The sequence below is a fragment of the Taklimakanibacter albus genome, assembly GCF_016595235.1.
Taxonomy (GTDB): Bacteria; Pseudomonadota; Alphaproteobacteria; order Rhizobiales; family Aestuariivirgaceae; genus Taklimakanibacter; species Taklimakanibacter albus.
Genome location: NZ_JAENHL010000006.1, coordinates 54,914 through 167,556, shown reverse-complemented (window position 1 = coordinate 167,556; position 112,643 = coordinate 54,914). Strand labels below are relative to the sequence as shown.

Here is a 112,643-nt window from a genome sequence, read left to right as displayed (position 1 = left end):
CGAAACTCCGGACTCCCCAGCAGTAACGCCCTGATCCTCGGTCGCACTCCAGCGCCGACTTGTTCGGCCGGCGAATAGCCGGTGAGAATGGGCCCTCCCAGTTCACTAACGACCGCAGAGATATTTCGGAACCGGTATCGCAAAGATGCATCGTTGCGATCCGGAAGCCCCTCGTCGAGGAGAGCCAGAGCAGCCGCTTCGCTTCGGAACGGCAGGCTTACGGCCTGTGCTCGGAGCAGGAAGACGTATGCCTCGACGGCATCGGCCAGTTCCCCGTCGGTCCATGGGACGTTTGAACTGGGCGCTCTGCGTGTGCGATGTTGCGCTCTTATAGCAGCACCCCTTCAAGGCGCGCCTTCTCGATCGTCTCGATAAGCACGGCGCACTGCTTCTCGGTCGGGATTTTGGCGGGCATCTGCATGGCTATGTCGAGGATTCCCGCTTCCTTGGTCGAGAGCAGTTTGCGGGTTGAAAGCACCTTGCGAACCTTGGCCCATTCATCCGCCGCAATGCCGAGAACGCGCCGCTGGGCCTCGATGCCATTGTCGATCTTCTGGGTCTTCTTCGCGCTCTGAGCCTCCGAGGCACGATCCTCCGCCGACAGCAGGTCGCCGTTGAATTCCTCTGACAGGAGCTGCTCGAATTTTTCGAGGTTACCCTGAAGACCGGTCCAGCAAGCATCCCTTTTGCACCATTCGGAGATGTTGGAGATGCCCGCAGGCGGCCGAATGATTTCCTCGTTCACCGCCTTGGAGATGTCGGCCAGCGCCTGTTCAAAGGTGCCGTTGATGCCCTGAGCGTTCCAGACACGGCCGTAGTCAATGGCCTTGCCCTGACGGCGCACAATCTCGCTGATGACGGCCAGCGTGTAGGCGACAATGTTGGCGCGGTAGCCGCCGTTGTACCAAGACTGAGCGGAGACGAGCTTCTCGCAGGCCCGGAAAATTAGCGCACGGGCAACGATCCGCTTGAAGTAAAACTCGTTGAAGCCGTCCGACGACTTTTTCCATTCCGCGCCAATCCGTGCGGCGTAGCGGGCAAAGTTCTTCTGAGCGCCCAGGTTCACCCATTTCGGATGGTCATCCCAGACGTTCTCGAACTTCGCGAGGTCCGTCTTCGTAAACATCTGAGGTTTGGGATTCTCAGCCTTGAAGCGCCGCTGCTCGGCAGGCGTCAGCTTCGACTGCGCATCGGCATACTGCCCGCGCGCACGCTCGTAGAACCACTTCGTCTCGCGCTGCACTCCCTGCTGCGCGGGTGCCCAGAGACGGCGCGAGAAGTCCTGCATGCGCACGTGGAACGGGCTGTTGGAGAAGAAGTCCGCCGCGTTCACCCGGTTCTGGGTGTTGGCATACTCCGAAATAAGTGGAACGACCGTGTCGCTCTCCTCGCTGTCAATCACCGACAACTTCATCTGCACGAAGATACCGTTGAGCTTCGCCTCGTCGCGGCGCTTCGTGTGGAAGAGAGACGCCGTCGTCTGGCCGCCATTGACTATCTGGAGATCAACGATCCGGGTGATGGCGAGGCCCTCTACCCCCCTCTTCGTCTCGACGCTCTGCGCCGTGGCGGTGATGCCGTTGTTGTAGGCAAAGAACATTGAAGGCTCGTTGATGATCGTCGCCCGGATGCCCTGGTTGACCTTACCCCTGGCCTGGAGAAAACAGCGCACATTCTGCTCAAGAAGCTGAGCGCCGAATTTTCCATAGAGCGTCGCCAGAACGTCGGCCGGCATGACGATGAGATACGACGGATAGGCGTCGGACCCCAGGTGCGCCGGCAGACAGGAGATTCCCGCACCGAACATCGCCTCGAAGTCCAGATCGAGCGCCTCCTTGTGGCTGCGTGAGCTGCGCTGGCGGAAGAGCCTTGAGATGTCCCAGATGTGATAACTGGCAGGTACGCCGCAGACTTCACCATCGGGCATGCTCTGAAGCCGGTCGCTGAGCGTGCGTTCCGAAACGAGGATCAGATTGATCCGCCGGAGCTGCCCCTTTCGGTCTGCTATCTGGCGGGCGAGGCCATATTCCGGCGACGTGACTTCCAGGTCCTTCGCCAAATCCTTTCGGAGGGAGGCTTCAAAGAAGGAGGTGAGACGTTTGAAGGCCGCCTCGACGTCAGTGCGGGTAAGCGAGGCAAGCTCCTGCCTGCACTCGAAATCGGCCACGAACAGGTCAAGGCCTCCCTCGTCGTCGAACCAATAGCCATCGACACGCATGCCTCGCTGGGCGCGGTAGTGGCAGAACTCGAAGCCCTCGACGAAGCCGGTTTCGACCAGTTCGTTACCGACGCCTTCCATGAAGGCGGTGAGTTGAAAGGCGCTGTTCGCCTCCGCCCCGGCGAGTATCTCCTGCCGGAAGTCATGAAAGAAATCCTCCGCCGTCAGTTCCACTTAATCCCCCTTCAACACCTCGTCGTTGCTCACCTGAAAGTCCTTCATCGCTTCGAGTTCGATTTCGTATGAAACCCGCACGATGCCCGAAGGCAGCTCCGCACGCACCAGGCGCGGGAAATCACCTTCGACGCGGTAGGTCTGGCGGTCGGCTACGACAAATTCGGGCGTATCGTAGGCGGCGATCGGCAGGTAGCCGAAATCGGCGAGTTTCTGGGAGAACTGCTCCAGCACATCGGCGTCGCCGAGTTCACCTTCGACCAGCTCCACCAGCGCGTTCAGCGACACCGCACCGGCGGTGTCCGCCGCAACGGTGAGCCGGTGAGTGACCAGGAACAGGTCATCGACGACCGTCGCGAGCTGATCTTCTGAGGAAATCCGCACGGAGTTGCGGTCGCGACCATGTAGCGATTTCACCTCGACGGCGATGTTGTCGAAGATGAAGTCCTGCTGACGCATATCGGCACCGGTCCAGCCATCTACGGTCTCCGCCGTCGTCAGCCGTCCGGCATACAGCGCGCGCATATACTGGAGTTCGGCCCAGAGGCCGCGAACCTCCTCATCGGACAGATGGCGCGATTTGCGCGCAGCCAGGAATGCCCGCCACCGCCGGATATGCGCCAGCGCCATCGCGAGCGCCTGAACGGAGGTAGTTGCTGGTGCAAGGGTGTTGATGAGCGTCTGACAGAGACCAAAGAAGAGGTCCTGATCGACCGTGCGGTCAAGGGTAAGAACAAGGCGCTGCTGCTGTGGGGCGTCACTATCACGCAGATCGACATTGATGCCGTGAAATTCGACGACGCCGCGCCGGAAGTCCTCCGCGAAATCGCCCTCAAGCTCAATAATGATGAGGCAACGACCCAAGGTGTCGCGTCCCCAGAAGAGCGGTATCGAGCTGGCCGCTGCAATCTTGCGCACGGTGTAGTCGCGTGTCGGAACGCCGATGTCATCCCAGGGAAGACGATCACTCATCATCGTCCTCCTCATCCGGGTCATCTGTCAGCGATCCATACATGTGCTCGATCCAGACCTTGTTTGCGACGATCTCGACAGTGGTCGAGTAGTCGCCCTCCGGGAAGCTCACGCCGAAGGCCGGGATGCGCCGTCCCTTGAGGTCATCGTTGTTCGTCGGCTCCAGCACATGAACCATGACGAGCGGGCGGTTGCGCTCGCGCCGGTAATGCAGGTCCGACGCCAACTTGTCCATGCTCTCGTTCTCCGGGTCTTCGCGTGCCCGCTCCTTCGCACGTTCGATCTGGACATCGGTGAGGCCGAGCTTCTCGTCGCCACGGCTGGCGACACGATGCTTGCTCAACAACCACCCGCCGTCCTTGATCCGTTCGGCGGCCACCGAGGCGTCGCGCTGCTGGACGCCGAGTTTGAATGCCGCCTCATCCTCACCACCGCTCTGAAGCGAGATTAGCAACACGTCCACCACGGGGTGCGCCGCCTTGATCTTATCGAGGTAGGCCATCAGCGCCCCCTTCATCGGCGCGAAGTCCTTGTGGACTTTGAAGCCCCCGAGGAAGTCCAGCGCCACCTCCTGGTCGACACCCTTGAAGACCCAGCCTTTACCGGTGGGTTCTGCTGGCTTTCCGCCAAAGCCGTCCGTCCAGTATTCCGCGATCAGGACCTCATTTTCATTGCTGGTCTCAGGCGACAGCGGGAGCCTGGAACTCTCCTTTAACTGTGCATTGAAGCTTTGGCTGACCGTCACCTGCTGTCCCGTTCGCATCTTGTTCGCGGCGGTGATGAGGAGAGCGTCGGGGTGCAACTGGACATAGAGGCCGAACTGCTCCGGCGTCATCTTCGCGCGACGCATGCGCCTGATTTGTTCGCGAAGCTCCTCGGTCGCGCTGGCGATGTGGCTGTACCAGTTGATCGAGTCGTCCGAAAGCCAGACACGGCACAGGTCCTCGAAGTTCGGCCGGTAGCCGAACCAACGGCCCATCTGGAGCAGCGTGTCGTACATACGGGTATTGCGGTACATATAGCTGATGGTAAGACCTTCGACGGTCAGACCGCGCGACAGGCTGAGACCGCCGATAGTGATCGCGGTCAGGCCGACACCTTCCTTCTCGTACTTGCCGTAGTCGAGCACGTCTTCGGTCTTACTGTTCACGACCAAGAGCCGCATATGGTCGAAGGCGCCGAAGAGCGCCCCCCGGACTTCCGACCAAGCGAAGCCGCAGTCACTGAATTCGCGCTCATAGGCATCCTTCAGCCGCCCCATGTATTCGTCGGTCTCAACCGCCGGCAGCGCTTTTGCGTAGTTCGCCTTCACTGCGAGCATGATCTTGTTCTGGCGCTCACTGACGAAGTCGCGGACCTGCTTCTGGACGGAGACGAAGCGAGACACATTGATCAGCATCGAGCAGTGCTTCGCGGCTTGGCCACGCAGATTGCGGATCGTGCGTGCGACAATAAAATCATCCAACGCGCGGTAGAGGCTAGGCGGCAGTTCGGGAACCGTGTCGCCGTTCTTGTGCGAGGATGGGATGTAGTCCTCGCAGTCGTCGATCTCCCGAACGATGCGCTCACTGCTGCTGTCGTCAACGAATACCTTGTGCGGGCCGAAATACGAATTCGGCGGGTCGAGGCTGTAAATGAAATGCCGGGGGAACAGCTCCTCCCGAACGTCCTCGTCATAGGCGTCGGGGTTGATGAATATGTTCGCGAACGGGGTCGCCGTGTAACCGACGTAGCACGACTTTGAGAACAGGCGGAGAATGCGGCGGATCATGGAATTGGTCCGCGTAGGGTTGATATCCTCCTTGTTCGTGTTTATCGATGCGTTGTCGGCCTCGTCGTCGATGAAGAGCATCGGCACGTCGCCGATGCGACCGTCCTTCGCGTTCAGCTCCCTCAGCCATTTGAAGAGCGAGTCCAGGGTGCGAACGTTTTTCTTGATGACGAGGATGATCGGCACGCTGAAGTCGTTGATCTTCCAGCTCGCCTCGGCGGTCTTTTTGCTGAAGTCGCTGTGGATCGTGGTGAGCGTCGCAGGATGCTTGTAGCCGTCGATCAGGCCGACGCCGATGCTCACACGATTGTTGGGATCGCTGGACCGCCCGATGAACGCCTCTTCGAGACGCTCCTGCGTCTGCCGGCGCAGATTGTTGTGAATGCCGGCGCTGACGATGATGAACTTATAACCGGCATCAGCCGCCTTCGCGATCACGCCGGTGAAGTTCGCCGTCTTGCCGGATTGCACGTGACCGATTACCAACCCGCGCCTGTTCCACGCCCCCTCACTTTTCGGGTCCTGGAGATGTCCGAGGATGCGCGTGCATACGTCGCCGAGCGACCTGACCATCGTCGAGTGCCAACCATCGTCCTTGAGGTGTCCCTCGTAGGCGTCGGAATACATCGTCGGGATCTCGCGCTTGCGGACCCAGTCCTCGTCGTGTCTCGCCTCGTCATCCACGAGCGAGACGCCGGCGCCCATGCGGGTGTCGACCGCGATCAACGCCTCTTCGATGATGTTGGAGAGGTCACCGTCATAGTCGAAGACCGCCGCCATCTGCCGGGCCTTCTTCTCCACCATTTCGCACGTCGGCGGTTCGGTGAGACTCGCCAAGCTGCGGATCAGCGAGACCAGGATGTCCTTTTCCAGCTCAGCCTGGCTCACACTCATACAAACTCCTCGGCGATGAATTTCTCGGCGAGGTTCATGTGGGAATCGAACAGGTGCGTCGAACGCACTATTTCGCGGAATCCCCCGGCCCCGATGGTAGTGGTATCAGAAAACGCATCCCTGAGTGCGCGCAGACGCTCCAGCACTACAACCTCTTCGTCCTGGGTCTGGGATACTTCGCGCGGGTGGAGTGAGTAGTCCGAATAGATCATCTCGACCGGGATGGAGGACCCGACGGCGTCGATCACGAGGCCGAGTAGCTTTGCGTCCTCGGCGCCGAGCCGTGACCTCAGTTGCTCTATAAGTGGATGACCTGAGTTCACTGCGTAACGGATGCGGGCATGATCCGCGTAGCGTTCCCACACAGGAGCGGCGACTTCATCGAACAGCTTCTGTCCACGGCCACGATGAACCGTCGTGCTTGCCCCAGTCACCAGGCCGATGATCTGCTTCAGACGCTCGCGCACCGCCAGCGGCGGGCGGGCTCGAGACTTCTTAATGTCGATGGTCCACGACTCATCAAGGCTGTTCGGGAAGTCGATCTGAACGCGGGCCAGCTTGGTCGCTTCGCCCTTAGGAATCAGGCGGAACCAGTCGCCCCAAGCCATGAGACGCCCGTTTCGGTAGATGTAGGCCCCCTGGTTGGAGATGAAATCGCTGCGGCTCTGATAGAAGTCGTACTCGGACGCCGTGAGATTGCTGTGGTGGGGTAGAATGTACGGCTGCAACGTTACTGTCTCGCCATCGACAGTTACGTAATCCTCGGGGAGGTGACGGGTCGCCATGTTCTTACGACAGAACGGATCGAACGGTTGAACGACATGCCCGTTGAGAGTGATCGCGATGCGTTTCCGGCCCTTCACCTCACCGGATAAGAAGCGGTGGAAAACCAGCGCGAGGTGCCTTTCCACAATGTCGAGCTTCTCGTTGACGATTTCATCGCGGCGGCTTCCGCTCTCATCCTCAGACAGCCGGTCGAGTTCGCGCCAAATGACCACCGTGCCGTGATCCGCTAGCTGATCAACGTGCGGCAGGTCGGCGATATCCTGATCGTTGAGGATCGATAGAATCCAGTCGTCCTCGCGGTCGATGCGGTCGAGGTTCCATTCCGCACTGCTGAGTTCGCCCTTCTTCAGGCTGATGACGGTGAGGCTCCGGCATTGAGAGAATGAGGCAGTCTTCAGGCCAAGTCCGAACCGGCCAAGATCATGCGCTCCGCGCTTCGTCTTCGGGCTGGCGCTTCCGTGCTTCATCGCCTCGATTAGCTCAGAACGCGACATACCCCGGCCGTTGTCGATGATCGCGAGATAGGGGGACACCGCCGCGATCTCGCATACGATATCGACCTTTGTGGCCTCGGCCGAAATGCTGTTGTCGATGAGGTCGGCGACTGCCGTCTCCAGCGAATAGCCCAGGTCCCGCATGGATGCGGAGAGACACGCTGCGCTTGGCGGGAGACGGTGATCCTCAGCCATCAGTGGTCTCCGCGAAGGGTACTGTTGATCGTCGAAAGAATCCCTCCAGGGTCCTTCATCAGATCGCACTCCCAGACGACAATCACCCGCCAGCCGAGGTCTGAGAGGCGCTCGGCGTTGGAGCGATCACGAGCAACATTCCCCTCGAACTTTGCCACCCAGAATTCCGGCCGCGTCGATGGGGTCGTCGCGTTGCTGCATCCTTCGTGGCGGTGCCAGAAGCATCCATGCACGAATATCGTCGCCCAGTACTTCGGAAGCACAATATCGGGTCGTCCAGGTAGCTTCCGGTCGTGAAGGCGGAAACGATAGCCGGCGCGATGCAGCAGCGATCGGAGCTTCACTTCCGGTTCTGTGTCGCGTCCTCTGATACGCGACATGTTCCAGCTTCGATGCGTGGTGCTGACCGTGTCGGCCATCATCGGTCGACCTTCATCGCGTCGAGCACCTCAGCAATGACCGCCGCGATCTGCGTTGCGAGATAGGGCGGTACCGCGTTGCCCACTTGATGATACTGCGCGGTCCTGTTTCCTTCGAACTTGTAGTTATCAGGGAAGGTCTGGAGCCGCGCGACCTCCCGAACCGTGAGGCTCCGGCACTGCGACGGGTCGTAGTGGATGAAGTAGTGGCCATCCTTGCAGATATGCGACGTGATCGTGGTCGCGACCTGGTCAGGAAGCTGAACCCGGAAGCGGTCATTGAACATCTGCCCGGTGCGGGCGAGTTCTACATTCTGATGATCGGGCAGAAGGGCTTCGGGGAAATCCCGGAGTTTCGGAGTTCGACCCGCCTCCCGCGCGAACACCGAGGCGAACATGTACCGCCTCAAGTCGGACGGCATGTGCTTGCGGGACTCATGGCTTGTCAGAACCGGCAGGCGTGGATCGTAGAGTTCCCGAAGGGTATCGTGCCGCCCGATGGAGCCCTTCAAGTAGCGGCTGGACGAACTCTCCGTGGGGCTGTCGAGGTTCAGGATCGACGGGAGAGAGATGCCGTTCGCGACGGCCCCCGCGTAGGACGCTCCGTTGAGCTGCCGGCGGATGGGGAGTTCTGCAATCCGCGCGATCTCCTGTTGCCAATTCTCCAGAGTATCCTTCATCTGCGACAAGCTGCTCCTTATCGGAGGCAGGCCACCGATGGTCTGGCGCACGGTCGGCGCCTTTTGGGGTTTCAGCAGGCCCGGGCGGACCTTGATGTCCTCCCGGATGCCGACGATGAACATGCGGTGCCGGGCCTGGGGCACCCCGTATTCCTCGGCCTTCACAAGGAACAGGCGTGGGTCCACCTCTTCGTCCGCAAGCTCCTCCTCGGAGAGCGAATAGAGCTTGTAAGCGAGCCCGTTGGACCCATCACGCACGGCGGTTTTAGGGTGCGATAGGTCGCGAACGATGCGGGTGATCGCCGGCTTGCCGTTGATCCTCGCCGAGAGTAGGCCCTTCACATTCTCCATAACGAACAATGGCGGCTGGTGGTCGATGATGATCTTGAGATATTCGAGATAGAGCGTGTGGCGTTCATCCTCCTCGAAGTCCGGGTCGCCCATCATTCGTGAGCGGCCAACAATCGAGTAGGCTTGACACGGCGGTCCACCGACGAGCGCCCATTTCTGCTGACCCTTCAGCTTCCGGCTGATGATCAACTTCACCTCGGCGTGGGAGTCCGGGCCGAGGGATATTTTCAGGGCGCTCTTCTTCGCCTCCAGGAACTCCTCACGGTGGTTCCGATAAAGCTCGTCGCGGTCAATGTCGGCGCGAAGGTAGCGATAGTAGTCGTCGGGAAACTGCCGGTAGGGAAAGCGCCGCAGGAAATGGCGCAGAAGCAAGGTCTGGTGGGCCGACTCGTCTCGCTCGATTGAGACGACGCTGTCGAACCTGGCGGAGTAGCCTTTACCCCGAAGCGCGGCGAAGCCTTCACCGAGACCGCCAGGCCCGGCAAACACATCCACCACCGGATATGGTTCACTTGGTACGGCCATACTCAGCTTTCCGTTTGGCTGGCTGAAATGGCCTTCGGCCGCTCACTGTCCGGCCGCGCGGAAAGACGTTCATACTCCTCCACGGACACGATCATCAGGACGCCGGATCCATGCTTCTCGATCCGAACAGGTTCGGCTCGCGCGGTGTCAATCATCAGGCCGAAAGCGTTCTTTATCTCCCGCCCCGACATGGTTTTCATAGCCCGTCCCGTCGCATTTCTGTTACTCCGTTTAGGACAAAGTAGGTCCTTGTGGCAATGGTAAGGTTGGCCGTGGCAGAATCCTGCAAGAGGGCATCGCTGCGCTATGTGGGAGCTTTGCGCCGCCCGTTCGCTATCATGGCCGAGGGAACCGCACGGAGATGGTCGAGTGCTGGCGGGACCGCGGGCGAGCAAAGTGGCCGGGTTGGGGGGACATGCAGCGATACGGGTTGAGAAAATAGTCCTTGTCAGCCAAGGGGATCGTGCGACTCCTGGCACGGAGCGAGATGTCTCAAACGACCTTAGATCACTCCCACTCGATCGTCCCAGGCGGCTTCGACGTGATGTCGTAGACCACCCGGTTGATGCCGCGGACCTCGTTGATGATGCGGGTCGCGGTGCGGGCGAGGAAGTCGTGGTCGAAATGATAATAATCGGCGGTCATGCCGTCGGTCGAGGTGACGGCCCTGAGCGCGCAGACGAAGTCATAGGTGCGGCCGTCGCCCATGACGCCCACCGTCTGGACGGGGAGCAGAACCGCGAAGGCCTGCCAGATGGCGTCATAGAGGCCGGCCTTGCGGATCTCGTCGAGATAGACGACGTCGGCCTTGCGCAGGATGTCGAGCTTGTCCCTGGAGATGGCGCCGGGAATGCGGATGGCGAGGCCCGGGCCCGGGAACGGATGGCGGCCGACGAAATGCGCCGGGAGGCCCAGCTCACGGCCCAAGGCGCGAACCTCGTCCTTGAACAATTCGCGCAACGGCTCGACGAGCTTCATGTTCATGCGCTCGGGCAGGCCGCCGACATTGTGATGCGACTTGATCGTCACCGACGGGCCGCCGGTGAAGGAGACGCTTTCGATCACATCCGGATAAAGCGTGCCCTGCGCCAGGAAGGCGGCGCCGCCGATCTTCTTGGCTTCCGCTTCGAAGACGTCGATGAACAGCTTGCCGATGGTCTTGCGCTTCACTTCCGGGTCGCTCACGCCCTCGAGTGCGCCTAAGAACATTTTAGACGCGTCCACATGGACGAGCGGGATGTTGTAGGATTCCCGGAACAGGCGCACCACCTCATCCGCCTCGCCGGCGCGCATCAGGCCGTGATCGACGAAGATGCAGGTCAGCTGCTCGCCGATCGCCTCATGGATGAGGACGGCGGTGACGGCGGAATCGACGCCGCCCGACAGGCCGCAGATGACGCGGTCGAAGCCGACCTTCTTCTTGATGCGCTGGATCGCGTCGTCCTTGAAGGACGCCATCGTCCAGTTGCCGCGGCAGCCGCAGATGTCGATGACGAAATTGCGATAGAGCCTGGCGCCGTCCGGCGTGTGCACCACCTCGGGGTGGAACTGCACCGCGTAGAACTGCCGCTTCTCATCGGCGATCGCCGCATAGGGTGCCCCCTCCGAGGTGCCGACGACGCGGAAGCCCGGCGGGATGGCGGTGACGCGGTCGCCATGGCTCATCCATACCTGGTGGCTCTCGCCTTCCGACCACACGCCGTCGAACAACGGGTTGTCGCTTTTCACCTGCAGGAAAGCGCGGCCGAATTCGCGGTGATCGGAGGTTTCGACCTTGCCGCCCAATTGCGCGCACATCGCCTGCTCGCCATAGCAGATGCCGAGCACCGGCAGGCCCATTTTGAAGACACGTTCGGGCGCCCGGGGGCTCTCGCCCTCGGTGACGCTGGCGGGGCTGCCCGAGAGGATGACGCCCTTGAGGCCCGGCCAGTCGAGCGCTTTTTCAGCCGACTGAAAGGGAACGATTTCCGAGTAGACACCGGCCTCGCGCACCCGCCTGGCGATGAGTTGGGTGACCTGCGAGCCGAAATCGATGATGAGAATACGGTCTGTCATGGCGAGCGCTTAAGGGATAGCGCTTGAGTCCGCAAGGCCGTCGGCAAGCGGCTGATCGGACAGAGGAAAAGCGAGGGATTTCTCCCTCCGCCGCCGAAGGCGGGGAGGGTGGCGCGCGCAACGCGCGACGGGTGGGGTGCCGCCACAAAGTCTGATCTCTCAAGCATTTGCCGGGCAGAACGATCGCGAAAGACCACCAGCCGGAGGCACCCCACCCGTCCGCCCTAACGGGCGTCCACCCTCCCCGCGCTTCGCGCGGCGGAGGGAGGTTTCGGGCGAACACAATCACCCAAAATCGCACATCATTCGCCTGAAGGCGGCCGGAACACGGGAATTTGACGTTACCGTTATGATTTTCCTTTGCACAGGTGACAAAATCCGCTTGACCCGAACACTCAATCTGACACACTCGAACACAATCACTAGAATTTGAACATTCCAGATCATGTCTGGGATCCGGGAGCCTTTCCAAGCCAGCAGACGACAGACTCAAAACACGGGGAGTGAATCATGAGCAGTGATTTTACGACGATGAACAGGCGTGCCTTTCTGCGTAGCACAGCGCTTTTGGGGGCTACGGCCCTGGGTTCCAGTCTCGTGCACATCCCCTTCGCTCTAGCGACCGAGTTCAAACCGGCCTCGGGCGAAACGGTCTATTTCCGCGGCTGGCAGTTCCGCACCGATGTCGTCCAGAACAATGTCGACACCTACAACAAGGCCTTCGAGGCCAAGGTCGACTACGCCACGGTGACCGGCGATTATCCGGCGGTCATGGAAAAGGCGCTCATCGCCAATGAGCAGCTCGACGTGCTCTATGCCAATCCCTCGAGCGCGGTGCGCTACAATGGCGGCGGCTGGGTGCTGCCCGCCTCCGAGCTGCCGGACGGCCAGGAAATCGCCGACGGCATGTATCCCAATATCCGCGAGGCGTGGTCGGTCGACGGCAAGCTGCTCGGCCTCTCCTATTTCGTGACGACGCGCGGCGCGCTGCATGTCTTCACCAAGCCCTATCTCGCCGCCGGCTACACCGAGGAGCAGCTGCCGACCAATTGGGACGCGCTCTATGACATGGTCTATGCGCTGAAAGAAAAGGGTGTGGCGACGCCGATCCTGCCGCACTGGTTCGGTGAATATTTCGGCATCTCCTGGGGTTTCGTGTTCGAGGTGATGAATCGCGGCGGCCAGGTCGCGGATCCGGCGACCCACAAGCCGGCGCTTACCCTCGACGGCCCCGCCGGCAAGACGCTCGCCGCATGGAAGAAGCTGTGGAAGTCCGGCCTCGTTCCGGAAGAGGTGTTCTCCTACAACGAAGCCGGTTACATCGACGCCTTCCGCTCCGGGCGCTACATCTTCTCGCCGCAGCAGCTCTATGATCTGAAAACCTTCAACGACAAGGCGCAGTCGGGCGATGTCGCCGGCCATGTCAGCCTCTTGCCCGGCAAGGAGCAGAGCTGGGGCCTGATCGACTCCGCCCTTTATGTCATGACGGCGCGCAAGGGCCGCTCGGATCCGCTCACCGACGACGTGAAGAAGTTCGTCAGCTGGTATGGCTACAAGGACGAGAACGGCAAATACGCCGTGGCCAGCCGCTGGCTGAAGGAGAACATGCTGTTCTCCGCCTACAAGGCGGTGATGGAAAGCGAGGAAGCGCGCACCGCGGTGTCGACGTCGCTGATGCGGCCGGAAGATTACGACCGGGTGCTCGAGGTCTATTCCAAGACGCCTTATCCGAAAGGCATCTGGAATGTCGTGTGGTCGGAAGAATTCAACTTCTGGCTCCGCGAGAAGCTGTTCGCCTTCCTGCAGCAGGATCTCGAGGCGGAAGCGGTGATCAACGAGGCCAATGCGAAGATCACCGAGCTCAACGAGCGGTATAAGATCTGATGCCAAGCCTTGCCTCTCCCCGCGCAGCGGGGAGAGGAAGGGGCCCATTGCGCAGCAATGGGAGGGTGAGGGGCGCCTGATCTCTTGGTGCAATCATGATGAACGAATCTATCGCGACTGCCGCGCTGGCAGGGAAGAAGGGTAACAGGGATGCCCCTCACCCTCCCAACGCTGGCGCGTTGGGCCCCTCCCTCTCCACGCTGAAGCGGGGCGAGGGAAAGAAGGAAGCTATCGCTTATGGCTGACACCGCTCGTTCCGCCCCTTCCCCGCCGCCGCGCACGGCTGAGATCAGCACGCTCAGCTTCGCGCTCATCATCTCGGTGCCGGTTCTCATCTTCCTCCTCGTCGTCGTCGCCTACCCGCTCGCTTACGCCTTCTATCTGAGCTTCCATGAGATCCGCTTCTTCGGCGGTTATTCGGCGACCTGGAACGGGCTCGCCAACTATTCCAAGGTGTTTTCCGATCAGAGCTTCTGGAGCTCGCTCGGGCGAACCTTGCGCTTCACCGTCGAGACGGTGATCCTCACGCTTGCCGTGGGCCTCGGCCTCGCTTTGATCCTGAAACATCTGCCGGCCAAATGGCGCTGGCTGCGCGCGCTGATCATCCTGCCCTGGGCGGTGTCGCCCTATGGCGCCGGCATCTTCTTCACCTATCTCGGGCGCGGCCAGACCGGCATCGGCACGGCGGTCGCCGGCTGGTTCGGCTCCGACCACACGGTCAACCTGATCTCGGCCCGCTTCGTCGTCGAATATCTGGCGGTGGGAGCCGCGTGGAACATGGCGCCGCTCGTCGCCTTCTTCCTCCTCGCCAATATGCTGACGACGCCGGCGCGGCTCTATGACCTCGCCAAGATCGACCAGATGTCGAGGCTCGAGACCTTCTGGCATGTCACGCTGCCGCCGCTGCGCTTCACCCTCTTCGTCTTCAGCTGCATCACCACGGTGCTTGCGATGAAGACCTTCGACTATATCTTTACCGCGACGCAGGGCGGGCCCGGCGGCGCCTCGGCGGTGCTCACCTACACGCTCTACAAGATCAGCTTCGTCAATCTCGATCTCGGCTATGGCGCCGCCATGTCGTTCTTCCTGCTCGCCGTGATCCTGGGTGCGACGGGCCTTCTCTACCTCCTCTGGGGCCGCAAGGAGGAACGCCAATGACCGGACGCAACACCAAGACCCTGTGGCTCGCCCTCGCCGTCGCGGTGGCGCTCCTGTGGACGTTCCTGCCCATGTACTGGGTGGTGAAATATGCCTTCATGACCAAGACCGAAATCGCCCGCTTCCCGCCGATGCTCTATCCGCCCGACCCGATGCTCGCCTCGTTCTTCAATATTTTCGGCTTCGACTACACCACGGCTGAAGGCACGGTGTTCAAGGCGTCCGGCCAGGCCCGGCAGATCATCCTCGGCCTGCGCAACAGCCTCATCGTCGCCCTCGTCGTCACCGCCATCACCACCCTCGTCGTGGTGCCGCTGTCTTATGTCTTCGCCAGGCTGCAGTTTCCGTTCAAGGGCAAGCTCCTGGCGGCGATCCTGCTGTCGGTGTCGCTGCCGCCGGTCTCGACGCTCATTCCCTTCTATACGCTTTATGTGCAGCTGGGCCTCACCGGCACGCTCTTCGGCCTCATCGTCGTGACGCTGACCATCACCATTCCGATCGTCGCCTGGATGCTCATCGGCTTCTTCCGCAACCTGCCGCCGGTCGAGCTCCTAGCCCGCGTCGACGGCTTCAGCCGGCTCTACACCCTGACCCGCATCATCGTGCCGATGGCGCGGAGCGGCATCATGGTGGCGGCGGTCATCGCCTTCCTGTTCTCGTGGAACGAATATGTCTATGCGCAGATCCTGGTGACCGGGTCGAACGCGGTGACGCTGCCGGCGGCGATGTCGGGCTTCCTCTTCCAGGTGCCGGAGCCGGCGCAGCTCGCGGCGAGCCTGCTGCTCAGCCTGCTGCCGCCCTTCTGCATCGCCTTCTTCCTACAAAAACACATCGCCGAAATGCATATCGCCTGAGACCGTCAAGGAGCCTTCCCGCCTATGGCCCGCATCGACCTGCATAACATCGTCAAGACCTATGGCAGCCACCACGCCGTCGAGAATCTCGACATGACCATCGAGGATGGCGAGCTCCTGGTGCTGCTCGGGCCGTCAGGCTGCGGCAAGTCGACGACGATGAACATGATCGCCGGGCTGACCGAGCCGACATCGGGGAAAATCCTGTTCGACGGCGCCGACGTGACCAGCCACTCGCCGCATCAGCGCAATATCGCGATGGTGTTCCAGTCGTCGCTGCTCTATCCGCATCTCTCCGCGCGCGACAATATCTATATGAGCCTGAAGCGCTCAGGGTTATCCAAGCAGGAGATCAATGCGCGCATCGCCCATGCCGCCGAGACGGTGGATGTGACGCGCCTTCTCGACAAGATGCCGTCGCAGCTGTCGGGCGGCGAGCGCCAGCGCGTCGCCACCGCCAAGGCGATCGTGCGCGAGCCTGCCGGATTCCTCCTCGATGAACCGCTGTCGGCGCTCGATGCCTCGCTGCGGCTGTCGCTGCGCGCCGAGCTCGTCAATCTGCAGAAACGCATCCGCACCACGATGATCTTCGTCACCCATGACCAGGTCGAGGCGATGACGATGGGCGACCGCATCGGCGTGATGCGCAAGGGCCGGCTGGAGCAGATCGGCACGCCGACCGACATCTATAACCGGCCTGCCACCCTGTTCGTCGCCGGCTTCGTCGGGGTGCCGCCGATGAATTTCCTCAAAGGCGCGCTTGAAAAGGCGGATGGCAGGCTGTGGCTCACCAATCCGTCGCTCAAGATGGAGATCAAAGGCGAATTCGCAAATGCGGCGCCGCAGAAGGAAGTCATTCTCGGCATCCGGCCGCATCTGATGCGGCTGACCGAGGCGGGCGCTTCAGCCCTGCCCTTGACCGTCTATGCGATCGAGCAGCTCGGCAATGAAGCCATCGTGATCTGCGACGGGCCCGATGGCGGGAAAATCCGCGTCGTGGCGCCCGCCGGCTTCACCGCGCCCGTCGGCGCCCGTCTCGATGCGACCTTCGACAGCGCCGCGGCGCGTCTCTACGATCCCGCCAGCGAACGGGTCCTCGCGGTCACCGGAAAAGCCTGATGCCTGCTATCGACGTGAACCACCCGCTCCGGGTCGCCCTAGCGGGCTTCGGCCAGGCCGGCCGCTGCCATGCCGAGACCTGGGCGACCATGCCGGGCGCGATTATTACGGGCGTCTATTCACTGCGCCCTGACGTCGAAGCCACTGACATCGCAAATGTCTGCGGTCCGCATGTGCCGGTCTATTCCGACTATGAACGCATGCTCGCGGAAAGCGGCTGCGACTTCGTCTCGATCTGCACGCTGCATGACACACATGCGGCGGAAGCGATCGCCGCGGCGAAACACGGCAAACATTTCATCGTCGAGAAGCCGATCTGCCTGACGCCCGAGGATCTCCTGGCGGTGCGGCGCGCGGTCGACAGTTCCGGTGTGCGGGCTTTCGTCGGCTTCCAGGAATTCCACTACGGCCAGCTCCAGGCGACGATCGAAGCGGTCGACAAAGGCTGGCTCGGCCGCGTGCATCTGGCCGAGATCGACTATTACAACGGCATCGGTCCGTGGGTGCCGCAGCATTGGTGGGCCCGCACCCGGAAGATCGGCCGCTCCTCCATGCTGTTCTGCGGGTGCCATCCCCTCATGATGCTGATGCTGGTGATGAAGGGTGTGAAAGTGGCCGAGGTCGAAGCCTTCGCCACCAAAACCGCCGCGCCCGATTTTGCGGATTTCGAATATCCTACCACCCAGGTCAATCTCATCCGCTTCGCAGACGGCCGGCTCGGCAAGGTCACGTCCTGCCTCGACAGCCTCAATCCCTATTATTGGCGCAACACGCTGATCGGGTCGGAAGGCACCCTGATCGATACGAAGATCATGAGCCGCGTCATGCTGCCCGGCCTCGACACCAAGGGCTGGCAGCAGCTGGCGACGCGCTCGATCAACGATGCGGGCACGGTCACGCCGGACATGTTCAGGCCGATGTTCGAGCGCATCCTCGCCAATCTGCGGCATGACGAGCCGATGCCCTATTCGGGCTTCAACGCGGCCTTCGAGATGCACCGCGTGCTGTTCGCCTGCGATGAGGCGGCGCGGACCGGCCGGCCGGTGTCCCTGCCATGACCACATCCGCCATCACCCTCGCGGCCGTCGAAGCGGCCGCGGCGCGCATCGCCGGCCATATCCGCCCGACGCCGATGATCGAGCTCGCCCAGGTCCGCAACCGCCCGGTGGCCAACCGGCTGTTCCTCAAGCTCGAGAATCTTCAGGTGACGGGCGCGTTCAAGGCGCGCGGCGCCATCAACCGCCTCCTCACCACGCCGCGCGAGTCCTTGCAGAACGGGATCGTCACTGCTTCGGGCGGCAATCACGGCATGGCGGTGGCGCGCGCCGGCCTCATCGCCCAGGTCCCCACCACCATCTATCTGCCGCCCAACGCCTCGCCGGCCAAGATCAGGGCGCTCGCCGGGTGGGATGCGACGGTGCATGTCGTGGGCGAGACATGGGATGATGCGGACGCCGCGGCGCGCGATCATGCGGAGAGCAAAGGCGCCATCTATTTCCACCCGTTCAAGGATCCCGACGTCGTCATCGGCCAGGGAACCGTGGCGCTCGAAATGCTCAGCGCCGTTCCCGAGGCTGACGTCTATCTGGTTGCGATCGGCGGCGGTGGGCTGATCGCCAGCCTCGCCACCGTCGTCCATGCGCGCAACCCGAAAGCGCGTATCATCGGCATCGAACCCGTCGGCAGCCCGACGCTGCATGCGGCGCTCGCGGCCGGCGGCCCGGTCCGGCTCGAGCGCCAATGGACACGTGTCGCCACCATGTCCTGCGGCATGACGGCACCCTTGATCTACGACATCGTCGCCAAACATGTGGAGGAGATCGTCCTCGTCGAGGACGAACATCTCATCGACGCGGCGCGCTGGATCCTGGCCGAGCTCGCGATCCGCGCCGATCTCTCAGCGGCGGCGGCGATCGCCGCTCTGCGCCTCGGCAAGATCAGGCTGGCGCCCCATGAACGTATCAGCACCCTGATCTGCGGCGCCGACGATGCGGCGCTCGGAACACAAGGAACAGCAATATGAGTGCAGGCGAGGTCGATTACATCATCGTGGGCGGCGGATCGTCGGGCTGCATCGTGGCGGCGCGGCTCTCCGAAAATCCGGCCGTCAAAGTGATCCTGCTGGAAGCGGGCATGGACGCGGTGCGGCCGGAGGATTTCCCTGACCTCGCCAGCTCCTATCCGGGCATCGCCTATTCCAATCCGCGCTATACCTGGAAGGACCTCAAGGCGTCGGGGCCTTATCAAGGCTCAAACCAGCCGGAGGCCCGCGCCAAACGTTATGAGCAGGCGCGCCTCTTGGGCGGCGGGTCGGCGATCAACGGTATCGGCGCCAATCGCGGCTCGCCGCATGATTATGACGAATGGCGCGACCTCGGCGTCGAAGGCTGGTCGTTTGCGGAATGCCTGCCCTATTTCAAGAAGCTCGAGCGCGACCTCGATATCGACGACGAGCTGCATGGCAAGACGGGGCCTTTTCCGATCAGGCGGCGCGGTGCGGAAATCTGGACGCCGTTCACCCATGCGATGCTGGCGCTGTGCGCCGAGCGTGGCATTCCCTTCCTGCCCGACCAGAACGGCAAATGGGAGGACGGCATCTTCGAGATGGCCGTCAATATGGACGAGCAGAAACGGCGCGTCAGCACCGCCTGGGCTTATCTGACGCCGGAAGTGCGACGCAGGCCTAATCTGGAGATCCGCACCGAGACGACGGTGTCACGTCTTCTCATCTCCGAAGGCCGGGCCAAAGGGGTCATCGCCCGGCGCGGCAATGTGCAGGAAAAACTCGCAGCGCACCGTGTCGTCGTCTGCGCCGGGGCGCTGGCGACGCCGGCGATCCTGATGCGCTCAGGGGTCGGGCCGGCGCCGCATCTCGGCGATTGCGGCATCGAAACGGTGCAGGATCTGCCGGGGGTGGGCCAGAATCTGATGGAGCATCCTTCCTCCGGCCTGGTGCCGTTCCTGAAACCGTCGGCGCGCCAGAAAGGACCGCTCGATTACCACATCCCGATCGGCTACCGCTTCTCGTCGGGCGTCGAAGGCTGTGCGCCGGGCGACATGCATATGAATTTCGTCACCCGCGCCGCCTGGCATTCCGTCGGCGGCCAGCTCGGCGCGTTGTTCTTCTGGGTCAACAAATCCTATTCGAAAGGCCAGCTGCTGCTCGATCCCGCAGCGCCCGACGGTCCGCCGCGCATCGACTTCCGCCTGCTCTCGGACCGGCGCGATCTGGTGCGGCTGGCGGATGCCTTCGAGCGCGCCGTCAGCCTCGGCACCGATCCGCGCCTGTCATCGGTCGTGTCGGGCCTCTATGCCGGCGGCATGTCGGAATTCGGCAAGCTCTTCTCGACGCAGTCGCGGCTCGGCGCGGTGGTCACCGGCATCGGCGCGCTGGGCCTCGACATGATCGGCAAATATCGCGACAAGGCCTTCCCGCATATGCTGTCGAACTTCAACGATCCCAAGCGTCTCGCCGGCAACCGCGCCGAGCTCGAAGCCTATATTTCGGAGACGGTCGGCGGTGTGTGGCATCCGACCTGCACCTGCCGCATGGGACCGGAGAGCGACAAGCTCGCAGTGACCGATGCGCGCGGCAAGGTGCGCAAGCTCGACGGGCTCTATATCAGCGATGCCTCGATCATGCCGACGATCCCGTGCGCCAATACCAACCTGCCGACGATCATGATGGCGGAAAAGATCGCCGATGGTTTGAAGCGCGGCTGACAAAACCCTCATGCTGAGGTGCGAGCGAAGCGAGCCTCGAAGCATGATCCAGGTGCACGGACTTGCCGCTCGCCACCCTTCGAGGCTCGCCTGCGGCGAGCGCCTCAGGGTGAGGGCCTCAAGCGCCGACCATAATGTCGTAAAGCATCTTCATATTGAGCGCGATAATGATGGCGGCGATGACCGCCGACACGACGGTGAGCCAGGCAGGGGCCACCAGGGCTCCCATCTTGGCGCGGTCGCGGGTGAACATCACCAAAGGCACGATGGCGAAGGGCAGCTGGAAGGCGAGGATCACCTGACTCAGGATGAGCAGCATGCCGGTGCCGCTCTCGCCATAGAGGATCGTCACCGCCGCCGCCGGGATGATGGCGAACATGCGGGTGATGAGGCGGCGCAGCCAGGGCGGCAGTTTGATGCGCAGGAACCCTTCCATGACGATCTGGCCGGCGAGCGTCGCCGTCACCGTCGAATTGAGGCCGCAGCATAAAAGCGCAATGGCGAAAAGCTTGGGCGCCAGCATGGAGCCGAGCAACGGCGCCAGCATCGAATGGGCGTCACCCAGTTCGGCCACTTGCGCATTGCCGGTCTTGTTGAAGGTCGCTGCCGCGAGGATCAGGATCGAGGCATTGACGAGAAGCGCGAACATCAAGGCGACGGTCGAGTCGATGGTGGCGAATTTCAGCGCCTCGCGCTTCTCGGGGTCGGAGCGGCCATAGGCGCGCGTCTGCACCACGCCCGAATGGAGATAGAGATTATGCGGCATCACGGTGGCGCCGATGATGCCGAGCGCCAGATACAGCATCGCCGGGTTGGTGACGATCTCGGTGGTCGGCGCGAAGCCCTTGATGACCGCGCCCCATTCCGGATCCGCCATGGCGATCTGCACCGCGAAACACACCGCGATCACGCCGAGAAGCACGATGATGAAAGCCTCGATCCAGCGGAAACCGAGCTTCTGCAGATAGAGGATGAGGAAGACGTCGAGGGCGGTGATGACGACGCCGATCTCGAGCGGAATGCCGAACAGCAGATTGAGGCCGATGGCGGTGCCCACCACCTCGGCGATGTCGGTGGCGATGATGGCGATCTCGGCGAAGAGCCACAGAATCCAGGCGACGGGTTTCGGGAACGCGTCGCGGCAGGCTTGCGCGAGATCTCGGCCGGAGGCGATGGCGAGGCGGGCGCAGAGCGACTGCAGGATGATCGCCATGATGTTGGACATCAGCGCGATGACGAGCAGCGTGTAGCCGAATTGGGCACCGCCGGCGATCGAGGTGGCCCAGTTGCCGGGGTCCATGTAACCGACGGAAACAAGATAGCCCGGCCCGACGAAAGCCATGGCGCGCCGCCATGTCGAAGCGTTGGCGTGAACGGGAATGCTGCGATGAACATCGCTCAAGGACGCCTCGCCGCGGTCGCGGCTCCATCCCATCAAACGGTCGATCGAGGTTGCTGCCTGGTCATCCATAGCTCAGATATAGCATAGGCTATATTCGTGACAATGGACTAAGTCAAAAATACTGATTTTTATTTTACCCGGATGATATTGACGAAACTATTTTACCCGGGTAATTCAGGTGAAGTTTGATTTTCGGAGTTTTCATATGCCTGCCCTCTCCTTCACCGCTTTCACCGGTCCCCATCGCCTCGCCGGCGGGGCAATCCTCGATGTGGCACTGGCGGTCAAAGCCGCGCTCGCCATGGATCCGGAGGCCCCCGTCCTCACATTCAACGACGCGACGGGCGCGGTGGTCGATCTCGATCTTCGAGGTGGTCGCGACGAGATCGCCGCGCGGCTGGACGAGCGGTTTCCGCAAGGCCCCGACGAGATGGAAAGCGAGGCGCCGCGCGGGCCTGGCCGGCCGAAGCTCGGCGTCATCGCGCGCGAGGTCACGCTCTTGCCGCGCCATTGGGAATGGCTCGGCACCCAGCGCGGCGGCGCCTCGCATGCGCTGCGCCGTCTCGTCGATGACGCACGGCGCGCCGATCAGGGAGCGAGCGAAGCCAGCGCGCGGCGCGATGCCGCCTATCGCTTCATGTCGGCGATGGCGGGAAACCTGTCAGGTTTCGAGGAGGCGTCACGCGCGCTCTTCGCCGGCGACGCGGCACGCTTCGGCGAGCAGAGCGCATCATGGCCCGAGGATATCCGCGACCATGTGCAGAAGCTCGCCTGGGGGTGAGTGATGATTCCCCTCCCCCTTGTGGGGAGGGTAAATCATCACGACTTCTTTTTCAGGAGCGCCATGAAGAAACCGTCGGTGGCGTGGCTGTGGGGAGTGAGCAGCAGCGTGTCCTTGGCCTGGCCGGCGGACTCCGGGGGCTCGGTGCCGATCGCCTGACGCCAGTGCTCTCGATAGGGCTGAAGCGTGAAATCGGGATGGCTCGCGAGGAAGGCGGCGACCTGGTCGTCATTCTCCTCAGGCAATACCGAGCAGGTGATGTAGAGCATCCGGCCGCCCGCTTTCACCAGCTTGGCGCCGCGCTCCAGCACAGCCTTCTGATCGCCGAGACGGATATCGAGCTGTCTTTCGGTGAGGCGCCATTTCGAATCCGGGTTGCGCCGCCAGGCGCCCGACCCCGAACAGGGCGCATCGACCAAAACGCAATCGACTTTTCCCGCGAGAGTATCGAGTCTTACGGACTCATCCGAACCCAATACCTGAACATTGCGCGCACCCGCCCGCTGCAGCCGCTCGAAGATCGGACGCAGGCGGTGCTTGTCGCTGTCATAGGCGTGGATCTGGCCCTTGTTGCCCATCAGCGCCGCCAGCGCCAGGGTCTTGCCGCCGGCGCCGGCGCAGATATCGGCCACCTGCTCGCCGGCCTTGGCACCCGACATCAGGGCCGCCAATTGCGAGGCCGCGTCCTGCACCTCGAACCAGCCCTTGCCATGCGCCGGCTCGGCCTCGACATGCGGGTTGCGCTTGTCGGGACCTGCCGAAGCGATGCGCACGCACCAGGGCGACAGAGGCCCCGACACCGCATTGAACTTCTCCAGCGCCTTGAGGAGCTTCGGGCGATCGCTCTTCAGAATGTTGACGCGCAGATCGACCGGCGCGCGCTCGGCAAGCGCCCGGCCTTCCTCGGCGGCACGGTCGCCGAAGACGCGGGAAAGCGACGCGCTCAGCCATTCGGGATAGTCGCCGGCAATATGAGCCGACCCCTCTTCCGCCGGCGCCGCCGCCAGAAGCGCGCGCTCGTCGTCGGTGAGCGGGCCCGGGCCATGCTCTTCCGCGGATGCGCGTGCGATGTCGTCGGGCGAGCGCTTCCAGATGTCGTGCAGGGCGGCGAGCACGACCGCGCGGGGCTCATCGCTGCCCATCCGCCGCGCCAGCGAGTTCTTCCGGCGCAGCACGTCATAAACCAGCGTGCCGATGGCGTGACGGTCGCCGGCGCCGGCGAAACGATGCGCCTTGCCCCAGTCCTTCAACGCTTCCGCCGCCGGGCGGTGGCGCGATGCGATCTCCGCCAGAACCTCGATCGCCGCCGATATTCGACCACCTTCACGCATGATCAGACAAACACCTTGTAAGCCAGCCACAGCCAGTAGACCGTCAGGACGACGGCGCCGGCGGTGAACACATAAAAACGCCGGACCAGCTGATTGCGCCCGACATGAACGAAACTATGGCCGGCGCGCCATCGCCGAGGCGATGCCCAGCCCGATGGTCATCAGCACATGCAGGAATACCGGCAGCAAGAGATCTTGCTGCAGGCTCATCACCCCTGCCTCTGATAATTTGGCGCCTCGCGCGTCACCATCACGTCATGCGGGTGGCTTTCGCGCAGGCCCGCATTGGTGATGCGGATGAATTCGGCGCGCGTCTGGAGATCGGGAATGCTGCCGGCGCCGACATAACCCATGGCGGCACGTAAACCGCCGACGAGCTGGTGCAGCACGGCCGACACCGGGCCCTTATGCGGCACCTGACCCTCGATGCCTTCCGGCACGAGCTTGAGTGAGTCCTTCACTTCCTGCTGGAAATAGCGGTCGGCGGAGCCGCGCGCCATGGCGCCCACCGAGCCCATGCCGCGATAGGATTTGTAGCTGCGGCCCTGATAGAGGAACACCTCGCCCGGGCTTTCATCGGTGCCGGCAAGCAGCGAGCCGATCATGGCGACGCCGGCGCCGGCGGCGATCGCCTTGGCGAGGTCGCCCGAATATTTGATGCCGCCATCGGCGATCACCGGCACACCGGCTTTCTGGGCCGCCTCGGCGCATTCCATGATGGCCGAAAGCTGCGGCACGCCGACGCCCGCCACCACGCGGGTGGTGCAGATGGAGCCGGGGCCGATGCCGATCTTGACCGCATCGGCGCCGGCATCGATGAGCGCTGCGGTCGCTTCCGCGGTGGCCACATTGCCGGCGATGATCTGCACCTTGTTGGAGAGCTTCTTGATGCGCTTGACCTGGTCGATGACATGGATCGAATGGCCATGGGCGGTGTCGACGACCACGAGATCGACGCCGGCATCGATGAGAAGCTCGGCGCGGGCATAGCCCTTGTCGCCGGTGCCGGTGGCGGCGGCGACACGCAGGCGGCCCTGCTCGTCCTTGGCGGCATGCGGATGGTGCGCCGCCTTCTCCATGTCGGTGACGGTGATGAGGCCGACACACTTGTAGCTGTCATCGACGACGATGAGCTTCTCGATCTTGTATTTGTTGAGGAGCCGCGTCGCCTCGGCGCGATCGACGCCTTCGCGCACCGTGACCAGATTGTCCTTGGTCATCAGCTCGGCGACTTTCATCTTCGCATCGGTGGCGAAGCGCACGTCGCGGTTGGTGACGATGCCGACCAGCGTGCCCTTGCCGTCGACGACCGGAATGCCGGAGATACGATGCTGCTCCTTCAAACGCATCAGATCGGCGAGCGTCGCTTCGGGGCGGATGGTGATCGGGTTGATCACCATGCCGGATTCGAAGCGTTTCACCTGGCGGACCTGCTCGGCCTGCTGATCGGGCTCGAGATTTTTGTGGATGACACCCAGGCCACCGGCCTGCGCCATGGCGATGGCGAGGCGCGCCTCTGTCACCGTGTCCATCGCCGCCGAGATGATCGGGATGGACAGCGCGATGTCGCGGGTGATGTGGGTGCGGGTCTGCACTTCCGCCGGCAGAACAGAAGAGGCGCCGGGCTTCATCAGCACGTCGTCAAAAGTCAAATATTCCGGGATCTGGCGCCTGGCCATTGGCCAACCTCCGTAAAAGCACTTCGCAAGTGCGGTAAGACTCACTCTGGGTTGGCGAGGGCTCATAACACCCAGTTCCACCTGGGAGCAAGCGGCGAAACGGGAAGCGGAGAAATCGCGCTGGAGGCCTGCTTGCAATGCACGGCTGAGGTGGGAACAAAGGCCCCGATCACCACTTCTCCAGCATGACCCATCGCGGTCAAAAATGGAGATTTTGTCATGAATTACAAACCCTTAATCCTCGCGGCGACAATCGCCGCATCACTCGGCCTCGCCACCGCGGGCACGGCGGAAGCGCATGATCATGGCGGCGGCCGCTTCTTCATCGCCGGCCACCATCATGGCGGCTGGGGCGGCCATCACTGGCATGATCACGGCTGGGGCGGGTTCGGGATCACCCCGTCCTATGGTTTCTATGGCCCCGATTATTATGGCTATTATGATGATCCCTATGACGCGCCTTATGCCTATTGGCGCTTCGCTCATCATCGCCATGATCATTGGCGCTTCCACCATCGGGCGTATTACTGATGCGCGCGAGCAGGCGGCGGGGCCTCCCGCCCCGCTTCCTGTCAGGTTCCATGACGGGCAAAAATCCGACAGCGACGGAAGTGCCGGCCGCCATCCGTCTTAGCTGATGTCCACCAACCGGAGGCAAAACGGTGCTGGACCGATGGGCCGGCCCTGCCGTGATCCCATCGTGAAGGAACGAATTCGGGCGCGCGGCATTGGTGCCAGAAAGCGCGCCGCGACGGCGAAGGAGTGCTTTCTATGAAAATTTCCAAACCCCTTGCATTCATGGCGGCGGTTACGGTTGCGGGCTTTCTGAGCCTCGGCGGCGCCCAGGCCGCCAATGTGGCGACCGGCAGCGCACCGCTCCCGGCGATCCAGAAGGCGCAGGAGTCGAATATCCAGCCGGCCTCGCACCGCAAGCGCTATTGGCGCGGCCACCGTAATCGTTATTGGCGCGGCGGCCGGCGTTATTGGGGCCCGGGCGTCGGTCTGGGGCTCGGCTTCGGTATCGCCCCCTATTATTATGGCGGCGGCCCTTATTACTACCGGCCCTATCGCCCCGTTTACGCGCCGGTCGGCGGCGCGCATGTGCGCTGGTGCCTCGACCGCTACCGCTCCTACGACCCGCGCAGCAACTCTTTCCTCGGTTACGATGGCTATCGCCATCGGTGCAGAAGCCCGTACCGCTACTGATCTCAAGTCGCGGTTTTAACGGAAGCGGGGCCGTGATGGCCCCGCTTTCACTTTAGGAGGCGAATAGAATGATTTCCCCTCCCCCTTGTGGGCGCTCGTCGCTCAAAAAGGTCCACTGGACCTTTTTGTCGGCTGCGCCGCCGCGCCTCGCCCCCACAAGGGGGAGGGGAATCTTAGTCGATTGGCCTGAACCCCATGGCCAGCACGAAGAGCTCGGCGGAGTCGCTGCGGCTGGCGTCGGGCTTCACGTGGCGGACGCTCTCGAAATGCCGCTTCATCATCTTCAGCATCTCGCCCTCGGTGCCGCCGCGCAGGACCTTGGCGAGAAAGGTGCCGCCGGGCTTGAGCACGTCGGTGGCGAAAGCGAAACCGGCTTCGGCGAGCGCCATGATCTTGAGGTGATCGGTCTGGCGATGGCCGGTCGCATGCGCCGCCATGTCGGACATCACCACATCGGCCTTCTCACCACCCAGCGCCTCGATGAGGAGCTGCGGCGCGTCCTCGTCATAGAAATCCTTGTGGAAGATGACGACACCCGGAATGGGGTCCATGCCATGCATGTCGATGGCGATGACCTTGCCCTTGCCTTCCGTCGCCTTCACCCGCTGAACCGCCACTTGCGACCAGCCGCCGGGTGCGGCGCCCAGATCGACCACCCGGCCGCCGGGCTTGAGAAAGCGGAACTTGTCGTCGATCTCGCTCAATTTGAAGGCGGCGCGGGAGCGGTAGCCGAGCTTGCGCGCTTCGGCGACATAAGGGTCGTTCAACTGGCGCTCGAGCCAGGTCTTCTGCGAGACGGTGCGGCCCTTGCCGGTCTTCACCCTGACCTTCAGGCGCCTGGAATTCTTGATCGTGGTGCCGCCCGGACGCGTCATTTCAAGCTCCCCGGGTCGGTCCCATATGTGCCGTCGGTCTTCATCATCAACGTCAATATCCCTTCGCGCAGGCCCCGGTCGGCGACGCGGACGCGCGGCGTCGGAAAGGCATGGCAGATTTCTTCCAGAATGGCGCAGCCGGCAAGCACGAGATCGGCGCGATCACGCCCGATACAGGCATTGTCCATACGCTCGGCATAACTCATCGCCTGGAGTTCGAGACAGACCCTGGCGATCTCCTCGCGGGCGAGCCAGCAGCCATCGACCCGGGCGCGGTCATAACGCCGCAAGCCCAGTTGCACGCCGGCGATGGTCGTCACCGTGCCGGAGGTGCCGAGAAGATGCGCCGGCAGCGCGCCGCCCATGCCCCGGCGCACCCGCTCGGCGAATTCGCCGATCATCGGCCGCAGATACTCGCGCATCGCCGTGTAGTTCCTGGCGTCGACCTCGATGCCGCCGAAGCGCTCCGACACCGTCACCACGCCGGCCGCCAGCGATACCCAGGCGGCGATTTCGGGCCTGCCGTTCCGGTTGTCGAGCCACATCAGTTCGGTCGAGCCGCCGCCAATGTCGAAGACGAGAGCGTCGGCCGCCCCCTCCTCCATCAAGGGCTCGGCGCCGACGGCGGCGAGCTTCGCCTCCATCTCGCGCCCGATGATCTCGAGCTCGAGGCCGACCTCGTCCTTGACCCTGGCGATGAACTCCGCCCCATTGGCGGCCATGCGGCAGGCCTCCGTCGCCACCAGGCGACGATGCACGACCCGGTGCCAGGTCAGCTTGTTGGCACAGATGCGCAGCGCCTCGACGGTGCGCTTCATCGCCGCCTCGCTCAAGGCGCCGGAGGCGGTCAGCCCCTCGCCCAGCCGGACGATGCGCGAAAACGCATCGACCACGCCGAAACCTTGCGGGTTCGGCGCGGCGATCAACAGCCGGCAATTATTCGTGCCGAGATCGAGGGCGCCATAAAAGGCATCGCCCCGCTCCGGCCGCTGTTTCGGCGAGCCACGATGATCACCCCTCGGGGAGCCATGGCTCCCGGGAGGGCTGTCGTGCCGCCGGGCCCGGGACCCGCCCGCGCCGCTTCTGGCATCCACCTGTCAAACCTTTCGCCGGTCCCGGGCGGCTCTCCAGGCGGTCAATTCCGCCGAAATCCGCCCTTACCGGCAATCCTTATGTTGGCTTCAGATTAACAGCTTGGGCAGCCTAGTCAAAGATCGGCCCACAAAGCGACAAAGCGGAACTGTTTGTTAACGGCAAATTATCCGTTTGCGCCGTATTTTCCGCCGTTTAGAGGCAATCAGTTATGCGTACTTTCGGCCCGAGATGGTTCAGGAGCGACTCCCTTATCGCGGAGTATTCCGATCATTTCGGCCAGGCGGTGACCCGCCAGAAGCAGACGCTCGCCCTCAATGCCGCCAAGGTCGAGGCCGAGCTCGCCTCCAAGGCCAAGTCGGAATTCATCGCCAATATGAGCCATGAGCTCAGGACGCCGCTCAACGCCATCATCGGCTTTTCTGACATGCTGGGCACCCTCAACATCTCGGAACCGAAGCGGGTCAACCAGTATTCGGGTTATATCAAGCAGGCGGCCGACCACCTTCTGGCGCTGATCAACGGCATTCTGGACGTGACCAAGATCCAGGCCGGCACCATGACGATCGAGCGTGAGCCCATGGATATCACCCCCATCGTCCAGTCCTGCCTCCTCATCGTCGAGGCCAAGGCCAAGGAAAAGGACATCATGGTGGCGAGCGAGATCGACCCCGAGATGCCCCGGCTCTATGCCGATCCGCTCCGCATCAAGCAGATCCTCATCAATCTCCTCGGCAATGCGGTGAAGTTCACGCCCGACAAAGGCCGCGTCTCCTTCCATGCGAGCCCGGCCAGCAACGGCTTCGTGCGCCTCACCATCACCGACAATGGCGGTGGCATGTCGGTGTCCGACATCGAAACCGCGATGCGCCCCTTCGGCCAAGTGGATGCCGGCTTCAACAAGCGGCATGAGGGCACCGGCCTCGGCCTGCCGATCTCGGCGGCGCTGGCCAAGCTCCATGGCGGCAGCCTCACCATCGATTCGGAAAAGGGCAAAGGCACGCGCGTGCATGTGTTCCTGCCCGTGCATGATTTGACCCAGATCCCACCCCCAAGCGCCAAGCGGCGTTATTGAAAGAGACACCATGCAAGCGGCCCAGGCTCAGGCAATGACACGGACGAAGGCGCCCGCCATCGACAGCGTCGACCGCATCGGGCGCATCGTCGCGGTGACCGGCGGCCACGCCATCATCCTGCTCGACACCGCCGACGGCCAGGACCAGCATTCCTCCAGCCACTGCCCGGAGATCGGCACGCTGCTCAAGGTGGATACGTCGACCTCCGTCACGCTGGCGCTGGTCTCGGCCTTGAGCTCGCCGATGCCGTCACATGGCCAGAGCGACCAGGAGCTGCGCATCATCGAGGTCGAGTTCATCGGCGAATTGCCGAAGGACGAGCATGGCCGGCCGAAATCGTTCCGGCGCGGCATCTCGACCTATCCCTCGCTCGGCAATGTGGTGTTCCGGGCGAGCAAGGAAGAACTCTCCAAGGCCTATGCCTGCGACACCGATACCGCCATCCGCATCGGCCATATCCAGCAGGATGCGTCGATCCCGGCGATGGTGAAGATCGACGAGCTGCTGGGCAAGCATTTCGCCGTGCTCGGCACCACCGGCACCGGCAAGTCCTGCTCGGTGGCGCTGATCCTCCGGCGCATCCTCGAGAAGAACCCGCAAGCCCATATCGTGCTGCTCGACGTGCATCGCGAATATGAGCAGTCGTTCAACGAATGGTCGGAAGTCATCACGCCCGAAAACATGACGCTGCCCTTCTGGCTGCTCAATTTCGAGGAGATCGTCGAGATCCTGATCGGCACCCAGGCGCATCGCGAGGCTGACATCGAGATCCTGCGCGAGCTGATCCCGATCGCCAAGCAGCGCTACATGCACAATCAGCGCAAGGACAAGTCGAATGTGCTGCGCCAGCGCGATCTCGACGGCACCAATGTCGGCGTCGACACGCCGGTGCCTTATCGCGCCTCCGACCTTCTGGCGCTGCTCGACGAGCAGATCGGCAAGCTCGATCTGAGAGGCGAGCTCGCCCCCTATAAGCGGCTGAAATCCCGCGTCGAGACGATCTCGCGCGATCCGCGTTATGCCTTCATGTTCGGCAATCTCACCGTCCAGGACACGATGGCGCAGACCCTGTCGCGCATCTTCCGCATTCCGGTCGCCGGCAAGCCGATCTCGATCCTCGAGCTCGGCGGCCTGCCCTCCGAGATCATCAATGTCGTCGTCTCGGTGCTGGCCAGGCTCGCTTTCGATTTCGGCCTGTGGAGCGGCGGCCAGATTCCGATCACCTTCGTGTGCGAGGAAGCGCACCGCTATGTGCCGATCGACCGCACCTTGGGCTTCGAGCCGACCAAAAGGGCGATCTCGCGCATCGCCAAGGAAGGCCGCAAATACGGCGTGTCGCTCTGCCTCGTCACCCAGCGCCCGGCCGAGCTCGACCCGACCATCCTGTCCCAGTGCAGCACGATCTTCTCCTTCCGCCTCTCCAATGAGCGCGACCAGGAGATCCTGAAGGCCGGCATTTCCGATGCGGCGCGCAGCCTGCTCGAATTCATGTCGACCATGGGCACCGGCGACGCCATCACATTCGGGGAAGGCGTGGCGCTGCCGACCCGCGTCAAATTCGACATGCTGCCGGCTCATGCGTGGCCCAGGAGCAACACCGCCTCCTTCACCGAAGGCTGGGCGAGGGAAGCCCCCAGCGAGACCTTCCTGCAGGATGTGGTGTCACGCTGGCGCCAGCAGTCCTTCGGCACCTACGCCACCGAGCCGGAGCCGGCACCTGCCCCCGCCATGCCCGATCCGCTGCAGCGGCCGACGGCGCCTCTGCGCCAGCCGGCGGCGGCAGCCTTCGCGCCATCGGGCGCAACCCCGCCGCCGATCACGCCCAACGAGCTGCAGGGCATCCAGTCGCGGCTGCGCCGTACGCTGCCGCCTTTGACCCCGGGCGAGACACCCGCCGCGCCGCCGCCGCAACAGCCGGCGGATGCGGGCAACAAGCAGACCAGCATTTCGAGCCTGCTCAAGCAGTTCAGGGCTTAAGCTCCCCACCCGGCGCTCTCGCGCCACCCTCCCCGCAAGGCGGGGAGGGAGAAGTCGCTGCGTCCTGCGACGATTTCCGGAAAATGACCTATTTCCAGCCTGCCGGAATATTCGATCGCGATCAGGCCAGGAGTCGAGCGAAGGTTACCTCGGAGGCAGTTTTCAGGTAGTTTCATGCTGTGTGTTGACCAGTCGAGAGGTCGGGGCTATGAAGCGCCCGGACTATTCCGGTTCATGCTTGGGGAATCGTCTAACGGTAGGACAGCGGACTCTGACTCCGCCAGTCTAGGTTCGAATCCTAGTTCCCCAGCCACTTCTGAACCTTTCCGATGGTCGCTTTCCCCTAAGCCACGCCAATCTCGTCGTTTGCGCTCGAGCGCTGCGACTACCCTTCAAAGCGACCCGAATGGTCACGGTCGCGCTCATATCGCCGCGTGAGCGGGAATATCGGCAGCCAGGACTCGCGGCGGATGATCCAGCTCTCGTAGGTCGGCGTCAGCTGATCAGGGGCGTCCAGTGACCCCAGATTCACTTCGACCTCGTCTCCGGTGCGGGCGAATACGGACGAGCCGCAGCGCGGGCAGAAATGGCGGCCGGCATAGTCGCGGGTTTCACCCTCGATCGTCACCGCCGCTTCAGGGAAAATCGCTGAGGCGTGAAAAAGCGCGCCATGGTGCTTGCGGCAGTCGAGGCAATGGCAAAGGCCGACGCGGTATGGACGTCCCGATGCCACGAACCTGACTTTGCCGCACAAGCACCCTCCGGTGAATTGGTCCATTCCGCGCCTCCTCTTCAATCCGTGAAGAGTAAATCTACAGCCTCCTCGAACAACTGCAATCGGCGCTTCCTGATGGGCGCCGGCTGCGCGAGCAAGAACCGGTGGCGACGCCTCCCTCCGCGAGGCACTGTGAACCTCGACATAAGGAGGACGTTCCATGCTGTTGCTGTTCCGCGCTTTGCAGACCCGACGGGCTGCTGCCTGAATTTCTCGGCCCCGAGCACAGGCCGCGCGAGATACCGAAGCCCGCGAACGAAAATGCGCCCGCAGAGGTGCACCAGCCGGGGGCCGAAATCAGGAAGCGTTCGATTTGAGTCTCAGCCCTGGCGTGTCTGGCGCGAAGAAGCTTCGCGCCAGAAAAATCGCGTCCCGCGTTATGCCGCCCCGGATTTCGGCATATCGAATTTGTTGGGGATCTCGATATCGACCTCGAGGACCGAAACCGGATCACCGCGGTCCATGCTGATGCGCACCCGGTCCGGATCGAGCGATATGTGCTTGGCGACCACGGCGAGGATTTCCTCGCGCAGGATGTTCAGCAAATCGGGCTGGCCCGATGCCTTGCGCTCGTGGGCGAGCAGGATCTGCAGGCGCTCGCGCGCCACCGGCGCCGATCCCCCGCGGCGAAAGAACTTGAACACGTTCATGCAGCCCTCCGTCCGAAGAGTTTGTCGAACAGGCCCCTTTTCTGGTTCGGGACGGTCATGGCGATACTTTCGCCCTGGAGCCTTCTGGCAGCCTCGGCATAGGCACGACCGGCGCCGCTCAGCTGGTTGGCGAGCGTGACCGGCGCGCCGACATTGGAGGCGCGCAGGACGTCCTGGCTCTCCGGGATGATGCCGAGGAGCGGTGTGGAGAGAATTTCGAGCACATCGTCGATCGAGAGCATCTCGCCCCGCTGCGCACGCCCCGCGTCATACCGCGTGATGAGCAGATGCTTGTCGATGCGGCTGCCGTTTTCCGCCCGCTCGGTTTTCGAATCGAGCATGCCGATGATGCGATCGGAATCGCGAACCGACGACACTTCAGGATTGGTGACGATGATCGCCGCATCGGCATAGCGCATGGCCAGGATGGCGCCGCGCTCGATGCCGGCCGGGCTGTCGCAGATCACCCAGTCGAATCTCTCGCGCAGCTCGGCAATGACCTGCCGGACCCCTTCCTCGGTCAGCGCGTCCTTGTCACGCGTCTGCGAGGCGGGCAACAGCCAGAGCGTCTCGAGCCGCTTGTCGCGAATGAGCGCCTGCGAGAGCTTCGCCACGCCCTGGATCACGTTGATCAGGTCGAAGACGACACGCCGTTCGGCGCCCATGACCAGATCAAGGTTGCGGAGCCCCACGTCGAAATCGACGACGACAACCGTTTCGCCTGCCTGTGCAAGTGCCGCGCCGAGCGCAGCGGTCGTCGTGGTCTTGCCGACGCCTCCCTTGCCAGATGTCACGACCAGGACTTTACCCATTCTCACACCCTCCTCTCACAATTCAATTCAGTGCCGTGATCATCATCACATTGTCGTTCAGCCACGCCTGCATCGGCCGGCCGCGATACGAAGCGTCGATTTCCTCGGCGGTCCGGTAATAGCCGTTGATCGCCAGGAGCTCGGCTTCGATCTTCTGGCAGAAAATGCGCGCGCGCGAATTGCCCATATGACCCGCCATGGCGCGGCCACGCAGCGTCCCGTAAATGTGAATGGAGCCCCCTGCCACGATCTCGGCACCCGATCCGACGGAACCCAGCACGCTCACATCGCCTTCCGGATGGATGATCGACTGGCCGGAGCGAACCGGGCGATCGACCAGCAGCGACGCAGGCTGCTGTTTCGGCGGCGCGGCCGGCGGCTGCTCGGGCCGCGCCAGCGCAATGAGCTCATTGGAATTCACGGCGCGCCCAGAGAGCAGCGGCGGAAGATCGGGGCCAAGCTGCGCGGGATCGGCGCCTTCGAGGCCGATGACGCGGATGCCCCGCTCAAGCAGGCAGGCGACAAGATGGACCATGCCCGGCTTGTGCAGCTTCACATTCACCAGATCGAGCACGACCGGCCGGCCGCCAAAAAAGCCCGGCGAGCGCGCGAGCCAGCTGTCCAGCTGCGCCAGCCACTCGATAAGGGGCTCCTCCGGCGTGAAGACGAAGGCCATGTAGGATCGCCCAAGAAAGCGCATCGTTCGTTGGCTGGCGATCGGCATGGTCGGCACTGTTCCTGCACGTTTAAAACTTCATTAACCTGCAGAACCTGTAGACCTATGGTTAATGGAAGATTAACGCGCGCATTATGGGAGCTTTCCCGCGGCAAATTCAGACCGTGTCTTAGGGTAAGCAAATACGCCGAATCAAAAAGTCATCGAGATTCGGAACAGACGGAGAGCGCCCTCGCCTTCGCGTCGACCGTCATCGCGGCGGATCGGCCGGCAGGCGCCGCTCCAGGTCATCCTGCATGCGGCGCAACTCATCGATCGCGTCCTTGATCTCGCCGCCGGTCGCGACATTCACCGACACATGACGGCCGGCCAGCGTGACGGCATCACCCGCCGCGGCGACTGTCGCGCTCAGGCTGTTCAAGCGATAGCAGCCGACCGGACGCGCGAAGCCCTTGGGCGTGATCTCGCCCATCGGTGTTGCATCGACGACGTCGCGGATGAGAAGCCAGGTGGAATCGGCCATCAGGATGGTGCCGGGCTCCGCCGTGGTTTCGAGCCGCGCGGCGAGGTTAACCGTGCCGCCGAGCACCGTGTAATCGAGGCGGTGCTCGGAGCCGAAATTGCCGACCGTGCAATAGCCGGTGGTGATGCCCATGCGGGTGCGCAGGGACTTCGAGATGCCGTTCTCATGCCAGATCTTGTCGAGCTGGAGCACCCTGTCGCGCATGGCGAGCGCCATGCGGGCACAGCGCAACGCATCATTGCGGTCGCCCTCGGTCTCCGGGTCGCCGAAGAACACCAGGATCGCATCGCCGACGAATTTGTCGATGGTGCCGCCATGCTCGATGGCGATCTTCGACATCTCGCTCAAATAGGTGTTGATGAAGAAGGCGAGCCGCTCGGGCTCCATGCCGTCGCTGATGTCGGTGAAGCCGGCAATGTCGGAGAAGAAGATGGTGAGGTTCTTGCGCGCCAGCTTGCCGGTCGCCTCGCCCTTGGCCGAAAAGATCGAATTGTAGATCTGGGGCGAGAGATATTTGGCGAGGCGGTTGGCGACATTCTCCAATTCGCGGGTGCGCTCCGACACCAACCGGTCGAGCGTGTCGGTGCGGGTCTGAACCTCACCCGCCATGCGGGTGAAGGTGCGGGCGAGATCGCCCAATTCGTCGGTGCGCTTGCGCACCCGGACGAGACTTTCAGGGTCGAAGCGCCGTTCCTCGAAGGCGGCGGCGGCATCGGTGATACGCACCACGGGCTCGGTGATCTGGCGCGCCACATACCACCAGCCGATCAGCAGCGCACCGCCGATGCTGAAGGCGTTGAGCGCGAAAAGCAGGCTGCTGCCGACATCGATGGCGCGGTTGGAGGCGACGACCGCCTCGTCGGTGCGCGCCTGGACGCTGGCGACGAGCCGGTCGACCTCGCCGGTGAGCCGTGAGGCGATCGTGCGCGCCTGGCCGGTCAGCCCGTTGGCGGTGTCGGTCTCGACAAGCAGCGCGTGGCGGGGCGCGAAGATGCCGCTCGCCCCCTCGCCCAGATTGATCAGACCGTCAGCGATGACGCGCAGCACCTCCGCGTCATTGCCCCTCACGGTGGCGAGCGCGGTGCGGAACCGGTCGGCCGCCGCCTCGAAACGTTCGAGCAAGGGCGGCAGCAGGCTGGCATCGGGCGTGTTGGCGGCCTCGGCCAGGAAGCCGCCGATCAGATTGCCCTCGATGCCGAGCTGAGCGGTGGCGGTATAATCGAGCAGCGCTTCAGGCGACAGGCGGCGGTCCGCGGCGACCGGCGCCACATCGTCGATGCTGCGATAGCCGGTGACCAGATACAGCGTCGCATCGTCGAGAAGCGGCGTCAGGCGCTCGATCAGGCGGCGATGCAATTCGACCGCCCGGTCGCGGCGCTCGGCGAGCTCGCTGCGCAGGAGAAGCTGGCGGCCGACCGATTCATCGAGCCGGTCGAGGACGGTGGCGAGCTCACTCGTCGCCTGCCTGATGCCGGTGATCAGCTCCTTGGGATTGCCGGGATCGGTGGCATTGGCGCTCTGCCTTTCGAGATCGTCGATCAGCGTGACGATCATCTGCTGATGATCGCGCATGGCGGTCATCAGGCGCTCGCGCTCCGCCTCATCGGCGGCCGAGATGAGCGCCGGCGCGGTCGCGGCGATGAGCGCGCTCCTTTGCGCCAGCCGCAATGAGTCGGTCATCGACGGGATATGCTCGCGGGTGATGCGGCGCTGCAGCTGGCCCAGCTCGACGAAGGAGATCCAGGCGACGACGCTCGCCGCGAGGATCAGCGCCACCGCGCCGGCGATCGCCAGATAGAGCTTGACGGACAGGCCGAGACGCCGCCGGGGCCGGATCTCAGGCGCGGCCGCGGCGGTATTCATGGCGCGAGCCGCGTGGCGGAATAGATGTCGCCCTTCTGGATCATCGTCAGGAACACCTGCTCGGACCCCCGGTTGTCGCCCGGGCCGTAATTCAGCACGAAGCCGCCGATATCGAATTTGCCGGTCGTGGTGAGGGCGGAAAGGAAGCTCTCGCGGCTGGGCAGGTCACCCGCCCGGGCAAGCACCTCGGCCGTCAGGCGGCCGGCGATGTAGCCTTCGAGCGAGACGAAGGACGGCTTGGCGGAGGCGTCATTGGCGACGAGGGCCTTGCGGTAGTCGCTCAGCAGCGGCAGCGATCCGCCTTCGGGAAAGGGCACGACCTGGGTGATATAGACACCGTCGCCGGCCTGCCCGAGCGCCGAGGCGAGCGCATCGCTGCCGACGAAGGAGATGTTCAGGATGCGGGCTTTGACGCCGAGCTTGCGGGCCCATTGGGTGAAGACGGCGCTCGGCATATAGGCGCCGATGATGATGATGGCGTCGGGATTGCGCTGGTTGAGGCCCAGGACGGCGGTCTTCACCGCGCTGGTATTGCGCATATAGGTGCCGGTGCCGACGAGCTCGAGACCGCGCCGGTCGAGCGCCCGGCGAACGCCCGCCAGGCCGGTGCGGCCATAGGAATCGTCCTGATAGAGGACACCGATGCGGGTGATGCCGAGATCGGTGGTCAGGCGCTCGACCATCGCCTCGGTCTCCTCGAAATAGGAGGCGCGGACATTCACGACATGGGTGAGTGCGGGATCGCGCAGGAACTCGGCGCCGGTGAAGGGCGCAATGAAGGGAACGCCGGCGGCGCGCGCGATCGGCTCGCTGGCGGCCGATGTGGTCGTGCCGACCTCGCCGATCAGCGCGAAGACGCCGTCATCCTTGATGAGCCGGCGGGTATTGGCGATGGCGAGCTCGGGCTCGTAGCGGTCGTCATAGGAGCGCAGCTCCAGGCGGCGGCCCTTGACGCCCCCTGCCCGGTTCACTTCCTCGAAGGCGGCCAGAATGCCGCGGCGCATTTCATTGCCGAGATCGGCGGTGGGTCCGCCCAAGGCCGCCGACTGGCCGAACAGGATGCGATCGGCCGTCACGCCAGGCGTTTGCGCGCCCGCCGCGGTCGCGACCAGCCAAAGCAACGCCGCCAGAGCGCCCGTCCGGCACTTGTTCATCACATACGGCTCACGGAATGCATCAGGCCCCAGATGGCAAAAGCTTACAACTCGCGCCGATTCGAGAAAACGGCGATTGCGACGCTACTCCAAGAAGGTAAATGCGGAACGACGAATTCCACTCGAATATTATGCCAGCCCCGGTTGCAAAAATGCCCCGGCAGCGGCTGCCGGCTACACGCCTAGATATCTTTCCTGCAGTTCGGACGTGAGCGCGCCAGCTTCTCCTGCCCATACGGTACGACCCCGCTCCAGAATGACACAGCTGTCGGTGACGGGAAGCAGCTCGGCCAGGATCTTGTCGACGATGAGGATCGACTGGCCTTCGCGCTTGAGACGGGTGATCACCGCCCAGATCTCCTGACGCAGCACCGGCGCCAGGCCCTCGGTCGCCTCGTCCAGCATCAGAAGCTTCGGGTTGGTGGCGAGCGCCCGGCCAATGGCCAGCATCTGCTGCTCGCCGCCCGAGAGTGTGCGCGCGGGCTGGCCCTTGCGCTCGGCGAGCCGTGGGAAAAGCTCATAGATGCGGGGCAAGGCCCAGGCGCCGGGCCGGGCCGCGACGGTCAGATTTTCCGCGACGGTGAGCGTGGCGAAGCAGCGCCGGCCTTCCGGCACCAGGCCAAGCCCCAGACGTGCGATCTGATAGGATTTGAGTTTCCGGAGCGGCATGCCGGCGAAGCTGATCTCGCCGTCGCGCCTGCCGGTGAGACCTAAGATGGCGCGGATGGTCGTCGTCTTGCCCATGCCGTTGCGGCCGAGCAGCGCCACCACCTGGCCCTCGCCGGCATCGAGATCGACGCCGAACAGAACCTGTGACGGCCCGTAAAAGGCTTTGACGCCGGAGAGCGACAGCAGGCTCATTGCGGCTCTCCCAGATAGGCCTTGCGCACCTCCGCGTCGGCGCGGATCTCGGCGGGGCTGCCGCTGGCGATGATGCGGCCATAGAACAGCACCGAGATGCGATCGGCGAGCGCGAAGACGGCGTCCATGTCATGCTCGACAAGCAGGATCGGCGCTTCCTGGCGCAATCCATCGAGAAAGCGGGTGAGCTCCTTCGAGCCTTCCGGCCCCATGCCGGCCATCGGCTCATCGAGAAGGAAGGCTTTGGGCTCGAGGCCCAAAGCGACGGCGATCTCGAGCCGGCGCCTTTCGCCATGCGACAGGGCGCCGGCCGCGATATCGGCGCGTGCCGCCAGTCCGACACGCTCCAGCATCGCCATGGCCCGGTCGGTCAAGGCCTTGTCCCGCATCACCGGGCGCCAGAAGCGGAAGCTCGAGCCCTGCCGCGCCTGGAGCGCCAGCATCACATTGCGCAAGGCGGAGAAGTCGAGCAGCAGCGAGGAGACCTGGAAGCTGCGGGCAAGGCCGAGGCGCGCCCGTTTCGCGACACTCAGCTGGCCGACATCATGGCCGAGAAAATGGATCGCACCCGCATCAGGGCGGATGCTGCCGGCGATCTGATGGATGAGCGTCGATTTGCCGGCGCCGTTGGGGCCGATCAAGGCATGTACCTCGCCGGGCCGCAGATCGAGGGACACACCGTCGGTGACCTTCAGAGCGCCGAAGGACTTGGCGAGACGGACAAGGGCGAGAACGGGCTCAGCCATGGTGCGCCTTTCCGGCGAAGAGCGCCAGGAGCCCGCCTCTGGCGAACAGCACGGTGCCAAGCAGAATGAGTCCTAAGAAGAACTGCCAGTGCTCGGTCAAGCCGCCGAGCGCGAATTCGAGCAGCACGAAAACGGCCGCCCCCGCGACGGGGCCGAAGAGGCGGCCGACGCCGCCCAGAAGGACGATGACGATCAATTCGCCCGACATGTGCCAGGAGAGCATGGATGGGCTGACGAAGCGGTTGAGATCGGCATAAAGCGCGCCCGCCACGCTGGTGATCATGGCGGAGAGAACGAAAGCCCAGAGCCGCACCGGAAAGACTTCGATGCCGAGGCTCGCGAGACGCGTCTCATTCTGCCGCGCCCCTTCGAGAGCCGCGCCGAAGCGCGCGGCGCGCAATCGCGCGAAAATAAACAGCGCCAGGAGCAGAAGCCCATAAGCGATGAGGAAGAAGTCGAGAGGCTTCAGCGTGTTCACGAAGGGAAATTCGTTGCGCAAGGCGAGCGACAGCCCGTCCTCGCCGCCGAGCGTCGGCCAGGAGATGACGAAATAATAGATCATCTGAGCGAAGGCCAAGGTGATCATGATGAAATAGACACCGGACGTCCTGAGGCTCACAGCACCCGTCGCCAGCGCCACGAGTCCAGCCACCACAGCTCCAATGAGCCAGATCACTGGCATGCTGGTGAACCCTTCGGCGGCGAGAAGGCCCGCGGCATACCCGCCAATGCCGAAGAAAGCGGCGTGGCCGAAGGAGACGAGGCCGCCGAGCCCGAGCGCCAGATTGAGCCCGACCGCGGCGAGCGCCAGGATGGCGACGCGGGTGGCGAGCGTCACATAGAAGCTTTCGCCGAAGGCCAGCGCGATGAAGGGGGCGGCGAGGAGCAAGAGTGCCAGAACTCCATTGATCCAGAATTCGCGGGTCATCGAGGCGGCCTCAGGCGGGAGCGAACAGGCCGCGCGGCCTGAACGCTAATATGAGGGCCATCACGATATAGATCAGCATCGAGGCGAGCGAGGCGCCGGTGGTCGCGGCGGCGGACGGCTCCATGACGAGCGTGAAAGCTTGCGGCAGCAGGAAGCGCCCCATCGTGTCGATGACGCCGACCAGCAGCGCGCCGATCAAGGCGCCGCGCAACGAGCCGATGCCGCCGATGACGATGACGACGAAAGCGAGGATCAGCACCGGCTCGCCCATGCCGACCTGCACCGACTGGTTGACGCCGACCAGCGCACCGGCGAAACCGGCGAGCGCAGCACCCAAAGCGAAGACGATGGTGTAGAGCTTGCCGATATCGACGCCCAGAGCGGCAATCATCTCGCGATCGGATGAGCCGGCCCGGATGCGCATGCCGATGCGCGTCCGCGCGATCAGCAGATGGAGCCCGACCGCCACCGCGATGCCGACGACGATGATGGCGAGGCGATAGAGCGGATAGTCGATGCCGCCCGGCAAGGTGACCGCACCTTGCAGCAGCGCCGGCATGTCGAGATAGAGCGGAAACGGGCCGAACAGCCAGCGCATGGCTTCCGAGAAGATCAGGATCAGCGCGAAGGTGGCGAGCACCTGATCGAGATGATCGCGGTCATAGAGCCTGCGAACGACGAGAAGCTCGACCAGCGCCCCTGCTCCCGCCGCCGCGGCAAGGCTTGCGACGAGGCCCAGCCAGAAGGAGCCGGTCCAGGCCGCGACGGCGGCACAGGCAAACGCCCCCACCATGTACAGCGAGCCATGGGCGAGGTTGATGAGGCCCATGACGCCGAAGATGAGGGTGAGGCCCGCCGCCATCAGGAACAGCGTCACGCCGAACTGCAGGCCGTTCAGGAGCTGCTCGGCGAAGAGAGCGAAGGTCACCTCAACTTCAACCCGTCATGCACAAGGTCGGCCATGACGAAACCACGCATCCCCCTGCTCACATCTTGCATTGCGCCGCATAGGCGTCCTGGTGGTCCTTGAAGGCGACGCCGATGATCTTGTTGGTGAGCGTGCCGGCATCCTTCACCACTTCGCGGACATAGATGTCCTGGATCGGGTGGTTGTTGTTGCCGAATTTGAACTTGCCGCGCACCGAGGCGAAGTCGGCGGCTTTGAGGGCGGCGCGGAAAGCGTCGGCATCGGTCACCTTGGCCTTGGCGAGCGCCGACAGGATCAGATTGGCGGTGTCGAACCCCTGGCTCGCATAGAGCGACGGCAGGCGGTTATATTCGGCTTGGAAGCTCTCGACGAATTTCTTGTTCGCCTCGTTGTCGAGATCCCTCGACCATTGCGAGGAGTTCTTGACGCCGATCGCCGCATCGCCGATGGCGCCCAGCACGTCCTGGTCGAAGGAGAAGCCCGGTCCCATCACCGGGATCTTGATGCCCGACTGGGCATATTGCTTCATGAAGGCGATGCCCATGCCGCCCGGCAGGAAGAAGAACACCGAATCCGCTCCCGAGGCGCGGATCTGGGCGATCTCGGCGGCGTAATCGGTCTGGCCGATCTTGGTGAAGAGCTCGCCCGCCAGCTCACCCTTGTAAAAGCGCTTGAAGCCGGTGAGCGCGTCGGTGCCGGCCGGATAGTTGGGCGCCAGGATGAAGGTCTTCTTGAAGCCGGCTTCACTGGCGTAGCTGCCCATCGCCTCATGCAGATTGTCGTTCTGCCAGGCGACGTTGAAATAATTCTTGTTGCATTTGGCCCCGGCGAGCGCCGAGGGTCCGGCATTGGGCGAAAGATAGAAGATGTCCTGGCCCACGGCATTGGGCACCACCGCCATGGCAAGGTTCGACCAGATGATGCCGGTGAGAATCTGCACCTTGTCGCTCTGAATCATCTCGTCGGCGATCTGCACCGCGAGCTCGGGCTTCTGCGCATCGTCCTTGATGATGACGGTCACGTCCTGGTTGCCCGACTGCTTGAGGGCGAGCATGAAACCGTCGCGCACATCGACGCCGAGCCCAGCGCCGCCGCCCGACAGAGTGGTGATCATGCCGATCTTGACCGGATCGGCAAAAGCGGCGTTCGCCGCCATCATGGCGCATCCGAACAACGCCGCGGCCAGTATCTTTTTCATTATTTCGCTCCCTGAAGTGTTTCTGATGATCTGTACGAATCTTAACTGAAAGTCGCCCTTAAGCTCAATGGCGTTCATCGGCGATGACCTTGCCGTCATTGGGCAAGCTGGCGATTGCGCAGAGCGCAATCTCACATCTAAGATTCAACGCCGCGGCGGCACTTTCGGCCAGCGCCTGCCGCAAGGTTTCCGAGGCATGCGCCGTCTCGGCCTTGAGCACGGCCTGGTCCTGCTCATTCTCACGCCCGACCACCAGCCGCAGACGCGCAACCTCGGGATGGCGCCTGGCGATCTGGGCGATCTGCTCCGGGCGCACGAACATGCCGCGGATCTTCGCCGTCTGGTCGGCACGGCCCATCCAGCCCTTGATGCGCGTATTGCTGCGCCCGCAGGAACTCACACCCGGCAGCACCGCCGTCATGTCGCCAAGCGCGAAACGGATCAGCGGCCGGCGCGGATCGAGCAACGTCACGGCGATCTCGCCGACCTCACCCGCGGCGACCGGATCGCCGGTGCCCGGACGCAGAATCTCGAGAATGATGTCTTCATTGAGCACCAGACCGTCGCGCCCAGATGTCTCATAGGCGACGCCGCCCAGATCGGCGGTCGCATAGGCCTGATAGGCGTCGATGCCGCGCGCCTTGATCTCGGCCTGGAGCGAAGGCGGGAAAGCCGCGCCCGATACAGACGCCTTGCTCAGCGAAGACACGTCGCGGCCGAGCTCGGCAGCCTTGTCGAGCAGGATCTTGAGGAAGTCGGGTGTCCCGCAATAGGCCTTGGGCTTGAAGTGAGCGATGATCTCGACGATCTGCTCGCTGTTGCCGGGCCCGGCCGGAATAACCGGACAGCCCAAGGCGCGCGCGCCGGCATCGAGGATGAAGCCGCCCGGCGTCAGATGATAGCTGAAGCAATTGAGAACGATGTCACCCGGCCGAAAGCCGGCGGCAAAAAGGACGCGGGCATAGCGCCATTCATCGGCGGCTCCCGTTTCGGCTTCATAGATGGGACCTGGTGAAACGAAGAGACGGGCCAGTTCATGCGGCGGGACGGCCGAGAAACCACCGAAGGGCGGCGCCTCCTTCTGCACTTGCGGCAGCGCCGATTTGCGCAGGACCGGCAAGGCGGCAAGCGAGGCGCGTGACGTGATCGCCCGGGCATCGACGGAACCGAGATGCGCGTGCCAGCCGGGCGCAGCCTGCGCGGCGGCGATCACGGCGGGCAATCTCCGGAATAGATTGCGTTCGCGCTCCGCCGGGTCGCGCGTCTCGCGGGCGTCATAGTGGTCGCTCATGCCAGCCATCTCTTGCGCCTCTTATAACTCTTCACACTGCGGAAGGAGCGCCGGCCTTCGCCGCCGACGCCCAGATAGAATTCGCGCACATCCTCATTCTCCTTCAGCTCCGAGGCCTTGCCGTCGAGGACGATACGGCCGGATTCGAGGATATAGCCATGGGTCGCATAATTGAGAGCGATATTGGTGTTCTGCTCGGCGAGCAGGAAGGACACGCCTTCGTCGTGGTTGAGCCGGCGCACGATCTCGAAGATCTCCTCGACGAGCTGCGGGGCGAGGCCCATGGACGGCTCGTCGAGCAGGATCATTTTGGGCCTCGACATGAGTGCGCGGCCGATCGCGGTCATCTGCTGCTCACCGCCCGACACGTAGCCCGCCTGCGACGTGCGCCTCACCTTCAAACGCGGGAAATAGCCATAAACGAGATCAAGATCGCGGCGGATGGCGGCGGGGCCATCCTTGCGGGTGAACGCGCCGGTCAGGAGATTCTCCTCGACGGTGAGATGGGCGAAGCAATGACGTCCCTCCATCACCTGGATGCAGCCGCGCCGCACCAGGTCGTTGGGCGAGAGGTCATGCACTTCGGCGCCCTCGAAGAGGATGCTGCCCTTGGTGACCTCGCCCCGTTCGGCATGAAGGAGATTGGAGATGGCCTTCAACGTCGTCGTCTTGCCGGCCCCGTTGGCGCCGAGCAAGGCGACGATGCCGCCCTTGTCGATGCTGAGCGAAACACCCTTCAGCACCAAGATCACGTGATCATAGATCACCTCGATATTGTTCACGACGAGAATGGGATCGGAGGGAGAGGTCATGTCAATTTGGTCATGATGATTCTGTGTGCAGTCCCCGACCCCCACCCCTAACCCCTCCCCACAAGGGGGAGGGGAAACGAAAGCAAAGGTAACCCTGCTCTTTCATCAATTCGCACAGGGCTCACTGCGGGCGGGCCAGGGCTTGTTGGTCTCGGCATAGGTTTTCGCCGCTGCCATCAGCATGGGATTGACGACATCCGACATCGGGTCGAACCAGTCGGAGGCCTTCTCCCACTTGTCGCCGGTCCAGCGCTGCACATACATCTTGTTGTGGCCCGAATGGTTGTCGCAGGTGACCTTCACCGGCGCGATGAACCCCTTGAGGCCGATCTTCTCGAGGCGCGCTTCATCGATGCTCAGATTTTCGAGCCCGACACGCATATCCTCGGCGGTGACGACCTTCTTGCCGGATTTCTCCTGGGCGATGCGGATCGCTTCCGCCATATAGAGCGAATTGACGACGCCGCGGTTATAGAGGTTCTCGCCGAACTTGGCCGCCTCGACCTTGCTCTTGCCGGTATCGACGACGAACTTCTTGATGTCCTGCAGTGCAGGGAAATCAGTGCCCACCGCGTTGAAGTTGAGAGTCATGTAGCCCTTGGCCTGCTGGCCGCCGCCGCGTGCGTCATCCTCGCCGCCCGACCACCAGACGCCGATGAACTTGTCCATCGGAAAGCGGATCTTGGTCGCCTCCTTGACGGCGGTTGGGTTCATCGCGCCCCAGCCCCAGATCACCATATAGTCAGGCTTGTCGCGGCGGACATTCAGCCATTGCGACGACTGGTTCTGCATCTCCTTGCCGGGTACCGGATATTTGAGCAGCGTGAAGCCATATTGGGTGGCGAACTGCTCCAGGAGCGGAATGGGCTCCTTGCCGTAACCGGCATCGAGATAGATATAGCCGATCTTCTTGCCCTTGAGCTTGTCGAGCCCGCCCTCCTGATCACCCAGATATTTGACGACGCCCGAGGCACCGTCCCAATAGGTCATCGGCGGATTGAAAACCCAGGGGAACGTCTTGCCGTCCGCCGCGGCGGAGAGGCCGTAAGCCATGGACAGGATCGGCATCTTATCGACGGACGCCTTGGGGATCACCGCGAGCGTGATGCCGGTCGACCACGGATTGAAGACGAGCGACTTTTTCGCTTTTGCCTGCTCGTAGCATTCGACGCCCTTCTGCGTATCATAGCCCGTCTCGCATTCATCGAAGACGATCTTGACACCGTTGATGCCGCCGTCGCGCTCATTGAGCATGGTGATGTAGTCGGCCATGCCATTGGCGATCGGAATGCCCGACCCGGCATAGGGACCGGTGCGATAGGTCGGCAGTTGCACAAAGACGCTGTCTTCAGCGGTGGCGGGCAGGACGGCGCAGAAGAAGGCGCCGCCCATGAGGGTTCCGCGGATCAAAGTCTTGAGTTCCATTTCAACCTCCCATATTGGCCGATTAACTCCGTTCCCTCACGCATAAGGAAACGGCCAGACACGAAGCTTCTCCTTGCCGAGCTGCCACAGCCGCGCCAGCCCATGCGGTTCGAGGATCAGAAACAGGATGATGAGCACGCCCACGATCATCGAGGTCAGATGCACGATGTTCTCGGCGCCGATATCGATGCCGATGGCGGGGAGCGCATTGCGCAGGAAGATCGGCAGGATCCAGATGAAGGCGGCGCCGAAATAGCAGCCGATCAGGCTGCCGAGCCCGCCGATGATCACCATGAACAGGATCTGGAAGGACAGGGTGATCGAGAAGGCGGAAGGCTCGACCGAGCCCAGATAGAAAAACACGAACATGGCGCCGGCGACGCCGCAGATATAGGACGACACCGCGAAGGCCGAGAGCTTGGCGACGAGCGGGCGCACGCCCATGAGCTCGGCGGCAATGTCCATGTCGCGGATCATCATCCAGGACCGGCCGATGCGGCCGCGGATGAGATTCTTGACGAGCAGCGTCATCACCGCGACGATCGCCAGCACCACCAGATAACGCGTGACGGAGTCGGCATTGGGGCCGGTGAGGACGAGGCCGCCGGCCAGGCTGCGCTCCGGTGAATCGATGGCACCCGAGACATTGTAATTGTAGAGCCAGCCGATGCGGATGAAGCACCATTCGAGGAAGAACTGGGCGGCGAGCGTCGTCACCACGAGATAGAGCCCCTTGATGCGCAAGGACGGCAGGCCGAAGACGAGCCCCACACCCGCCGAGAAGACGCCGGAGAGCAGAATGAGCAGGATGATGTTCACGTCCGGAAAGGCAGTGGTGAGCTTATAGCAGGCATAGGCCCCTACCCCCATGAAGCCGCCGGTGCCGAGCGACAGCTGGCCGGCATAACCGGTCAACACATTGAGACCGATCGTGGCGAGGGTGAGGATGAGAAACGGGATGGCGATGGCATCGAGAATGAAGTCATCGGCGAGCAGTGGAACTGCGATGAAGGCGATCGCCAGAATGGTGAAAAAGCCGATGCGATCCTGGAGCAGCGGGAAGATGGCCTGGTCCGTGGCGTAGCTCGATTTGAATTGGCCGGCTTCGCGATAGAACATGCTACACCCGCTCGATGATACGTTCGCCGAACAGGCCCTGCGGCCGGAACAGCAGGAAAACCAGCGCGATCATATAAGCAAGCCAGGATTCGATGCCGCCACCGAGCAGCGGCCCCCAATAGATCTCACCGATCTTCTCGCCGATGCCGACAATGAGGCCGCCGACAATGGCGCCCGGCACCGAAGTGAAGCCGCCCAGGATGAGCACCGGCAGCGCCCGGAGCGCAATGATCTCGAGCGCGAAAGAGACATCCGAGCGGGCCCCCCACATGATGCCGGTGGCGAGCGCCACGAGCCCTGAGGCGAACCAGACGATGGCCCAGATCTGGTGCAGCGAGATGCCGACCGACAAAGCCGCCTGATGATCATCGGCGACCGCCCGCAAGGCGCGCCCGATGCGGGTGCGGTTGAAGAACAGCGCGAGCGCCGTGACCATGGCGATGGCGATGACCGCGGCGGCGATGTCGATATGCTGCAGGATCACCACGCCCTGAGCGCCGAACGGAATTTCGGTCGAGCCCGTCGGCAGACCGAGCTCGGTGGTGATCATCTGCTTGGGCTCGCCGCCAAAAACGAACTCGCCAAGGCCGACCAGGAAATAAGTGAGCCCGATCGTCGCCATCAGCAGGATGACATGCGGCTGGTTGACCAGCGGACGCATGATGAAACGCTCGACCGCGAGAGCCAGAATGCCCATGACGGCCATCGTCAGAATGAGGGCGAGGATCACCGGCACGCCCTTCTGGTAGAGCCCGACCAGGGTCAGGGCAGCGAACACCACCATGATGCCTTGCGCGAAGTTGAAGACCCCCGATGCCTTGAAGATGAGCACGAAGCCCAACGCGATGAGGGCATAGAGAATGCCGGAGACAAAACCTTCCCACAGGACCTGGACCAGGAAATCCGGCGCATCCGCCATCTGGACGAAAGGCGCTATAAAAATGCCGTTCAGGAGGTCCATCACCGGGCCTCCTGACGCGCGACGCCGAGATACGCGTCGATGACGGCGCGGTCGGACTTCACCTCGCTGGGCGTCCCGTCGGCGATCTTGCGGCCGTAATCGAGGACGACGACGCGGTCGGACAGGTCCATCACCACGCCCATATCATGCTCGATCAGAGCGATGGTGGTGCCGAATTCATGATTCACGTCGAGGATGAAGCGGCTCATATCCTCCTTCTCCTCGAGATTCATGCCGGCCATCGGCTCATCGAGGAGCAGAAGCTCGGGCTCCATCGCCAGCGCGCGGCCGAGCTCGACCCGCTTCTGGAGGCCGTAAGGCAGCTTGCCGACCGGCACTTTGCGGATGTGCTGGATCTCGAGGAAATCGATGATCTCCTCGACCTTGCGGCGATGGGCGATCTCCTCATCGCGCGCCGGCCCGACATGGATCAGCTGCCAGAAGAAATTGCGGTGCATCCGGAGCGAGCGGCCCGACATGATGTTGTCGAGCGTCGACATGCCCTTGAACAGAGCGACATTCTGGAAGGTGCGCGCGATGCCCGATTTCGCCGCCTGATAGGGCTGGATATTGCGGCGGACACGGCCCTTGAAGGTAATGGTGCCTTTCTGGGGGCGGTAGACGCCGTTGATGACATTCAGCATCGAGGTCTTGCCGGCGCCATTCGGGCCGATGATGGCGCGGACCTCGCCTTTGCGGATATCGAAGGAAATATCGGTGATCGCTTTCACGCCGCCGAAGCTCAGCGAGACATTCTCGATGTCGAGCATGATCTCGCGCGCCCCGGCATCGGTCATGCCGCCGCCTCCAACGGGGATGGCACCGCGACCGCCACGTCGCGGATGACCACCTCGCCTTCGATCAGGCCCTTGCGGCCGTCCTCGAATGTGACCTCGGTGCGGATAGATGCGCTCGGCGACCCGTCATAGAGCGCCTCGACCAAAGAGGCGTAACGCTCGCTGATGAAGCCGCGTCTGACTTTCTGCGTGCGGGTAAGCTCGCCGTCATCGGCGTCGAGCTCCTTGGGCAGAATGAGGAAACGTGCGATCTGGGCGCCGGCCATTTGCGGCTCGGCGGCGAGCGCCCGATTGACCTCCGCGACATGGCCGGCGATCAGCTCATAGACGCGCGGGTCGGAAGCGAGCTCCTGATAGGAAGCGTGCACGATATTGTTGCGCTCGGCCCAATTGCCGACCGCCACCGGGTCGATATTGATGAAGCAGGCGACATGGTCGCGGCCACCGCCGAAGGCGACGGCCTCCTTGATGTTGGGATAGAATTTGAGCTTGTTCTCGATGTATTTCGGCGGGAACAGGCCGCCGGCGCCGAGCTTGCCGACATCCTTGGCGCGGTCGATGATCTTGAGATGGCCGGCCGCGTCGAAGAAACCGACGTCACCGGTGCGCACATAACCGTCAGCGGTCTTCACTTCCGCCGTCTTGCCGGGATCCTTGTAATAGCCTTGGAAGACGCCGGGGCCGTTGAACTCGACCTCGCCATTGGCGGCGAGCCGGATGGCGACCGAGGGAACGGGCCTGCCGACCGTGTCCGGCCTGATCTCACCATCGGGCTGCATGGTGACATAGACCGAGGCTTCGGTCTGGCCGTAGAGCTGCTTGAGATTGACACCAATCGAGCGATAGAAGCTGAAGATCTCGGCGCCGATCGCCTCGCCCGCGGTATAGCCGACCTTGATGTTGGTGAGGCCGTAGCGGTTGCGCAAAGGCGCGTAAACGAACGTGTCGCCCAGGGCATAATGCAGCCGCGCCGCGAGCGGAACCTGGTCACCGCTCAGAAGCTTCTCGCCCCATTTGCGGGCTACGCCCAGGAAATGCTCGAACATCCAGCGCTTCAGACGGCCGGCATCCTCCATGCGCACCATGGTGAGGGTGAGCAGATTCTCGAAGACGCGCGGCGGGGCGAAGACATAGGTCGGGCCGATCTCGCGGCGGTCCTGGATGATCGTCTCGGCATTTTCCGGGCAGCTCACGCAATAGCCGGCAATGATCGCCTGGGCGTAGGAGAAGACGTGATCGCCCACCCAGGCCATCGGCAGATAGGCAATTATCTCGTCCACCTCGCTCAAGCCGTCGAAGGCGATGCCGATGCGGGCGCTGGCGATCAGATTGTCATAGGTCAGCATCACCCCCTTGGGCCGGCCGGTGGTGCCCGAGGTGTAGAGGATGACGGCAGTGTCGGCACCTTTGCCCTGAGCGATCGCCTGCTCCAGCGTTTCGGCGCCACCCGGCTCTTTCAGACTCTCACGGCCGGACGCGACCACATCGGCGAGCGCCGCCAGCCCGGTTTGATCGTAGTCGCGAAGCCCCCTCTTCTCCTCGTAGAGAATGGCCTGAAGCGCCGGCAGGCGGTCGCGGACCGAGAGGATCTTGTCGACCTGCTCCTGGTCCTCGACGATGGCGAAGCGGATCTCGGCATGATCGAGCACGAAGGCCATCTCCTCGGCGACGGAATCGGCATAGATGGGCACCGGCACGGCGCCGAGGCACTGAGCGGCGGCGATGCTCCAGTAGAGATAGGGCCGGTTGGAGCCGATGACGGCGATCTTGTCGTTGCGGGTGGCGCCGAGACGACGGAGGCCGGCGGCGAGTGCCACCATGAAGTCATAGGCTTCGACCCAGCTCCAGGATTGCCAGATGCCGAAGTCCTTGCGCCGCATGGCAGGACGGCGGCCGCGCGTCCTGGCGTTGGTCAAAATGAGCTTGGGGAATGTGTCTGTTATTGCCTGATCAAACTCAGACAAACCCTTCCCTCCCGGTCTGATCGGGCTCACCCGCCCGACTGAATCCGAAACACCTTCTCTGGGCGCTGCCGAATTCCCATTCACGGCCCGGTCCAAGCAAGACCGCACTGGTCAAGTCGACCTTCTTTTTCGCCGGGCGTCAAGCGCCGAGGCGCTAGACTTTAGAAGGAGATGCGGGCATCAGATCATCGGCGGGGTGCAGGCGCAGGCGACGACGGCGACAATCTTACCGATATTGCGTAGCCGATAAGGCTGGCCGCCGAAGACCTGGTAGCCGCCGCCGGCGGTAAGCACGCGTTTTTCGCCGCCAACCGTCACCTCGATCGTGCCTTCGATGACGATCGCGGCCGTTTCGCCCTCATGCACCAAAGGCTCGCGCCCGGTGCCGGCGCCCGGCTGATAATGCTCGACGAAAAGCTGGAGCTTCTTGTCCCGCCGCTCGCTGCCGAGCACCCTGAGATCTGCGGCACCGCGCGACACCACGGCGAGATCGCCCGCATCGTAGAACAGCACATTCTTCTGCGAGGTCGGGATGGCGAAGAAGTCGGCGATCGAGATCGGCACCGCGCCCAGGATGCGATGCAGCGACGCGAGCGAGGGCGCATGTGCTTCCTGCTCGATGAGCGAGATCGTCGCATTGGCGACGCCCGAGCGCTTGGCCAGCTCGCGCTGGGTGAGCCCGGCCTTCTCGCGCACCACCTTGAGGCGCGCACCAACCGCCAGGTCGCTCGCCTGCTCGGCCTTTGCCTGCTTGGCGGCGGTCTTGCGGCGCTCGGCCGTGCTGCTCTTGCGGGGCTCAGGCTTGGTTGTGTCGCGGGACAAGTGAATCTCTTTCTCGATGCAGGTCAGTGACCGATATCGGCAATCCCGCACGAGATTGCAATCCATTCGATCCGGAGCGCCGCTTGCGTGATCAAAATTTTTGTGCAACGCTACTAAAAATATAAACACCCGGTCAATCACCCCAGGAGGAACGACATCGTGTCCGCGCTTGCCGAATTTTCACGCCTTTCCGGGCGGCTCTTCATCGACGGCGACTATGTCGCCAGCAGCGCCACCGAGCAGTTCGAGGTCGTGGAGCCCGCCACCGAAGCGGTGATCGGGCGCATCGCGGACGCGACCGACAAGGAAGTCGACCAGGCGATCGACATCGCCGATCAGGCGCGGCGCAAGTGGTCGCGCATCGATACGCGCAGCCGCGCGGTGATCCTGCACGACATCGCGGCCGGCATCCGCCGCGACATGCGCCGCTTCGCCGAATATCTCACCCGCGAGGAAGGCAAGCCGTTCAAGGAAGCGGTGGACGAAATCTCCTGGTGCGCCACGGCCATCGACTACTATGCCGAGATCGCCCGGCACGATGCCGGCCGGCTCGCCGGCACCACCGTGCCGGGCCAGTTTCATTTCGCGGTCAAGGAGCCGCTCGGCACCATCGTCATCGTGCTGCCCTTCAACTATCCGCTGGTGCTTCTGTGCTGGGAGGCTTCGGCGGCGCTGGCGGCCGGCAATGCGGTGATCGTCAAGCCGCATGAGCAGACATCCATCACCACGCTCAAGTTCATGGAAGTCTTCGCGGGCCTTCCCAAAGGCCTGATCCAGGTGGTGACCGGTGGAGCGCGTGTCGGCCAGCGGCTCATCGCGTCGGAGAAGACGCATGGCGTCGCTTATACAGGCTCGGTCGCCGTCGGCCAGGCGGTGGCGCGCACCTGTGCCGAGAGCTTCAAGCCCTGCCTGATCGAGGCCTCGGGCAATGATCCCTTCATCGTGATGCCCTCGGCGCCGCTCGAGATCGCGGCGCGCGGTGCCGCCTTCGCGGCCTATCTCAATTGCGGACAGGTCTGCACCTCGGCCGAGCGCTTCTACGTGCATGACGCCATCCATGACGAATTCGTCGAGCGGCTGGCGGCGGAAGCGAAGAAGCTCCGCGTCGGCAACGGCCTCGACAGCGTCGATATCGGGCCGATGGCGACACGCAAGCAGCGCGATAGATTCGAGGCGATGATGGCGCGCGCCCGCCAGCAAGGCGCCAAGGTCAAGGCCGGCGGCGGCCGTCCCGCCCATCTCAATCAGGGCTGGTTCGTCGAGCCGACCGTGCTCACCGAGGTGACACCCGACATGGAGATCCTGAACGAGGAGCCGTTCGGTCCGGTGGCGCCGATCTGCCGGGTGAAGGATTTCGACGAGGCGATCAGCCTCGCCAACCGCTCGCGCTTCGGGCTCGGCGGCAATATCTACACGCTCGATCCCGACGAGATCTTCCGGTCGGTGAACGAGATCGAGTCCGGTATTTTGTGGATCAATGCACCGCTCCTCGACAATGACGCGCTGCCCTTCGGCGGGCGCAAAATGTCCGGCACCGGGCGCCAGCTCGGACCGGAAGGGCTTTCGCAGTTCCAGAACACCAAATTCGTGATGATCGACCCCAAGGCGTCGAATCAGGATTTCTGGTGGTTCCCTTATGCGGATGCCGAAAGCTACGCGCAGCACAACAAATAAAACTCAAAATCAGGGAGGAAACAAACATGGCGAGAGGACAACTCGAACCGGAGCTCGAGCGGCGCGTGGCGCTGCTCGAAAAACCGGACAATCAAGGCAAGGATTATGACGGCGCCGCCTGGGCGGCCCTGATCCTGTTCGGCATCGCGCTGCCGCTGATCGCCCTCTTCATCGGGAGGATGTGAGATGCAGAACAGCCAGATACTGCACGAGGCCGACAAAAGCGCCTGGCCGCTTTTGCCCGGCGAACGCAACTGGGGACAATGGAAGCTCGGCATTTCGCTGGCAACCGCGGCGGCCGCGACCTGGTGCTACATCATCGGCGAATATGTCGGCTATTACCTTAATTTCCGCGAGGGCTTCTTCGCGCTGTTCGCCGGCAGCATGATCGGCATGCTGATCGTGGCGCTGGCGGCGGTGCCGGTGGCGATCCGCTTCGGCGTCGACTCCATCGCCTCGGCCAAGCCGCAATTCGGCTCGCGCGGCTGGGTCATCCCGGCGGCGATGCAGTTCATCTCGATCGTCGGCTGGAACTCGCTGCTCCTCATCTTCTTCGCCAAGTCGACGGCGCAACTGCTTCTGGCGCTCGGCGTCACCAGCGAGGGCGCCACCAGCCTGCTCGTCCCGGTGACGGTGCTGCTCGCCTCGGTGCTGGTGTTCCTGTTCCTGCTCAAGGGCTCGGCCGGCGTCGACCGGGTGGCGAAGATCCTCGTCGCCCATGTCTTTGTCGGCATGTGGATGCTGTATATCCTGGTGACGCAGCGGTGGGGCGATCTTGCCGCCGCCGTGCCGGCCTATGCCTCGACGAGCCCGCAATGGAACTACACCACCGGTGTCGAGATCGGTATCGTCTCGCTGCTCTCCTGGTGGCCCTATATCGGAGCCATGGTCCGCATGGCGCCGAACGGGCGCACCGCGGCGCTGCCGATCATGGTCGGCATGGGCGCGCCGGTGCCGGTGCTCTCGGCCATCGGCATCGCCGGCATATTGGTGCTGCAGATCTCCGACCCGGCGGAATGGATGCGCGCCGTCGGCGGACCGGTCTATGGCGTCATCGCGCTTCTCTTCGTGGCCGCCGCCAATCTCGGCACCGCGGTCGCGGGCGTCTATGCCTCCTCGATCGGGCTCAGGCATGTGCCGGCCTTCTCGAAGCTCTCCTGGCCGATGCTGCTGCTCATCTCGATCGCGCCGGTCGGCGTCGTCGGGCTGTTCATCCCGGAACTGTTCTTCGCCAATTTCGGCACGTTCCTGGCTTTCATCGGCTTAGGCTTCGCGCCGCTCTGCGGCATCCAGATCGCCGACTACTATCTGCTGCGCCGGCGCCGCATCAATGTGCGCGGGCTGTTCATCGGCGGCGAAGGCAGCCCCTATCACTTCTGGGGCGGCGTCAATCCGGCGGCGATCATCGCCATGGCGGCAGGCGTTCTCACCTATCTCTATCTGCTCAACCCGATCACCTATGTGAGCCGGTCGCCTTATGAGTTCACCACCGCGGCGCTGCCGACACTCGTGGTCGGCGCGGTGGTCTATGTGGTGGCGACGCTTCTGCTGGTGAAGCCTCAGGGCAAGGGCGACTACTGACCATCCCTAAACGCGAACATGGCGGGTGGTGATCCACCCGCCATGCCGCGAAAAGAACTGTTTTCGAAATCGCTATTTTTGCGGACCGGATTTCGGTCGCCTGTGACGCACACGCAGAGCCATTTGCTCCCGTCGCCCACGTTTGGATTCGGCTTTCACCGCCCCCAGAAGAACTTCCTCATAGTCGAATTCGAACCACTCCTCGAACACCGGCATGACACACACTCACCTGACCTAAAGACACAGACGCAACGGTAAAACGGTAGCACCTGGACCGGCCAAAACCAGCCCCGAAAAACGCGACAAAAAAGGCCGAAAAACCTGCGAATTTCGTGTTTCTGAATAGGAAAATGCGCCCGATTTTCAGGGCAAAAAACAGGCTTGACTTGGCAAATCCAGCTACGACGACAGGCTAAGGAGCGGCTGCGAAATCAGCTAGGAATATTTTTACTCAGATAGCTGACGGTCTTGCCGGAGCCCTGCAACAACTGGCGGCCGACGTCAACAAAACCCAAGGCTGCATGGAAAGCGTCGGACACCGGGTTCGGAGGGTCGAAATTGACCTCGCAGACCACCCTTTCATGGCCCCGGGCGGCGGCTTTTTCGAAGAGATCCCGGTAGAGGGCCTTTGCATAACCCTTGCCCCGGGCCTGAGGCGCGGTGACGATGCGGTCGACATAAACAAAGGTCGGAAACCGGTCCCGGAACCACTCGAAATTGGGGCTGTCATAACGCGCCTTCTCGTCGAAGACGATGAGAAAGGCATCGACCTCGCCGATACGCGTCGCCAGAAAGGCCTCATCCAGCATGCGCGTGAGCTTCGCCTCGTCGAGGAACGAGGTTTCGACCGCATGGGCATTGTTGAGCGCCAGCACCTTGGCGCGCTCGTCAGCGGTGATCGGGTGGATCAGAGACATCAGGCGATCTCGCCGCCCATTTCCCGGGCAGCGCCTTTCTCGGCAAGTGCGACGACGACCAGCACCAGCGTGGTGGCAAGACTCAGCATCGCCGGCGTGAGATAGCCCGCGGCGAAGAAGACCGCAATCAGCGCCGCCAGCGCGGTGATCTGGATCTTCGGCAGTTGCCCGGTGATCGCCCGGCGGAACAGAAGCGTGCCGATGAGATAGAGCAGCGGGCCGCCGACGATGGCCGACGCCATCTTCAGATCGGCATGGCCGTCGGGGTGGACGAGCGTGAATTCATCACCCACCGCGGTGACGATGATGCCGGCGACGATGAAGAGATGGATATAGGTGTAGCCGAGACGCGCCAGGCGGCCCGGATCGCCGGAGGTGGTGATGCTTTCGGTGCCGCGCTCCGCCCCGGTGTTGAAATAGATCCACCACATGGCAAGGCTCGCCACGAAGGCCGAGAGGAACCCCAGCACCACGGGCCAGGACCAGGCGAGATTGCTGAAAGTGGCCCCCGTCACCAGGATGGATTCGCCGAGTGCTATGATGACGAAGAGGCCGCAGCGCTCGGAAAGATGACCACCCTCGACATCCCAGTCAGCAGTGGTCGAGCAGCCCATGCCGGGCGTCCAGAAACCCATCGAGGGGCCGGCATATTCGATGGCGAGCGCCACGATCCAGAAAACGAGTCGCATCTCGCCGTCGGCAAAGCCGCCGGCAATCCACAGAATGCCTGACCCGCAGAGCCAGAAAAGAATGCGCTGGAAGTTGCGGACGATCGCCACGTTGCCGCGGGCTGCCCAGATCGTGAACAAGGTGCGGCCGATCTGGATCGTGACGTGGGCGAGCGCGAAGACGAGTCCCAGCTCGGCGAAGGCCTTGGGCAGCGAGGAGGACAGAATGAGTCCCGCCAGCATAATGGCGAAGAGCATCAGCCGCACCGGTATGCGTTCGGGATCGAGCCAGTTGGTGACCCAGGAGGTGTAGATCCACACCCACCAGACGGCCATCAGCAGAAGCAGGGTCTCGATCGCACCGAGCGCCGAATAATGGGCGAGCAGTGTGTGGGAGAGCTGGGTTACCGCGAAGACGAAGACGAGATCGAAGAACAATTCGACGAAGGTGACGCGGGCATGTTCATGGCCCTTGCGAATGCGCAGCAGATTATCCAAGCCCCGTCCCCCCTGTTTGGCGCAACCCCTTATCGCCAAAGTCTGCAACTTTGGCGGGGTGTGCTCGTCTCCCTTGGCGCAAACCCTTATCGCCAAAGTCTACAGCTTTGGCGGGGTTTGCTCATTCCCGCATCCACTGCTCGCGCAGCTTCTCGCCGATCATGCAGTCGATACGCGGCTCCGACACCGTCTCGGCCGCCTTCTGCAGCAGCACCGGCCGGCTGGCGATCTCCAGCACCAGCTTGCGGCGGATGGCCGACGCAAGGTTGCGGATATCGGTCACCGTCACCAGGAAGGCGCCGGGGCCGCCGATGACACAATCCTCGTAATAGATATCGAGATTCTCGATCGACGCAAAACCGCCTGCCCGCTTGATCATTATCGGCAGGCCGTTGATGGTCACGCCGTCGGCCACCAGGGGATCGCGGGCGGTCTCGACCGGCACGCCCATGTTATTCGGGCCGTCGCCTGAAACGTCGATGACGCGGCGGCTGCCGGCAAGGTCATTGCCCGTGAAGGTCGTTCCGACGAAGAGAAGGCTGTTGGCGATCGAGGTGCCGCGCTCGCGCGAGATCGGGGCCTGAGCCAGGCGATCGGCAAAGGCGCGGGCCGCGGCCTCGCCGTCGATCACCGTCCACGGCACCAGGACCTGCTGATAGGATGGCCCCGCCCATTCGACATAACTGACCGCGATGCGGCCCTGCGGGCCTGACGCTATGGCTTCGATCACTTCCTTATGGCGGAAGGCCTCGACATACCCATTGCGCTGCAAGGCCTGCTCGTCGAGATCCATCGAGCGCGAGACATCGACCGCCAGCACCAATTCGAGATCGACCGGCGTATCGGCGGCAAAGCCCGCACGCAGAGGAAGTGCCAGCGCCAATGCCACCATCAGAAGCCGCAAGAGCAAGCCGCCCATCAAAGCCTCCATTTTCCGCCGTCCTGGCTTCAAGACTAGGCGCGGTGGATGAGGCGTCAATAGCCGCCATCGGCTCATCACCCATCTGTGTTTCGTGCTGGCAGGCCGATCACAGCTTCTGTAGAATGACTGGCGGGCGCGGTTCCGCGCATTCAGGGGCTCCACCACATGGCGGACGGACAGATGGCGCGGCAGGCGCGCCTCGGCATCATACTTGCGGCGGCCGCCGGGCTGATGCTCGCGGTCAATGATGTGTCGGTGCCCTTCTCCTATGCGCGCGGCTTCAGCCCGCCGACCGTCGTGCTGGCACGCTTCGGTTTCCTCATCCTGACCGTCCTTCTCCTGATGGCGCTGCTGCGCCTCAAGCCGGTTCTCCCGCACGGCCGTGCCGGTCATGCGCTGGGTTCCGGGGTCATGACCGGGATGGCGACACTGGGCCTCCTCGGTTCCTTCGCCTTCATTCCGGTGAGCCTCGGCGTCGTCATCCTCTACACCTTTCCGATGCTGACCACCCTGCTCGAATGCCTGCATGCGCGCCGCCTTCCCGGCCTCCTCGAGATCCTGTGTCTCGTCGTGGCTTTCGCCGGTGTCGGGATCTCGGTCGGGCTCAATGACGTGGCGCTCGATCCAAAAGGCATTCTCCTCGCCGGCCTCGCCTCGCTTTGCTACGCCGTCTCGATCTTCTGGAACAGCATCAGGCTGCGCGACGCCGACAGCACGGTGGTGAGCTTCTACATGGCGATCTCCGGGATCGTCACGGTGGCGCTGTATGTCGTGGCGACGGGGAGCTTTGTGGTGACGCCTGAGCCGGGTCTCAGCCCCTGGCTGCCGCTTCTCGTCACCTGCTTCTTCTTCTCGGTCGCCTTCGTGCTGATGTTCCGGGCGGTCACCTACGCCGGCGGATCCGCGACCGCCATGGTGCTCAATCTCGAGCCGGTCTTCGTCATCGGCCTCGCCGCTTTGCTTCTCGGGGAAGACCTGACCGTGCCGCGCGTCCTGGGCGGCGCCCTCGTCATCGGTGCGGTGGTGGTGTCGGAAATCTATCGCGGCCGCAAGGACGCCATCGTCATCGAGCCCGTAGGTTAGATCGCTTCCGGCACCGCGAATGTCGAGACGAGCGTCCCCCCGGAGGCGAGCTGCGCCACCCATTGCTCTTCCATCTGCACGCGCGCCTGTGCGGTGGTGAGCAATGTCGAGGCCTCGCCCGCCGGAATCGCCGCGAGGCCGTCATTGTCACCCAGAATGATATCGCCGGGCGCCACGGCTGTTCCACCCAGCACGATCCTGCCGTTCACCGTGCCGCGTTCCTTCGACAACGGCCCTCTCGGCGTGTGGCCCCGCGCGAATACAGAAAAATCATCGAAGGCGGCGATCGTGTCGATGTCGCGGACGGCGCCGTCGACAATCAATCCGGCTATCCCCTTCTTCCGGGCATAGCCGCACAGGATCTCACCGGCATAGGCCGTCTGCAGGCATCCGCCGGCGGCGACGACGACGATGTCTCCTGCTCCCGCAATATCGATGGCGTGCAGCATGGCGCCGAAATCCGATCGCTCGCACCATGCGGTCACCGCCCGCCCGACCAGCCGCCGGCCGATAGCAAAGGGGCGCAGCGGCCGAATGAGCGGATCGACGACGACGCGGCCCGCCGTGATATCGGAAGCGATGGTGACAGGAATGGCGGCCCAGGCCGCCGCCGCGTCGCTCGGCAAGGTCACTGGCGTCACATCGAAGACTTTCGTCGGCATGGCTTTCCTCCAGAAATGATCAAGCGGCCCGCGCCGCGAAGCGACGCCGGGACAGTCCATCTATAGGGTATGGCGGATCCTTCCCGGCGACCAGATCGGCGACGATCCGCCCTGAAAACGCACCGGCAAGATTGCCGAAGAAATGCCCGGTGTTGATGACCAGGCCCTCGAGCCCGACCGAGGCATCGAGGACCGGCAATCCATCCGGTGTCTGCGCCACGACGCCTGCCCATTGGCGCATGATCGGCAGGCCGGCGACGGCTGGGAAATTCCGGCTGTGGATCGAGCAGGCCATCGCCTGTCCCGCCACCGTCGCCTGGTCGCGGGCGCTGCCGACCTCATAGGCGCAGCCGAAGAGCAGTGCGCCGTCGGCGCGGCTGGCGATCTGCTCGGTGAAGCCGAGCTCAGGGCGCAAGCGTTCCGAAGGTTCGCGCGGCAGCGCCTCGCGATCTATGCCGGGCGGCGCGAAGAAGCGGAACAAGGCCTGGCCGGCGACGACAGGGCGCAAGCGGAACGGCGCCGGCGCGGTTTCCGCCGCCTCGAAGCGGGTCGTCACATAAGGCACATCCAGCCGCAGGGGCGCCAGCAGCTCATTCGACCAGGGACCCGCCGCGAGAACGACGATGCCGCTCGCGATCTCGTCACCGTCGGCCAGGCGCACACCGCGACAGACGGAGGCCGACATCACCAGCGCCGCGACACGCGCCGGCGCCAGAATAATTCCGCCCGCCTGCTCGAAGAGACGCGCCAGATGGCCGACGAGGCGTACCGTATCCTGATAGGCATCGCGTGGATTCCACACCGCGCCCGATATTTCGGGGCCGATTTCCGGGCAGAGATCGCGCAGCGCCTTGCGGTCGAGCAGTTCGACCGGCAGGCCCGCCCTCCTGCGATCGGCAGCAAAAATCTGCGCGACCGACGCATAGGCGGCATCGCGATAGAGGATCAGGCCGCCGCTGGCACGAAAGCCGAAATCCGGCAGATCATCGGCCAGGGTTTCGGCAAAACGCCGGCATGCCAGTGAAAAATCCATGGCCAGGCCCGCCGGCTTGGTCTGCAGCCACAGGAAGCCGGGATTGCGTCCCGAAGCGCCCCAGCCCGGCCCATGCGCGTCGACCAGCGCCACCGAGGCCCCAGCCTGCCGGAGATAATAGGCGCTCGCCGTGCCGGCGATGCCGGCACCGATCACCACCGCATCGACGGCGCGCCTCATGACCAGGGCAATCCATCAGCCTCGAGTGCGGCGGCCAGCTTTCCCATCATCGCCAGGCAGCGGTCGATCTCCGCGAGCTCCAGATATTCGTCGGGCTTGTGCGCCTGCGCGATCGAACCCGGCCCGCAGACGAGCGAGGGCACGCCGGCCCGGTTGCTGAACAAGCCCGCCTCGGTGCCATAGGCGACTTTGGCGTGGTCGTTGCGCCCGACCAGCCGCTTCACGAAGGTGACCGCGGGATGTTCCGCCGCGGTGCCGAGCGCCACAAACTCGACGATCGGCGCCACGGCAATGTCGGCTTCCGGCGCCGCGGCGCGCATGCGCGGCAAAAGCTCGGTCTCGGCATGATGGCGAATGCGCTCGATCAGGGCGTTGGCATCGACCTCCGGCAGCGAGCGGATATCGAAACCGATCTCACAGGCATTGGGGATGATGTTCAAGGCGGTGCCGCCGGTGATGGTTGTGACCGACAGGGTCGAATGGGCGACATCGTAGCCGTGGTCATGCGGGCCATGGCGGCAGCTCTCTTGCGACAGCTGCTTGATGAAGGCGATCATCTCGGCGGCATATTCGACGGCATTGACCGCCTGCGGCGCCAAGCTCGAATGGGCGCTGCGGCCGGTCACTGCGATGCGATACATGCCGCCGCCCTTGTGGCCGATCACGACCTGCATCGAGGTCGGCTCACCGACGATGCACAGAGCCGGCTTCATTGCGAGGGCGGCGATGCGGTCGATCAGGCTCACGACGCCGGTGCAGCCCAGTTCCTCGTCATAAGAGATCGCGATATGCACCGGGGCCTTGAGCTTGCGGCGCACCAGATCGGGAACGGCGGCGAGAACGATGCCGACGAAACCTTTCATGTCGCAAGCGCCACGGCCGTAAACGCGGCCGTCGGCTTCGCGCAGGACGAACGGGTCGGAAGTCCAGGCCTGCCCATCGACCGGCACCACATCGCTATGGCCGGACAGGATGACGCCCGGAATATCGGCGGGACCGATCGTCGCCCACAGATTTCCTTTGCTCCTGTCGGCATTCCACAGAATGTCGCTGGCGACGCCGTGGCGTTCCAGAAACGCCTGCACATAGGCCAGGAGATCGCGATTGGGATCGCGCGATATCGTCGGGAAGGCGATCAGGTCGCGAATGAGCGCAAGGCTGTCCGCCCGCTTCGTCACGGCTGCCGGAGCGGCACGAAGATCGGCAGAGGCGGCAGGCCGTCACGCTGCCGCCAGGCGACGCGAACCCGATCGCCGATTGCGGCGGTCGCCGCCTCGATATTGGTGAGCAGCCGCGGCCCTTCATCGAGATCGACAAGGGCCAGCAGATAAGGCGGCGGCAGTTGCGGATCGACCGGCAGGCGCATGGTGGTCAAGGAATAGATCGTGCCGGTGCCCCGGCATTCCACCCAGCTGAGCGTCGTGCCCTCGCAAGCGAGGCAGAAGGGCCGCGGATAGAATTGATGCGCGCCGCAGGCAGTGCAGCGCTGCACGATGAGCCGTCCCTCCGCGCAGGCCTGCCAGAAGGGCTCGGTGGTCGGATCGGCGGCGCCGAGATCGGAATAATTCGGTTTGTCAGTCACGGCCAAGCACCACAGTGGAAGCGGTAGAAAAAGCAAGGCCACCGGTGCCATGGGCGACGGCGATCTCGGCATCGCGAACCTGACGGTCGCCGGCCTCGCCGCGAAGCTGACGGACCGCCTCGATCAGAAGCAGAATGCCGAGGGCGCCCGGATGGCAGTAGGACAGGCCACCGCCGGAGGTCATCGACGGCAGGCTGCCGCCTGGCCGCAACCGGCCCTCGGCCACGAAGTCGCCGGCCTCGCCCTTCTTGCAGAAGCCGAGATCCTCGAGATAGAGCAGCACGCTGTGGGTGAAGTTGTCATAGGGTTCGAACACATCGACATCGCCAGGCTGTATCCCCGCCATCGCGAAAGCGTCGCGGCCCGACGCCAGGCCCGGCGTAACCGTCAGGTCCGGACATTGCGCCACGTGCCATTGCACATGACTCTCGCCGGCGCCCAGAACACGTATCGGCCGCTTGGCCGCATTGCGGGCGCGGTCCCGACCGGTCACCACGACCACCCCGCCGCCATCGGTGACCAGGCAGCAGTCGAGCTTGCGCAGCGGATCGGACAGCATCGGTGAGGCCATGACGTCATCGATGGTGAGCGGGTCGCGACTCCAGGCTTTCGGATTGAGCATGGCCCATTGCCGCGCCGCCACGGCGATCTCGGCGAGATGTTCGAGCCGCGCGCCATATTGGTGCATGTAGCGGGCAGCGCTCAAAGCATAGTGGCCGATGGGAAAGTGAATGCCGTAAGGCGTCTCGAACTGCGCCGACAGAGAGCCGTCGAGTGCCGTCGCCGAGCGCTTGCGGTTACGCCGGCTGCGCTGGCGCGACGCATAGCCGATCAGGGCGACCTCGCAGCGCCCCGCCGCTATCGCCGCCATGGCGTGGTGAACGAAGAACTCGAAGGACGCCCCGCCCATGTCAGACGATTCGGCGTAACGCGGGCGGATTCCCAAATATTCGCCGAGCTGAACCGAGCCCTCCTCGCCCATATAGTTGGTGAAGAGCGCATCGACGTCGCGAAAGCCCAGGCCCGCCTCGCCCAACGCCTCCCGCGCCGCCAGCCCCACCATGGAGAATTCGCTCTGATCGGTAACCTTGCCAAGCGGCGTCTCCGCCGCGCCGACGATGTAGACGGGAGATGTCGTCAGCGCATGCGGCATGTTTCGCACCCGCCCGCCGGCACAAGGGTCGTCGTCCTCGCCATCATAAAAGAAGCCCCTCCCCGTCGCCGCGCCTCATGACCGGAACGCCGGACGCTCTCATTGAATCGGTCAGGCGTTCCAACTCCTTGAGTTAGCGCATCGGATTATCTGAAAACCGCGTCGCACTTTCGGTACGATGCTGTAGAAATCATACAATGTGAATATGAAGTCAATATCATTTTTATCCGGAGTGCGCTATCATTGGCGTTGATATAGAGAGGCCGGTGCGATATCGCCGCGTTGAGGAGAATTCCATGCCAGCTCACGCCAAGGCCCCCGTATCGACCACGGAAGACGTGCGGGCGGTACGGTACGGCGATCATCTCGCGGCCGACCTCGACACCCGCGTTTTCGCCTCCAAGGGGGATCGCACCAAATACCGGCTCAAGGTCGCCGCCGCCCAGGCGCTCGAGGAGATCGGCTATCAAGACGTCAAGGTTTCGGACATCTGCAAATATTCGAGCGTCGCGCTCGGCACCTTCTATGTCTATTACCGCGACAAGAACGAGATCGCCATCGAAGTGGTGATGGATTTCGTCGAATATCTCTATGAGCAGGCGCGCAAGGTCGGCCGCGGCACCGGCGAATATGAGGCGATCCTGAACACCAACCGGTTTTTCATCGCAGCCTACATGGTCAATCCCGGGCTCATGCAGTGCCATGTCCAGTTGCAGAGCCAGCTGGCGGAATTCCGCGAAGTCTGGCGGCCGCGGCATTTGCGCTGGATCGAAAACCTGGCGCGCTCGATCACACGGCGTGGCAATTACAAGGAGAACATGCCGGGCTCGCCGCAAGCTGTCGCGCATGCGCTGGAAGCCATGGTCTTCCACTATCTCTATGCGGTGATCGTCAGCCGCAACCCACTGGTCGAGGGCGAGGATCCGGCGCATGCGGAAGATCTCGCCCAGATGCTCTCGACGCTGTGGTACCGCGCCGTCTATTGCAAGGACCCGCCGAAGCGCTGACGCCTCAGCTGTTTTTCCTGAGATAATGCCGTGTCGCCGCGGCGAGACGCGCCACGCCCTCCTGCAGCACCGAAGGCGCGTTGCGGCTGAAATTGACGCGCATCGCGGAAGTGAGCTTGCCCGCCGGATCGAAGACGCTGCCCGGCACGAAGGCGACTTTCTCCCGCAAGGCATATTGATAGAGCGCATCCGTATCGATCGCGGGATCGCGCCGGCGCATCCATACGAACATGCCGCCCGGCGGAATCTCCCAGTCGAACCATTCCGCGAGCTCGCTCCGCGCCGCGGCGCATAACGCATCGCGACGCTCTGTATAATGGCGGATGATCGTCGGCACGTGCTGCTCTTCATGGCCCGACTCCAGAAGCTCGAGCGCAATCGCCTGGGTCAGCATCGAGCTGCTGAGATCGGAGGACTGCTTGGCGATGGCGAGCGCCTGGATCATCGCGCTGGGCGCGATCACCCAGCCGACGCGCAGTCCCGGCACGATGCTTTTCGACAGCGTGCCGAGATAGATGACCGGCCCATCATAAGGCCCCTCGGGCGCCATCCGCCCGTGCAGCTCCAGGATGCTGGGACCGGCGGCGCCGCTATACTGCAACGGCAGATAGGGATCGTCCTCGATCAGCCAGGTACCCGCGGCCAGCACCCGCTCGAGCAGGGCCTGTCTTGCCGCGGTGGGCACCAGGACGCCGGTCGGATTGGAATAATTGGGCACGGTATAGACGAACTGCGCGCCACGCAGCGCCTGCGAATCGGCGTCAGGCGACCAGTCGAGCAGCCGGTATGACGGGGCGCGCATGCGCCAGGCATCGAGGGCGCCGACATAGGTCGGAAACTGCACCACGATCGGGTCACCCGGATCGATCAGCACCTTGCCGATCAGATCGAGCGCCTGCATCGCCCCGACGGTCAACAACACATTCTCGGGTCCGATGCTGCGGCCGGCCTGGCGCCCGACGCGCTCAGCGATGAACTGACGCAAGGCCGGAAACCCTTCCACCGGACCATATTCCAGCGCCGTCGCGCCCCAGCGCGCCAGCGCCTTCTGTGCGGCCTCGGCGATCGCCGCCGCCGGATAAAGCTCCGCCGCCGGCAAGCCGCCGGCCATGCTGATGAAGTCCGGCCGGCCGCCGATCGCCAGGAATTGCTGGGTGATGTCGTTGCTGGCCGACAGCCAGCGGGCAAAGCCGGGCCGCCTGGCGGGAAAATCCGCACCGGACACCATATGCCGAAGTCCCTCCCCTGCCCTATCCGAGTTCTGACGAGTAGCGGACAAAGGCGCTTTTACAAAATTGATATTGACTTCATATTCATTTTCTATTTTCCTGTCAATGAAAGCGGGGACGGTCCGCGTGGTGTCGAAACCGGCATCGCGGGAAGACAAGAGGCCCCGACGGGTCGTCCGCCCGCCTAAAAGCGGTGATCCTGATATCGAGGGAGCGACAGTGACAGCAGGGTGTTTGCAAGGCCGGGTCGCGGTGGTTACGGGCGGCGGCAGAGGACTGGGGCGATCCTATGCCCTGGCGCTCGCCCAGCACGGCGCCAGCGTCGTCGTCAACGATCTCGGCAGCGACCTTCATGGCGAAGGGCTCGATCCCTCAGCGGCGCAATCGGTGGCCGGCGAAATTACCGCCAGCGGCGGCCAGGCGATCACCTCGGGCCATGACGTCTCCGACTGGGCGCAGGCCAAGGCGCTCATCGAAACCACAGTGAAGCGCTTCGGCCGCATCGACGTGCTGATCAACAATGCCGGCATCCTGCGCGACCGCCTGTTCGCCAATATGTCGGAAGACGACTGGGATGCGGTGATCCGCGTTCATTTGAAGGGCCATGCCGCGCCGGCGCGCCATGCCATGGATTACTGGCGCTCGGAAACGAAAGCCGGCCGCCAGGTCAAAGCCTCGATCATCCATACCACCTCAGTGGCCGGACTTGTCGGAAGCTTCGGCCAGGCAAATTACGCCGCCGCGAAGCTCGCCGTCGTCGGCCTGTCGCGCACTTTGGCGCTTGAAGGCGTCAAATATGGCGTGCGCTCCAATGCGGTCTCGCCCTCGGCGCGCACACGCATCGAAACGTCGCTGCAGCCGCCGCCCGCCGGCATCTTCGACACGTTCTCGCCCGACAATGTCGCGCCGCTGATCTGCTGGCTCGCGCGCGCCGACTGCCCGGCCACCGGCCAGGTGTTCCAGGCCTATGGCAACCGGATCGGCATCATCGCGCCGAGCGCCATCGCGGTTGATGTCCGGGCCGATGGACGCTGGACCATCGAAGATGTCGATAAGGCACTCGCCGGCCAGCTCCCGAACCTGCCCAAGCTCGGCGATTTCGTGGAGGGGCTGCCTGTATGAGCGCTACCATCGGCCTCAGCCGCGACTCGGAGGAGTTCCGCACCAGCAGCCATCGGCTGGCGCAGTTCGCACGTGCCGTCGACGACACGAACCCACAGCATCTGGCGGGCGTGTTCGCATCGCCGGTCTTCGCGCATATCCCCGTCATGCAGAGCATGGTCGAGGTGCTGGACCAGGCGGCGAATGGCTTCGTCCTGCATGGCGAGCATGATTTCGTGTTCCATGCCCCGATCCGGCCCGGGCTCAGACTGTTCACCACATCGACGCTCATCGGCATGCGCGGCACCCGCGCCGGCCTCACCTACATCATCCGCTCCGCCATCGAGACACATGAGGGCAAGCCCGTCTGCACCCAATACAGCACCTGCCTGGTGCGGGGCGCGGCCGCCACCGCCCGCGAGGGCGAGGTTCCGCCCGCCCGCCCTGCTCCGGCCAAGACCGCTGTCAGCTCCGAACGCTACGCGCTCACACCGGACCAGACGCGCCGTTATGCCGACGCGGCGCGCGATTATTCCGCCTATACGATCGATCCGGCCGCCGCCGCCAGGCAGGGCTTCCCGGCGCCGCTGGTGCATGGCATGTGCACCCTGGCCTTCACCGCGCGCGCCATCGTCGACCGCCATTGCCGCGGCGATACGCCCCGTTTGAAGCGTCTCGGCTGCCGCTTCGCACACCCCCTCTTCCTCACCCAAGGCCAGACGCTCGCCGTCGATCACTGGATCGGCGCCGACGGCGTTATCGGTTTCGAAGCCACGGACCGCGATGGCGCTGTCGTCGTCAAGAATGGCTATGCGGAGATAGCGGCATGAGCGGCCCCAAGATTGCCCCGGCACGTCTGGAACTGGGCACGAGCGGCGCGCCGGCGCGCCCCCAATCCTGGATCGGGCATCATAATGTCGCCCCGGACTGGAGCGCCGTTCCGCAGCAGACGGTGATCGAGATCGTCGCCAAGGGCTGCCTCGAGGATCCCGAACGCCCGGCGATCATCATCGAGAACGGCCCGGTAATGGCCCGGCGCGAATTCCTCGACCGCTGCCAGCGCTTCGCCGGCTATCTCAGCGACAAGGTGAAGCCGGGCGATCGCGTGGTGATGATGCTCGACAATCGCCTCGAGTTCATGATCGCGCTGTTCGGCATCATCGCCAACCGCGCCACCATGGTCTCGATCGCGCCGAGCGCCATGCAGTATGATGCCGGCCATATCGTGACGGACGCAGCGCCGACGGTGGCTATCGTCGGCAAGCCGCAGTTGCCGATCATCGAGGCGGTGCGCGGCAATGCGCCGGCGCTCGCGCATATCGTCGTGGTCGATGGCGAGGAGCCGGATGGTCTCGCGGCCTATGAGAGCGCCGCCGAGCCACTCGACTTCACCACCGCGCAATGCCAGCGCGAGGACATCGTCACCGTCTATTATACATCCGGCACCACCGGCGCGCCGAAAGGCTGCATGCTGCATCATGGCTGGTGGCTGCGCGTCATCGACGTCGATCTCAGACTCTTCCGCCGCGGCTGGCAGGACCGGCAGCTCTGCTGCCTGCCCTTCTACTATGCCGATCCGGCGATCCAGCTTCTCACGTCGCTCGCCTCGCGCGGCACGCTGGTGGCCATGCGCCGCTTCTCGGTGTCGCGCTTCTGGGAGGTCGTGACCACCTATGACGCGACCGAGATCCTGTCGATCGCCTCGATCCCGGCCCTTCTCATGAAAGGCGAGCCTGGTCCGGCCGAGCGCGACCACCGCATCCGCCTCGCCATTCATGCAGGCCTCCCCAAGGAGCTGCATCGCGAGATGCTCGAGCGCTACGGCTTCCACTGGCACAATCAATATGGCAGCACCGAAGGCGGTGTGATGAGCCGGGTGCCCGACCATCTCGCTGACAAACTCGTCGGCACCGGCACGATGGGCGTCGAGCCGCCCGGCGTGACCATCCGCCTGGTCGATGACGACGACAAGGACGTGCCCGCCGGAGAAGCCGGCGAGTGCCTGGTCGGCGGGCCCGACCTCTATGCCGGGTATCTCAACCGGCCTGAAGTGACCGCGGAAGCCAATCGCGGCGGCTGGTATCATTCGGGCGACGTGGCGCGCCGCGATGAGCGCGGCCTGCTCTATTTCGTCGGCCGCAAGAAGGAGATCATCCGCCGGTCCGGCGAAAACATCTCGGCCGCCGAGGTCGAAGGTGTATTGCGCTCGCATCCCCAGGTCATCGATGCCGCCGTCCTGCCGGTTCCCGACGAGCTGCGCGGCGAGGAAGTGAAGGCCTATATCCAGATCAAGCCGGGCGAGGCCGTGACGCCGGAAGCGGTGATCGACTTCTGCCGCGCCAATCTCGCCGCCTTCAAGATTCCGCGCTTCATCGAGTTCCGCGCAACGGATTTCGAGCGCACGCCGTCCATGCGCGTCCATAAGCAGGGTCTGCTCAAGGAAAAGAGCGATCTGCGGCAGGGTGCCTTCGACCGCGAAACCGGCAAGATCGGGACCTGACGGCAATGGCCCCCCAGCACTGCGATCTCCTGATTGTCGCGGGTTGCGTGCTGACCATGAACCGCGAGCGCGAGATACTGGCCGACGGCGCCATCGCGATCAGCGGCAATCGCATCATGGCGATCGGGCCGACGCGCCTCATCGAGAAGGACTGGACCGCAGCGCGCCGCATCGACGCCCGGGGCGGCATCGTCCATCCCGGCTTTATCGATGGGCATTACCATGCCGGCCTGCATCTGAGCCGCGGCTCGATTCCCGACGAGCCCGGCGGCGGCACCGGCGTGTTCGCCCGCTGGATGAATGCCATCACCGATGAAGACGAATATGCGAGCGCCCTGCTCGCCGCGGCCGAGCTCGCCCGCAACGGCTTCACCGGCTTCGTCGATGCCGGCACGACCTTCTGTCCCGACGCGGTGGCGACGGCCGCCACAGCGGTCGGCATCCGCACGTCGCTGGCCGACTGCATGCTCTGGGACATCGTCGGCGGCGAGCCGCTTGCCGCGGATATCCAACGCGCGCCCTGCGACGGCGCCCGGGCGCGCCGCGAACTTGGCGGCCAGCTGAAGCGCAACCGCGATCCCGATGCGCTGGCGCGCGGTCACGTGGCGCTCTATGGCTCCGGCAGCGCGTCCGAGGAGCTGATGCGCGAGGCGATGGACCTCGCGGCGCGCGAAGGCGTCGTCTATCACCAGCATCAGAGCCTGACGACGGGAGAAGCGGACTACGACCGGCAACGCTTCGGCAAGCCGGCGATGGTACATTTCGCCGAACGGGGCCTGATCGGCAGGAACAGCGTCTTCACGCATATGAACATCCTGGACGATGCCGAGATCGAGGCCGTCGCCGCGAGCGGGATGACGCTGGTCTGGCATCCCGGCAATTTCATGTATTACGCCATCTCGCAGACCGGGCGCAGCGCCTTCCCCGCATTGCACCGGCGCGGCACCGCCGTGGCCTTCGGCACCGATATCGCCAAGGCCTGGGCCTTCGGCGATCTCGGCTTGATCGCCTATCTCGTCAGCAAGGAATGGGGCGAGTTTCTGTGCGCCGAGCAGATCCTGGAGATGTTCACGCTGGGGGGTGCGCGCGCCATCGGGCGCGACGACCTCGGCAGTCTCGAGCCCGGCAAGCGTGCCGATCTCGTGATCCGCACATTCGAGCCGCCGGACACGCAGCCCAATGTCGATATCGTGCGGCAGCTCGCTTTGATCTCGCGCACCAAGGCGGTCGATACGGTGATCTGCAATGGCGAGATCATCGTTCGGCACGGCCGGCTGACGCGGCTCGATGAGACTGAAATCTACCGGATCGCGCAGCGTTCGGCGACGGCGACAGCGGCGCGCGCCGGACTGAAGCCGCCCGGCCGCTGGCCGGTGATCACCTGATCAGGCGACAGCGTCGCCAAGCGAAGGAAGCGGACATGACGAATGTAACATTCACCAGCGTTTCCAAGGCCTACGGATCGGTGACCGCGATCGGCGATATCTCGCTTTCAGTCAGTTCCGGCGCCTTCACCACCATCCTGGGACCAAGCGGCTCCGGCAAGACGACGATGCTGTCGCTCATCGCCGGCATCACCGCGCCCTCCTCCGGCCGCATCGAGCTCGGCGGCCAGGAGATCACCCATGTTCCGGCCGCCCGGCGCAATGTCGGTCTGGTGTTCCAGAGCTATGCGCTGTTCCCGCATATGTCGATCTTCGACAATATCGCCTTCCCGCTGCGCGTCCGCCACCTGCCGGCACCCGACATCAGCCGGCGCGTCGGCGAGGCGCTGCGGCTGGTCCGCCTGACCGGGTTCGAGTCACGGCGTCCGCATCAGCTGTCGGGCGGGCAGCAGCAGCGCGTGGCGCTGGCGCGCGCCATCGTCTTCAAGCCGGACATCCTGCTCCTCGACGAACCCCTCGCCGCCCTCGACCGCAAGCTGCGCGAGGAAGTGCGCTCCGAGATCAAGGCGCTGCAGCGTAGCCTCGGCATCACCACCATCATGGTCACCCACGATCAGGAAGAGGCGATGTCGCTTTCGGATCACATCGTGCTCCTGGCCAATGGCCGGGTCGAACAGATCGGCACGCCGGATGAGCTCTATCACCGTCCGAAGACCCGCTTCGCCGCAGGCTTTCTCGGTCTCGCCAATTTCCTCGAAGGCCGCCTGGAGCAGCCGAATGCAATCCGGGGCACGAGCGGAGACTTTCCCTGCCGCACCTCCGCCGGCCGGCTGGGCCGGCAGGTTTGCGGCCTGCTGCGCCCCGAGGATATTCGCGCCGATGCCGATAGCGGCTTTGTCCGCGGCACGATCCGTGAGGTCGTGTTTCTGGGCGAGATCGCCCGCTACATCGTCGACACCGACAGCAGCCGCAGCTTCACCGTGAATATTGCCGGGGCGCGCCGCCGTCTCGCCGAAGGATCGGCCGTATGGCTGTCGTGGGATCCGGAATGCGTCTGGCTGCTGCCGGAGGAAGGAGGAGCGCCCACCCTCCACTGAGGGAGTGAGCGGGCGATGAGCGTGAAGACAGATCATCAATCCAAAACGAAAGGGGATGTCATGAAGAAGATACTGGGTAACATGTCGCTTGCATGCACGATCTTCCTTGCGGCGACGACCGGCGCCGCCTGGGCACAGCAGGCCAAAGAGCTGCATGTGATGACGGCGGGCGGAGAATACGGCGACTCGCTCGACAAATGCATCAACGAGCAACTCCTCAAGGATGCCGGCATCAAGGTGATCAGCGAGACACCCGGCGGTTATGCCAAGATCGCCGCGCAGGCCAAGTCGGGCGTGATCGTCAACACGGTCACCGACGGCTCCACCGGCGACATGTACCGCCTGGCGGCGGAGGGCCTGCTCGAGCCGATCGATTGGGCAAAGCTCAATCCGGAGCCGATGTTCGACGAAGCCAAGAATCCGAACGGGTTCGGCGCCAGCTATTACTCCACCATCATGGCCTGGCGCAGTGACGCCAAGGCGCCGCAGAACTTCGTCGACTTTTTCGACACCGAGAAATTCCCCGGCAAGCGGGCGCTGCCCGACTATCCGGAATTCGTTCTCGCCTTCGCCGCCATGGGCGACGGCATGACACCGGAAGAGGTCAGCAAAGGCGTCGATCTCGACCGCGCCTTCAAGACGCTGGAGCGGGTGAAGAAGGATACGATCTGGTGGCAGTCCGGTGCCCAGCCGGCCCAGCTCCTGAAGGACAACGAAGCCCAGTATGCCATAGCCTGGTCGGGCCGCGTGCTCGGCCAGGACGGTGTCACGGCGACCTACAATCAGGGCATGCTCGACATCTCCTGGTGGGTCGTCGCCAAGGGCATTTCCGACGAGCAGCGCGAGATGCTCTATGCGTGGCTGCGCGCCCAGACGAATGCCGAGAAGCAGAAATGCCTGGTCAGCTTCCTGCCCTATCCGGGCGCCAGCCCGGAGCTCGAAAAGATCGTGACTCCGGAAATGCAGAAGACCTTCCCGACCTCGGCAGAAAACAAGAAGGTGCAGTGGCTGAGCAACGGCCAATGGTGGTTCGACAACGCCAAGGAAGTCGAAAAGCGCTGGAACGAGTTCAAACTGCTCCAGTGAGAAACGAAAGCCGCACCTATGTCCGATGCTGCCGCTATGCTCGGCCGCGCCGCGGGTGATATCAGCCCGCGGCGCCGGCGCGTGCGGTGGGACCTCGTCCTGCTGCTGGCGCCGCTCGCCTTGCTCACCGGCATCTTCTTCGACGTGCCGCTGCTCAATACAGCCTTGTGGTCCGTCAGCGACCCGGCAACCGGCGCGCTGACGGGCGCCCATTTCCAGGAATTCGCGCAGTCCGCCGCTTATACGCGCATCATCTGGCGTACGCTGGTGATGGCCCTGGAAGTGACGCTGCTGACCGCTTTGCTCGGCTACCCTCTGGCTTATTGGACGAGCCGGCTCAGACCCCGCCTTCAGGCGGTCGTTCTTGCTTTCATCGTCATGACCTTCTGGGTGTCGATCCTGGTGCGCACCTATGCCTGGATCGTCATCCTCGGCAATGGCGGGCTGGTGAACCGGACGCTGCAGGCGCTCGGCCTGACCACCCGCCCGGTCGAATTTCTTTATAACGAACTCGGCATATTGATCGGCATGACGAACGTGCTGCTGCCTTTCCTGGTCCTGCCGCTCTACGCCGCCATGGTCAGGATAGACCGCCGCCTCCTGCAGGTCGCCCAGACACTCGGCGCCGGCCCCACCCGCATCTTCTGGCAGATATTCTTTCCGCTGACGCTTCCCACGCTCGCCGCATCGGCGATCTTCGTCTTCATACTCAGCCTCGGCTTCTACATCACGCCGGCGGTGCTGGGCGGCGGCCGCGTGCCGCTCGTCGCCAACATGATGGACCTGCTGGTCAACCGCTTCGCCCGCTGGGAGATGGCCGCCGTGGTGTCGGTGGTGCTGATGGCGGTGACGCTTTCTCTCTACAGCGTCTATCAGTGGCTCAGGGAGCGCGGCGCATGACGGACAGATCGCGATTCGCGCGCGCATGGCTCGCTATCCTGGCCATCGCGGTGCTGGTCTTCCTGGTGCTGCCGGTGCTGATCGTGGCACCGATGTCGTTCTCGAGCGCCCAGTCGCTGGCTTTCCCGCCGCCCGGATTCTCGCTGCGCTGGTACGAGAACCTGCTCGGCAATGCAATCTGGATCGACGCCGGCAAGAACTCCCTGCTGCTCGCCACCTTGTCCAGCACGGCGGCACTGGCTTGCGGCACCAGCGCCGCCTATGTGCTGGTGCGCGGCAACTTTCGCGGCAAACGCATCATCGAGGCCAATTTCATGGCGCCGGCCATCATGCCCTCGATCATCGTCGCCGTGGCGCTCTACATCTTCCTCGCCCGCATCGGTCTGCTCGGCTCGTTTTTCGGCCTGGTTCTCGGCCACACCCTTCTCGCGGCACCCTATGTCGTGCTGATCATGCAAGCGGCGATCCGCGGCTTCGACATCCGCATCGAGCAGGTCGCCGCCACGCTCGGCGCCTCGCAATGGCAGATCCTGACGCGGATCGTGCTGCCCAACCTGGCGCCGAGCGCGGCAGCCGCCTGGATATTCTCCTTCGTCATCAGTTTCGATGAAGTCGTCGTCACGCTCTTCGTTTCGGGCACGCATGTGACGATCCCCAAGCGCATGTTCGCCGAGCTCATGCTGCAGGTGAACCCAACCATCACGGCGGTCGCGACGCTCCTGATCGCATTCAACCTTCTGGCCCTGGCCCTGCTCCTCATCGTGCGGCCGCGTGCTAAACTGTTTGCAAGCGAGGCAACATGAGCAAAATCGGCGAGACCATCGCGGAATGGGATTTCCGCGTCGAGGCAGGCAAGGTACGGGAATTCGCCCGCGCCGTTCACGACATTCATGCGGATGACACGGAGATCGCGCCGCCGACTTTTCCCGTGGTCGCAGCGGCGGGTTTCGTCGAGCACCTGATCACCGACGTGCTGGCGCTCGACCGGTCGAGCACCGTGCATGGCGAGCAGGCCTATGATTATCTCGAACCCATCATCGCCGGCGACCTCCTCAAATGCCGGGCCCGGCTGACCGGCGACACGCTCAAGGCCGGCAAGCGCGGCGGTACGATGCGGATCATCACCGCCGAGGTCGAGTACCGCTCGGCGGCGAGCGGCCGCATCGTCTGTCGCGAAACCATGACCACCATCGAAAAAGGTGCGGCATGACCGCGGCGCTTCCGGAACCGGTCATCTACGGGCCGCTGACCCGCACCGATCTCGTGCGTTATGCCGGCGCCTCGGGTGATTTCAATCCGCTCCATCACGACCACGCCTTTGCGGCCGCCGCGGGCCTGCCGGATGTCATGGCGCATGGCATGCTGTCGGCGGGCCTTCTCGCGTCGGCGCTCACGCGCTGGTTCGGTCCGGGCGCGGTGCGCCGCTACGCGGTGCGCTTCCGAAGCCCGGTCTGGCCCGGCGATGTGCTGACGGCGCGCTGCCTCGCCATGACGCCGGCTGGGGACGGCAGCATTGCCGATCTCGTTCTCGAACTCACCCGTGCGGACGGCGAGCCCGTATTGTCCGCCACCGCATCCATCGTCAGCAGAGGTTGATCCATGAGTGATCGCGCAATCCATATCCGTCCCGCCGTGCCGGCGGACAAGCCGGCCTTCCTGGAAATGTGGCGAGACTTCGTGGCTCTGGCGCCCGGCGAGCCCGGCAATCATGCAATGGGCGAAGCCAACTGGGCCCGCATTCTCGACCCGGCCAATCCGTTGCAATGCATCGTCGCCGGCGCCGGCAACGGCCGACCGGTCGGCTTCACCCTGTTCCTCACCTTCCCTTTCACCTGGAGCCGCGGCGATGCTTGTTACCTGCAGGACATTTTCGTGCGCGCCGAGGCGCGGGGCCAAGGTGCGGCCCAAGCGATGATCGAGCATCTGCGCGAGCTTGGCCGCAAAGCCGGCTGGTTCAAGATCTTCTGGATGACGCAGCCCGATAATCTCACCGCCCAGCGCCTCTATGAGAGGGTGGCCAAGCGGATGGATTATCTGCGCTACGATCTCAATATCTGCGAACCATGAGCCGCGTGGCCGCGCATAAAATTTCGGCAGAAATTAATATTGACATCATATTCATATTTTAGTTTGGTGATGTCCCGGCGTTGCACTCGAACACCCCCGATGAGGTCTGCCCACCCATGACGGCCCGTCCCCGCATAGCCATTGCCGGTTTCCAACATGAAACCAATACTTTCGCGCCCTTCGGCGCCTCCTATGACGATTTCGTGCGCGCCGATGGCTGGCCGGAGATGACCACCGGTGCGGCGATCCTGGAGGTGTTCCCTCCCCTCGCCATCCCGATCGGCGGTTTCATCAATGCGGCCCGCTCGACCTACGATTTCGTGCCGCTGATCTGGTGCGCGGCCGAACCGTGCAGCTTCGTCGCCGATGATGCCTTCGAGCGCGTCGCCACCGTCATCTGCGATGGTATCGCGGCGGCTGGCGGGCTCGATGCGATCTATCTCGACCTGCATGGCGCGATGGTCGTGCAGTCCTTCGAGGATGGCGAGGGCGAATTGCTGCGGCGCATCCGCGAGGTCACCGGACCGGACATGCCGATCATCGTCAGCCTCGACATGCATGCCAATGTCACCGAGGCGATGGTCGCCCTGTCGGACGGCATCGCGCTCTATCGTACCTATCCGCATATCGACATGATCGAAACCGGGCAGCGCGCCTTCGCTCTCCTGCAGCAGCGTCTCGCGCATGGAAAGCCGCTGGCGAAGGCGCTGCGCAAGGCGCCGTTCCTCGTGCCGCTCGCCGCGCAAGGCACCGACTTTGAGCCCTGCAAGAGCCTGTATGCCGGCCTGCCGGCAGGCGCGAAGGGCGCGGTCGCCAATATCGACTTCGCCACCGGCTTTCCGCCCGCTGATATCCGTGAATGCGGTCCGGCGCTCGTCGCCTATGGGACCGACGAGACCGCGGTGGCGGCGGCGGCCGATCAGCATTTCGCCCGGCTGCTCGCCGCCGAGAACCGCTTCGAGCTGCCGATGCTCGCGGCCAGTGAAGCCGTCGGCCGGGCGGCCCGCGACGGCCGCAAGGGAGCACCGATCGTGCTCGCCGACATTCAGGACAATCCAGGCGCGGGCGGCACGTCGGATACGATCGGTCTGCTGAAGGCCATGGTCGATGGCGGCCTGCGCGACAGCGTGCTGGGCCTGCTCTGGGACCCCGAGACAGCCAAGGCGGCGCATGATGCCGGCATCGGCGCCGAGATCGATGTCCGGCTGGGTGGACGTTATGGCTACGACCCCGCCCCCTATGCGGCGCGGGTGCGGGTCGAAGCGCTGTCCGACGGCGCCTTCACCTGCCACGGCCCCATTCTCGGCGGTGTCGCGGTCGATCTCGGTCCCATGGCAAGGCTGCGCATTCTCGATGAGAAATCGGATGTGCATGTCGCCGTGGCCAGCATCCGCTATCAATGCCTCGATCAGGATCTGCTGCGCGCCGTCGGCATCGAGCCGAAAGAGCAGTCGGTCGTGGCGCTCAAGAGCACGATCCATTTCCGCGCCGATTTCGCACCGATCGCCCGTGAGATCATCATGGTCGAGTCGCCCGGCGCCAATTTTTCCCGGAACGAACAGGTTACCTACAAGAACCTGCGTCCGGGCGTGCGCAAGACCCCGACCGGACTTGCCGCGGCATGAACAACTCATAAAACACCAAGGGAGAGACGCATGAAACGACTGCTTATGGGAGTGTGCCTGGCGACGCTGCTTTCGACGCCGGTGCTCGCCGAGACCCCCGCCAACACGCTCGTCATCGCCAAGGCCATCGACGACATGGTGACGATGGACCCCGCTGAAATCTACGAGCTGTCCAATTCCGAAGTCGCCGTCAATGTCTATGACCGGCTCATGGGCCTCGAGATCGGCGACATGAAGACCCTGGTGCCGAAGGCGGCGGAAAGCTGGTCGGTCTCCGAGGACGGCAAGACCTTCACCTTCAAGCTCAAGCCCAATCTCAAATTCCACTCGGGCAATCCGCTGACCGCCGACGACGTCGCCTTTTCGCTGCAGCGGGTGATCCTGCTCAATCTGACGCCCGCTTATCTCCTTCAGGGGCTGGGCTGGACTCCGGAGAACGTCAAGGAGATGGCGAAGGCCGTCGATCCGGCAACCGTGCAGCTGACCATCAACGAGAAATATGCGCCGACCTATATCCTCAACCTGATGAGCACGGTCACCTCCTCAATCGTCGACAAGAAGGAGGCGCTGGCGCATGAGAAGAACGGCGATCTCGGCCATGACTGGCTGAAGACGAACTCGGCCGGATCCGGCGCCTATCGGATGCGGTCGTGGAAGGCCAACGATTCGGTCGTCCTGGAAGCCAATCCCGATTTCAGGCTGGGCGCGCCCAAGCTCCAGCGCGTGATCGTCCGCCACGTTCCTGAAGGCGCCACGCAGCGGCTTCTGGTCGAGAAGGGCGATATCGACATCGCCCGCAATCTCACACCCGACCAAATCAAGGGCATCGCCGGCAATACGGACCTCGTCGTCGAGACCTTTCCCAAGGCGACGGTCTATTATCTCGGCCTCAACCAGAAGAACGACAAGCTGAAGAACCCGAAGGTGCAGGAGGCGCTGCGCTGGCTGATCGACTATCAGGGCATGGCCGACTCGTTCCTCAAGGGCCAGATGCTGGTTCATCAGGCCTTCTGGCCGGCCGGCTTCTATGCATCGCTCGAGAACAATCCGTACAAGCTCGATACCGCCAAGGCGAAGGCGCTCCTCGCCGAGGCCGGCTATCCCAACGGGTTCGACATCCAGCTCGACACCGGCAATACCCAGCCTTTCACCGGCATCGCGCAGTCGATCCAGTCGACCTTCGCCGAGGCCGGCGTCAAGGTGACCATCAACTCGGCCGAGGTCAAACAGGCCCTGACCAAATACCGCGCCCGCCAGCATGAGATGATCTACATGTATTGGGGCCCGGACTATCTCGACCCCAATGCCAATGCCGACAGCTTCGCCAATAATCCGGACAACAGCGACAGCTCGGCCTCGAAGCCGCTGGCCTGGCGCAATGCCTGGGATATCCCCGAGATCATGGCGGAGACCAAGGCGGCGCTCAAGGAAAGCGACGCCGAGAAGCGCAAGCAGCAGTATCTCGACCTGCAAACCAAGCTGCAGACGACCGGACCGTTCCTCAACATGTTCCAAGAGAGCGAGCAGACGGTGATGCGCAAGAATGTGAAGGGTTTCTTTTCCGGTCCCAACAGCGATCTGGTATTCTACTATCAGACCACCAAGTGAACCGGGAAAACCCCTTCATCGATGGCCAATGACGTGACCACGGCGGCTCGCGCAGCCGCGCCCGGGCAGATATTTGGTGCCGAGTTCGCCTATGAACTCATTCGCTTTCTCGGCACCCTCGCTTTGACGCTGCTCGGGCTGACCTTCGTCACCTTCGTCATCGGCCGCGTGGTGCCGATCGATCCCGTGCTCGCGGTGGTCGGTGACCGCGCGATGCCCGAGACCTATGAACGCGTGCGCCAGGAGCTCGGCATCGACCTGCCGATCTACCAGCAGTTCTGGCTCTATCTGACGAAGATCGCCGAGGGGGATTTCGGCACCTCGGCGATGACCTCGCAACCGGTTCTGCACGATCTCTTCCAGTATTTCCCCGCCACCCTCGAGCTCGCCACCGCGGCGACCCTGATCGGCGTCCTGCTCGGCATTCCGCTCGGCGTCGTGGCGGCAACACATCAGGGCCGTCTGATCGACCATGTCACCCGCATCGTCGGCCTGATCGGCTATTCGATCCCGGTATTCTGGACCGGGCTTGTCGGCCTGCTCGTCTTCTATGCCTGGCTCGGCTGGGTCGCCGGTCCCGGCCGGCTGGACATCGGCTATGACGGGCTGGTCGAACCCGTCACCGGCCTCATCACCATAGACAGCCTCCTCTCCGTCGACTGGGATGTGTTCAAGAACGCCATCGCGCATCTGCTGCTGCCGGCCAGCCTGCTCGGTTATCTGACGCTCGCTTATGTCTCGCGCATGACCCGCAGCTTCATGCTGACCGAGCTCAACCAGGAGTACATACTCACCGCGCGTGCCAAAGGCATGCCGGAGCGGCGCGTGATATGGCGTCATGCGCTGGGCAACATCATCGTTCCGCTCATCACAGTCGTCGCCTTGAGCTATGCCTCGCTGCTCGAGGGCGCGGTCCTGACGGAGACCGTCTTCGCCTGGCCGGGCCTCGGCCAGTACATCACCCGCTCGCTCTTCAACGCCGACATGAATGCCGTGCTCGGCGGCACATTGCTGATCGGCACCATCTTCGTCTGCCTCAATGTGCTGTGCGACATGCTTTACCGCCTGCTCGATCCCAGGGTGCGCCCATGAGCGCGCCGGACTGGCTTCTGACCGAGGCGCCGGCATCGCGCCGCCAGGCTTCGCTCGGCCGCTGGTACCGCAACTGGCTGGTCTTCCGACGTAATCCGCTGGCGATGATCGGGCTGGCGATCGTCGCCCTACTCATCGTCACGGCCGTGCTCGCCCCGGTTCTCCCGCTGCAATCGCCGACCGCGCAAGCACTGTCGCAGCGCCTGGCGCCGCCCGGCGCCCAGCACTGGCTGGGCACCGATGAACTCGGCCGCGATATCCTCGCCCGCATCATTTTCGGGGCGCGCATCACGCTTGGCATCGTGCTCATGGTGGTGGCCATCGTCGTGCCGCTCGGCCTCCTGATCGGCACCATCTCCGGCTATATCGGCGGCGCGCTCGACGTCGTGCTGATGCGCATCACCGATATCTTCCTCGCCTTCCCCCGCCTCATCCTGGCGCTCGCTTTCGTCGCGGCGATCAAACCCGGGCTGGAAAGCGCCATCATCGCGATCGCCCTGACCTCGTGGCCGCCTTATGCGCGCATCGCCCGCGCCGAGACGCTGACCGTCCGCAATGCCGATTACGTCAAGGTGGCCAAACTTCAGGGCGCGTCCTGGCTGCGCATCATCTGGCATTATATCGTGCCGCTCTGCTCGACTTCCGTCGTGGTGCGCATGACCCTCGATATGGCCGGGATCATCCTGACCGCCGCCGGGCTTGGTTTCCTGGGACTCGGCGCGCAGCCGCCGACACCGGAATGGGGCGCCATGATCTCCACCGGCCGCGACTTCCTGCTCGATCAGTGGTGGGTCGCCACCATCCCCGGCATCGCCATTTTTGCAGTTAGTCTCGGCTTCAACCTGCTCGGCGACGGCCTGCGCGACGTGCTGGACCCGAAGCGGACATGAGCGATCCCATCCTCGAGGTCGAGAATCTGCGAGTCACCTTTCCGACGCATCGCGGTGATGTCGATGTGGTGCGCGGCGTCAGCTTCTCGCTGGGCCGCGAACGCTTAGGCATCGTCGGCGAGTCGGGATCCGGCAAGTCGCTCACCGGGCGCTCGATCATGCGGCTGGTGCCGCCGCCCGGCCGGGTGAGCGCGACGCGCCTGGCGCTCCTCGGTCATGACCTCCTGAAGACCTCGGCCAAGGAGATGACCCGGATCCGCGGCAAGCGCATCGCGATGATCCTGCAGGATCCCAAATTCTCGCTCAATCCGGTGATGAAGGTCGGCCATCAGATCGAGGAATCATATCGCCTGCATGCCGATGCCGATCGCGGCCAGGCCCGCGGCAAAGCGATCGAGGCGCTGAGCGCGGTCAGGATTCGCGACCCGGAGGCGGTCTATCATCTCTATCCGCACCAGCTTTCCGGCGGCATGGGCCAGCGGGTGATGATCGCCATGATGCTGATGCCGGAACCACAGGTGCTGATCGCCGACGAGCCGACCTCGGCGCTCGATGTCACCGTCCAGCTTCAGGTTCTCGCCATCCTCGACGATCTCGTCCGTGAGCGCGGCATGAGCCTGATCCTGATCAGCCACGATCTCGGCATGGTGTCGGCCTTCTGCGACCGGGTGATGATCATGTATGCCGGCAAGGCGGTCGAAACCATCAATGCCCGCGATCTCGACAAGGTCGAACATCCCTATGCGCGGGGCCTCATCGCCTCGGCACCGCGGCTCGGCGACGATCGGCCCGAACTGCCGGTGCTGCAGCGCGATGCGAACTGGGCGAAATGACCCCCCCGATGATCCAGCTCGACGATCTCGGCGTTTCCTTCGGCAAGGGAACGCGCCGCTTCGACGCCGTACGCAATGTGACCCTCGACATCGCCGAAGGCGAGGCCTTCGGACTGGTCGGCGAATCCGGCTCCGGTAAAAGCACGGTTCTCAACGCCATTGCCGGCCTGATCGGCAGTTATTCCGGCGCCATCCGTATCGACGGCGCGCCGGCCGGCCCGCAGCGGACCGGCGCACAGCGGCGCCTCCTGCAGATGGTGCTGCAGGATCCGTACGGTTCGCTGCATCCCCGGCACACGATCGACAAGATCTTGTCCGAGCCGCTGCTGATCCAGCGACTGGACGGTATCGAGCGCCGCGTCGAGCACGCCCTCGCCGATGTCGGGCTGAAGCCGGAGCATCGCTTTCGCTTTCCGCATCAGCTCTCGGGCGGACAACGCCAGCGCGTGGCGATCGCCCGCGCGATCATATTGGAGCCCCGCATATTGCTGCTCGACGAGCCGACCTCGGCGCTCGACGTCTCGGTCCAGGCGGAAGTGCTCAATCTGCTCCGGCGGCTGCGGCGCGAGCGCCGCTTCACGACCGTCATGGTCAGCCACAATCTGGCGGTCGTCGCCTATATGTGCGACCGCGTCGCCGTCATGAGCCGTGGACGCATCCTCGAAACCGGCAGCAGCGCGGAACTCGCGAAAGGCGGGTTCAGCCATCCCTATTCGCGGCAACTCTGGAATGCGAGCTCAGGCTACAATCGTGACCTGCTCAAGGAGCTGTGGGACGACGCCTAAAGCGCGACCGCTGTCTATTTCATCTCGACCAGCAGGTTGCCGCGCGCATCCACCGTCGCATCCTGCCTGTCGAGCAGCAGGATGGTGGTGGTCGGCTGCTCGACGACTGCGGGCCCGGCAAGCTTGGCGCCGGCGCCGAGGGCGGCGCCCTCGAAAACCGGAATGTCGCGATAGCCCTTGCCGAGATAGATCTTGCGCTTCCCCTTGGGCTTCGGCTTGCCGCGCTGACGCGTGATCGCAGCACCCCGCCGCGCCGCGCCGCCGGTATCGCCGATGGCGCGCACTTTCCAGGTGGTGAACTCGACCGTGTCGCCCTCGTCCTTGATCGTGTAGATGCGCTCATGCTGGGTATGGAAGGCCGTCACCAGCCGCGCGAGATCGCCTTTGACGAGCTTGCCTTTCGGAGTTTCGAAGGGCACCTCAATATCCCAGGACTGGTAGAGATAGCGGCCCTGGAAGGCCAGTTCGAAGCGCTGCGCCTTGCCCGCAACGCCGGAGCGCTTCAGGAACGCCGCGCCTCGTTTACGCAAGTCGGCGAGCAGCCGGTTGACGCCGGCGAGATCGAAATGCCGATCCGTGGTGTTGAGCGTCCCGGTCTCTTCCCATCTTATGTCGGAGATCAACCCGCCATAGGCGCTGAGGCCCGCGGCGAAACGCGGAATCATGAAGCTCTTGATGCCGAGGATGCGCGCCATGTCGCCGATATGGCAGGCCGTTGCCCCACCGCCGCTGACGACATAGCTGTCGCGCGGATCGATGCCCTCATTGACGGTGATGTCCTCGATGGCGCCGATCATATTGTGATTGGCCGTCGAATAGATCGCATAAGCCGCCTCGACCAGGCCGATGCCGAGCGCCTTGGCCGTCTTGCCGATCGCGGCTTCCGCCTTGCCGCGGTCGAGCTTGATGCGGCCGCCGAGGAAATAGTCCGGATCGATGATGCCAAGCACCACATTGGCGTCGGTGACGGTCGGCTCGGTACCGCCGCGGCCGTAGCAGGCGGGACCCGGCACGGCGCTGGCGCTGTGCGGTCCGACCCGCAGCAATCCGCCCGGGTCGACCCAGGCGATGCTGCCGCCACCCGCCCCCACCGAACGGACATCGATCTTCGGAATGCCCAGCATCTCCATGCCGAAGGTCGCCTCGGGGGTGACGACGAGATGGCGATTGCGCAAGGCCGACACGTCGAAGGTGGTGCCGCCCATGTCGACGACGATGACATCGTCGGCCCTGGTCAGATTGATCGCCGCGATCGGCGCCAGCGTCGGTCCCGACATGACGCTGTAGATCGGCCGACCGACGATCTCCTCCGGCGGCATCATGCCGCCGACGCAATTGGCGATCAGCAGCTCGCCGTCATAGCCTGACTCCTTCAGCGCAGCGGTCAGCCGGCCGACATAGTCGCTGACGATCGGATGCAGCGAGGCGTTGATGGCGGTCGAGATCGTGCGCCGGTATTCGCGCGGGATCGGGTTCAGCTCGTGGCTGAGCGTCACCGGCAGGCCCGGCAACTCCTCGGCCAGGATCTCGCGCACGCGCCGCTCATGAGCGGGATTGACGATCGACCACAGCAGGCACACTGCCACCGCCTCGACGCCACACGCCTTGAAATGACGCGCGGCGGCACGCACGTCCTCCTCCGCCAGGGGCATCACCTCGCCGCCCATGGCGTCGATCCGGCCACGCACCTCACAGGTGCGGTTGCGATGGATATAGGGCGGCGGAAAATCGATCTTGATATTGAAGGCGCGCTTGCGCGGTGATTCGCGCAGCGTGAGGATATCGGGATGGCCGGCATTGCAGATCAGGCCGGTCGGCGCCACCTTGCCCTCGACCAGTGCATTGGTCGAAACGGTGGTGCCATGCACGATCATATCGGTCTTCGCCAGGAAGCCTGCGAGCGTCATTCCATGCGCCGACGCCGCTGCGGCGAGCGCGTCGATGAAACCGCGCTCGAACATGCCGGGCGTGGTCGGCACCTTGTGAATTTCGAGATCGGCCCCTTTCCGGTGCAACAGCAGATCCGTGAAAGTCCCACCAATATCGATGCATGCGACGAACATTGTCCGATTATCCCTGTTGCCGAGTTGCGGTCGCTGGAGCAGCGCGCCGGAAGGACGGCCAGCCGATTTCGGCATCGCCGAGGAGGCCGGCCGGCCTTAAAACGAGAATGGCCAGGAGGAGCGCGGCAAGCACGATTTCCTGCAGTCCCGGCGGCGCCGCGATCGTGACGTCGCCTATCGCTACGCCGCGCTCGACCGAGCGCAGAAGCTCCGACACGAGCGAAACCAGCGCCACGCCGGCGCAGGCGCCGGTCAGGCTGCGCATGCCGCCCACCACGAGCATCGTCAGCGTCACGAAGGTCAGGTCGAGATAGAAGGTGCTGGCCGTGATCGTGCCGATGAAATGACTGAACAGCACGCCGCCCGCCGCCACCACCATGGCGCTGAGCACGAAGGCGATCAGCCGCTCGCGTTCCACATCGATGCCGGTCGCGGCGGCGGCGACCTCGCTCTCGCGCGAGCAACGCAGCATGAGCGCGTGCCGCGTCATGGCGTAGCCCGCGGCGACCAGGATGGCGAGAGCGGCGCCGCCGAACGCCGTCCACAGGCCGACATAACGCGGCAGGCCGACCAGCGCCTGACGGCCGCCGGTCACCTGCTGCCAGTTGGAAGCCACGACATAAGTGATGATGAGCAGCGCGAATGTCGCCATCGGCAGCGCGATGCCGCGCAGGCGGCAGAAGGGCCAGCCGACCACCGTCGCGAGGACACCAACGGCGACGATGACCGCCACCAGCGCCAATGGCCAGGGCAGCTGCAGCGCCTCGATCGCCCCCGGCAGATCGAGCAGCGTGGCCTTGCGCGCCGGTGCCAGGGTCAGGATCGCCGACATATAACCGCCGATCGCCATGAAGGCGACATGGCCGAAGGAGAACACGCCGGACTGGCCGACGAAGATGAACAGGCCGACCACCACGGTCAGCTTGATCAACGCCTCGATGACAGTGCGCTGCAGAGCCGGCGGCGCGATGCTCGCGCAGAGCGCCACGGCAATGAGCGCAAGGATCAGGACCAGCGCGGTCTGCAATGGACGGAACAGGGAGTTTTCGACCATGGCCACTACACCCTGTCCCGGTCGGCGCGGCTGGCGAGCAGCCCGTCCGGACGCCAGAAAAGAAAGAGCACGAACAGCAGGAATACGAAGGCGTCGCGATAGGGACGCAAATCGACCGGCAGATAGGCCTGGAGCGAGACCGAAACGATGCCAACCAGGAAGCCGCCGAGAGCGGCGCCGGCGATCGAGCCCATGCCGCCGATGACCGAGGACACGAAGGCGATCAGAACCATGCTCACGCCCATCTTGTAGGAGACGCTGCCGGTCTGCGCCACCAGATAGAAAGACACTATGCTGGCCAGCACACCCGATATCGCAAAGGCGAAAGCGATCACGCGATTGGCCTTGACGCCGACGAGGCGCGCCATGGTGAAATCCTCCGCCGCGGCGCGCATCTGCAGTCCGGTCTCGGACAACCGGAAGAAGGCGACAAGCCCGGCCATCAAGACAAGAGTCACGGCGATGGTGACGAGCTGCAGCAGCGGAATGCGCAAGCCGCCGAGATCGATGGCGGTGCCGAGCTCAGGCAGGAAGGCTACACCCATCGCGCGTGATCCGAAGGCCAGGAGCACAATATGCTGGATGAGGTAGGAGACGGCGAAGGAGGAGATCAGCAATGTCGCAGGGCTGGCCTTGCGCAGGGTCCGGAAGGCGACGCGCTCCATGCCGAGCGCCAGCACCGTGCTGGTCAGGAGCGCCGCCAGGATCATCACCAGAAGCGGCTGACCGGCCAGTGTGTAGAGGGTGAAACCGCCGACCATGATCAATTCGCCATGCGCGAAGTTGATCAGGCGCATGACGCTGAAGATGAGGCCGATGCCGAGCGCGGCGAGCGCATAGACGGCGCCGAGGCTTACGGCGTCGATGAGATTCTGCAGGACGATCATCGCGCCGCCTCGGCGACACCGAAATAGGCGGCATCAAAGGCGGCATTGCCGGCGAACTCGGCCGATTTCCCGCTCATGGCAATGACGCCCGAGCTCAGCACATAGGTGCGGTCGGCAGCGGACAGCGCGCGTCCGACATTCTGCTCGACGATGAGCGCCGTCACCCCCTGGTCACGCAAGGCGCGAACGGCCTCGTAGATCTGTGCCACGATCAACGGCGCCAGTCCCAGCGAGGGCTCGTCGAGCAGAAGCAGCCGTGGCCGCGCCAGCATGGCGCGGCCGATCGCCAGCATCTGCTGCTCGCCCCCCGACAGCTTGTTGGCACGCTGCCGGTAGCGCTCACGCAATATCGGGAACATGGCGAGCACGCGGTCGATGTCGCGGGCGACCTCCTGCCGGTCGCGCCTCACCGTCGCGCCGAGTCTGAGATTCTCGGCGACGGAGAGCGAGCCGAAAATGTGGCGGCCTTCCGGCACAAGCGACAGGCCGGTCGTGACCAGGGCTTCCGGCTGCTGGCCGGTGATTGCCCTGCCATCGAATTCGACTGAGCCGGCGCGCGCGCGCACCACGCCGGCAATGGCGAGCAGCAACGTCGACTTGCCGGCACCGTTGGGCCCGATCACGGCGACGATCTCGCTTTTGCCGACATCGAGCGAGATACCGCGCAAGGCGGCGATATTGCCGTAGCTGACATGCAGGTCGCGGATCTTCAGCACGGCGACACCTCGTCTTCGCCGAGATAGGCCTTGCGCACCTTGGGGTCAGCGCGGATGGCATCGGTCGGGCCCAACGCCAGCGTCCGGCCGAGCTGCAGCACCTGGATGCGGTGGCACAGCTCGAACACCATCGACATGCGGTGCTCGATGAACAGGACACCGCAGCTGAGCGACACGCATATGCCGCGCACGATCGTCTGAAGGTCGCGGCATTCGGCATCGTTCAAGCCGGCCGCCGGCTCGTCCATGAGGAGAAAGCGGGGCCGCATGGCGATGGCGCGGGCAATACCGACGCGGCGCTCCTCGCCGAAGGGCAGCGTGCCGGCCTTGCGGTTCGCCGCATGGGCGAGACCCATCTCGCTCAATATGCGGACAGCTTCGGCGCGGGCCTCGCCGCGGACAAGCCCGATCGCGACGCCGCCCGCCTCGACATTCTCCAGCGCGGTCAGCCCGGCGAAGGGCAGAACACTCTGAAAGGTGCGCACCAGGCCACGCCGGCTGCGCTCATGCGGCTTCCAGCCGGCGATATCGACGCCACCCAGACGGACGCTGCCCTGCGTCACCGCCTGAAAGCCGGTGAGCACGTTGATCAAGGTCGTCTTGCCGGCGCCATTCGGGCCGATGAGGCCGAGAATCTCTCCCGGTCGCAAAGTGAGGCTGACATCCTCTATCGCCCGCAGGCCCTGGAAATCGACGACCACGCCGTCGACTTCCAGGCTTGCCGCGGAGGCGTCCGCGCCGCCGCTGTCCGGTTGGATCATCATGACGCCACTCGCCGCAGATGGCTTATTTCGGCATCTGCTTCGCCTTGACGATGCCGACGACATTGCCGGTCTTGCCGCCCTTGACCTCGAGCAGGATCAGGTCACGCTGCATGTTGATATGGCTATCCTTGGTGAAGGTCGTCGGGCCGGCGAGCAGCGGCTCGTCGACAAAGACTTCCAGCTTCTCGCGCACCTTGCCCGCTTCGAGCGTTCCGGCCTGTTCGACCGCCTTGGCCCAGCCCTGGATGACGCTGTAGCCGGTGAGCGCATGCGAGGTGACCGGCCGCTGGCCGAATTTCTTCTCGAACTTGCTCATGAAGTCGACGACGGCCGGCCGCGTGTCGTTGCCGAAGACCGAGCCATAGGTCACGAAGTAGAAGTCGCTGAGATTGGGAACGGCATCGAGCCAGTAATCGCCGTCCCAGGATTCGGAGGCAAGGATAGGCTGGTTGATGCCGGCAGCGCGCAGCTGGCGCAGGGCGCTCGCTCCGCCCGGCGGGAAGGAGGCGAGCACGATGAAGTCGGGCTGCTTCGGCAGTGCCTTGATGCGCGTGATCTGGCTGGCGATCTGCGGGTCCTCGCCGCCGAACGTGTCCTTGCCGGCCAGTCCCTCGGGGCCGGCAAGCTCGACCCAGCGGCGGGTGAAGAAGTCGGCGAAGCTGGCATCGAAGGCGATGGTGGTGTCGAGCAGCAGATAGCCGCTGCGCCAGCCCATCTTGTCGTAGGCCCATTCGGTGATCGCCACCGCCTGGCCGGGAGCACCCGTCGCCATGGTGAAGGCGTTCGGACCGATGCCCGAGGGGCCGAATTTCGGATCGCCGGCGCAGGTCGAGAAGGCGATCAGGCCGGCGCCGTCGGCGACCGACGCGGCGGCGCTGCCATAGTCGTAGTCGCAGGTCACCACGACCATGTTGGCGCCCTTGTCGATGACGTCCTGCGCCGCCGTTGCGCCATAGGCGATGTCGGACTTGGTGTCGGAATAGATGATCTTGAGCGGCCGCCCGAGCAGTCCGCCCTTGGCGTTGATCTCCTCGGCAGCGATCTCCATAGCCTTGGCGGGCCCGTCGTCATAGGGCGCGATAATGCCGCTCTGGGCGATCGCCGCGCCGATCACGATCGGCTCCTCGGCCCGGGCCACGCCGGTGGCCATGAGGCTCGCGGCAGCGAACAATCCTGCGGCTAAGCGTTGTAATCGATGTCCTTCCATTTTTCTTCCCCTGTTTTGTTTTCGTTTTATGTCGTTCGCGCCGTCCGCTATCCGCCAGCGGCGGCGCGCAGACTTGAAGTCGCCTCGGCATCGACCTCGTAATCGACGCCGTTGCTGTTCAGCCGCACCGAAACACCGAAGACATCGCGTGCCGCGGCAACGCTCAGCCATTTGCGGTTGACGTCCTCGGCGACCCGTTCCGGGTCACGCCGGCGCGGCGAGCCATAGCCGCCGCCGGCGCAGGAGCGGTAGCCAACGGCCTCGCCGTCGGCGATCGTGCCGCTGAAGAAATCGGCGAGCCGCTCGACCGTGCCGGTCCTGGCGCGCCGCCATGTGCCGCAGGACGCGCCGGCCGCACCGCCGAGCACGCCCTTGGCCGGAAATGTTCCACCGTCGCCGCAGACATAGAGCGTCATGTCGCCGGTGAGCGAGCGGTAGAAACCGCGTACCGCCGGCGCGCCGTTCCATTGGCCGAAGCCCATGCTGTCCTCGCAGATGCGCCGCTCCTCGACGAGAACCGGATAGGTCGCCTCATCGACCTCGACGGAGTCGGTCACCATGATGCCGTTGCCGACCGAGCATTCATAAGTCAGCCAGCCGTCATGACCGTGATTGGCCGGGCCACCCGACAGCGCCAGCATCAGTTGGGTGATATATTCGACATGCTCGGCGCGCCTTCTGTCGACGCCCGAAATGACGCCAAGCGCCGCCGAGAAATTGCCGCCGCCCTCGGCCATGCCATAGGGCTCGCCCATTTCGGAGAAAGCGCATTGCACCGCATTGGCGAGGCGTTCATTGACATTGCTCGTGGCGCAGGAGGTGCCGGTCGGATGCTTGGGGCGACCGACCACGCAGCCGTCGCGCAAGAGCGGCACGATGCGGCTTGAGCTGCCCTCATTATGCGGCACGCTCGCTTCCAGATTGTAATAGACGCCGATGCGGCAGGAGGCGACCGCGCAGGCTTCCGACAAATTGAGGCCGCCCGGCACGCAATCCTGATTGTCGCGCACATCGACGGTCACCAGGCCCTTCTTGGGATCAACGGTGACCTTGGCCTTGATCGGTACGCCCTCGTCCGCGACGCCGGCCACGGGATCGTGCCGCACTTCATAAACATAAGTGCCGGCAGGCAGGCGCTTGATGGCGGCAATGGCGCGGCGCTCGCCATAATCCATCCAGGCCTCGATGAAATCGCGGATCGTGGCGACGCCATATCGGGCGACGAGCTCCTTCAGGCGGCGCTCGCCGATGCGGCAGGCGCCGACCTGGGCGCGATAGTCGCCATGCCAGATGTTGCTGACCCTGATCTTCTGGAAGCCGATGCGCAGCAGGTCCTGCTTGTCCTTGAAATTCTCCTGGATGCGGACGCAAGGAAAGTGGACGCCTTCCTGGTAGATGGAAGCGGCGAAAGGCAGATAGGTGGAGGGCTCCGGCGCTCCGATATCGGCGTGATGCGAGCGCGACAGCGTCCAGAAGAGCGGCGTTCCCTCGAAGAACACCGGTACCGACAAAGTCAGATCGGCATGGTGGGTGACGCCGTAGAACGGGCTGTTGTTCAGGAAGGCGTCGCCTTCCTTGATGTCGTCGAACAGCTCCGTGATGGGCTTGGTGGTGAGCTCGAGTGCATTCACGTGGATCGGCAAGGCCTCCTCGACCGAGACCAGCCGGTGGTCATAGGTCAGGATTCCACAGGACATGTCGCGCGCATTCTTGATGACGCTGGACCGGCTCGCCTTCATCACCGTGTTCGTCATCTCGCGGATAATCGACTCGAACCGGCTGGACAGCACCGCAAGCAGGATCGGGTCGAATTGCGCCCGCCGCTTGGGTTTGCGTGAAGGTTTGGCCGAACGCGCCATAGGGAGCTTCTCCTCGATCAGACTGAGGCATTACGGGCAGCAGCCATCAGCCTCGTCCGCAGCGAAAACAGACTGTAAAATGAATATGAAGTCAATATCAATTTTTGAGCGAAGATTTCGAGCACAACCGCGGCCAGACATCCGCGCAGGCCCTTACGGCCTTCGGTAATTCATTGATTTATTTGAGCTTCATCCGCTCCGAGGCGATATTCGAGTTCCAACCTCCCTCCCTGCTCTGCTCAAGAGCTGCCGTAGGACGACAGGTGAATCATGCCCGCTCAGGAAACGCCCGGGCGATGGCGGCCTTCTCCGCCTTCACCACGCCGCGCTCGGTGATGAGACCGGTGACATATTTCGCCGGAGTGACGTCGAAGGCGTAATTGGCGACGGGCGATCCCGGCGCCACGACATCCACCGTCTCGATGCGGCCATCCTTGGTGATGCCGGTGAGCTTCGTCACCTCATCGCCGGAACGCTGCTCGATCGGGATCTGCTTGAGGCCATCATCGATGGTGAAGTCGATGGTCGGCGACGGCAGCGCCACATAGAAGGGCACGCCATTGTCATGGGCGGCGAGCGCCTTGAGATAGGTGCCGATCTTGTTGCACACATCGCCCGAGGCGGTGGTGCGGTCGGTGCCGACGATGCACAGATCGACCAGGCCATGCTGCATCAGATGACCGCCGGTATTGTCGGGGATGACCGTGTGCTTCACGCCGTGATGGCCGAGCTCCCAGGCGGTCAATGAAGCGCCCTGATTGCGCGGTCGCGTCTCGTCGACCCAGACATGGATCGGGATGCCGCCGTCATGCGCCATATAGATGGGCGCCGTCGCGGTGCCCCAGTCGACAGTGGCGAGCCAACCGGCATTGCAGTGGGTCAGCACATTGACGGGCTCGCCGGGCTTCTTCTTGGCGGCGATCGCCTTGATGAGCTCAAGACCGTTGCGGCCAATCGCCTGGTTGATCGCGACGTCCTCCTCGCAGATCTCGGCGGCGCGATCATAAGCGCGCTTAGCCCGTTCAGCCGGCGGAAAATTGCGCAGCGCCTTCATCATCTCATCGAGCGCCCATTTGAGATTGATGGCGGTGGGCCGCGTCGCGTGGAGACGCTCATAAGCGGCGGTAAGCGCTTCGTCGGACGGATCGATGCGGGCCTGGAGCGCCATGCCGTATGCCGCGGTGGCGCCGATCAAAGGCGCGCCGCGGACCAGCATGTCCTTGATGGCACGGGCGGCATCGTCCATCGCGCGCAAGGTGACCGTCTCGAAACGGTGCGGGAATTTGGTCTGATCGATGATCTCCACCGACCAGCGGTCCTTGTTCAGCCAGATGGTCCGATAGGGCTTTCCGTCAACTTTCATGGCGTCCTTCCGAATTTGCGCTGGACCCTGCGCGAGCGCCGTCCGGCTGTCAATTACGCCCCGACGGAAAGACTCGACACATTCAGATTCCGATGATAAATCGTCAATTTATAGTCGTATCCGTCCATTTATTGCGAGATTTTTGATGATTTCCGCCACATTCGAAGACTTCGATGACACCGAGCGCGCCATCGCCGAACGCCTGCGCGTCGACGGCCGGATGTCGACGGTGCAGATGGCGAATGAAATTGGCGTCGCAGAAGCGACGGTCAGGCGGAAGCTGCAGAATCTGCTGAGCGACAAGTCGATCCATGTGCAGCTGGTCAGCGATCCGATGCGCGGCTCGGGCGTCACCGCCCTCGTCGGCTTCGTCGTCGAGATCACGCAGACCGACGAAGTGGCGAAGAAGCTGACGACCTATGACTTCGTCGAAAGCGTCTATGTCATGACCGGCCCCTATCACCTCATTGCCGAGGTCCGGGCGCCCTCGACCGATCATCTGTTCAGGTTCCTGATGGACGATCTCAAGCCGGTTGCGGGCATCAAGAACACCGAAAGCTACATCGTCGGCCGTGTCTACAAGCATCACGGACGGGTGACCGATGTCGCGCGTCCGAATGTGAAATCCGAAAAATAGAAAACAGGGAGTACTTGCATGTCGAAATTCAACATCACGCGCCGTGGCTTCGCGCTCGGCGGCACAGCCGCCCTGCTCGCCGCCCATGTCGGTGCCGCGAAAGCCGCGGGGCTTCTCGAGGAGATCAAGAAGCGCGGCAAGGTCGTCGTCGCCACCGAAGCGGCCTTCGAGCCCTTCGAGTTCGTGCTCGACGGCAAGATCGTCGGCTACAACATGGATATCCTCGCGGTCGTGATCGAGGCGCTGGGCGTCCAGATGGAGCAGCTCAATCTGCCCTATCAAGGCATCCTGCCCGGCCTCCTCGCCAAGAAGTTCGACTTCGTCGCCACCTCGAACGGCATCAATGAGGAGCGCATCAAGAAATACGCCTATACGCGCCCGACCGGCTCCTATGAGACGGTCATCGTGGTGCGCCATGACGACGAGCGGGTGAAGACCCTCGACGATCTCAACGGCCTCGTGGTGGCGAGCCAGCTCGCCTCGTCGGTGCAGCCGATCCTCGAAGCGCATAATGCCGAGCTCAAGGCCAAGGGCGGCGCCGGCTATGCCGAGCTCAAGCTCTTCACCGCCTTTCCCGAAGTCCATATCGCGCTCGCCTCGGGCCAGGTCGATGCGATCGCCATCGCCTCGCCGTCGGCCGCCGTCCTCATGAAGAACGTGCCCGATACCTACAAGGTCGCCACCCAGATCGGCCAATCCGACTATCTGTGCTGGCTGACGCGCCCGGAGGATGTCGATCTGCGCGACTTCATCAACGCCCGGATCGACGAGCTCAATGACTCGGGCAAGCTGAAGGAACTGCAGATGAAGTGGTTCGGCTTCGAGATGAAGACGCCGAAGGACGGCTATCTGCCCGCCGGCGCGTTCTAAGCACCCTCAATTGTTCTTGAGAGTCCGGGCTTCGCGGCCCGGACTCGCCCCCGCACGACCATGCTCAATTTCAGCAAAACCCTGGCGCAATTCGACCAGTTCCTGTGGGGAGCCGGCGTCACCATTGTCGTGTCGCTGCTGGGCGCGCTGTTCGGCATGGTGGTGGGCCTCGCCCTGGTCTTCCTGCGTGACGCGAAATGGCGACCGCTGCGCTGGCTCGCCCATCTTTATATCAGCTTCGTGCGTGGCACGCCGCTGCTCGTCCAGATCTTCCTCGTCTATTACGCGTTTCCCGGCCTCACCGGCATCGACCTGGCGCCCTTCACCGCCGGCGTCCTGGCGCTCAGCCTCAATAGCGGCGCCTTCGCCTCGGAGATTTTTCGCGCCGGCCTGTCGCAGATCCCGCATGGCCAGTATGAAGCGGCCGATGCCTTGGGCCTGCCCCGCTTCATCACCTGGCCGAAGATCATCCTGCCGCAGGTCTTCCGCGTCGTCCTGCCGCCGCTCGTCAACGAATTCACGCTGCTGGTGAAAGCCTCGACGCTCTTGTCGGTCATCACCGTCGTCGACCTGACGCGCACGGCGCAGAACATCATGAACACCACCTATCGCCCGGTCGAAGCCTTCCTGATGGCGGCAGCCTTCTATTTCGTCATCCTCTTCGCCCTGAGCTCGCTGACCCGCGTCCTCGAGAAACGCAACCAGGAGCAGCGGCGATGAGCTTCGACATCAATGTCATCCTCGACAACTGGCATTATTTCGCGATCGGCCTCGGCAAGACGATCCTGATCTGCTGCATCTCGCTGCCGATCGGCTTTGCGCTCGGGGCGCTCCTGGCGCTCATCCGGCTCCGCGGCGGGCGGGTCCTCAATGGAATTGCGCTCGCTTATATCGAGATCATCCGTAACATCCCCTTCCTGGTGCAGGTCTTCCTGCTGTTCTTCGCGCTGCCCTTCGCCGGCATCAGGCTGTCGCCGATGACCGCCGGCATCATCGCGCTCTCCTCCTACGCGGCGGCCTATTTCTCCGAGATCGTCCGGGGTGGCATCGTCTCGATCGCGAAGGGACAGGGAGAGGCGGCGCGCGCGTTGGGCCTCACCTATACGCAGACTTTCTGGAAGGTGCTCTTTCCGCAGATCGTCGGTTATGTGCTGCCCGCCAGCACCAATCTCACCATCACGCTGATCAAGGAATCGGCGGCCTTGTCGATCATCACCGTCGGCGAGCTCACCTATATGGCGCAGGACGTGATCGGCCGCACCTATGCGCCGGCCGAGGTCTTCGCGCTCTTGGCTCTTCTCTATTGGGGCCTCACCGCCTTCCTCGCGGCACTGGCGTCGCGCCTCGAGACATATCTGCAGCCTTATCGCGGCCTCACCAGGTCAGCGAGCCCGCAACCTGCCCGTCCACAATAACAGGAGACAATGATGACACGACCGACCGTTCCGCCCCGGGGCGTCTATACGACCTTCATGAACTTCCCCTATGCGGCCGATCTCGACAAGCTCGACGCGCATTTCGCCATCATCGGCATGCCCTATGGCGACCCCTATGCGATGGACGAGACGATCAACGACCAGACCAATGCGCCGACCGCGGTGCGCCGCGCCTCGTCGCGTATCAGCCTCGGCCTTGAGCGCTGGGACTTCGATATCGGCGGCACCCTCTTCGACGGCAAGGACATCAAGGTGGTGGATGTCGGCGACGTACCGGGCGATCCGCGCGATCTCGGCAAGCATTACAAGCTCGCCGAGGAAGCGGTCCGCAAGATCCTGAAGGCCGGCGCCATGCCGATCTCGATCGGCGGCGATCACGGCATTCCGATCCCGATCTTCCGGGCGCTCGACGGCGAAGGCCCGATCACCCTCATCCATCTCGACGCCCATCTCGACTGGCGCGATGAGGTGAATGGCGCGCGGGAAGGTTATTCGAGCACGATCAGGCGCGCTTCCGAGATGAAACATGTCGACAAGATCTACCAGATCGGCATTCGCGGCCAGGGCAGTGCGCGCACCGAGGAAGTCGAGGCGGCGCGCAAATATGGCGCCAATATCATTACCGTCTATGAGCTGCACAAGCGCGGCATGGATGCGATCCTGGCGCAGATTCCGGATGGCGGGCGCTATTATCTCTCGATCGATGCCGACGGCCTCGACCCGTCCGTGATGCCGGCCGTCAACGGCCCGCAGCCGGGCGGCGTCACCTATGCCGAGACGATCGACCTGATCAAGGGACTGACCCGCAAGGGCAAGCTCGTCGGCATGGATCTCGTCGAGATCACGCCGTCGCGCGATGTGAACGAGATTACCTCGATCACCGCCGGGCACATCATTCTCAATGTGATCGGCGCCGCGGTGCGCGCTTATATCAAGTAGCTATCCCTCACCCTGAGGTGCCCGGCGCAGCCGGGCCTCGAAGGGTATGGCTCAGCTTCTACCCTCTATCCTGAGGGATGCTTCGAGGCTCGCTTCGCTCGCACCTCAGCATGAGGGAGTTGAGGGAGTTTACGAGACTGAACGGCCGCCATCCCACGATGGCGGCCGTTTTTCGTGGGATCACGCGGCCTGGAGAAGAAGCCCCGCCATATGGGACGGGCGCTTGGCGATGAAGTCTTTGAGCCGTGCCGGATAGTCGGGCTTTACCGCCGAAGCGACCGACGGCCGCTCGCGCAGCGTCTTGCGCCAGCGGGCGATCTTCGGCTTGGCCGTCAGGATGCCGAAATCCTCAATCGCATCGAAGACGTCGAAATAACGGAAGACCGGACCATAGGCGGCATCGACAAGATGGAATGCCGCGCCGTCGAACCACGGATCGGCCTTGATGCGCGTTTCCAGGCGCTCGAAGCGCTGGGTGAGATCCTGGCGCTTCTTCTCGAAGGCCTCCGCGGTCGTCGCCGTGTAGAACTCCCAGATGTCGGAGAGGAGAACGCCGGCGAATTCGATCCAGGCGCGGTGATCGGCGCGCTTGATGGCGTCGGCCGGGTGCAACGCCGGCGCGACCGTGTCTTCGAGGAACTCGGCAATCACCGCCGATTCGAAGATCACATCGTCGCCGACTTTCAGCACCGGCACCTTGCCCAAAGGCGAAATGGCCAGGAACCAGTCCGGTTTCTGGGCGAGATCGATATCGATGCGCTCGAAATCGACGCCCTTCTCCTTCAGGGCGATCACGGCGCGCTGCACATAAGGGCAGAGCACATGGCTGATGAGAGTGAGCTTCTTCATAGCGGCCTCACGATGTTGGGATGAGATGCAGTTCTCCCTCCCCCTTGCGGGGAGGGATGGCCCGAAGGGCCAGGGTGAGGGTCGGGTGGTGCATCAATGATTCACCACCCAACCCTCATCGGCTCACCCGGCCAAGGCCGGGTGAGCCACCTTCCCCGCAAGGGGGAAGGATGACTGATAGACTTACGCCGCGACGAGGCCTTCGGCCTTGAGCGCCGCCTGGACCTTCGGACGGGCCGCGACGCGGTCCATATAGGCCTTGAGGTTCGGGAAGCTGTTCAGGTTCATGCCGAGGAAGTTCACCCAGTTGACGATGGTGAAGGCATAGGCGTCGGCGGCGGAGAAATCCTTGCCGAGCAGATACGCGTTGCCCTTGAGATGGGCGTCGAGCTCGGCGAAGCGCTTGTCGAGCTTCGCCTTGACCGCGGTCTTGGTCTCGGCCGGCGTGTCCTTGTACCAGAGCCAGGAGAAGTTCTTGTGCAGCTCGGTGGCGACGAAAGCCAGCCACTGCTGGGCGCGGTAACGCTCGGGCGTGCCTGCCTTCGGCATCAGGCCCGCTTCCGGCTTCTGGTCGGCGATATACTGCACTACGATATTGGCTTCGGTCAGAACCGGCTCGCCTGCCTTGATCTGGATGGCCGGCACATAGCCGCGCGGATTGACGTCATAATAGTTGGAGCCGTCGGCGAGCGTGTGGCTGCCAAGATCCACTTTCTCGAGCTCGAGCGGAACACCCGCCTCGGACGCGACGATATGGGGAGCGAGCGAGCACGCACCGGGCGAGTAGTAAAGCTTCATGATAGTCTCCTTCAGGACTCAGTTTCATGCAACTGCATTGACATTAATGCAGTTACATCTATATGTCAAGCTTGATGCAGATGCATGAATCTTTAGGATAGCGGCGATGGCCGAGGAAAAGCGAATCGAGAGGGTTCAGCATGTCTGGGTGCGGCTCATCCGCGCCCATGACAATGTTGTGCGCAAAGTGGAGGCGGCGGTGAAGGCGAAGGGCCTGCCGCCGATCGAATGGTACGACGTCCTCCTGGAACTGTCGCGCGAGGGCGGCCGCAAGCTCCGCCCCGTTGAGCTCGAGAAGGAACTTCTCGTCGCCCAGTACAACCTCTCCCGCCTTCTCGACCGGATGGAAGCCGCCGGCCTCGTCGAGCGACTCACCTGCCCCGGCGACGGCCGCGGCCAGATGATCCAGGCGACGCCCGAGGGCCGCGCCATGCAGAAGCGGATATGGCCCTCCTATCGCGAAGCGCTCGAAGAGCATGTGGCGCCCGACCTTTCGGAAAAGGATCTCGAGCAGCTGGCCAAGCTCTTGGGCGCCATTGGCGGGCATTTGCGCCCCGGCGGCTGCGGGAATTAAAAATCCATAAAGAAGCCCTTGATGCCCCAGGCAAATTTTTGGGGTGCAGCGCAAAATTTTTCTTGAATGCGACGGCAGAATCCATCATATGCCGATTTGCCCAAAGTCGCACGTGCCTGTGGGCGTCCCCCGGATCCTCAAGAAGGTCTCCGGGATGGTACATACGGACATGATCCGTATGCGGTCTTCGGACCGCGGACGCCTTGAAGCAACGACGGTGCGGGCTTTTTTGGTCTCGTGTCTGGCTGGTCCAACAGTCGGCGTTACTGAAGAGGCACCACTTTCCTTGCCCCAAGTGCGGATGGGATACTCCCTCCAAGCCAAGGCAGACAAACCGCGGTGAATGCGAGGCGCGATGAGCGCCCGGACAATCATCGCACTCGACGGCCCGACAGGCGGCCGGCCCGTTCCCGTCTCCATCGCGGGGCGTGCGCCTTGCCATCTCGAGAGCCATCCACTGCGCCCTGACGGGAGTTACGCCTATGGCTACGCAACGCATGATCGACTTTCTCGCCGACCGACGACCGGAAGGCCCCTGCCTCGTCGTCGACCTCGAGGTCATCCGTGACAATTATCTCCGCTTCGCCCGCGCGATGCCGGCCACCCGCATCTTCTATGCGGTGAAGGCCAATCCGGCGCCCGAAGTCCTTTCGCTCTTGGCCAACCTCGGCTCGTGCTTCGACACGGCCTCGGTGCCCGAGATCGAAATGGCGCTCACCGCCGGCGCCACGCCCGACCGCATCTCCTTCGGCAACACGATCAAGAAGGAGCGTGACGTCGCGCGCGCCCATCAGCTCGGCGTGTCGCTCTATGCCGTCGATTCCATCGAGGAAGTCGAGAAGGTGGCGCGCGCCGCTCCTGGCTCCCGCGTGTTCTGCCGCATCCTGACCGATGGCGCCGGCGCCGACTGGCCGCTGTCGCGCAAATTCGGCTGCTCGCCCGCCATGGCGCTCGACGTGCTGACGCTTGCCCATAAGCTCGGCCTCCGTGCTTATGGCGTCTCCTTCCATGTCGGCTCGCAGCAGACGAAGACCGACGGCTGGGATTCGGCGTTGGCGCAGTCGGCCGATATCTTCCGCACGCTCTCCGATCGCGGCATCACACTGTCGATGGTCAATCTCGGCGGCGGCTTCCCGACCCGTTACCTCAAAGAGGTTCCGGGTGTGCCGGCCTATGCCCAGGGCATCGAGCAGGCGCTCGCCAAGCATTTCGGCAATGCCATCCCGGAAACGATCATCGAGCCAGGCCGCGGCATGGTCGGCAATGCCGGCGTGATCAAGGCGGAAGTCGTGCTGGTGTCTAAGAAGCACGTCGAGGACAAGGCCCGCTGGGTCTATCTCGACATCGGCAAGTTCGGCGGCCTCGCCGAGACGATGGAGGAAGCGATCCGCTATCCGATCCTCTCGGCGCGCGACGACGACCAGGTGGGTCCCTGCATCATCGCCGGGCCGACCTGCGACAGCGCCGACGTGCTCTATGAAAAGACGCCCTATGAGCTGCCGCTTTCGCTCACCGTCGGTGACGAGGTGCTGATCGACAATACGGGCGCCTATACGACGACCTATTCGGCGATCGCGTTCAACGGCTTCCCGCCGCTGGCGACCTACATCATCTAACCCATCCACTCATCTATCCCGAGATGCCCGCCCTAGGCTTCGGCTTGGGGCGGCGTCAGAGGTGTCATGGAGGCCACAATGGTCACCATCACGCCCGAAGTCGCGGCCGATTTCCCGGCCCGCGAAGCCCTGCTCGACCGCGCTTTCGGCAAAGCCGAACGCCGGCGCAAGACATCCGAAAGGCTGCGCGAGAACCGCGTGCCGGCGGAAGGTCTCGCTTTTGCCGCACGCAACCGCCGGGGCCGCCTCGTCGGCACGCTGCGCCTGTGGGACATCACCGCGGGATCGGCCGGTCCGGCTCTGCTGCTCGGCCCGCTCGCCGTCGATAGCGCCTATCAGAAGCGCGGCATCGGCGGAAAGCTGATGCGCCATGCGCTCGCGCAAGCGCATAAGCTCGGCCACCGGGTCGTGCTGCTCGTCGGCGATGCGCCCTATTACGGCCGCTTCGGCTTCTCACGCGACGCGGTCGTAGGGCTCAGCCTGCCGGGACCGGTCGATCCCGACCGCTTCCTCGGCCTAGAGCTCGAAGCGGGCGCGCTCGAGGGCTCGAAAGGCGTCATCGCGGCCAGCGGCCGGATGATTCCGCTGCCGGCGGAAGAAGCTGCGCGCCAGACGGCGTAAGCGGCGCATTCACATCTATGTCGTCACCCCGGCTTTCGCCGGGGTGAAGGGACAACTTAATCTCGGTCTTCCAGAAGCGCCGTCATCTTCTCGTCCTCGAGAATGAACAGGCGATCCTCGTCGTGACGGCCGAAGCCGAGGCGCTCATAGAAACGCGCGGCGCCGTCATTGGTGTGATAGACCTCGAGCTTGATGAAACGGGCCCCCTTGGCGCGGCCGCGACGTGCCGCGGCGCGCAGGAGTTTGAGCCCGATGCCGCGATTGCGGGCGCGGCCGTCGATGAAGAGATCGACCACATAAAGCCCCCTTGCATCGCGCCAGGTCGAATAGGTGAGAAGCGTCAGGCAGGCGCCGAGCATGCCTTCCCGGTCCTCGGCAATGGTGACGTCGATCAGGTCGCGGTTGCCGATCAGGCTTTGCGGCGTAAGCTTCGGTATGACGCCCGTCGCGGTGTCGCGCGCCAGGCCTTGGACCATCGCCACGACGGCCGGCGCATCAGCATCGGCCATCGGCCGGATCGTCACGGTCATGATCGCAATCCCTCCAGCAGCGCCACCAGACTGGCGCCGAGACTCGGTGAGGGATAGCCGCCCTCCTGCACCACCAGCAACGGCAGCTTCAGGTCGGCGATGTCGCCTCCGATTGTGGTGAAATCGTCGGTCGCGATGGCGAAGCCCTTGAACGGATCATCGACCGCGATGTCGAGGCCGGCGGCAACGACCAGTATCTCGGGTGCGAAATCGCCGACGCGCCGCAAAGCCTTCGCCAATGCGCAGCGATAGTCGTCGATCGCGGTGCCGCGCGGCAGCGGCAGATTGAGATTGTAGCCTTCGCCCGCCCCCCTCCCGGTCTCCTCGGCATAACCCCAGAAGAAGGGGTAGAAGCGCTTCGGATCGGCGTGGATCGAGACGGTGAGTATGTCGGCACGATCATAGAAGATCGCCTCGGTGCCGTTGCCATGGTGCACGTCGATATCGAGGATGGCGACACGCTTCCCGGCCCGGTGCAGGATCTCGGCGGCGAGCGCCGAATTGTTGATGTAGCAGAAGCCCGCCGCGACATCGGACGCCGCATGATGGCCGGGCGGCCGGCACAGTGCGTAAACGAAACGCTCACCCTGGAGCATCAGCCGGGCGGCATGGGCGGCAGTGGCGGCGCTGGCGCGGGCGGCGTCCCAGGTCTTGTCCATGAAAGGACAGGAACCGTCTCCGACGTGATAGCCGACTTGCCCCACGACCGAGTCGGGATAACCGACCGGCGCCAGGCTCGAGCGGCCCAGCGCATGGATATTGGGGGCGGGATATTCCGCTGCGTCCGGCTGGCGATGCCAGCGCTCCCACAGCGTATCCATGAAAGCGAGGTAGCGTGCATCATGGACGAGCGACAATGTCTCGTTGCCGATTGGCTTCGGCGCGACGAGCCTGCCGCCGGCACGCCGTACCCCTTCGAGCAGCATATCGATGCGCTCGGGCCGTTCCGGCATGGGCTGGCTCTTGCCGGCGACGAGAAAGCTCGACGGATTGTGCAGACGCTGCATGTCGTCAAAGACGGTGATCATGATTTGCCAGATAAACTAGGAGACATCGCCCGACCAATCCTCGTGTCCGTGCCGCACACGGATAACGAGAATATCGCCGCCCTCCTCGATCCGGTAAACAACAAGATGAGCTTTGAAGGGATGGATACGCACGGGTGGGGAAATCTCGAGGCGCTCACGCGCCATGCGGGGATTGGCGGCAATCAGACTGAAGATCGTGAACAGGTCATCATGATATTGCCTGGCTTGTGCGGTTCCGAACAGGCGCACGCCTTCCTCGGCAATATCGACAATATCCTCCTCCGCCGCGAGAGAAAGAACAAAGCCCATCAGGCATTGCCGCGCTGCGTTCCGACTCGCTTCAGCGCCTTCGCGAAGAGATCGTCCTTCGACCGCTTGCCGACGCCGCTTTTCAATCCGTCATCGACAAGGCGCTGCATGGCGGCGATCTTGCTGGTGCGTTCCTGGTCCTTTCGGATCAGATCACGCACATAATCGCTGGCATTGGCGTAACGCCCTGTTTTCGTTTGTGCTTCCACCCAGTCTTTCATAAGATCAGGCAGGGATACATTCATAGTCGCCATGTAAGTCTCCACAGGACCAGCATGGCATAAATTGGCAAAGATTGTCAAAAGAGACACTCCGCATGACCAAGCAGCCGCTTCCGCAGAGCATCACCACCGCCGGCGCCAACCTGCCTAAGGCCAAATGGGCCAAGGGCTCCTATATCCATGCCGCCGACGGCAAGGTCTATATCGATGGATCGAGTGGACCGGCGGTCTATTGCATCGGGCATGGCAATGAAGAGGTGAATGCGGCGATCGCCGACCAGCTGTCGCGCATCGCCCATGGCTATCGCTATAATTTCACCACCGATGCGCTGGAAGAGCTGACCGAGATCGTCGCGCGCAATTGCGGCGGCAGCCTCAAGCACATGGTGTTCGTCACCGGCGGCTCGGAAGCGGTCGAGAGCTGCCTGAAGCTCGCGCTCCAGTATCACGCCGCCAAGGGCGAGATGAGCCGGCGGCGCTTCATCGCCCGCGAGCGCTCCTGGCACGGCAATACGATTGGCGCTTTGTCGGTGTCGGGTTTCCTCGAAAGGCGAGCCGCGTTCGAAGGGGCGCTGGTGCCCGCCTCGCTGCTGTCGCCCGCCAATGTCTATCGCCCGCCTGCCGGTGCGATGCCTGAGACCACGGCGGAGGCCTGTGCGAAGGAGCTCGAGGACGAGATCCAGCGCGTCGGCGCAAAGAATGTCGCCGCCTTCATCTTCGAGCCGGTGGTCGGCGCCGCCGGCGGCTGCGTGCCGGCTCCTCCAGGTTATGCCAAACGCGTGCGTGAGATCTGCGACCGGCATGGCATCCTGCTGATCGCCGATGAAGTCATGTCGGGCGCCGGACGCTGCGGCCCGTGGCGGGCGCTCGCCCATGACGGCGTCGAGGCCGACATCATGTCGGTCGCCAAGGGCCTCGCCGCCGGCTATCTGCCGCTCGGCGCCGCCGTCTATTCGCAGAAGATCGCCGATACTTTCGCGCCCGTCCATGGCGGGCCGCAGACCGGCCACACTTTCACCGGCCACACCGCCTGCTGCGCCGCCGGCGTCGCGGTGCAGAAGATCGTCACCCGCGAAAAGCTGGTCGAGCGGGTGATCGAATGGGGACCGAAGCTCGTCCAGATGATGCGCGATGCCACCTCCGACATCGAAGCGGTGGGCGACATCCGCGGCCGCGGCTTCTTCCAGGCGCTCGAACTCGTCAAGGATCGCAAGACCAAGACGCCGTTCCCGGCCGAGCTCAAGCTCTACCTGCGCATCCGCCAGCAAGCCCTTGAAAACGGACTCATTTGTTATCCGGTCGGCGGCAATGTCGATGGCGTCGCGGGTGACTGCGTCATTCTCGCGCCGCCCTATAATGCGAGCCCGGATGAACTCGGCGAGATCGTCGACAAGATGGCGAAGTCGATCCGCCAGGTGCTGGCGGGGTTGCGGTAGTTCAAGGCGTCCCACTCCCCGATAGGATCAACGCCGCGCCGCGGAGCGCATCGCGGAAGGCATCGTCGAAATTGACGTCCTTGATTTTCCACTTATGGACCGTCTTGCCGTCGAAGAGATGCCATTCGGCGGCCCAGCCGAGCGTGCCTTTGTTCCAGACGAGCCGGCCCGACAGAGCGAGATCGGCGCCCATGCGTTTTGCCGACTGCGCAAGCTTCGCTGGCTCAGCCGATGAGAGGGCATCGGCCGTAAGTCCCGCCGCGGCGAGGTCGGACTCGCTCGGCAGCATGACCGGCATACCGACTTTCCACGAAGCGTCGACGAGCGAGTCGCGCTGATCACGGCCGAAGGTAGCGTCATTCGCCAGCGCATAGACATTCGACGCGTTGTCGACGACGAGGAACAGAGCGAGACGCGGCCGCTCAGCGGTCCAGGGCTTGCTGCCGAGTGCGGCAAGGGCGGCGTCGATCCGTTTCGGATCGAAGGTGATGGTCAGGTAATAAGGCCGATCACGGGTGCCCTGCTCGTCATGGATCTGTCTTCCGGCGAGACGGTCGCGAAAGGCGTATTCGGTCACGAGCAAGGTGCCGCCGGCGGCGATTTTCTCAGCGCGCGGATCGTGCAGAAGCCGGGCGTCACCCGAAGCTTTCGCAAGTACATCGAGAAGACAGACGGGCACGGCGGGAAGCCGGGTTTCGTCGCGAATGCCGGTGACCAGGGTACGGCCGCGATAGAGATCGCTCTCCGCGCTTTGGGCCCATGCGGCACCATTCAGACTGAGAATGAAGAGCAGCATGATGCCTATAGCGCGCATTAACGTCTCCTAGCTGAAGGGTGTCCAGATGACTTGATCGATACGGGTGGCGCCGGTCGCCAGCATCACCAGGCGGTCCAGCCCGAGCGCCACGCCCGAGGCCTCCGGCATATGCTCCAGGGCCTGAAGGAAGGCCTCATCGATCGGATAGCGCTCGCCATAGAGCCTCTGCTTCAGCGTCATATCGGCCTCGAAGCGGCGGCGCTGCTCGACCGGATCGGTCAGCTCGCCGAAGCCATTGGCGAGTTCCACCCCCGCCGCATACAGCTCGAAGCGCTCGGCGATACGCGGGTCGCGCGGGCTGACCCGCGCCAGGGCCGCCTCGACGGCGGGATATTCGAAGAGCACGGTCGGCCGGCCCTGCCCCAGATGCGGCTCGACCCGTTCGACCAGGATGCGGCTGAAGATGTCGGACCAGGAGTCGTCGGCCGCAAAGCTCACCCCTTGCGCCCGGGCCTGGACGGCGAGCGCCTCACGGTCGGCCCCGCGCGCGCTCAAGGTCGCAAGCAGGTCGATGCCGGCGTAGCGCAGGTAGGCGTCGGCGACGCTCAGATAGTCGGCTTCCCCCATGGGATCGGCGACCTTGCCGCGCCAGGTGAGCTTGTTCCCCGTTTCACCCGCCGCGAGCTTCAGCATCTCGACGGTATCGGCGATGATCCGCTCATAGGGCTCGCCTACCCGATACCATTCGAGCATGGTGAATTCCGGCGCATGGAGCGGGGTGCGCTCGCGGTTGCGGAAGCAATGGACCATGCTGAAAATGCGTTTCTCACCGGCGGCGAGCAGCTTCTTGCAGGCAAATTCCGGCGAGGTGTGGAGGTAACGGGCCTCGCTGGACCCGTCCGGATTGATCAAGGATGCCGTAAAGGCATGGAGATGGGTTTCATTGCCGGGCGAGACCTGAAGCGCCCCGCAATCGACCTCGATGAAGCCCTGCTCGGCGAACCAGGCCCGGATGCGCGCCAGGATGCGGCCCCGGGCCATCAGGAAGGGCCGGCGGTCGGCATGGATATCGGCACGCCACCAGGGCGGATCAAGGCTCAAAAGGGGAACTCCGGCAGGGCTTGGCTTCTGGCATGGCGGCTGCTAATACCCGCCCAACAAAATCCATCAATAGCTTTATTTATAGAGAGTTTTCGTGGCCAAGATCATCGCAAGCGCCGTGCGTAAAGGCAATGTCATCGAACATGAGGACGGGAAGCTCTATGTCGTCCTGAAGGCCGAGAGCTTCCACCCCGGCAAGGGCACCCCCACGACCTCGATCGACATGCGCCGCATCTCGGACGGCGTCAAAACCGTGGTGCGCTACAAGACCACCGACCAGATGGAACGGGCTTTCGTCGAGACCCTGGCGTTCAATTATCTCTACCAGGACGGCGACCAGTATGTGTTCATGAATCCGGAGAATTTCGAGCAGATCCACCTGCCGGCCGACCTCATCGGTGATGGGGCCGCCTATCTCCAGGAAAACATGGAATGCATGATCGCGCTGTTCAACGGCGTGCCGATCACCATCGAACTGCCGCAGCGCGTGACGCTCGAGATCGTCGACACCGAGCCGGTCATCAAGAACCAGACCGCCGCCTCCTCGTTCAAGCCGGCAATGCTTTCCAACGGCGTGCGCACCGCGGTGCCGCCCCATATCGCCACCGGCACCCGCGTGGTGATCGCGACCGAAGACGGCTCCTACGTCGAGCGCGCCAAGGACTGAGTCTCGCTCAGCTTTGAATTCGGGAAGGCCGCCTGATGGGCGGCCTTTTCATTTGAGAAGGGCGCGGCGGACCGCGGCGATGGCTTTCCCGTCGCGCAGGAGATCCGACACTTTCTCGATGTCCTCCGCCGTGCCGCGGTCGTCGTCGAGCGGGGCGACGACGCTGCGCACCAGATCATGCAGCGCCGTGGCCACCGGGGCAACGCGCGAGCGTGGGCGCATCTCGAGCGCCTGCGCCGAGACGATCATCTCGCAAGCAAGAACCTGGCGCAGATAGTCGAGCTGCTGCACGGCCCGGCGCACACTCACCGGGGTAAAGGGCGCCTGGTCCTCCACGCTGTCGAAGGTGTTGTCGTCATTGGAGACCGGCGCGGAGAAGTAGCGGACCTCGCGGCTCAGCGTATGCGCGGTCATGCCGATGAGGCCTAAGCCCACCCGTGTCGTTCCGTGACGGGAGAAACGCCCGGCGAGGCCCGAAAGCTCCTCCTGCATCATCCGCACCGTGCGCTCCGATGAGAGCGTCGATACTTGCGCCAGGGCGAGCCGCAGCGCATCGAAGGAGATCGCCAGGCCGGGCGTGTGGAAATTGCCGGTCGACAGGATCGTGTCGTCAGCGGTGATGATGAGCGGGTTGTCGGCGGCGCTGTTCAGTTCCACCTCGATATGCGGCCGGACGAAATCGATCGTTGCCCGCACGGCGCCATGCACCTGCGTCCCGCAGCGCAGGCTGAGCGGGTCCTGCACGCGGCGCGGTGCGTCGGGCTCGAAGAGTTGCGAGCCGTTCAGCATTTTGCGCAGCGACTCGGCAGCCGCCTGCTGTCCCGGCGCGGCGCGCGCCGCCGCGACGCGGGGATCGAAAGGACTGGGATTGCCGCGGAAGGCCTCGAAGGACAAAGCCAGCACCGCATCCGCGGTCTCGATGAGATCGATGACGTCGGAGAGGACGAGCGCGCCGAGGCCGACACTGATCGCGTTGGCGCTGCAGAGCGCCAGCCCTTCCTTCTCGACGAGATCGACGACCGGAATGCCGGCCCGGCGCATCGCTTCACCGCCGGCGAGGATCTCGCCTTGATATTCGGCGCGACCTTCCCCCATCAGCGGCAAGGCCATATTGGCGCAGAGCACGAGATCCGAGGCGCCGACCGAGCCCACTTGCGGGACGAGCGGATGCACCCCTTTGGCGAGCATGGCGAGCTGCGTGTCGATGATGATCGGCCGGACACCGGCGCCCGCCTGCGCCAGACCCGCGGCACGGGAGAACAAGGCGGCACGTACGGTAGTGGAGTCAAAATACCCGCCGCCGCCCGCGGCCCTGCCCCGCACCACCGCCGCGCTGTAGCTCGCTCTCTCGGCGGCGCTGATCTCCATGGTGACACGGCCGCCCAGCCCACGCGTTACCCCATAGACGGGGCGATCCTCGCGCGACCAGCGCTCGATCATGTCCCGCGCGCTGTCGAGCCGCCCTCGTGCCGGCACGCCGAGCGCGACGGGGGTGTTGGATCTGGCCACGGCGACCACGTCAGCGATGGTGAGTTGATCCTGCCCAAGGACGATCGTCATCTGGTTCTCCCGAATCTCAGGCCAGATTCCGATATCCGTGACCGGCAAGCAAGGACTGCCTATATCGAGATGATCCCCCGATCCCCCACAACCCGCAGACTGGTGCCATGGTTCGCGGAGCGCTCGGCCAGGTCCTCGATCATGCTGCGGGCGAGAGCGGCTGACGCGGGCAGCGGAACGAGACGCTCGTGATAATTACGTTCCTGCAATCCCTGCTCCCCGCCCAGGACGACCGGCACGAGGTCGATCGAGCATATCTGCCCCTTGTCGCCGAAAGAACACGTCGCCACCACGCTTTTCCAGACATCCGGAGATGCCCAATCGTCCTCGCCTTCGGGCAGATGGAACAGGAAGTTCCCGAGCCCGAAGAAGATCGGCGCGCCACGATAGATTTCGACCGGCTGCAGCACCGGCGCGCCGTGACTGACGAATACATTCGCGCCCGCATCGACGCAGCATCGCGCAAAGAGCTGAACCCACTGGGGAACATCGCGCCAGCTGGGCTCCCAGTGGTGGTGGTGAAGATAGGCGATGACGAAGGCCCCGTCCGATGCGGCCTTGCGGATGGTATCGAGCTGCCCCTGCAAGCTCGCCTGGTCGATGACGATCCGGCGGCAGTTCGCGGGCGACCTTCGAAAGATCGTTCCGTAGAAGTCGATCTCGTCAGGTGATGTCAATTCGAGCGGATCATCCGGCTGGCCGTAATTGGCGCGTTCCATCGGGTTGCTCTGGAACGTCTCCTGGATCGAAACGAGATTCGCGAAATTTCCATCATCGACCTCGAACACACGAGACACGTCGAGCTTGTTCACTCCCGGCCGCGCCGGCCTCGTCTTCGTCGCATTGTCGGCGTACATAATCGCCGGTCCGGGGCCCGCATCCATCGCGACAAGCGCGACTTTGCGGTTATTGATCTTCTTCACTCCCGCCCGGCGCGCGCCGGCGGCATCGACCCCGGTGCCGGCATGGAGAAAGTCGCGATGGGCCACTTCCTCGAGCGTGGACAACACACCGGAGGGACCAAGATCGAAGGCGTGGTTGTTGGAAAGCGCCAGGGCGTCGAAGCCGATATCCTTCAAGCAATCCAGCACAGCCACCGGCGAGCAACCAAAAGCCGATCCCTTCAACGGCCAGCCGCCGTGCCGGCCAAGAATGGTCGTCTCGAGATTGGTGAAGGCGACATCGGCCTTCCGGGTCAGCTCCTTGACGGCGGCAAAACCATGATCGGTGACGTGGCGTACATCATGCAGAATGAGCGACTGCCCGGTTACAGCGAGAGTGAAAGGCGAAGACATGCTAAGAAGCCCTTGAGTCAACAAAGATGATGGCGCCCTGGCGGGCGCCACCGGTGCATTGATTGCCGGCTAGTTCTTGAGCCGCGGCGCTATATCGACCCCGAACCATTTCACACTGAGCTTGGCGAGCGTGCCGTCGGCGATGCTCTCGCGAAGCGCCTTGTCGAAGGCGGCGATCAGGTCCGTATCCTCCTTGCGCAGACCAATGCCGGCACCTGGCCCCCAGGGACCGCCGTCAAGTTGCGGACCGAAGAACGCCACATCCTTGCCTTCAGGCGAGTCGAGGAACTGCTTCCAGGTGAGATAGTCACCGAGCCCGCCATCGATACGCTCCGAGATGATGTCCAGCTGGATGTTCTCCTGGCTGTCATAGCTGCGCACCGTCGCCACATCTCCGAACAGCTCATTCACGACCACCTCGGAATTCGATGAGCGCAGCACGCCCAGGGTTCTGCCGGTCACGCTTTCCTTGAGCTTCGCAATCGTCTCCTGCTTTGCCGCATCCATTTCGGTGAGATCGAGCTTGGCCGCGGAGTCCATTGGCGGTACGGGAATGCTCTTGCGCATGACGATCCCGTTCGGCGCCACGGCATAAGGGATCGAGAAGGCGATCGACTTCTTGCGTTTCTCGGTTATCGACATGCCGGAGATGATGGCATCGTATTTCTTCACCAGGAGGCCGGGAATGATGCCGTCCCAGTCCTGCGGGACGAATTTGCACTCCATCTTCATGCGCGCACAGAGATCCTTGCCCACGTCGACATCGAAGCCGACAAGCTGCCCGTTCGCGTCGATATAGTCCCAGGGCGGCGAGGCGCCCTCCGCTGCGATCGTGATCGCCTTGCGCTCACTCGCCTGCGCGAGGCCGATGCTCATCAGAACGGCGGCGACCGCGACAACGAAACCATGTTTCTTCATGTTTCACTCCCCTATTTTTGGTCAGGTTGAATTTCAAGTGACGTAAATCCGACCGAGATTGCCGCCCAGGCCGCAGCTGACGCCGACTTCGTCCGTGCCCCAGGCCGCGGCGAGTTCCGCAAGCGTGACGCGATCCGTGCCTGAACTTCCCAGCAGGAGCACTTCGTCGCCGAGCTCTGCCGTGGGCAGCTCCGTGATGTCGATGCGTAGATGTTCGAGATGTGCCGGCGGTACGATCGGCACGCGCTTACCTTTGACGAGAGCCGAGATCCCGGGCCGCAGATGGCGAGGGAGTCCCTGTCCCCAGCCGATCCCGAGCACCGCAAGCCGCATGTCTTTCCGGTATCCGGGCAAGGCCGGCGGCGGCCCCATGCTGTCGCCACATTGCTTGATCGCGATGATGCGCGCCTTGATCGCCGTGAGCGCCGGATGCACGGATATGCTCCGGCGTCCGTGATGCGATCCGGTCAATCCGAACAGGAGCGTTCCGGGATCGATCGCATCCATATCCATTTCCGGATGCGACAGCAGGCTGTCGCTGCTCGATATCATGACCGTTTCGGGAAGGCGCCCGCCGCGTTCGAGATCGCCCAGCAGGGTCGTCAGCCGCGCGAACTGCTCCACCGCCGATGAGCCGGCAACACCGAATTCGCTGAGATGCGCGTAAAGCCCGTCGATCACGAGATTGCCGTGCGCGGCGCAGATTTCGAGCAGCCGGGCGATCTGCGAGGGCGCGGCGCCATTGCGCCAGAGCCCGACATCCACCTTCACGAAGGCGCGCAAGGGCCTGCCGGTTAAGACCCAACCCGCCAGATCCTCTTCCCCGGAGATCGAGATCGTCAGGTCGAGATCCTGAACGAGATCAACATTCCAGGGGCCAATGCCCGGATACATGAGGATCGGCTTGCCCGGCGCTCCTCTGCGCACCGACGCCGCGTCGGCCAAGGAAACCACACCGAAGGCGTCGACACCTTCCTTCATCAGGATGGCGGCCGCCCTCTCCGCCCCGCATCCATAGGCGTCGTGCTTCAGGCAGGCGAAGATCTTCGTGCCGGTTCCGACCGCCGCTCTGACGGCGCGACAATTGGAGGCGATCGCCGACAGGCTGATCTCGCGCCACGCGGTCTCGCCCATGAGCTCCTCACGATCCATGGACCACCTGTTTCGCGATGATGCCGTCCGGTGCGGCCTGCTTCGGCGGCGCGTTCAACCAACGGGTCTCCAGTACACGGAAGCCACTGGTGAAGATGGAAGTCAGGCCGAGATAGAGAATGCCGGCGGCGATGAAAATCTCGTAAGGCGCAAAAGTCTCCGAAACGAGCTTTCTCGAAAGTCCGGTGATCTCGAGCAGCGTCACGGTGCTGGCGAGCGAGCTCGCCTTCAAGAGGGCGATGACCTCATTGACATAGGAAGG

Annotated in this window: 106 protein-coding genes and 1 tRNA gene (1 of these 107 cut by a window edge); 45 read left to right on the top strand and 62 right to left on the bottom strand. The window is 63.7% G+C overall.

The genetic code is table 11. The features are described from left to right. Window positions 1-328: 328 nt before the first annotated feature. From JHL16_RS05435 to guaA, 8 genes are all read right to left on the bottom strand, one after another. A complete protein-coding gene (locus JHL16_RS05435) occupies window positions 329-2,392 on the bottom strand; it encodes an AIPR family protein (RefSeq protein WP_200183868.1) in 2,064 nt (687 codons plus the stop codon). Next, window positions 2,393-3,367 carry a PD-(D/E)XK motif protein gene (locus JHL16_RS05430; RefSeq protein ID WP_246770812.1) on the bottom strand — a complete coding sequence of 325 codons (975 nt, stop codon included), beginning with the start codon at window positions 3,365-3,367 and terminating at the stop codon, window positions 2,393-2,395. Continuing rightward, the gene (locus JHL16_RS05425) at window positions 3,357-6,029 is read right to left on the bottom strand and encodes a Z1 domain-containing protein (RefSeq protein WP_200183867.1); all 2,673 of its coding nucleotides are present in this window, start codon (window positions 6,027-6,029) and stop codon (window positions 3,357-3,359) included. Before JHL16_RS05425 ends, JHL16_RS05430 begins: the two co-directional genes overlap by 11 nt. Further along, complete coding sequence (locus JHL16_RS05420; protein WP_200183866.1) at window positions 6,026-7,504, bottom strand: ATP-binding protein; 1,479 nt, start codon at window positions 7,502-7,504, stop codon at window positions 6,026-6,028. The genes JHL16_RS05425 and JHL16_RS05420 overlap by 4 nt, the downstream gene beginning before the upstream one ends. Next, window positions 7,504-7,926, bottom strand: a complete 423-nt coding sequence (locus JHL16_RS05415; RefSeq protein ID WP_420884519.1) for a very short patch repair endonuclease — start codon at window positions 7,924-7,926, stop codon at window positions 7,504-7,506. Before JHL16_RS05415 ends, JHL16_RS05420 begins: the two co-directional genes overlap by 1 nt. Beyond that, complete coding sequence (locus JHL16_RS05410) at window positions 7,923-9,479, bottom strand: DNA cytosine methyltransferase (protein WP_200183865.1); 1,557 nt, start codon at window positions 9,477-9,479, stop codon at window positions 7,923-7,925. The genes JHL16_RS05415 and JHL16_RS05410 overlap by 4 nt, the downstream gene beginning before the upstream one ends. Window positions 9,480-9,481: 2 nt before the next feature. Continuing rightward, window positions 9,482-9,679, bottom strand: coding sequence for a type II toxin-antitoxin system prevent-host-death family antitoxin (locus tag JHL16_RS05405; RefSeq protein ID WP_200183864.1), 198 nt, complete (start codon window positions 9,677-9,679; stop codon window positions 9,482-9,484). A 307-nt stretch (window positions 9,680-9,986) separates the two neighbouring features. After that, window positions 9,987-11,534: a glutamine-hydrolyzing GMP synthase gene (guaA, locus tag JHL16_RS05400; protein WP_200183863.1), complete on the bottom strand. Its 1,548-nt coding sequence runs from the start codon at window positions 11,532-11,534 to the stop codon at window positions 9,987-9,989. Between the two features lie 510 nt (window positions 11,535-12,044). Between guaA and JHL16_RS05395 the strand changes: the two genes are divergently transcribed. The 7 genes from JHL16_RS05395 (at window position 12,045) to JHL16_RS05365 (ending at window position 20,272) form a co-directional block, all read left to right on the top strand. Beyond that, window positions 12,045-13,418: an ABC transporter substrate-binding protein gene (locus JHL16_RS05395; RefSeq protein WP_200183862.1), complete on the top strand. Its 1,374-nt coding sequence runs from the start codon at window positions 12,045-12,047 to the stop codon at window positions 13,416-13,418. 237 nt (window positions 13,419-13,655) lie between these two features. Further along, window positions 13,656-14,576, top strand: a complete 921-nt coding sequence (locus tag JHL16_RS05390) for a carbohydrate ABC transporter permease (RefSeq protein WP_200183861.1) — start codon at window positions 13,656-13,658, stop codon at window positions 14,574-14,576. Beyond that, on the top strand, window positions 14,573-15,430 hold the full coding sequence (locus JHL16_RS05385) for a carbohydrate ABC transporter permease (RefSeq protein ID WP_200183860.1): 858 nt from the start codon (window positions 14,573-14,575) through the stop codon (window positions 15,428-15,430). Before JHL16_RS05390 ends, JHL16_RS05385 begins: the two co-directional genes overlap by 4 nt. A 24-nt stretch (window positions 15,431-15,454) precedes the next feature. Continuing rightward, entirely contained in the window at window positions 15,455-16,549 is a 1,095-nt protein-coding gene (locus JHL16_RS05380; RefSeq protein WP_200183859.1) for an ABC transporter ATP-binding protein, read from the top strand. Continuing rightward, window positions 16,549-17,607: a Gfo/Idh/MocA family protein gene (locus JHL16_RS05375; protein ID WP_200183858.1), complete on the top strand. Its 1,059-nt coding sequence runs from the start codon at window positions 16,549-16,551 to the stop codon at window positions 17,605-17,607. Before JHL16_RS05380 ends, JHL16_RS05375 begins: the two co-directional genes overlap by 1 nt. Next, a complete protein-coding gene (locus JHL16_RS05370; protein WP_210345954.1) occupies window positions 17,604-18,572 on the top strand; it encodes a threonine ammonia-lyase in 969 nt (322 codons plus the stop codon). The genes JHL16_RS05375 and JHL16_RS05370 overlap by 4 nt, the downstream gene beginning before the upstream one ends. Continuing rightward, on the top strand, window positions 18,569-20,272 hold the full coding sequence (locus JHL16_RS05365) for a GMC family oxidoreductase (RefSeq protein ID WP_200183857.1): 1,704 nt from the start codon (window positions 18,569-18,571) through the stop codon (window positions 20,270-20,272). The genes JHL16_RS05370 and JHL16_RS05365 overlap by 4 nt, the downstream gene beginning before the upstream one ends. Before the next feature lie 118 nt (window positions 20,273-20,390). Here the strand turns inward: JHL16_RS05365 and JHL16_RS05360 are convergent, their stop codons facing one another. Next, window positions 20,391-21,707: an Nramp family divalent metal transporter gene (locus JHL16_RS05360; RefSeq protein WP_420884525.1), complete on the bottom strand. Its 1,317-nt coding sequence runs from the start codon at window positions 21,705-21,707 to the stop codon at window positions 20,391-20,393. Between the two features lie 172 nt (window positions 21,708-21,879). On the opposite strand from JHL16_RS05360, the gene JHL16_RS05355 reads away from it, so the two are divergent. Beyond that, window positions 21,880-22,455 (top strand): DUF2239 family protein, encoded by a 576-nt coding sequence (locus JHL16_RS05355; RefSeq protein ID WP_200183856.1) that lies wholly within the window; start codon window positions 21,880-21,882, stop codon window positions 22,453-22,455. Between the two features lie 38 nt (window positions 22,456-22,493). On the opposite strand, the gene JHL16_RS05350 is transcribed toward JHL16_RS05355, so the two are convergent. Together JHL16_RS05350 and guaB are read right to left on the bottom strand one after the other, a co-directional pair. After that, complete coding sequence (locus JHL16_RS05350; RefSeq protein WP_200183855.1) at window positions 22,494-23,786, bottom strand: RsmB/NOP family class I SAM-dependent RNA methyltransferase; 1,293 nt, start codon at window positions 23,784-23,786, stop codon at window positions 22,494-22,496. 209 nt (window positions 23,787-23,995) lie between these two features. After that, the gene (gene guaB, locus JHL16_RS05345) at window positions 23,996-25,465 is read right to left on the bottom strand and encodes an IMP dehydrogenase (protein WP_200183854.1); all 1,470 of its coding nucleotides are present in this window, start codon (window positions 25,463-25,465) and stop codon (window positions 23,996-23,998) included. 219 nt (window positions 25,466-25,684) lie between these two features. Here guaB and JHL16_RS05340 point away from each other — a divergent pair, with 219 nt between their 5' ends. Next, window positions 25,685-25,996 (top strand): hypothetical protein, encoded by a 312-nt coding sequence (locus JHL16_RS05340; protein ID WP_200183853.1) that lies wholly within the window; start codon window positions 25,685-25,687, stop codon window positions 25,994-25,996. Window positions 25,997-26,236: 240 nt separating this feature from the next. After that, on the top strand, window positions 26,237-26,671 hold the full coding sequence (locus tag JHL16_RS05335) for a BA14K family protein (RefSeq protein WP_246770811.1): 435 nt from the start codon (window positions 26,237-26,239) through the stop codon (window positions 26,669-26,671). Window positions 26,672-26,844: 173 nt separating this feature from the next. Here the strand turns inward: JHL16_RS05335 and JHL16_RS05330 are convergent, their stop codons facing one another. Then, complete coding sequence (locus tag JHL16_RS05330) at window positions 26,845-27,546, bottom strand: RlmE family RNA methyltransferase (RefSeq protein ID WP_200183852.1); 702 nt, start codon at window positions 27,544-27,546, stop codon at window positions 26,845-26,847. Next, window positions 27,543-28,472 (bottom strand): Ppx/GppA phosphatase family protein, encoded by a 930-nt coding sequence (locus tag JHL16_RS05325; RefSeq protein ID WP_246770810.1) that lies wholly within the window; start codon window positions 28,470-28,472, stop codon window positions 27,543-27,545. Before JHL16_RS05325 ends, JHL16_RS05330 begins: the two co-directional genes overlap by 4 nt. Before the next feature lie 377 nt (window positions 28,473-28,849). On the opposite strand from JHL16_RS05325, the gene JHL16_RS05320 reads away from it, so the two are divergent. The 3 genes from JHL16_RS05320 to JHL16_RS05310 all read left to right on the top strand — a co-directional run bounded on the left by JHL16_RS05320 (window position 28,850) and on the right by JHL16_RS05310 (window position 32,004). Further along, a complete protein-coding gene (locus JHL16_RS05320) occupies window positions 28,850-29,713 on the top strand; it encodes a sensor histidine kinase (RefSeq protein WP_200183850.1) in 864 nt (287 codons plus the stop codon). Between the two features lie 34 nt (window positions 29,714-29,747). After that, window positions 29,748-31,691 carry an ATP-binding protein gene (locus tag JHL16_RS05315; RefSeq protein WP_200183849.1) on the top strand — a complete coding sequence of 648 codons (1,944 nt, stop codon included), beginning with the start codon at window positions 29,748-29,750 and terminating at the stop codon, window positions 31,689-31,691. Between the two features lie 239 nt (window positions 31,692-31,930). After that, window positions 31,931-32,004 (top strand) — tRNA-Gln (locus JHL16_RS05310). A gap of 72 nt (window positions 32,005-32,076) precedes the next feature. On the opposite strand, the gene JHL16_RS05305 is transcribed toward JHL16_RS05310, so the two are convergent. The 19 genes from JHL16_RS05305 to JHL16_RS05215 form a co-directional block, all read right to left on the bottom strand. Next, entirely contained in the window at window positions 32,077-32,469 is a 393-nt protein-coding gene (locus JHL16_RS05305; protein ID WP_200183848.1) for a GFA family protein, read from the bottom strand. Between the two features lie 374 nt (window positions 32,470-32,843). Beyond that, the gene (gene minE, locus JHL16_RS05300) at window positions 32,844-33,116 is read right to left on the bottom strand and encodes a cell division topological specificity factor MinE (protein WP_200183847.1); all 273 of its coding nucleotides are present in this window, start codon (window positions 33,114-33,116) and stop codon (window positions 32,844-32,846) included. Next, window positions 33,113-33,928, bottom strand: coding sequence for a septum site-determining protein MinD (gene minD, locus JHL16_RS05295; protein WP_200183846.1), 816 nt, complete (start codon window positions 33,926-33,928; stop codon window positions 33,113-33,115). The genes minE and minD overlap by 4 nt, the downstream gene beginning before the upstream one ends. 22 nt (window positions 33,929-33,950) lie before the next feature. Next, on the bottom strand, window positions 33,951-34,604 hold the full coding sequence (minC, locus tag JHL16_RS05290) for a septum site-determining protein MinC (protein WP_420884517.1): 654 nt from the start codon (window positions 34,602-34,604) through the stop codon (window positions 33,951-33,953). A gap of 250 nt (window positions 34,605-34,854) precedes the next feature. Beyond that, window positions 34,855-36,990 carry an adenylate/guanylate cyclase domain-containing protein gene (locus tag JHL16_RS05285; protein ID WP_200183844.1) on the bottom strand — a complete coding sequence of 712 codons (2,136 nt, stop codon included), beginning with the start codon at window positions 36,988-36,990 and terminating at the stop codon, window positions 34,855-34,857. Further along, window positions 36,987-38,144: an ABC transporter substrate-binding protein gene (locus tag JHL16_RS05280; protein ID WP_200183843.1), complete on the bottom strand. Its 1,158-nt coding sequence runs from the start codon at window positions 38,142-38,144 to the stop codon at window positions 36,987-36,989. The genes JHL16_RS05285 and JHL16_RS05280 overlap by 4 nt, the downstream gene beginning before the upstream one ends. Before the next feature lie 174 nt (window positions 38,145-38,318). Further along, window positions 38,319-39,005, bottom strand: a complete 687-nt coding sequence (locus JHL16_RS05275) for an ABC transporter ATP-binding protein (RefSeq protein ID WP_200183842.1) — start codon at window positions 39,003-39,005, stop codon at window positions 38,319-38,321. Beyond that, a complete protein-coding gene (locus JHL16_RS05270) occupies window positions 39,002-39,751 on the bottom strand; it encodes an ABC transporter ATP-binding protein (RefSeq protein WP_200183841.1) in 750 nt (249 codons plus the stop codon). Before JHL16_RS05270 ends, JHL16_RS05275 begins: the two co-directional genes overlap by 4 nt. After that, window positions 39,744-40,679 (bottom strand): branched-chain amino acid ABC transporter permease, encoded by a 936-nt coding sequence (locus JHL16_RS05265; RefSeq protein WP_200183840.1) that lies wholly within the window; start codon window positions 40,677-40,679, stop codon window positions 39,744-39,746. The genes JHL16_RS05270 and JHL16_RS05265 overlap by 8 nt, the downstream gene beginning before the upstream one ends. Window positions 40,680-40,689: 10 nt before the next feature. Then, window positions 40,690-41,607 (bottom strand): ABC transporter permease subunit, encoded by a 918-nt coding sequence (locus JHL16_RS05260; RefSeq protein ID WP_200183839.1) that lies wholly within the window; start codon window positions 41,605-41,607, stop codon window positions 40,690-40,692. Between the two features lie 58 nt (window positions 41,608-41,665). Further along, a complete protein-coding gene (locus JHL16_RS05255; protein WP_200183838.1) occupies window positions 41,666-42,805 on the bottom strand; it encodes an ABC transporter substrate-binding protein in 1,140 nt (379 codons plus the stop codon). Window positions 42,806-42,869: 64 nt separating this feature from the next. After that, window positions 42,870-44,096, bottom strand: coding sequence for a phenylacetate--CoA ligase family protein (locus JHL16_RS05250; RefSeq protein ID WP_200183837.1), 1,227 nt, complete (start codon window positions 44,094-44,096; stop codon window positions 42,870-42,872). Then, window positions 44,093-44,908: an ABC transporter ATP-binding protein gene (locus JHL16_RS05245; RefSeq protein WP_200183836.1), complete on the bottom strand. Its 816-nt coding sequence runs from the start codon at window positions 44,906-44,908 to the stop codon at window positions 44,093-44,095. Before JHL16_RS05245 ends, JHL16_RS05250 begins: the two co-directional genes overlap by 4 nt. A 105-nt stretch (window positions 44,909-45,013) precedes the next feature. Beyond that, on the bottom strand, window positions 45,014-46,333 hold the full coding sequence (locus JHL16_RS05240) for an ABC transporter substrate-binding protein (RefSeq protein ID WP_200183835.1): 1,320 nt from the start codon (window positions 46,331-46,333) through the stop codon (window positions 45,014-45,016). 36 nt (window positions 46,334-46,369) lie between these two features. Next, the gene (locus JHL16_RS05235) at window positions 46,370-47,452 is read right to left on the bottom strand and encodes a branched-chain amino acid ABC transporter permease (RefSeq protein ID WP_200183834.1); all 1,083 of its coding nucleotides are present in this window, start codon (window positions 47,450-47,452) and stop codon (window positions 46,370-46,372) included. Between the two features lies 1 nt (window position 47,453). Continuing rightward, a complete protein-coding gene (locus tag JHL16_RS05230) occupies window positions 47,454-48,413 on the bottom strand; it encodes a branched-chain amino acid ABC transporter permease (RefSeq protein ID WP_200183833.1) in 960 nt (319 codons plus the stop codon). Beyond that, window positions 48,413-49,210 carry an ABC transporter ATP-binding protein gene (locus tag JHL16_RS05225; protein WP_200183832.1) on the bottom strand — a complete coding sequence of 266 codons (798 nt, stop codon included), beginning with the start codon at window positions 49,208-49,210 and terminating at the stop codon, window positions 48,413-48,415. Before JHL16_RS05225 ends, JHL16_RS05230 begins: the two co-directional genes overlap by 1 nt. Beyond that, window positions 49,207-51,174, bottom strand: coding sequence for an AMP-binding protein (locus JHL16_RS05220; RefSeq protein WP_281435990.1), 1,968 nt, complete (start codon window positions 51,172-51,174; stop codon window positions 49,207-49,209). Before JHL16_RS05220 ends, JHL16_RS05225 begins: the two co-directional genes overlap by 4 nt. 180 nt (window positions 51,175-51,354) lie before the next feature. Next, the gene (locus tag JHL16_RS05215) at window positions 51,355-51,996 is read right to left on the bottom strand and encodes a cupin domain-containing protein (RefSeq protein WP_246770809.1); all 642 of its coding nucleotides are present in this window, start codon (window positions 51,994-51,996) and stop codon (window positions 51,355-51,357) included. A 159-nt stretch (window positions 51,997-52,155) separates the two neighbouring features. On the opposite strand from JHL16_RS05215, the gene JHL16_RS05210 reads away from it, so the two are divergent. From JHL16_RS05210 to JHL16_RS05200, 3 genes are read left to right on the top strand one after another with little or no spacing between them, the layout of a single operon-like run. Then, window positions 52,156-53,670, top strand: a complete 1,515-nt coding sequence (locus JHL16_RS05210; RefSeq protein ID WP_200183830.1) for an aldehyde dehydrogenase family protein — start codon at window positions 52,156-52,158, stop codon at window positions 53,668-53,670. Between the two features lie 26 nt (window positions 53,671-53,696). Further along, window positions 53,697-53,855 carry a hypothetical protein gene (locus JHL16_RS05205; protein WP_200183829.1) on the top strand — a complete coding sequence of 53 codons (159 nt, stop codon included), beginning with the start codon at window positions 53,697-53,699 and terminating at the stop codon, window positions 53,853-53,855. Between the two features lies 1 nt (window position 53,856). Further along, window positions 53,857-55,251 (top strand): purine-cytosine permease family protein, encoded by a 1,395-nt coding sequence (locus JHL16_RS05200; RefSeq protein WP_200183828.1) that lies wholly within the window; start codon window positions 53,857-53,859, stop codon window positions 55,249-55,251. A 431-nt stretch (window positions 55,252-55,682) separates the two neighbouring features. Here JHL16_RS05200 and JHL16_RS05195 read toward each other — a convergent pair whose 3' ends face one another. The 3 genes from JHL16_RS05195 to JHL16_RS05185 all read right to left on the bottom strand — a co-directional run bounded on the left by JHL16_RS05195 (window position 55,683) and on the right by JHL16_RS05185 (window position 58,253). Further along, complete coding sequence (locus JHL16_RS05195) at window positions 55,683-56,168, bottom strand: GNAT family N-acetyltransferase (protein ID WP_200183827.1); 486 nt, start codon at window positions 56,166-56,168, stop codon at window positions 55,683-55,685. After that, window positions 56,168-57,334, bottom strand: coding sequence for a low temperature requirement protein A (locus tag JHL16_RS05190; RefSeq protein WP_246770808.1), 1,167 nt, complete (start codon window positions 57,332-57,334; stop codon window positions 56,168-56,170). The genes JHL16_RS05195 and JHL16_RS05190 overlap by 1 nt, the downstream gene beginning before the upstream one ends. A gap of 121 nt (window positions 57,335-57,455) precedes the next feature. Next, on the bottom strand, window positions 57,456-58,253 hold the full coding sequence (locus JHL16_RS05185; RefSeq protein WP_200183826.1) for a DUF1194 domain-containing protein: 798 nt from the start codon (window positions 58,251-58,253) through the stop codon (window positions 57,456-57,458). A 168-nt stretch (window positions 58,254-58,421) separates the two neighbouring features. On the opposite strand from JHL16_RS05185, the gene JHL16_RS05180 reads away from it, so the two are divergent. Next, on the top strand, window positions 58,422-59,339 hold the full coding sequence (locus JHL16_RS05180) for a DMT family transporter (RefSeq protein WP_200183825.1): 918 nt from the start codon (window positions 58,422-58,424) through the stop codon (window positions 59,337-59,339). Here the strand turns inward: JHL16_RS05180 and JHL16_RS05175 are convergent. From JHL16_RS05175 to JHL16_RS05155, 5 genes are read right to left on the bottom strand one after another with little or no spacing between them, the layout of a single operon-like run. Further along, complete coding sequence (locus JHL16_RS05175; protein ID WP_200183824.1) at window positions 59,336-60,001, bottom strand: RraA family protein; 666 nt, start codon at window positions 59,999-60,001, stop codon at window positions 59,336-59,338. The genes JHL16_RS05180 and JHL16_RS05175 overlap by 4 nt on opposite strands. 19 nt (window positions 60,002-60,020) lie before the next feature. Then, window positions 60,021-61,214 carry an NAD(P)/FAD-dependent oxidoreductase gene (locus JHL16_RS05170; RefSeq protein WP_200183823.1) on the bottom strand — a complete coding sequence of 398 codons (1,194 nt, stop codon included), beginning with the start codon at window positions 61,212-61,214 and terminating at the stop codon, window positions 60,021-60,023. Continuing rightward, window positions 61,211-62,392 (bottom strand): acetylornithine deacetylase, encoded by a 1,182-nt coding sequence (gene argE, locus JHL16_RS05165; protein ID WP_200183822.1) that lies wholly within the window; start codon window positions 62,390-62,392, stop codon window positions 61,211-61,213. The genes JHL16_RS05170 and argE overlap by 4 nt, the downstream gene beginning before the upstream one ends. Further along, window positions 62,389-62,796, bottom strand: coding sequence for an OB-fold domain-containing protein (locus JHL16_RS05160; protein WP_200183821.1), 408 nt, complete (start codon window positions 62,794-62,796; stop codon window positions 62,389-62,391). Before JHL16_RS05160 ends, argE begins: the two co-directional genes overlap by 4 nt. Continuing rightward, on the bottom strand, window positions 62,789-63,949 hold the full coding sequence (locus tag JHL16_RS05155) for an acetyl-CoA acetyltransferase (protein ID WP_200183820.1): 1,161 nt from the start codon (window positions 63,947-63,949) through the stop codon (window positions 62,789-62,791). Before JHL16_RS05155 ends, JHL16_RS05160 begins: the two co-directional genes overlap by 8 nt. 296 nt (window positions 63,950-64,245) lie before the next feature. Here JHL16_RS05155 and JHL16_RS05150 point away from each other — a divergent pair, with 296 nt between their 5' ends. Next, the gene (locus JHL16_RS05150; RefSeq protein ID WP_200183819.1) at window positions 64,246-64,956 is read left to right on the top strand and encodes a TetR/AcrR family transcriptional regulator; all 711 of its coding nucleotides are present in this window, start codon (window positions 64,246-64,248) and stop codon (window positions 64,954-64,956) included. Window positions 64,957-64,960: 4 nt separating this feature from the next. Here JHL16_RS05150 and JHL16_RS05145 read toward each other — a convergent pair whose 3' ends face one another. After that, window positions 64,961-66,184, bottom strand: coding sequence for an aminotransferase-like domain-containing protein (locus JHL16_RS05145; protein WP_200183818.1), 1,224 nt, complete (start codon window positions 66,182-66,184; stop codon window positions 64,961-64,963). 220 nt (window positions 66,185-66,404) lie between these two features. Here JHL16_RS05145 and JHL16_RS05140 point away from each other — a divergent pair, with 220 nt between their 5' ends. The 17 genes from JHL16_RS05140 to JHL16_RS05065 all read left to right on the top strand — a co-directional run bounded on the left by JHL16_RS05140 (window position 66,405) and on the right by JHL16_RS05065 (window position 83,154). Further along, a complete protein-coding gene (locus JHL16_RS05140; RefSeq protein ID WP_200183817.1) occupies window positions 66,405-67,307 on the top strand; it encodes an SDR family NAD(P)-dependent oxidoreductase in 903 nt (300 codons plus the stop codon). Next, window positions 67,304-68,116 (top strand): MaoC/PaaZ C-terminal domain-containing protein, encoded by an 813-nt coding sequence (locus tag JHL16_RS05135; protein ID WP_200183816.1) that lies wholly within the window; start codon window positions 67,304-67,306, stop codon window positions 68,114-68,116. Before JHL16_RS05140 ends, JHL16_RS05135 begins: the two co-directional genes overlap by 4 nt. Beyond that, window positions 68,113-69,786, top strand: coding sequence for a class I adenylate-forming enzyme family protein (locus tag JHL16_RS05130; protein WP_200183815.1), 1,674 nt, complete (start codon window positions 68,113-68,115; stop codon window positions 69,784-69,786). Before JHL16_RS05135 ends, JHL16_RS05130 begins: the two co-directional genes overlap by 4 nt. Window positions 69,787-69,791: 5 nt before the next feature. Further along, complete coding sequence (locus tag JHL16_RS05125) at window positions 69,792-71,171, top strand: amidohydrolase family protein (protein WP_200183814.1); 1,380 nt, start codon at window positions 69,792-69,794, stop codon at window positions 71,169-71,171. Between the two features lie 35 nt (window positions 71,172-71,206). After that, window positions 71,207-72,268, top strand: coding sequence for an ABC transporter ATP-binding protein (locus JHL16_RS05120; RefSeq protein WP_200183813.1), 1,062 nt, complete (start codon window positions 71,207-71,209; stop codon window positions 72,266-72,268). 60 nt (window positions 72,269-72,328) lie between these two features. After that, window positions 72,329-73,354 (top strand): extracellular solute-binding protein, encoded by a 1,026-nt coding sequence (locus tag JHL16_RS05115; RefSeq protein WP_200183812.1) that lies wholly within the window; start codon window positions 72,329-72,331, stop codon window positions 73,352-73,354. 18 nt (window positions 73,355-73,372) lie between these two features. Further along, window positions 73,373-74,254: an ABC transporter permease gene (locus JHL16_RS05110; protein WP_200183811.1), complete on the top strand. Its 882-nt coding sequence runs from the start codon at window positions 73,373-73,375 to the stop codon at window positions 74,252-74,254. Then, window positions 74,251-75,057 (top strand): ABC transporter permease, encoded by an 807-nt coding sequence (locus tag JHL16_RS05105; protein WP_200183810.1) that lies wholly within the window; start codon window positions 74,251-74,253, stop codon window positions 75,055-75,057. Before JHL16_RS05110 ends, JHL16_RS05105 begins: the two co-directional genes overlap by 4 nt. Next, on the top strand, window positions 75,054-75,464 hold the full coding sequence (locus tag JHL16_RS34900) for an FAS1-like dehydratase domain-containing protein (RefSeq protein WP_246770805.1): 411 nt from the start codon (window positions 75,054-75,056) through the stop codon (window positions 75,462-75,464). Before JHL16_RS05105 ends, JHL16_RS34900 begins: the two co-directional genes overlap by 4 nt. After that, window positions 75,461-75,850, top strand: a complete 390-nt coding sequence (locus JHL16_RS35210; protein ID WP_281435989.1) for a MaoC/PaaZ C-terminal domain-containing protein — start codon at window positions 75,461-75,463, stop codon at window positions 75,848-75,850. Before JHL16_RS34900 ends, JHL16_RS35210 begins: the two co-directional genes overlap by 4 nt. Before the next feature lie 3 nt (window positions 75,851-75,853). Continuing rightward, entirely contained in the window at window positions 75,854-76,321 is a 468-nt protein-coding gene (locus tag JHL16_RS05095) for a GNAT family N-acetyltransferase (protein ID WP_200183808.1), read from the top strand. Between the two features lie 116 nt (window positions 76,322-76,437). Beyond that, window positions 76,438-77,946 (top strand): M81 family metallopeptidase, encoded by a 1,509-nt coding sequence (locus JHL16_RS05090; protein WP_200183807.1) that lies wholly within the window; start codon window positions 76,438-76,440, stop codon window positions 77,944-77,946. A gap of 30 nt (window positions 77,947-77,976) precedes the next feature. Next, on the top strand, window positions 77,977-79,554 hold the full coding sequence (locus JHL16_RS05085) for an ABC transporter substrate-binding protein (RefSeq protein ID WP_200183806.1): 1,578 nt from the start codon (window positions 77,977-77,979) through the stop codon (window positions 79,552-79,554). Between the two features lie 21 nt (window positions 79,555-79,575). Further along, on the top strand, window positions 79,576-80,646 hold the full coding sequence (locus tag JHL16_RS05080; protein WP_200183805.1) for an ABC transporter permease: 1,071 nt from the start codon (window positions 79,576-79,578) through the stop codon (window positions 80,644-80,646). Next, window positions 80,643-81,536 (top strand): nickel transporter permease, encoded by an 894-nt coding sequence (gene nikC / locus JHL16_RS05075; protein WP_200183804.1) that lies wholly within the window; start codon window positions 80,643-80,645, stop codon window positions 81,534-81,536. The genes JHL16_RS05080 and nikC overlap by 4 nt, the downstream gene beginning before the upstream one ends. Next, window positions 81,533-82,369: an ABC transporter ATP-binding protein gene (locus tag JHL16_RS05070; RefSeq protein ID WP_200183803.1), complete on the top strand. Its 837-nt coding sequence runs from the start codon at window positions 81,533-81,535 to the stop codon at window positions 82,367-82,369. Before nikC ends, JHL16_RS05070 begins: the two co-directional genes overlap by 4 nt. A gap of 8 nt (window positions 82,370-82,377) precedes the next feature. After that, window positions 82,378-83,154 (top strand): ABC transporter ATP-binding protein, encoded by a 777-nt coding sequence (locus JHL16_RS05065; protein ID WP_200183802.1) that lies wholly within the window; start codon window positions 82,378-82,380, stop codon window positions 83,152-83,154. A 14-nt stretch (window positions 83,155-83,168) separates the two neighbouring features. Here the strand turns inward: JHL16_RS05065 and JHL16_RS05060 are convergent, their stop codons facing one another. The 8 genes from JHL16_RS05060 to mtnA all read right to left on the bottom strand — a co-directional run bounded on the left by JHL16_RS05060 (window position 83,169) and on the right by mtnA (window position 93,067). Next, on the bottom strand, window positions 83,169-85,217 hold the full coding sequence (locus JHL16_RS05060) for a hydantoinase/oxoprolinase family protein (RefSeq protein WP_200183801.1): 2,049 nt from the start codon (window positions 85,215-85,217) through the stop codon (window positions 83,169-83,171). Window positions 85,218-85,224: 7 nt separating this feature from the next. Further along, window positions 85,225-86,271 (bottom strand): branched-chain amino acid ABC transporter permease, encoded by a 1,047-nt coding sequence (locus JHL16_RS05055; protein WP_200183800.1) that lies wholly within the window; start codon window positions 86,269-86,271, stop codon window positions 85,225-85,227. A gap of 5 nt (window positions 86,272-86,276) precedes the next feature. Next, complete coding sequence (locus tag JHL16_RS05050) at window positions 86,277-87,158, bottom strand: branched-chain amino acid ABC transporter permease (RefSeq protein ID WP_200183799.1); 882 nt, start codon at window positions 87,156-87,158, stop codon at window positions 86,277-86,279. After that, window positions 87,155-87,874 carry an ATP-binding cassette domain-containing protein gene (locus JHL16_RS05045; protein WP_200183798.1) on the bottom strand — a complete coding sequence of 240 codons (720 nt, stop codon included), beginning with the start codon at window positions 87,872-87,874 and terminating at the stop codon, window positions 87,155-87,157. The genes JHL16_RS05050 and JHL16_RS05045 overlap by 4 nt, the downstream gene beginning before the upstream one ends. Continuing rightward, window positions 87,868-88,638, bottom strand: a complete 771-nt coding sequence (locus JHL16_RS05040) for an ABC transporter ATP-binding protein (protein ID WP_246770804.1) — start codon at window positions 88,636-88,638, stop codon at window positions 87,868-87,870. The genes JHL16_RS05045 and JHL16_RS05040 overlap by 7 nt, the downstream gene beginning before the upstream one ends. Before the next feature lie 22 nt (window positions 88,639-88,660). Beyond that, window positions 88,661-89,788 carry an ABC transporter substrate-binding protein gene (locus JHL16_RS05035; protein WP_200183797.1) on the bottom strand — a complete coding sequence of 376 codons (1,128 nt, stop codon included), beginning with the start codon at window positions 89,786-89,788 and terminating at the stop codon, window positions 88,661-88,663. Between the two features lie 104 nt (window positions 89,789-89,892). Next, the gene (locus JHL16_RS05030) at window positions 89,893-91,704 is read right to left on the bottom strand and encodes a hydantoinase B/oxoprolinase family protein (RefSeq protein WP_200183796.1); all 1,812 of its coding nucleotides are present in this window, start codon (window positions 91,702-91,704) and stop codon (window positions 89,893-89,895) included. A 268-nt stretch (window positions 91,705-91,972) separates the two neighbouring features. Continuing rightward, window positions 91,973-93,067 (bottom strand): S-methyl-5-thioribose-1-phosphate isomerase, encoded by a 1,095-nt coding sequence (gene mtnA / locus JHL16_RS05025; protein ID WP_200183795.1) that lies wholly within the window; start codon window positions 93,065-93,067, stop codon window positions 91,973-91,975. 145 nt (window positions 93,068-93,212) lie between these two features. Between mtnA and JHL16_RS05020 the strand changes: the two genes are divergently transcribed. The 5 genes from JHL16_RS05020 to JHL16_RS05000 are packed head-to-tail and all read left to right on the top strand — an operon-like array spanning window position 93,213 to window position 96,949. Continuing rightward, window positions 93,213-93,704: an Lrp/AsnC family transcriptional regulator gene (locus tag JHL16_RS05020; protein ID WP_200183794.1), complete on the top strand. Its 492-nt coding sequence runs from the start codon at window positions 93,213-93,215 to the stop codon at window positions 93,702-93,704. Window positions 93,705-93,722: 18 nt separating this feature from the next. Further along, window positions 93,723-94,574 (top strand): transporter substrate-binding domain-containing protein, encoded by an 852-nt coding sequence (locus JHL16_RS05015; RefSeq protein ID WP_200183793.1) that lies wholly within the window; start codon window positions 93,723-93,725, stop codon window positions 94,572-94,574. Between the two features lie 60 nt (window positions 94,575-94,634). Continuing rightward, window positions 94,635-95,294: an amino acid ABC transporter permease gene (locus tag JHL16_RS05010; protein WP_200183792.1), complete on the top strand. Its 660-nt coding sequence runs from the start codon at window positions 94,635-94,637 to the stop codon at window positions 95,292-95,294. Then, on the top strand, window positions 95,291-95,989 hold the full coding sequence (locus JHL16_RS05005; protein ID WP_200183791.1) for an amino acid ABC transporter permease: 699 nt from the start codon (window positions 95,291-95,293) through the stop codon (window positions 95,987-95,989). The genes JHL16_RS05010 and JHL16_RS05005 overlap by 4 nt, the downstream gene beginning before the upstream one ends. Window positions 95,990-96,046: 57 nt before the next feature. Beyond that, the gene (locus tag JHL16_RS05000; protein ID WP_246770862.1) at window positions 96,047-96,949 is read left to right on the top strand and encodes an agmatinase; all 903 of its coding nucleotides are present in this window, start codon (window positions 96,047-96,049) and stop codon (window positions 96,947-96,949) included. A gap of 180 nt (window positions 96,950-97,129) precedes the next feature. Here JHL16_RS05000 and JHL16_RS04995 read toward each other — a convergent pair whose 3' ends face one another. Beyond that, on the bottom strand, window positions 97,130-97,798 hold the full coding sequence (locus JHL16_RS04995; RefSeq protein WP_200183790.1) for a glutathione S-transferase family protein: 669 nt from the start codon (window positions 97,796-97,798) through the stop codon (window positions 97,130-97,132). A 183-nt stretch (window positions 97,799-97,981) separates the two neighbouring features. Next, complete coding sequence (gene gstA / locus JHL16_RS04990) at window positions 97,982-98,596, bottom strand: glutathione transferase GstA (protein WP_200183789.1); 615 nt, start codon at window positions 98,594-98,596, stop codon at window positions 97,982-97,984. Between the two features lie 106 nt (window positions 98,597-98,702). On the opposite strand from gstA, the gene JHL16_RS04985 reads away from it, so the two are divergent. The 3 genes from JHL16_RS04985 (at window position 98,703) to JHL16_RS04975 (ending at window position 101,407) form a co-directional block, all read left to right on the top strand. Further along, window positions 98,703-99,170, top strand: a complete 468-nt coding sequence (locus JHL16_RS04985) for a MarR family winged helix-turn-helix transcriptional regulator (protein ID WP_200183788.1) — start codon at window positions 98,703-98,705, stop codon at window positions 99,168-99,170. Window positions 99,171-99,652: 482 nt separating this feature from the next. After that, the gene (locus tag JHL16_RS04980) at window positions 99,653-100,786 is read left to right on the top strand and encodes a type III PLP-dependent enzyme (RefSeq protein ID WP_200183787.1); all 1,134 of its coding nucleotides are present in this window, start codon (window positions 99,653-99,655) and stop codon (window positions 100,784-100,786) included. 78 nt (window positions 100,787-100,864) lie between these two features. Beyond that, window positions 100,865-101,407 (top strand): GNAT family N-acetyltransferase, encoded by a 543-nt coding sequence (locus JHL16_RS04975; RefSeq protein ID WP_200183786.1) that lies wholly within the window; start codon window positions 100,865-100,867, stop codon window positions 101,405-101,407. A 56-nt stretch (window positions 101,408-101,463) separates the two neighbouring features. Here the strand turns inward: JHL16_RS04975 and JHL16_RS04970 are convergent, their stop codons facing one another. From JHL16_RS04970 to JHL16_RS04955, 4 genes are read right to left on the bottom strand one after another with little or no spacing between them, the layout of a single operon-like run. Then, window positions 101,464-101,937 carry a GNAT family N-acetyltransferase gene (locus JHL16_RS04970; protein ID WP_200183785.1) on the bottom strand — a complete coding sequence of 158 codons (474 nt, stop codon included), beginning with the start codon at window positions 101,935-101,937 and terminating at the stop codon, window positions 101,464-101,466. Further along, entirely contained in the window at window positions 101,934-102,965 is a 1,032-nt protein-coding gene (locus JHL16_RS04965) for a histone deacetylase family protein (protein ID WP_200183784.1), read from the bottom strand. Before JHL16_RS04965 ends, JHL16_RS04970 begins: the two co-directional genes overlap by 4 nt. A gap of 15 nt (window positions 102,966-102,980) precedes the next feature. After that, the gene (locus JHL16_RS04960; RefSeq protein WP_200183783.1) at window positions 102,981-103,274 is read right to left on the bottom strand and encodes a type II toxin-antitoxin system RelE/ParE family toxin; all 294 of its coding nucleotides are present in this window, start codon (window positions 103,272-103,274) and stop codon (window positions 102,981-102,983) included. Beyond that, entirely contained in the window at window positions 103,274-103,528 is a 255-nt protein-coding gene (locus JHL16_RS04955) for a type II toxin-antitoxin system ParD family antitoxin (protein WP_200183782.1), read from the bottom strand. Before JHL16_RS04955 ends, JHL16_RS04960 begins: the two co-directional genes overlap by 1 nt. A gap of 62 nt (window positions 103,529-103,590) precedes the next feature. Between JHL16_RS04955 and JHL16_RS04950 the strand changes: the two genes are divergently transcribed. Next, on the top strand, window positions 103,591-104,931 hold the full coding sequence (locus JHL16_RS04950) for an aspartate aminotransferase family protein (protein WP_200183781.1): 1,341 nt from the start codon (window positions 103,591-103,593) through the stop codon (window positions 104,929-104,931). A 1-nt stretch (window position 104,932) separates the two neighbouring features. Here the strand turns inward: JHL16_RS04950 and JHL16_RS04945 are convergent, their stop codons facing one another. Both JHL16_RS04945 and epmA read right to left on the bottom strand, forming a co-directional pair. After that, window positions 104,933-105,745, bottom strand: a complete 813-nt coding sequence (locus JHL16_RS04945) for a DUF2066 domain-containing protein (RefSeq protein WP_200183780.1) — start codon at window positions 105,743-105,745, stop codon at window positions 104,933-104,935. Between the two features lie 9 nt (window positions 105,746-105,754). Beyond that, complete coding sequence (gene epmA / locus JHL16_RS04940; RefSeq protein ID WP_200184941.1) at window positions 105,755-106,729, bottom strand: EF-P lysine aminoacylase EpmA; 975 nt, start codon at window positions 106,727-106,729, stop codon at window positions 105,755-105,757. A gap of 154 nt (window positions 106,730-106,883) precedes the next feature. Here epmA and efp point away from each other — a divergent pair, with 154 nt between their 5' ends. Then, entirely contained in the window at window positions 106,884-107,456 is a 573-nt protein-coding gene (gene efp / locus JHL16_RS04935) for an elongation factor P (RefSeq protein WP_348647172.1), read from the top strand. Window positions 107,457-107,504: 48 nt separating this feature from the next. On the opposite strand, the gene JHL16_RS04930 is transcribed toward efp, so the two are convergent. The 5 genes from JHL16_RS04930 to JHL16_RS04910 all read right to left on the bottom strand — a co-directional run. After that, entirely contained in the window at window positions 107,505-109,016 is a 1,512-nt protein-coding gene (locus tag JHL16_RS04930; RefSeq protein ID WP_200183779.1) for an HAL/PAL/TAL family ammonia-lyase, read from the bottom strand. Between the two features lie 59 nt (window positions 109,017-109,075). Continuing rightward, a complete protein-coding gene (locus JHL16_RS04925) occupies window positions 109,076-110,311 on the bottom strand; it encodes a CapA family protein (protein ID WP_200184940.1) in 1,236 nt (411 codons plus the stop codon). A 69-nt stretch (window positions 110,312-110,380) separates the two neighbouring features. Next, window positions 110,381-111,229, bottom strand: a complete 849-nt coding sequence (locus tag JHL16_RS04920; RefSeq protein WP_200183778.1) for a transporter substrate-binding domain-containing protein — start codon at window positions 111,227-111,229, stop codon at window positions 110,381-110,383. A 33-nt stretch (window positions 111,230-111,262) separates the two neighbouring features. Continuing rightward, entirely contained in the window at window positions 111,263-112,363 is a 1,101-nt protein-coding gene (locus JHL16_RS04915; protein WP_200183777.1) for an alanine racemase, read from the bottom strand. 7 nt (window positions 112,364-112,370) lie between these two features. After that, on the bottom strand, window positions 112,371-112,643 hold the 3' end of the coding sequence (locus tag JHL16_RS04910) for an ABC transporter permease (protein ID WP_200183776.1). The gene runs 459 nt beyond the window's last position; only the last 273 of its 732 coding nucleotides appear in the window; its start codon lies off the right edge, out of view; its stop codon occupies window positions 112,371-112,373.

What these genes read in the sequence shown, in the direction of transcription:
- JHL16_RS05430 (WP_246770812.1), bottom strand. Translation starts at nt 3,367, where the DNA reads ATGATGAGTGATCGTCTTCCCTGGGATGACATCGGCGTTCCGACACGC.
- JHL16_RS05425 (WP_200183867.1), bottom strand. Translation starts at nt 6,029, where the DNA reads ATGAGTGTGAGCCAGGCTGAGCTGGAAAAGGACATCCTGGTCTCGCTG.
- JHL16_RS05420 (WP_200183866.1), bottom strand. Translation starts at nt 7,504, where the DNA reads ATGGCTGAGGATCACCGTCTCCCGCCAAGCGCAGCGTGTCTCTCCGCA.
- JHL16_RS05415 (WP_420884519.1), bottom strand. Translation starts at nt 7,926, where the DNA reads ATGATGGCCGACACGGTCAGCACCACGCATCGAAGCTGGAACATGTCG.
- JHL16_RS05410 (WP_200183865.1), bottom strand. Translation starts at nt 9,479, where the DNA reads ATGGCCGTACCAAGTGAACCATATCCGGTGGTGGATGTGTTTGCCGGG.
- JHL16_RS05405 (WP_200183864.1), bottom strand. Translation starts at nt 9,679, where the DNA reads ATGAAAACCATGTCGGGGCGGGAGATAAAGAACGCTTTCGGCCTGATG.
- guaA (WP_200183863.1), bottom strand. Translation starts at nt 11,534, where the DNA reads ATGACAGACCGTATTCTCATCATCGATTTCGGCTCGCAGGTCACCCAA.
- JHL16_RS05395 (WP_200183862.1), top strand. Translation starts at nt 12,045, where the DNA reads ATGAGCAGTGATTTTACGACGATGAACAGGCGTGCCTTTCTGCGTAGC.
- JHL16_RS05390 (WP_200183861.1), top strand. Translation starts at nt 13,656, where the DNA reads ATGGCTGACACCGCTCGTTCCGCCCCTTCCCCGCCGCCGCGCACGGCT.
- JHL16_RS05385 (WP_200183860.1), top strand. Translation starts at nt 14,573, where the DNA reads ATGACCGGACGCAACACCAAGACCCTGTGGCTCGCCCTCGCCGTCGCG.
- JHL16_RS05380 (WP_200183859.1), top strand. Translation starts at nt 15,455, where the DNA reads ATGGCCCGCATCGACCTGCATAACATCGTCAAGACCTATGGCAGCCAC.
- JHL16_RS05375 (WP_200183858.1), top strand. Translation starts at nt 16,549, where the DNA reads ATGCCTGCTATCGACGTGAACCACCCGCTCCGGGTCGCCCTAGCGGGC.
- JHL16_RS05370 (WP_210345954.1), top strand. Translation starts at nt 17,604, where the DNA reads ATGACCACATCCGCCATCACCCTCGCGGCCGTCGAAGCGGCCGCGGCG.
- JHL16_RS05365 (WP_200183857.1), top strand. Translation starts at nt 18,569, where the DNA reads ATGAGTGCAGGCGAGGTCGATTACATCATCGTGGGCGGCGGATCGTCG.
- JHL16_RS05360 (WP_420884525.1), bottom strand. Translation starts at nt 21,707, where the DNA reads ATGGGATGGAGCCGCGACCGCGGCGAGGCGTCCTTGAGCGATGTTCAT.
- JHL16_RS05355 (WP_200183856.1), top strand. Translation starts at nt 21,880, where the DNA reads ATGCCTGCCCTCTCCTTCACCGCTTTCACCGGTCCCCATCGCCTCGCC.
- JHL16_RS05350 (WP_200183855.1), bottom strand. Translation starts at nt 23,786, where the DNA reads ATGCGTGAAGGTGGTCGAATATCGGCGGCGATCGAGGTTCTGGCGGAG.
- guaB (WP_200183854.1), bottom strand. Translation starts at nt 25,465, where the DNA reads ATGGCCAGGCGCCAGATCCCGGAATATTTGACTTTTGACGACGTGCTG.
- JHL16_RS05340 (WP_200183853.1), top strand. Translation starts at nt 25,685, where the DNA reads ATGAATTACAAACCCTTAATCCTCGCGGCGACAATCGCCGCATCACTC.
- JHL16_RS05335 (WP_246770811.1), top strand. Translation starts at nt 26,237, where the DNA reads ATGAAAATTTCCAAACCCCTTGCATTCATGGCGGCGGTTACGGTTGCG.
- JHL16_RS05330 (WP_200183852.1), bottom strand. Translation starts at nt 27,546, where the DNA reads ATGACGCGTCCGGGCGGCACCACGATCAAGAATTCCAGGCGCCTGAAG.
- JHL16_RS05320 (WP_200183850.1), top strand. Translation starts at nt 28,850, where the DNA reads ATGCGTACTTTCGGCCCGAGATGGTTCAGGAGCGACTCCCTTATCGCG.
- JHL16_RS05315 (WP_200183849.1), top strand. Translation starts at nt 29,748, where the DNA reads ATGACACGGACGAAGGCGCCCGCCATCGACAGCGTCGACCGCATCGGG.
- JHL16_RS05305 (WP_200183848.1), bottom strand. Translation starts at nt 32,469, where the DNA reads ATGGACCAATTCACCGGAGGGTGCTTGTGCGGCAAAGTCAGGTTCGTG.
- minE (WP_200183847.1), bottom strand. Translation starts at nt 33,116, where the DNA reads ATGAACGTGTTCAAGTTCTTTCGCCGCGGGGGATCGGCGCCGGTGGCG.
- minD (WP_200183846.1), bottom strand. Translation starts at nt 33,928, where the DNA reads ATGGGTAAAGTCCTGGTCGTGACATCTGGCAAGGGAGGCGTCGGCAAG.
- minC (WP_420884517.1), bottom strand. Translation starts at nt 34,604, where the DNA reads ATGGCCTTCGTCTTCACGCCGGAGGAGCCCCTTATCGAGTGGCTGGCG.
- JHL16_RS05285 (WP_200183844.1), bottom strand. Translation starts at nt 36,990, where the DNA reads ATGAATACCGCCGCGGCCGCGCCTGAGATCCGGCCCCGGCGGCGTCTC.
- JHL16_RS05280 (WP_200183843.1), bottom strand. Translation starts at nt 38,144, where the DNA reads ATGAACAAGTGCCGGACGGGCGCTCTGGCGGCGTTGCTTTGGCTGGTC.
- JHL16_RS05275 (WP_200183842.1), bottom strand. Translation starts at nt 39,005, where the DNA reads ATGAGCCTGCTGTCGCTCTCCGGCGTCAAAGCCTTTTACGGGCCGTCA.
- JHL16_RS05270 (WP_200183841.1), bottom strand. Translation starts at nt 39,751, where the DNA reads ATGGCTGAGCCCGTTCTCGCCCTTGTCCGTCTCGCCAAGTCCTTCGGC.
- JHL16_RS05265 (WP_200183840.1), bottom strand. Translation starts at nt 40,679, where the DNA reads ATGACCCGCGAATTCTGGATCAATGGAGTTCTGGCACTCTTGCTCCTC.
- JHL16_RS05255 (WP_200183838.1), bottom strand. Translation starts at nt 42,805, where the DNA reads ATGAAAAAGATACTGGCCGCGGCGTTGTTCGGATGCGCCATGATGGCG.
- JHL16_RS05250 (WP_200183837.1), bottom strand. Translation starts at nt 44,096, where the DNA reads ATGAGCGACCACTATGACGCCCGCGAGACGCGCGACCCGGCGGAGCGC.
- JHL16_RS05245 (WP_200183836.1), bottom strand. Translation starts at nt 44,908, where the DNA reads ATGACCTCTCCCTCCGATCCCATTCTCGTCGTGAACAATATCGAGGTG.
- JHL16_RS05240 (WP_200183835.1), bottom strand. Translation starts at nt 46,333, where the DNA reads ATGGAACTCAAGACTTTGATCCGCGGAACCCTCATGGGCGGCGCCTTC.
- JHL16_RS05235 (WP_200183834.1), bottom strand. Translation starts at nt 47,452, where the DNA reads ATGTTCTATCGCGAAGCCGGCCAATTCAAATCGAGCTACGCCACGGAC.
- JHL16_RS05230 (WP_200183833.1), bottom strand. Translation starts at nt 48,413, where the DNA reads ATGGACCTCCTGAACGGCATTTTTATAGCGCCTTTCGTCCAGATGGCG.
- JHL16_RS05225 (WP_200183832.1), bottom strand. Translation starts at nt 49,210, where the DNA reads ATGACCGATGCCGGGGCGCGCGAGATCATGCTCGACATCGAGAATGTC.
- JHL16_RS05205 (WP_200183829.1), top strand. Translation starts at nt 53,697, where the DNA reads ATGGCGAGAGGACAACTCGAACCGGAGCTCGAGCGGCGCGTGGCGCTG.
- JHL16_RS05200 (WP_200183828.1), top strand. Translation starts at nt 53,857, where the DNA reads ATGCAGAACAGCCAGATACTGCACGAGGCCGACAAAAGCGCCTGGCCG.
- JHL16_RS05195 (WP_200183827.1), bottom strand. Translation starts at nt 56,168, where the DNA reads ATGTCTCTGATCCACCCGATCACCGCTGACGAGCGCGCCAAGGTGCTG.
- JHL16_RS05185 (WP_200183826.1), bottom strand. Translation starts at nt 58,253, where the DNA reads ATGGGCGGCTTGCTCTTGCGGCTTCTGATGGTGGCATTGGCGCTGGCA.
- JHL16_RS05180 (WP_200183825.1), top strand. Translation starts at nt 58,422, where the DNA reads ATGGCGGACGGACAGATGGCGCGGCAGGCGCGCCTCGGCATCATACTT.
- JHL16_RS05175 (WP_200183824.1), bottom strand. Translation starts at nt 60,001, where the DNA reads ATGCCGACGAAAGTCTTCGATGTGACGCCAGTGACCTTGCCGAGCGAC.
- JHL16_RS05170 (WP_200183823.1), bottom strand. Translation starts at nt 61,214, where the DNA reads ATGAGGCGCGCCGTCGATGCGGTGGTGATCGGTGCCGGCATCGCCGGC.
- JHL16_RS05155 (WP_200183820.1), bottom strand. Translation starts at nt 63,949, where the DNA reads ATGCCGCATGCGCTGACGACATCTCCCGTCTACATCGTCGGCGCGGCG.
- JHL16_RS05150 (WP_200183819.1), top strand. Translation starts at nt 64,246, where the DNA reads ATGCCAGCTCACGCCAAGGCCCCCGTATCGACCACGGAAGACGTGCGG.
- JHL16_RS05145 (WP_200183818.1), bottom strand. Translation starts at nt 66,184, where the DNA reads ATGGTGTCCGGTGCGGATTTTCCCGCCAGGCGGCCCGGCTTTGCCCGC.
- JHL16_RS05135 (WP_200183816.1), top strand. Translation starts at nt 67,304, where the DNA reads ATGAGCGCTACCATCGGCCTCAGCCGCGACTCGGAGGAGTTCCGCACC.
- JHL16_RS05130 (WP_200183815.1), top strand. Translation starts at nt 68,113, where the DNA reads ATGAGCGGCCCCAAGATTGCCCCGGCACGTCTGGAACTGGGCACGAGC.
- JHL16_RS05125 (WP_200183814.1), top strand. Translation starts at nt 69,792, where the DNA reads ATGGCCCCCCAGCACTGCGATCTCCTGATTGTCGCGGGTTGCGTGCTG.
- JHL16_RS05120 (WP_200183813.1), top strand. Translation starts at nt 71,207, where the DNA reads ATGACGAATGTAACATTCACCAGCGTTTCCAAGGCCTACGGATCGGTG.
- JHL16_RS05115 (WP_200183812.1), top strand. Translation starts at nt 72,329, where the DNA reads ATGAAGAAGATACTGGGTAACATGTCGCTTGCATGCACGATCTTCCTT.
- JHL16_RS05110 (WP_200183811.1), top strand. Translation starts at nt 73,373, where the DNA reads ATGTCCGATGCTGCCGCTATGCTCGGCCGCGCCGCGGGTGATATCAGC.
- JHL16_RS05105 (WP_200183810.1), top strand. Translation starts at nt 74,251, where the DNA reads ATGACGGACAGATCGCGATTCGCGCGCGCATGGCTCGCTATCCTGGCC.
- JHL16_RS34900 (WP_246770805.1), top strand. Translation starts at nt 75,054, where the DNA reads ATGAGCAAAATCGGCGAGACCATCGCGGAATGGGATTTCCGCGTCGAG.
- JHL16_RS35210 (WP_281435989.1), top strand. Translation starts at nt 75,461, where the DNA reads ATGACCGCGGCGCTTCCGGAACCGGTCATCTACGGGCCGCTGACCCGC.
- JHL16_RS05095 (WP_200183808.1), top strand. Translation starts at nt 75,854, where the DNA reads ATGAGTGATCGCGCAATCCATATCCGTCCCGCCGTGCCGGCGGACAAG.
- JHL16_RS05090 (WP_200183807.1), top strand. Translation starts at nt 76,438, where the DNA reads ATGACGGCCCGTCCCCGCATAGCCATTGCCGGTTTCCAACATGAAACC.
- JHL16_RS05085 (WP_200183806.1), top strand. Translation starts at nt 77,977, where the DNA reads ATGAAACGACTGCTTATGGGAGTGTGCCTGGCGACGCTGCTTTCGACG.
- JHL16_RS05080 (WP_200183805.1), top strand. Translation starts at nt 79,576, where the DNA reads ATGGCCAATGACGTGACCACGGCGGCTCGCGCAGCCGCGCCCGGGCAG.
- nikC (WP_200183804.1), top strand. Translation starts at nt 80,643, where the DNA reads ATGAGCGCGCCGGACTGGCTTCTGACCGAGGCGCCGGCATCGCGCCGC.
- JHL16_RS05070 (WP_200183803.1), top strand. Translation starts at nt 81,533, where the DNA reads ATGAGCGATCCCATCCTCGAGGTCGAGAATCTGCGAGTCACCTTTCCG.
- JHL16_RS05065 (WP_200183802.1), top strand. Translation starts at nt 82,378, where the DNA reads ATGATCCAGCTCGACGATCTCGGCGTTTCCTTCGGCAAGGGAACGCGC.
- JHL16_RS05060 (WP_200183801.1), bottom strand. Translation starts at nt 85,217, where the DNA reads ATGTTCGTCGCATGCATCGATATTGGTGGGACTTTCACGGATCTGCTG.
- JHL16_RS05055 (WP_200183800.1), bottom strand. Translation starts at nt 86,271, where the DNA reads ATGGTCGAAAACTCCCTGTTCCGTCCATTGCAGACCGCGCTGGTCCTG.
- JHL16_RS05050 (WP_200183799.1), bottom strand. Translation starts at nt 87,158, where the DNA reads ATGATCGTCCTGCAGAATCTCATCGACGCCGTAAGCCTCGGCGCCGTC.
- JHL16_RS05040 (WP_246770804.1), bottom strand. Translation starts at nt 88,638, where the DNA reads ATGATGATCCAACCGGACAGCGGCGGCGCGGACGCCTCCGCGGCAAGC.
- JHL16_RS05035 (WP_200183797.1), bottom strand. Translation starts at nt 89,788, where the DNA reads ATGGCCACCGGCGTGGCCCGGGCCGAGGAGCCGATCGTGATCGGCGCG.
- JHL16_RS05030 (WP_200183796.1), bottom strand. Translation starts at nt 91,704, where the DNA reads ATGGCGCGTTCGGCCAAACCTTCACGCAAACCCAAGCGGCGGGCGCAA.
- mtnA (WP_200183795.1), bottom strand. Translation starts at nt 93,067, where the DNA reads ATGAAAGTTGACGGAAAGCCCTATCGGACCATCTGGCTGAACAAGGAC.
- JHL16_RS05020 (WP_200183794.1), top strand. Translation starts at nt 93,213, where the DNA reads ATGATTTCCGCCACATTCGAAGACTTCGATGACACCGAGCGCGCCATC.
- JHL16_RS05015 (WP_200183793.1), top strand. Translation starts at nt 93,723, where the DNA reads ATGTCGAAATTCAACATCACGCGCCGTGGCTTCGCGCTCGGCGGCACA.
- JHL16_RS05010 (WP_200183792.1), top strand. Translation starts at nt 94,635, where the DNA reads ATGCTCAATTTCAGCAAAACCCTGGCGCAATTCGACCAGTTCCTGTGG.
- JHL16_RS05005 (WP_200183791.1), top strand. Translation starts at nt 95,291, where the DNA reads ATGAGCTTCGACATCAATGTCATCCTCGACAACTGGCATTATTTCGCG.
- JHL16_RS05000 (WP_246770862.1), top strand. Translation starts at nt 96,047, where the DNA reads ATGAACTTCCCCTATGCGGCCGATCTCGACAAGCTCGACGCGCATTTC.
- JHL16_RS04995 (WP_200183790.1), bottom strand. Translation starts at nt 97,798, where the DNA reads ATGAAGAAGCTCACTCTCATCAGCCATGTGCTCTGCCCTTATGTGCAG.
- gstA (WP_200183789.1), bottom strand. Translation starts at nt 98,596, where the DNA reads ATGAAGCTTTACTACTCGCCCGGTGCGTGCTCGCTCGCTCCCCATATC.
- JHL16_RS04985 (WP_200183788.1), top strand. Translation starts at nt 98,703, where the DNA reads ATGGCCGAGGAAAAGCGAATCGAGAGGGTTCAGCATGTCTGGGTGCGG.
- JHL16_RS04980 (WP_200183787.1), top strand. Translation starts at nt 99,653, where the DNA reads ATGGCTACGCAACGCATGATCGACTTTCTCGCCGACCGACGACCGGAA.
- JHL16_RS04975 (WP_200183786.1), top strand. Translation starts at nt 100,865, where the DNA reads ATGGTCACCATCACGCCCGAAGTCGCGGCCGATTTCCCGGCCCGCGAA.
- JHL16_RS04970 (WP_200183785.1), bottom strand. Translation starts at nt 101,937, where the DNA reads ATGACCGTGACGATCCGGCCGATGGCCGATGCTGATGCGCCGGCCGTC.
- JHL16_RS04965 (WP_200183784.1), bottom strand. Translation starts at nt 102,965, where the DNA reads ATGATCACCGTCTTTGACGACATGCAGCGTCTGCACAATCCGTCGAGC.
- JHL16_RS04960 (WP_200183783.1), bottom strand. Translation starts at nt 103,274, where the DNA reads ATGGGCTTTGTTCTTTCTCTCGCGGCGGAGGAGGATATTGTCGATATT.
- JHL16_RS04955 (WP_200183782.1), bottom strand. Translation starts at nt 103,528, where the DNA reads ATGGCGACTATGAATGTATCCCTGCCTGATCTTATGAAAGACTGGGTG.
- JHL16_RS04950 (WP_200183781.1), top strand. Translation starts at nt 103,591, where the DNA reads ATGACCAAGCAGCCGCTTCCGCAGAGCATCACCACCGCCGGCGCCAAC.
- JHL16_RS04945 (WP_200183780.1), bottom strand. Translation starts at nt 105,745, where the DNA reads ATGCGCGCTATAGGCATCATGCTGCTCTTCATTCTCAGTCTGAATGGT.
- epmA (WP_200184941.1), bottom strand. Translation starts at nt 106,729, where the DNA reads ATGGCCCGGGGCCGCATCCTGGCGCGCATCCGGGCCTGGTTCGCCGAG.
- JHL16_RS04930 (WP_200183779.1), bottom strand. Translation starts at nt 109,016, where the DNA reads ATGACGATCGTCCTTGGGCAGGATCAACTCACCATCGCTGACGTGGTC.
- JHL16_RS04925 (WP_200184940.1), bottom strand. Translation starts at nt 110,311, where the DNA reads ATGTCTTCGCCTTTCACTCTCGCTGTAACCGGGCAGTCGCTCATTCTG.
- JHL16_RS04920 (WP_200183778.1), bottom strand. Translation starts at nt 111,229, where the DNA reads ATGAAGAAACATGGTTTCGTTGTCGCGGTCGCCGCCGTTCTGATGAGC.
- JHL16_RS04915 (WP_200183777.1), bottom strand. Translation starts at nt 112,363, where the DNA reads ATGGGCGAGACCGCGTGGCGCGAGATCAGCCTGTCGGCGATCGCCTCC.